Source organism: Streptomyces venezuelae ATCC 10712, assembly GCF_008639165.1.
In the GTDB taxonomy this organism is placed as follows: Bacteria; Actinomycetota; Actinomycetes; order Streptomycetales; family Streptomycetaceae; genus Streptomyces; species Streptomyces venezuelae.
This window is the reverse complement of the sequence record NZ_CP029197.1, coordinates 1-115,343: the sequence shown is the minus strand read 5'-3', so window position 1 is coordinate 115,343 and position 115,343 is coordinate 1. Positions and strand designations below refer to the sequence as shown.

Annotated in this window: 99 protein-coding genes and 4 pseudogenes (1 of these 103 running past the window's edge); 60 read left to right on the top strand and 43 right to left on the bottom strand. The window is 72.0% G+C overall.

Translation table 11 applies throughout. From position 1 onward, the window contains the following. From DEJ43_RS00520 to DEJ43_RS00505, 4 genes are all read left to right on the top strand, one after another. A protein-coding gene (locus DEJ43_RS00520; RefSeq protein ID WP_015031321.1) for a PDR/VanB family oxidoreductase crosses the window boundary here: on the top strand, positions 1–444 show its final stretch. The gene continues 492 nt to the left of window position 1, outside the view; the window shows 444 of its 936 coding nt (coding positions 493–936); the start codon falls outside the window, past its left edge; the stop codon is at positions 442–444. 31 nt (positions 445–475) lie between these two features. After that, positions 476–712 (top strand): recombinase-like helix-turn-helix domain-containing protein, encoded by a 237-nt coding sequence (locus DEJ43_RS00515; RefSeq protein WP_015031320.1) that lies wholly within the window; start codon positions 476–478, stop codon positions 710–712. Position 713: 1 nt separating this feature from the next. Beyond that, complete coding sequence (locus DEJ43_RS00510) at positions 714–1,724, top strand: aromatic ring-hydroxylating oxygenase subunit alpha (protein ID WP_015031319.1); 1,011 nt, start codon at positions 714–716, stop codon at positions 1,722–1,724. A 176-nt stretch (positions 1,725–1,900) separates the two neighbouring features. Continuing rightward, on the top strand, positions 1,901–3,499 hold the full coding sequence (locus tag DEJ43_RS00505; protein WP_015031318.1) for an alpha/beta hydrolase: 1,599 nt from the start codon (positions 1,901–1,903) through the stop codon (positions 3,497–3,499). A gap of 83 nt (positions 3,500–3,582) precedes the next feature. Here the strand turns inward: DEJ43_RS00505 and DEJ43_RS00500 are convergent, their stop codons facing one another. After that, a complete protein-coding gene (locus tag DEJ43_RS00500) occupies positions 3,583–4,965 on the bottom strand; it encodes a glycoside hydrolase family 26 protein (RefSeq protein WP_015031317.1) in 1,383 nt (460 codons plus the stop codon). Between the two features lie 114 nt (positions 4,966–5,079). Further along, entirely contained in the window at positions 5,080–5,418 is a 339-nt protein-coding gene (locus DEJ43_RS00495; protein ID WP_015031316.1) for a thioredoxin family protein, read from the bottom strand. A 141-nt stretch (positions 5,419–5,559) separates the two neighbouring features. Between DEJ43_RS00495 and DEJ43_RS00490 the strand changes: the two genes are divergently transcribed. From DEJ43_RS00490 to DEJ43_RS00465, 6 genes are all read left to right on the top strand, one after another. Beyond that, the gene (locus DEJ43_RS00490; protein ID WP_015031315.1) at positions 5,560–7,335 is read left to right on the top strand and encodes a serine/threonine-protein kinase; all 1,776 of its coding nucleotides are present in this window, start codon (positions 5,560–5,562) and stop codon (positions 7,333–7,335) included. 247 nt (positions 7,336–7,582) lie between these two features. Further along, on the top strand, positions 7,583–10,201 hold the full coding sequence (locus DEJ43_RS00485) for a nitrate- and nitrite sensing domain-containing protein (protein ID WP_078508568.1): 2,619 nt from the start codon (positions 7,583–7,585) through the stop codon (positions 10,199–10,201). Continuing rightward, on the top strand, positions 10,198–10,635 hold the full coding sequence (locus DEJ43_RS00480) for a roadblock/LC7 domain-containing protein (protein ID WP_015031313.1): 438 nt from the start codon (positions 10,198–10,200) through the stop codon (positions 10,633–10,635). The genes DEJ43_RS00485 and DEJ43_RS00480 overlap by 4 nt, the downstream gene beginning before the upstream one ends. 59 nt (positions 10,636–10,694) lie before the next feature. Then, complete coding sequence (locus tag DEJ43_RS00475) at positions 10,695–11,051, top strand: DUF742 domain-containing protein (protein WP_041663381.1); 357 nt, start codon at positions 10,695–10,697, stop codon at positions 11,049–11,051. 5 nt (positions 11,052–11,056) lie between these two features. Further along, positions 11,057–11,623, top strand: a complete 567-nt coding sequence (locus tag DEJ43_RS00470; protein WP_015031311.1) for a GTP-binding protein — start codon at positions 11,057–11,059, stop codon at positions 11,621–11,623. A gap of 66 nt (positions 11,624–11,689) precedes the next feature. Then, positions 11,690–12,823 (top strand): FAD-dependent monooxygenase, encoded by a 1,134-nt coding sequence (locus DEJ43_RS00465; protein ID WP_015031310.1) that lies wholly within the window; start codon positions 11,690–11,692, stop codon positions 12,821–12,823. A gap of 91 nt (positions 12,824–12,914) precedes the next feature. Here DEJ43_RS00465 and DEJ43_RS00460 read toward each other — a convergent pair whose 3' ends face one another. The 3 genes from DEJ43_RS00460 to DEJ43_RS00450 form a co-directional block, all read right to left on the bottom strand. Then, complete coding sequence (locus DEJ43_RS00460) at positions 12,915–14,225, bottom strand: phytase (protein WP_015031309.1); 1,311 nt, start codon at positions 14,223–14,225, stop codon at positions 12,915–12,917. A 187-nt stretch (positions 14,226–14,412) separates the two neighbouring features. After that, positions 14,413–15,723: a hypothetical protein gene (locus DEJ43_RS00455; protein WP_199868633.1), complete on the bottom strand. Its 1,311-nt coding sequence runs from the start codon at positions 15,721–15,723 to the stop codon at positions 14,413–14,415. Positions 15,724–16,082: 359 nt separating this feature from the next. Then, positions 16,083–16,964 (bottom strand): winged helix-turn-helix transcriptional regulator, encoded by an 882-nt coding sequence (locus tag DEJ43_RS00450; RefSeq protein ID WP_015031307.1) that lies wholly within the window; start codon positions 16,962–16,964, stop codon positions 16,083–16,085. A gap of 135 nt (positions 16,965–17,099) precedes the next feature. Between DEJ43_RS00450 and DEJ43_RS00445 the strand changes: the two genes are divergently transcribed. The 3 genes from DEJ43_RS00445 to DEJ43_RS00435 are packed head-to-tail and all read left to right on the top strand — an operon-like array spanning position 17,100 to position 19,890. Further along, positions 17,100–17,903, top strand: coding sequence for an ABC transporter permease (locus DEJ43_RS00445; protein WP_015031306.1), 804 nt, complete (start codon positions 17,100–17,102; stop codon positions 17,901–17,903). Beyond that, on the top strand, positions 17,903–19,063 hold the full coding sequence (locus tag DEJ43_RS00440; protein WP_015031305.1) for an ABC transporter ATP-binding protein: 1,161 nt from the start codon (positions 17,903–17,905) through the stop codon (positions 19,061–19,063). The genes DEJ43_RS00445 and DEJ43_RS00440 overlap by 1 nt, the downstream gene beginning before the upstream one ends. Further along, positions 19,060–19,890 carry an ABC transporter permease gene (locus DEJ43_RS00435; protein ID WP_015031304.1) on the top strand — a complete coding sequence of 277 codons (831 nt, stop codon included), beginning with the start codon at positions 19,060–19,062 and terminating at the stop codon, positions 19,888–19,890. Before DEJ43_RS00440 ends, DEJ43_RS00435 begins: the two co-directional genes overlap by 4 nt. Before the next feature lie 120 nt (positions 19,891–20,010). Here the strand turns inward: DEJ43_RS00435 and DEJ43_RS00430 are convergent, their stop codons facing one another. Beyond that, on the bottom strand, positions 20,011–20,934 hold the full coding sequence (locus tag DEJ43_RS00430; protein ID WP_015031303.1) for a potassium channel family protein: 924 nt from the start codon (positions 20,932–20,934) through the stop codon (positions 20,011–20,013). Beyond that, positions 20,931–22,289: a nicotinate phosphoribosyltransferase gene (locus DEJ43_RS00425; protein WP_015031302.1), complete on the bottom strand. Its 1,359-nt coding sequence runs from the start codon at positions 22,287–22,289 to the stop codon at positions 20,931–20,933. The genes DEJ43_RS00430 and DEJ43_RS00425 overlap by 4 nt, the downstream gene beginning before the upstream one ends. A gap of 115 nt (positions 22,290–22,404) precedes the next feature. Between DEJ43_RS00425 and DEJ43_RS00420 the strand changes: the two genes are divergently transcribed. The 3 genes from DEJ43_RS00420 to DEJ43_RS00410 all read left to right on the top strand — a co-directional run bounded on the left by DEJ43_RS00420 (position 22,405) and on the right by DEJ43_RS00410 (position 26,159). Next, positions 22,405–23,142, top strand: coding sequence for a hypothetical protein (locus DEJ43_RS00420; protein WP_015031301.1), 738 nt, complete (start codon positions 22,405–22,407; stop codon positions 23,140–23,142). A gap of 184 nt (positions 23,143–23,326) precedes the next feature. Further along, positions 23,327–25,591, top strand: coding sequence for an FG-GAP repeat domain-containing protein (locus DEJ43_RS00415; protein WP_015031300.1), 2,265 nt, complete (start codon positions 23,327–23,329; stop codon positions 25,589–25,591). A 52-nt stretch (positions 25,592–25,643) separates the two neighbouring features. Beyond that, on the top strand, positions 25,644–26,159 hold the full coding sequence (locus DEJ43_RS00410; RefSeq protein WP_015031299.1) for a DinB family protein: 516 nt from the start codon (positions 25,644–25,646) through the stop codon (positions 26,157–26,159). A 40-nt stretch (positions 26,160–26,199) separates the two neighbouring features. On the opposite strand, the gene DEJ43_RS00405 is transcribed toward DEJ43_RS00410, so the two are convergent. Continuing rightward, positions 26,200–27,609, bottom strand: coding sequence for a UDP-N-acetylmuramoyl-tripeptide--D-alanyl-D-alanine ligase (locus DEJ43_RS00405; protein ID WP_015031298.1), 1,410 nt, complete (start codon positions 27,607–27,609; stop codon positions 26,200–26,202). Here DEJ43_RS00405 and DEJ43_RS00400 point away from each other — a divergent pair. Continuing rightward, a complete protein-coding gene (locus DEJ43_RS00400; protein WP_145953681.1) occupies positions 27,608–27,844 on the top strand; it encodes a hypothetical protein in 237 nt (78 codons plus the stop codon). The two genes, DEJ43_RS00405 and DEJ43_RS00400, sit on opposite strands and share 2 nt — an antisense overlap. 413 nt (positions 27,845–28,257) lie before the next feature. Here DEJ43_RS00400 and bla read toward each other — a convergent pair whose 3' ends face one another. The 4 genes from bla to DEJ43_RS00380 all read right to left on the bottom strand — a co-directional run bounded on the left by bla (position 28,258) and on the right by DEJ43_RS00380 (position 32,227). Then, positions 28,258–29,184 carry a class A beta-lactamase gene (gene bla / locus DEJ43_RS00395; RefSeq protein ID WP_041661903.1) on the bottom strand — a complete coding sequence of 309 codons (927 nt, stop codon included), beginning with the start codon at positions 29,182–29,184 and terminating at the stop codon, positions 28,258–28,260. A 130-nt stretch (positions 29,185–29,314) separates the two neighbouring features. Further along, complete coding sequence (locus DEJ43_RS00390) at positions 29,315–30,007, bottom strand: VOC family protein (protein WP_015031296.1); 693 nt, start codon at positions 30,005–30,007, stop codon at positions 29,315–29,317. Positions 30,008–30,104: 97 nt separating this feature from the next. Then, entirely contained in the window at positions 30,105–30,722 is a 618-nt protein-coding gene (gene thpR / locus DEJ43_RS00385) for an RNA 2',3'-cyclic phosphodiesterase (RefSeq protein WP_015031295.1), read from the bottom strand. 191 nt (positions 30,723–30,913) lie between these two features. Beyond that, positions 30,914–32,227 carry a serine hydrolase domain-containing protein gene (locus DEJ43_RS00380; RefSeq protein ID WP_106433796.1) on the bottom strand — a complete coding sequence of 438 codons (1,314 nt, stop codon included), beginning with the start codon at positions 32,225–32,227 and terminating at the stop codon, positions 30,914–30,916. 435 nt (positions 32,228–32,662) lie between these two features. On the opposite strand from DEJ43_RS00380, the gene DEJ43_RS00375 reads away from it, so the two are divergent. Next, positions 32,663–34,642, top strand: coding sequence for a calcium-binding protein (locus DEJ43_RS00375; protein WP_233447901.1), 1,980 nt, complete (start codon positions 32,663–32,665; stop codon positions 34,640–34,642). 105 nt (positions 34,643–34,747) lie between these two features. Here DEJ43_RS00375 and DEJ43_RS00370 read toward each other — a convergent pair whose 3' ends face one another. Continuing rightward, the gene (locus DEJ43_RS00370; RefSeq protein WP_015031291.1) at positions 34,748–35,365 is read right to left on the bottom strand and encodes an SGNH/GDSL hydrolase family protein; all 618 of its coding nucleotides are present in this window, start codon (positions 35,363–35,365) and stop codon (positions 34,748–34,750) included. Positions 35,366–35,378: 13 nt separating this feature from the next. Then, entirely contained in the window at positions 35,379–36,239 is an 861-nt protein-coding gene (locus DEJ43_RS00365) for a fumarylacetoacetate hydrolase family protein (protein ID WP_041661901.1), read from the bottom strand. 200 nt (positions 36,240–36,439) lie between these two features. On the opposite strand from DEJ43_RS00365, the gene DEJ43_RS00360 reads away from it, so the two are divergent. The 15 genes from DEJ43_RS00360 (at position 36,440) to DEJ43_RS00290 (ending at position 52,358) form a co-directional block, all read left to right on the top strand. After that, positions 36,440–37,462 carry a hydroxyacid dehydrogenase gene (locus DEJ43_RS00360; protein ID WP_015031289.1) on the top strand — a complete coding sequence of 341 codons (1,023 nt, stop codon included), beginning with the start codon at positions 36,440–36,442 and terminating at the stop codon, positions 37,460–37,462. Between the two features lie 364 nt (positions 37,463–37,826). After that, positions 37,827–39,152, top strand: coding sequence for a sugar ABC transporter substrate-binding protein (locus DEJ43_RS00355; RefSeq protein WP_015031288.1), 1,326 nt, complete (start codon positions 37,827–37,829; stop codon positions 39,150–39,152). Further along, positions 39,149–40,156 (top strand): carbohydrate ABC transporter permease, encoded by a 1,008-nt coding sequence (locus tag DEJ43_RS00350; RefSeq protein ID WP_015031287.1) that lies wholly within the window; start codon positions 39,149–39,151, stop codon positions 40,154–40,156. Before DEJ43_RS00355 ends, DEJ43_RS00350 begins: the two co-directional genes overlap by 4 nt. Further along, positions 40,153–41,019 carry a carbohydrate ABC transporter permease gene (locus DEJ43_RS00345; protein WP_015031286.1) on the top strand — a complete coding sequence of 289 codons (867 nt, stop codon included), beginning with the start codon at positions 40,153–40,155 and terminating at the stop codon, positions 41,017–41,019. Before DEJ43_RS00350 ends, DEJ43_RS00345 begins: the two co-directional genes overlap by 4 nt. Positions 41,020–41,045: 26 nt before the next feature. Further along, on the top strand, positions 41,046–42,110 hold the full coding sequence (locus DEJ43_RS00340) for a 5-dehydro-4-deoxyglucarate dehydratase (protein ID WP_041661900.1): 1,065 nt from the start codon (positions 41,046–41,048) through the stop codon (positions 42,108–42,110). After that, entirely contained in the window at positions 42,107–43,375 is a 1,269-nt protein-coding gene (locus DEJ43_RS00335; RefSeq protein WP_015031284.1) for an enolase C-terminal domain-like protein, read from the top strand. Before DEJ43_RS00340 ends, DEJ43_RS00335 begins: the two co-directional genes overlap by 4 nt. A 44-nt stretch (positions 43,376–43,419) precedes the next feature. Then, positions 43,420–44,730 carry an alpha-L-fucosidase gene (locus DEJ43_RS00330; protein WP_015031283.1) on the top strand — a complete coding sequence of 437 codons (1,311 nt, stop codon included), beginning with the start codon at positions 43,420–43,422 and terminating at the stop codon, positions 44,728–44,730. Positions 44,731–44,846: 116 nt separating this feature from the next. After that, positions 44,847–46,307 carry a polysaccharide lyase 6 family protein gene (locus DEJ43_RS00325; protein ID WP_015031282.1) on the top strand — a complete coding sequence of 487 codons (1,461 nt, stop codon included), beginning with the start codon at positions 44,847–44,849 and terminating at the stop codon, positions 46,305–46,307. A gap of 103 nt (positions 46,308–46,410) precedes the next feature. Further along, on the top strand, positions 46,411–47,082 hold the full coding sequence (locus tag DEJ43_RS00320) for a FadR/GntR family transcriptional regulator (protein WP_041661898.1): 672 nt from the start codon (positions 46,411–46,413) through the stop codon (positions 47,080–47,082). A 312-nt stretch (positions 47,083–47,394) separates the two neighbouring features. Next, positions 47,395–48,726, top strand: coding sequence for an enolase C-terminal domain-like protein (locus DEJ43_RS00315; RefSeq protein ID WP_051025995.1), 1,332 nt, complete (start codon positions 47,395–47,397; stop codon positions 48,724–48,726). After that, the gene (locus DEJ43_RS00310; RefSeq protein WP_015031279.1) at positions 48,723–49,484 is read left to right on the top strand and encodes an SDR family NAD(P)-dependent oxidoreductase; all 762 of its coding nucleotides are present in this window, start codon (positions 48,723–48,725) and stop codon (positions 49,482–49,484) included. The genes DEJ43_RS00315 and DEJ43_RS00310 overlap by 4 nt, the downstream gene beginning before the upstream one ends. Continuing rightward, positions 49,481–50,533, top strand: coding sequence for an aldo/keto reductase (locus DEJ43_RS00305; RefSeq protein ID WP_015031278.1), 1,053 nt, complete (start codon positions 49,481–49,483; stop codon positions 50,531–50,533). Before DEJ43_RS00310 ends, DEJ43_RS00305 begins: the two co-directional genes overlap by 4 nt. Positions 50,534–50,593: 60 nt before the next feature. Continuing rightward, positions 50,594–50,905, top strand: a complete 312-nt coding sequence (locus DEJ43_RS00300; RefSeq protein WP_015031277.1) for an L-rhamnose mutarotase — start codon at positions 50,594–50,596, stop codon at positions 50,903–50,905. Beyond that, complete coding sequence (locus tag DEJ43_RS00295) at positions 50,902–51,798, top strand: amidohydrolase family protein (protein ID WP_015031276.1); 897 nt, start codon at positions 50,902–50,904, stop codon at positions 51,796–51,798. The genes DEJ43_RS00300 and DEJ43_RS00295 overlap by 4 nt, the downstream gene beginning before the upstream one ends. A 101-nt stretch (positions 51,799–51,899) precedes the next feature. Continuing rightward, positions 51,900–52,358, top strand: a complete 459-nt coding sequence (locus tag DEJ43_RS00290; RefSeq protein ID WP_015031275.1) for an SRPBCC family protein — start codon at positions 51,900–51,902, stop codon at positions 52,356–52,358. Here DEJ43_RS00290 and DEJ43_RS00285 read toward each other — a convergent pair. Beyond that, positions 52,321–53,148 (bottom strand): YqjF family protein, encoded by an 828-nt coding sequence (locus tag DEJ43_RS00285; protein WP_015031274.1) that lies wholly within the window; start codon positions 53,146–53,148, stop codon positions 52,321–52,323. The genes DEJ43_RS00290 and DEJ43_RS00285 overlap by 38 nt on opposite strands. Before the next feature lie 86 nt (positions 53,149–53,234). Next, entirely contained in the window at positions 53,235–54,434 is a 1,200-nt protein-coding gene (locus DEJ43_RS00280) for a S8 family peptidase (protein ID WP_015031273.1), read from the bottom strand. Between the two features lie 284 nt (positions 54,435–54,718). Between DEJ43_RS00280 and DEJ43_RS00275 the strand changes: the two genes are divergently transcribed. The 7 genes from DEJ43_RS00275 to DEJ43_RS00245 all read left to right on the top strand — a co-directional run bounded on the left by DEJ43_RS00275 (position 54,719) and on the right by DEJ43_RS00245 (position 60,666). Next, a complete protein-coding gene (locus tag DEJ43_RS00275; RefSeq protein ID WP_015031272.1) occupies positions 54,719–55,729 on the top strand; it encodes a DUF1996 domain-containing protein in 1,011 nt (336 codons plus the stop codon). Between the two features lie 108 nt (positions 55,730–55,837). Then, positions 55,838–56,416: a sigma-70 family RNA polymerase sigma factor gene (locus tag DEJ43_RS00270; RefSeq protein ID WP_015031271.1), complete on the top strand. Its 579-nt coding sequence runs from the start codon at positions 55,838–55,840 to the stop codon at positions 56,414–56,416. Next, positions 56,413–57,156, top strand: a complete 744-nt coding sequence (locus DEJ43_RS00265) for a zf-HC2 domain-containing protein (RefSeq protein ID WP_015031270.1) — start codon at positions 56,413–56,415, stop codon at positions 57,154–57,156. The genes DEJ43_RS00270 and DEJ43_RS00265 overlap by 4 nt, the downstream gene beginning before the upstream one ends. 205 nt (positions 57,157–57,361) lie before the next feature. After that, positions 57,362–58,294, top strand: a complete 933-nt coding sequence (locus DEJ43_RS00260) for an SCO0930 family lipoprotein (RefSeq protein WP_015031269.1) — start codon at positions 57,362–57,364, stop codon at positions 58,292–58,294. Between the two features lie 132 nt (positions 58,295–58,426). Continuing rightward, complete coding sequence (locus DEJ43_RS00255) at positions 58,427–58,630, top strand: cold-shock protein (protein WP_015031268.1); 204 nt, start codon at positions 58,427–58,429, stop codon at positions 58,628–58,630. A 201-nt stretch (positions 58,631–58,831) separates the two neighbouring features. Continuing rightward, positions 58,832–59,740: an ABC transporter ATP-binding protein gene (locus DEJ43_RS00250; RefSeq protein ID WP_015031267.1), complete on the top strand. Its 909-nt coding sequence runs from the start codon at positions 58,832–58,834 to the stop codon at positions 59,738–59,740. Further along, the gene (locus tag DEJ43_RS00245; protein WP_015031265.1) at positions 59,737–60,666 is read left to right on the top strand and encodes an ABC transporter permease; all 930 of its coding nucleotides are present in this window, start codon (positions 59,737–59,739) and stop codon (positions 60,664–60,666) included. Before DEJ43_RS00250 ends, DEJ43_RS00245 begins: the two co-directional genes overlap by 4 nt. Before the next feature lie 44 nt (positions 60,667–60,710). Here the strand turns inward: DEJ43_RS00245 and DEJ43_RS00240 are convergent, their stop codons facing one another. The 6 genes from DEJ43_RS00240 to DEJ43_RS00215 form a co-directional block, all read right to left on the bottom strand. Next, positions 60,711–61,877, bottom strand: a complete 1,167-nt coding sequence (locus tag DEJ43_RS00240) for an oxygenase MpaB family protein (protein WP_015031264.1) — start codon at positions 61,875–61,877, stop codon at positions 60,711–60,713. A 101-nt stretch (positions 61,878–61,978) separates the two neighbouring features. Further along, positions 61,979–63,031: a polyprenyl synthetase family protein gene (locus DEJ43_RS00235; protein WP_015031263.1), complete on the bottom strand. Its 1,053-nt coding sequence runs from the start codon at positions 63,029–63,031 to the stop codon at positions 61,979–61,981. After that, on the bottom strand, positions 63,024–63,302 hold the full coding sequence (locus DEJ43_RS00230; RefSeq protein ID WP_015031262.1) for a hypothetical protein: 279 nt from the start codon (positions 63,300–63,302) through the stop codon (positions 63,024–63,026). The genes DEJ43_RS00235 and DEJ43_RS00230 overlap by 8 nt, the downstream gene beginning before the upstream one ends. Positions 63,303–63,611: 309 nt before the next feature. Beyond that, a complete protein-coding gene (locus DEJ43_RS00225; RefSeq protein ID WP_015031260.1) occupies positions 63,612–66,422 on the bottom strand; it encodes a hypothetical protein in 2,811 nt (936 codons plus the stop codon). A gap of 209 nt (positions 66,423–66,631) precedes the next feature. After that, positions 66,632–67,645, bottom strand: coding sequence for a zinc-binding dehydrogenase (locus DEJ43_RS00220; RefSeq protein WP_015031259.1), 1,014 nt, complete (start codon positions 67,643–67,645; stop codon positions 66,632–66,634). Positions 67,646–67,694: 49 nt separating this feature from the next. Continuing rightward, the gene (locus tag DEJ43_RS00215; protein ID WP_015031258.1) at positions 67,695–68,066 is read right to left on the bottom strand and encodes a MerR family transcriptional regulator; all 372 of its coding nucleotides are present in this window, start codon (positions 68,064–68,066) and stop codon (positions 67,695–67,697) included. Positions 68,067–68,226: 160 nt separating this feature from the next. Here DEJ43_RS00215 and DEJ43_RS00210 point away from each other — a divergent pair, with 160 nt between their 5' ends. Together DEJ43_RS00210 and DEJ43_RS00205 are read left to right on the top strand one after the other, a co-directional pair. Continuing rightward, a complete protein-coding gene (locus tag DEJ43_RS00210; RefSeq protein ID WP_041663363.1) occupies positions 68,227–69,285 on the top strand; it encodes a phosphotransferase in 1,059 nt (352 codons plus the stop codon). A gap of 13 nt (positions 69,286–69,298) precedes the next feature. Beyond that, positions 69,299–69,826 (top strand): ferredoxin family protein, encoded by a 528-nt coding sequence (locus DEJ43_RS00205; RefSeq protein WP_015031256.1) that lies wholly within the window; start codon positions 69,299–69,301, stop codon positions 69,824–69,826. A gap of 35 nt (positions 69,827–69,861) precedes the next feature. On the opposite strand, the gene DEJ43_RS00200 is transcribed toward DEJ43_RS00205, so the two are convergent. After that, positions 69,862–70,875: a LacI family DNA-binding transcriptional regulator gene (locus DEJ43_RS00200; RefSeq protein WP_041661895.1), complete on the bottom strand. Its 1,014-nt coding sequence runs from the start codon at positions 70,873–70,875 to the stop codon at positions 69,862–69,864. A 130-nt stretch (positions 70,876–71,005) separates the two neighbouring features. Between DEJ43_RS00200 and DEJ43_RS00195 the strand changes: the two genes are divergently transcribed. From DEJ43_RS00195 to DEJ43_RS00180, 4 genes and pseudogenes are all read left to right on the top strand, one after another. Next, the gene (locus tag DEJ43_RS00195; protein ID WP_015031254.1) at positions 71,006–72,187 is read left to right on the top strand and encodes a C45 family autoproteolytic acyltransferase/hydrolase; all 1,182 of its coding nucleotides are present in this window, start codon (positions 71,006–71,008) and stop codon (positions 72,185–72,187) included. Positions 72,188–72,268: 81 nt separating this feature from the next. Continuing rightward, positions 72,269–73,612, top strand: a complete 1,344-nt coding sequence (locus DEJ43_RS37915; RefSeq protein ID WP_015031253.1) for an MFS transporter — start codon at positions 72,269–72,271, stop codon at positions 73,610–73,612. After that, positions 73,582–74,103, top strand: a pseudogene (locus DEJ43_RS00185) (carotenoid oxygenase family protein); the annotation flags it as partial. The gene DEJ43_RS37915 and the pseudogene DEJ43_RS00185, both read left to right, overlap by 31 nt. A gap of 116 nt (positions 74,104–74,219) precedes the next feature. Beyond that, entirely contained in the window at positions 74,220–74,822 is a 603-nt protein-coding gene (locus tag DEJ43_RS00180; protein ID WP_015031251.1) for a TIGR03086 family metal-binding protein, read from the top strand. Positions 74,823–74,922: 100 nt separating this feature from the next. Here DEJ43_RS00180 and DEJ43_RS00175 read toward each other — a convergent pair whose 3' ends face one another. The 3 genes from DEJ43_RS00175 to DEJ43_RS00165 all read right to left on the bottom strand — a co-directional run bounded on the left by DEJ43_RS00175 (position 74,923) and on the right by DEJ43_RS00165 (position 78,474). Beyond that, positions 74,923–76,680, bottom strand: a complete 1,758-nt coding sequence (locus tag DEJ43_RS00175; protein WP_041663357.1) for an NlpC/P60 family protein — start codon at positions 76,678–76,680, stop codon at positions 74,923–74,925. Positions 76,681–76,844: 164 nt separating this feature from the next. After that, on the bottom strand, positions 76,845–77,585 hold the full coding sequence (locus DEJ43_RS00170; protein ID WP_041661893.1) for a VOC family protein: 741 nt from the start codon (positions 77,583–77,585) through the stop codon (positions 76,845–76,847). A gap of 157 nt (positions 77,586–77,742) precedes the next feature. Next, entirely contained in the window at positions 77,743–78,474 is a 732-nt protein-coding gene (locus tag DEJ43_RS00165) for a class I SAM-dependent methyltransferase (RefSeq protein WP_015031247.1), read from the bottom strand. A 334-nt stretch (positions 78,475–78,808) separates the two neighbouring features. On the opposite strand from DEJ43_RS00165, the gene DEJ43_RS00160 reads away from it, so the two are divergent. The 5 genes from DEJ43_RS00160 (at position 78,809) to DEJ43_RS00140 (ending at position 88,385) form a co-directional block, all read left to right on the top strand. Then, entirely contained in the window at positions 78,809–82,162 is a 3,354-nt protein-coding gene (locus DEJ43_RS00160; protein WP_015031246.1) for a CHAT domain-containing protein, read from the top strand. Next, on the top strand, positions 82,159–82,665 hold the full coding sequence (locus DEJ43_RS00155; RefSeq protein ID WP_015031245.1) for a hypothetical protein: 507 nt from the start codon (positions 82,159–82,161) through the stop codon (positions 82,663–82,665). Before DEJ43_RS00160 ends, DEJ43_RS00155 begins: the two co-directional genes overlap by 4 nt. Positions 82,666–82,668: 3 nt before the next feature. Continuing rightward, a complete protein-coding gene (locus DEJ43_RS00150) occupies positions 82,669–83,673 on the top strand; it encodes a hypothetical protein (RefSeq protein ID WP_015031244.1) in 1,005 nt (334 codons plus the stop codon). Between the two features lie 127 nt (positions 83,674–83,800). After that, positions 83,801–84,376, top strand: a complete 576-nt coding sequence (locus DEJ43_RS00145) for an RICIN domain-containing protein (RefSeq protein ID WP_233447899.1) — start codon at positions 83,801–83,803, stop codon at positions 84,374–84,376. A gap of 112 nt (positions 84,377–84,488) precedes the next feature. Beyond that, complete coding sequence (locus DEJ43_RS00140; RefSeq protein ID WP_015031242.1) at positions 84,489–88,385, top strand: SGNH/GDSL hydrolase family protein; 3,897 nt, start codon at positions 84,489–84,491, stop codon at positions 88,383–88,385. Between the two features lie 164 nt (positions 88,386–88,549). Here the strand turns inward: DEJ43_RS00140 and DEJ43_RS00135 are convergent, their stop codons facing one another. Further along, a complete protein-coding gene (locus DEJ43_RS00135; protein ID WP_041661892.1) occupies positions 88,550–89,359 on the bottom strand; it encodes a hypothetical protein in 810 nt (269 codons plus the stop codon). Between the two features lie 459 nt (positions 89,360–89,818). Beyond that, entirely contained in the window at positions 89,819–91,255 is a 1,437-nt protein-coding gene (locus DEJ43_RS00130) for an MFS transporter (RefSeq protein ID WP_015031240.1), read from the bottom strand. Positions 91,256–91,347: 92 nt separating this feature from the next. On the opposite strand from DEJ43_RS00130, the gene DEJ43_RS00125 reads away from it, so the two are divergent. Then, positions 91,348–92,277: a LysR family transcriptional regulator gene (locus DEJ43_RS00125; RefSeq protein ID WP_015031239.1), complete on the top strand. Its 930-nt coding sequence runs from the start codon at positions 91,348–91,350 to the stop codon at positions 92,275–92,277. Between the two features lie 88 nt (positions 92,278–92,365). After that, a complete protein-coding gene (locus tag DEJ43_RS00120) occupies positions 92,366–93,172 on the top strand; it encodes a crotonase/enoyl-CoA hydratase family protein (protein WP_015031238.1) in 807 nt (268 codons plus the stop codon). Positions 93,173–93,244: 72 nt separating this feature from the next. Here the strand turns inward: DEJ43_RS00120 and DEJ43_RS00115 are convergent, their stop codons facing one another. Continuing rightward, a complete protein-coding gene (locus DEJ43_RS00115) occupies positions 93,245–93,811 on the bottom strand; it encodes a TetR/AcrR family transcriptional regulator (RefSeq protein ID WP_015031237.1) in 567 nt (188 codons plus the stop codon). A gap of 251 nt (positions 93,812–94,062) precedes the next feature. Here DEJ43_RS00115 and DEJ43_RS00110 point away from each other — a divergent pair, with 251 nt between their 5' ends. After that, positions 94,063–95,505: an MFS transporter gene (locus DEJ43_RS00110; RefSeq protein WP_106433793.1), complete on the top strand. Its 1,443-nt coding sequence runs from the start codon at positions 94,063–94,065 to the stop codon at positions 95,503–95,505. Between the two features lie 66 nt (positions 95,506–95,571). On the opposite strand, the gene DEJ43_RS00105 is transcribed toward DEJ43_RS00110, so the two are convergent. Continuing rightward, entirely contained in the window at positions 95,572–96,141 is a 570-nt protein-coding gene (locus tag DEJ43_RS00105) for a hypothetical protein (protein WP_015031235.1), read from the bottom strand. A gap of 176 nt (positions 96,142–96,317) precedes the next feature. On the opposite strand from DEJ43_RS00105, the gene DEJ43_RS00100 reads away from it, so the two are divergent. From DEJ43_RS00100 to DEJ43_RS00090, 3 genes are all read left to right on the top strand, one after another. Then, on the top strand, positions 96,318–96,761 hold the full coding sequence (locus DEJ43_RS00100; protein WP_015031233.1) for a nuclear transport factor 2 family protein: 444 nt from the start codon (positions 96,318–96,320) through the stop codon (positions 96,759–96,761). 148 nt (positions 96,762–96,909) lie between these two features. Beyond that, positions 96,910–97,626, top strand: a complete 717-nt coding sequence (locus DEJ43_RS00095) for a hypothetical protein (protein ID WP_233447898.1) — start codon at positions 96,910–96,912, stop codon at positions 97,624–97,626. A 115-nt stretch (positions 97,627–97,741) separates the two neighbouring features. Continuing rightward, on the top strand, positions 97,742–98,683 hold the full coding sequence (locus DEJ43_RS00090; RefSeq protein WP_015031231.1) for a hypothetical protein: 942 nt from the start codon (positions 97,742–97,744) through the stop codon (positions 98,681–98,683). Positions 98,684–99,770: 1,087 nt separating this feature from the next. Here the strand turns inward: DEJ43_RS00090 and DEJ43_RS00085 are convergent. Then, the gene (locus tag DEJ43_RS00085) at positions 99,771–100,292 is read right to left on the bottom strand and encodes an EF-hand domain-containing protein (RefSeq protein WP_233447897.1); all 522 of its coding nucleotides are present in this window, start codon (positions 100,290–100,292) and stop codon (positions 99,771–99,773) included. 439 nt (positions 100,293–100,731) lie between these two features. Here DEJ43_RS00085 and DEJ43_RS00080 point away from each other — a divergent pair, with 439 nt between their 5' ends. Further along, positions 100,732–102,102, top strand: a complete 1,371-nt coding sequence (locus DEJ43_RS00080) for a serine/threonine-protein kinase (RefSeq protein WP_199868632.1) — start codon at positions 100,732–100,734, stop codon at positions 102,100–102,102. Between the two features lie 182 nt (positions 102,103–102,284). Here the strand turns inward: DEJ43_RS00080 and DEJ43_RS00075 are convergent, their stop codons facing one another. The 8 genes and pseudogenes from DEJ43_RS00075 to DEJ43_RS00035 form a co-directional block, all read right to left on the bottom strand. Continuing rightward, positions 102,285–102,854 carry a GNAT family N-acetyltransferase gene (locus DEJ43_RS00075; RefSeq protein WP_041661890.1) on the bottom strand — a complete coding sequence of 190 codons (570 nt, stop codon included), beginning with the start codon at positions 102,852–102,854 and terminating at the stop codon, positions 102,285–102,287. 216 nt (positions 102,855–103,070) lie between these two features. Next, positions 103,071–104,278, bottom strand: a pseudogene (locus tag DEJ43_RS00070) (mannosyltransferase family protein). Between the two features lie 260 nt (positions 104,279–104,538). After that, positions 104,539–104,982 (bottom strand): hypothetical protein, encoded by a 444-nt coding sequence (locus DEJ43_RS00065; RefSeq protein WP_186102817.1) that lies wholly within the window; start codon positions 104,980–104,982, stop codon positions 104,539–104,541. Next, positions 104,975–105,472 carry a SigE family RNA polymerase sigma factor gene (locus DEJ43_RS00060; protein ID WP_015031223.1) on the bottom strand — a complete coding sequence of 166 codons (498 nt, stop codon included), beginning with the start codon at positions 105,470–105,472 and terminating at the stop codon, positions 104,975–104,977. The genes DEJ43_RS00065 and DEJ43_RS00060 overlap by 8 nt, the downstream gene beginning before the upstream one ends. 588 nt (positions 105,473–106,060) lie before the next feature. Continuing rightward, positions 106,061–106,363 (bottom strand): annotated as a pseudogene (locus DEJ43_RS37900) (metallophosphoesterase family protein); the annotation flags it as partial. A 71-nt stretch (positions 106,364–106,434) separates the two neighbouring features. Next, a complete protein-coding gene (locus DEJ43_RS00045; protein WP_015031221.1) occupies positions 106,435–108,036 on the bottom strand; it encodes a phytoene desaturase family protein in 1,602 nt (533 codons plus the stop codon). A 16-nt stretch (positions 108,037–108,052) separates the two neighbouring features. After that, positions 108,053–108,511 (bottom strand): SRPBCC family protein, encoded by a 459-nt coding sequence (locus DEJ43_RS00040; protein ID WP_015031220.1) that lies wholly within the window; start codon positions 108,509–108,511, stop codon positions 108,053–108,055. 2 nt (positions 108,512–108,513) lie between these two features. Then, positions 108,514–109,452, bottom strand: coding sequence for an SDR family oxidoreductase (locus tag DEJ43_RS00035; protein WP_106433662.1), 939 nt, complete (start codon positions 109,450–109,452; stop codon positions 108,514–108,516). A gap of 1,245 nt (positions 109,453–110,697) precedes the next feature. Between DEJ43_RS00035 and DEJ43_RS00030 the strand changes: the two genes are divergently transcribed. After that, positions 110,698–111,186 carry an Imm1 family immunity protein gene (locus DEJ43_RS00030; RefSeq protein WP_015031217.1) on the top strand — a complete coding sequence of 163 codons (489 nt, stop codon included), beginning with the start codon at positions 110,698–110,700 and terminating at the stop codon, positions 111,184–111,186. Positions 111,187–111,251: 65 nt separating this feature from the next. Here the strand turns inward: DEJ43_RS00030 and istB are convergent. The 4 genes and pseudogenes from istB to DEJ43_RS00010 form a co-directional block, all read right to left on the bottom strand. Further along, a pseudogene (gene istB / locus DEJ43_RS00025) lies at positions 111,252–112,011 on the bottom strand (IS21-like element helper ATPase IstB). A 69-nt stretch (positions 112,012–112,080) separates the two neighbouring features. Then, positions 112,081–112,368 (bottom strand): hypothetical protein, encoded by a 288-nt coding sequence (locus DEJ43_RS00020; RefSeq protein WP_041661885.1) that lies wholly within the window; start codon positions 112,366–112,368, stop codon positions 112,081–112,083. 261 nt (positions 112,369–112,629) lie between these two features. Beyond that, positions 112,630–112,878: an ISL3 family transposase gene (locus tag DEJ43_RS00015; RefSeq protein WP_015031213.1), complete on the bottom strand. Its 249-nt coding sequence runs from the start codon at positions 112,876–112,878 to the stop codon at positions 112,630–112,632. A gap of 308 nt (positions 112,879–113,186) precedes the next feature. After that, complete coding sequence (locus tag DEJ43_RS00010) at positions 113,187–113,699, bottom strand: hypothetical protein (protein ID WP_145953680.1); 513 nt, start codon at positions 113,697–113,699, stop codon at positions 113,187–113,189. Between the two features lie 523 nt (positions 113,700–114,222). Between DEJ43_RS00010 and DEJ43_RS00005 the strand changes: the two genes are divergently transcribed. After that, a complete protein-coding gene (locus DEJ43_RS00005) occupies positions 114,223–114,798 on the top strand; it encodes a hypothetical protein (RefSeq protein WP_041661883.1) in 576 nt (191 codons plus the stop codon). Positions 114,799–115,343: the final 545 nt, after the last annotated feature.

The following is a 115,343-nucleotide window of genomic DNA, read 5'->3' as shown; positions in this document are numbered from 1 at the left end:
CAGGACGAACGCGGCCACATCGACCTGGACGCCGAGCTGTCCCGGCTGCCCGACGGCGCCCTCGTCTACGCCTGCGGCCCGGAACCCCTCCTCGCGGCCGTCGAGGAACGCTGTCCGCAAGGACAGCTGCGCACCGAACGGTTCACCGCCCCCACCGTCGAACGCGCAGAAGACGACGGAGAGTTCGAGGTCGAGTGCCGCACCTCGGGCCTGACGCTCCGGGTCGACGCACACTCCTCGATCCTCGACGCCGCCGAGAACGCCGGGATCGCCGTCGACAGCTCCTGCCGCGACGGCATCTGCGGCTCCTGCGAGACCCGCGTCCTCGAAGGCACCCCGGACCACCGCGACTTCCTCCTCAGCGAGGCGGAACAGGCCGCCGGCGCCACCATGATGATCTGCGTCTCGCGGTGCGCCTCCGGCCGGCTCGTCCTCGACCTGTGACCCTTCCCCCTCCGCCCTCTCAGGAGACACCGTGACCCACCCCCCGACCCACGGCTGGCCGTACCTGGACGTCCACCAGTCCCGTTCCCACGAGCCCACGCCGTACGAGTACAAGCTCGCCGCCACCCTCGAAGAGGTCTTCACCCACGAGGGCCACGAACTCACCGACGTGGTCCGCGGACTCAACGCCCGCAAGGTGCACACCCCCGACGGCGCGCCCTGGACCGAGGAGTCCTTCCGCGCCGAGATGAACCGCCTGGGAGCCTGACATGACGCTGTCGTCCACCGCCACCGCGGACCGCATCTACGCCACCGGGCTGCGCAACCAGTGGCACCCCGTCGTCCCCTCGCGCTTCGTCGCCCCCGGCGCCCTGCGCAAGGTGACCGCCCTCGGCGAGCAGTGGCTGCTCTTCCGCCGCGCCGACGGAGCCCTCGCCATGCTCGCCGACCGCTGCCCCCACCGCGGCGCGCCCCTGTCCCTGGGCAAGCACCTCGGCGACCGGGTGGCCTGCTGGTACCACGGCGTCGAGGTCGGCGCCGACGGCACCGTGACCTCGGTGCCCGGTCTGCCCGGCTGCAACCTGGAGGGAAAGAAGCTGGTCACCTCGCTGCCCGTACGCGAGGTCGGCGGCGCGATCCTCGCCTGGTTCGGCGACGAGGAACATCCCGAACCCGCCGAACTGACCCTCCCCGAGCCGCTGACGGACCCCGCGGTCGACGCGTTCCTCTGCTACGCCGAGTGGGACGTCCCCTGGCGGTACGCCGTCGAGAACCTGCTCGACCCCATGCACGGAGCCTTCCTCCACCACGAGTCCCACACCATGTTCGCCGGCGACACGACCGCCAAGTTCCGCATCCGGGAGACCGACCGCGGCTACTTCTTCGAGAAGACCGACCAGCGCGGCGTCAACTTCGACTGGGTCGAGCTGTGCCGCACCGGCGTCGACTGGGTCGACCTGTCCATCCCGTACCCGCCGTCCGCCGGCCCCGGCGGGCCGTTCGGGATCGTGGGCATGGTCCGTCCCGTCGACGAGCAGCGCTCCGGCGTCTTCTTCTGGCGCTACCGCCGGGTCGAGGACTGGCAGCGGGCCTCCTGGCGCTTCCTGTACAAGACGCTGATCGAGAAGCGCCACTGGGAGGTCCTGGAGCAGGACCGGGTGATGCTGGAGGCCATGCCCGCCGACGCCGACCAGCGGGAGAACCTCTACCAGCACGACCTGGGAGTGGTACGGCTCCGCCGGCTGTACCGCGCGGAGGCCGAGGCGCAGTCCACGGCCTGACGGTACGGCGGCCGGACGTGAAAACGGCGCACCGCGTTCTCCGCCTCGGGAACCATTCCCCGGGGCGCGGTCCTCCTGTGGTCGTACGCGGCCGTGACCTGCGGATGGATTCGCACAACTGACCGTTGCGCAAGGGTGCATGAGACAGCATCCACCTCCCGCAAGGATCTGACCCTGTGCGAAGCACACGCATAGCGCCCCTCGTGGCCTTCAGCGCGGTCGCGGCCCTCGTGCCCGCCCTCACGCCCGCCGTAGCGTCCGCCGCCGCCCCGACCCCCTTACGGACGGTCGCCGCCGACCCCCTGAAGCGGTACACCCAGCAGACACCCCGGTGGCAGCGCTGCGACGCCGAGGCACCGGCCGACTTCCAGTGCGCGACCCTCAAGGTGCCGCTCGACTACAGCAAGCCGGGCGGCAGGACCCTCGACGTCGCCGTCTCCCGGATCAAGGCGACCGACCCCGAGAAGCGGCGCGGAGTCCTGCTGCTCAACCCCGGCGGACCCGGCGGCCCGGGCCTCGACATGCCCCTCTACATGACCTCCGAACTGCCGGCCGAGGTGAAGGAGCGGTACGACCTCATCGGCTTCGACCCCCGGGGCATCGGCCAGAGCTCGCCCGTGAGCTGCGGCCTCAACGACGACGAGCGGAACTGGCAGCGCCCGTACAAGGCCGCGACGTTCGAGAAGGACGTCCGCTGGGCCCGGACCGTGGCCGACAAGTGCCGGACGAGGAACGGCGACGTGCTGCGCCACCTCACCACCCGCAACACCGCCCGCGACATGGACGTCGTCCGTGCCGCGCTCGGCGAGAAGAAGATCTCCTACCTGGGGTACTCCTACGGCACGTATCTGGGCGCCGTCTACACGCAGATGTTCCCGAAGCGGGCCGACCGCTTCGTGCTGGACAGCGCGGTCGACCCGCAGCGGATCTGGCGCGGCATGATCCAGATGTGGGCGGAGGGCGCGGAGCCCGCGTTCAAGCGCTGGACCGAGTGGACCGCCGAGCGGCACACCACGTACGGACTCGGCGACACCCCCGCGAAGGTCGGCAAGACCTACTGGGACCTGGTCGCCCGGGCGGACCGCGACCCGATCGACTTCCAGGGCACGCCCCTCACCGGCGACGACATCCGAGCCGGCCGGGCCATGTTCTTCGACGTGAAGGGCGCCGCCGAGGCGATCGCCGAGCTCAAGAAGGCCGCCGAGGGGACCACGGTCCCGGCGCCGTCCAGGCAGAGCACGCAGACCCGCCCCGTCCCTACGTCGTTCGCCCGCGCCGTCCCCTCGGACAACTCCGACGCGGCCTTCTGGTCCGTGGTGTGCGCGGACACCCGCGCATGGCCGCGCGACCCGGAGCAGTACCGCCGCGACGCGATCCGCGACAAGGCGAGGTACCCGCTGTACGGCGACTTCGCGTCGAACATCATGCCGTGCGCGTTCTGGAAGAACGGTGCCGAGCCGGCCACCAAGGTGAACAACTCCGTCGGAGCGCTCATCCTCCAGAACGAGTGGGACTCCCAGACGCCGCTGCCCAGCGGGCAGGGGCTGCGCCGGGCGATGAAGGGGGCCAGGATGGTCACCGTCCTCGGCGGCCAGGGCCACGGCATCTACGGTTCCAAGTCCTGCGCCGACAAGACGGCCACCGCCTATCTGACGACGGGCAGGCTGCCGGCCTCGGACGTGACCTGCACGGCCACCCCGGCCCAGGCGCAGAACCGGCTCGACCTGCCGGTGCCGGCGCCCCGGGGCCTGCCGGTGCCGCAGGACCGGTTCTGACGGGACCGCTTCCGATCGACCCGGCGCGCCGCCGGTGACGTGGGGCCCTCGCGGACGCGAGGGCCCCACCGCCGTGACGTCGCTCAATGGGCGTGGACGGAGCCCCAGTCGAAGTTCTGGCCGAGGCCCGTCCCCGAACCGCCCGTGTACACCTGGCCGGAGGCGTAGTACGTCGCCTTGACGTCGGCGTTGCTGTTGATGTCCGTCCTGGTCATGCCGGAGCCCCAGATGTTCCAGATCACCCACGGGCTGCGGGTCAGCGCGTTGCTGCCCGAGGCCGTGATCGGCATGTTCCAGGTCTCCGCGAGTATCCGGGGCTTCGCGTAGTCGACGAGCCCGGTGTAGTAGGTGTGCGTGAGGTCCGAGGCGGTGGAGTGGGGGTCGTAGTCGTCGACGCCGACGACGTCGACCACGTCCGCCCCCGGGTAGTAGTTCCACGGCACGTCGTCGCCGAGCGGGTGCCAGGCGTTGGGCGACCAGACGAAGATCAGGTTGTGCAGGCCCTTCGTCTTCACGAGGTAGTCGTACGTGATCCGCCACAGCTTCTTGTAGCTGGCCGGGGTCCGGCCTCCCCACCAGAACCAGCCGCCGTTCATCTCGTGGTACGGCCGGAGCAGGACGGGGACGTCGTACGCGGCGAAGTACGACAGCGAGGTGGCGAGGAAGCCGAGGTCGGCGAGGAGGGCCCGGTACTCGGGCGTGTTCGACTCCCAGTCGACCACCCGGTCGAACCAGGCCTGGTCGGTCGTGAGGGTCGCGACCGGATTGCCCGCGCTGCCGCCCGGGTGCTGTCCCTCGACCTGGGTCAGCACCCGGCTCCAGTCCTTCAACGGCGAGCCGGGGTACGGCTGGTGGAAGCTCATCCCGACGATGCCGGCCGCCGCCCCGCCGTTCGCGAGGGCCGCGCTGCCGCCGTCCGCGCGGACCATGACCCCCGACGGGTTGTACGTGCCGTCCGCCGCGCGCGGCAGCCCCTTCCACACGCCCGTCGCGACGTCGACGACGTCGTCCACGTACTGCCACTGGCGCCGGCCCGTCGGCAGCCCGAGCGGCCGGTTGTACGAGCGGTCCCCGTACGCGCCCCAGCCGTCGGCCGCCCCGTACCCCGGCCCGAGATCGATCTCCAGGAAGCCGGGGAGCTTGCCGGTGATGTCCCGGGCCTTCTTGTAGTAGTAGCCGACGTGCGTGGTGCCGCCCGCGTCGCCGTACGAGGCGTTGTACAGCTCCTGCTGGCCCTCGATGTGCTGACCGATCACCGTCATCGGCCGGTTCCCGGAGCGCGCGTTGTTCTCCAGCTTCACCAACTGGGCGTACACGGCGCGGGCGTTGAGCGAGGCGGCCGGGTCCCGGCCGGTCAGGGTGGGCGCGATGAGGGGCGCGGCGACCGCGCTCCCCGCGACGAGCCCCGGCAGCCCCGCGCCCGCGACGGCGGCACCGAGGCCGGTGATGAACGTACGCCTGCGCATGACCAGGCCCTCCAGGGCTGAGGAGACGATGATCCACGGATGCTATCCGCGAGATCGGCCCGAGGGCCTCCGTTCTGGATCAGCCCCGGCGGCTCGGCCGAAGGGGAGCAGGTCCTAGAGGCGGCCGTCCAGGAGCTCGTGGATCTCGGCCGTGGTCAGGGGGCCCGCGCCGTGGGCCACCGCCTCACCGTGCTCCAGCAGGACGCAGGAGGGGGCTCCGGTGATCCCGTACCGCTGGGTGGCGGCCGGACAGCGCGTGATGTCGGTCCTGACCACGGTCAGACGCCCCGCGTACTCGTCGGCGATGCCGCCCACGACGAGGTCCATCGCCCGGCACGGCTCGACGGCCTTGGGCCAGGTCCCGATGAAGTACGCGAGCACCGGTACCCCGCTCATCCGCAGGATGAAGTCGAACTCCGCGTCTTCCCGCGGCTGGTGAACCCGCTTCGCCATCGAAGCTCCTGACCTCGTGTTCCGTCGTTCCACCCCCATCATCCCCGGCGAGCGGGCCTGTTCGCCCCAAGGCGCCGGGTGTCGCCGCCCTATACTCCCTGTGCCCGGCCGGGAGACCGGGCGGGGAGAGACGGGGGAAGCATGGCGGAGGTTGCCGACACGGGACTGGCGCTGGACGTGGTGACGGTGGTCGCACCGGCACTGCTGCTGAGGGCGGCGACGTCGCCCCTGCTGGTCAGGGCCCAGCAGGCCGTACGACGGCAGGCGCTCGCGGAACCGGGCACGCCGCCGCGGAGGCTTCCCGGCGCGGTGGTCGGGGAGCTGGTCCTGGCCGTGGCCGGCGGGGTCGTCCTGTGGCTCCTGCCCCGGTACGGGGTACTCGGGGCACTTGCCGACTACAACGTGCTGGGGCGTCCCGTCCTCCTGCACAACGGGGTTCTGCTGTCGGGCCAGTACGGGTACTCCCTCGCGGTCTCGTGGATCCTCTACGTCCTCATGGTCGTCCTGGCGGCGGTGATGTGGCCGGTGCTGTGGTTCCGGACGCACCGCACCCTGGTGGCCACCGGAGTGCCGGGGGAGTCGTGGACGGCGACCCCCGCGGGACGCCGCAGGGTGGGCGGCCTCGTGGCCGTGCGCGTCGTGCTGGGACTCCTCCTCCCGACGGGTCTCGCCCTGGCGGCCTTGGCGTGCCAGGCCGTGGCGTACGGGGTGAGCCGCCGGTACCGGCACGGGGCCGAGGTCCCGGGCGCCGGTGCTCGGGTCCCGGTCGGCCGGACACCGGCGGGCGGGCGATCCGGCGGCCAGTCCCCGGCGGACCGGCGATCGGGCGGCCAGGCACCCGCGGACCGGCGCTCCGGTGGCGAGAGCCCCGCCGTCCAGGCCCCCGGTGCGCGCAATCCCCTCGGTGCCGTCCCGCCGGACGCGCCGACCGTGGGCCCTGCGCCCGCCCACCCCGCCACCTACGTGCCCACGCAGGCCACCCCCGCCGCCGGCGCCCTGGCGAGCGTCCCGCACCGGCCCCTGCTCCCCGGCGAGCCGCCCCGGATCGGCGAGTACCAGCTGCTCGGCCGGATCGGCGCCGGCGGGATGGGCACGGTCTACCTCGCCCGGCGAGAAGGCGCCGCGACCCAGGTCGCGCTCAAGACCATCAACCCCGAACTCATGGACAACGTAGATCTGTTGCGCCGCTTCCAGCGGGAGTCCGAGGTGCTGTCCCTGGTCTCCGGGGCGTACACCGCCCGCGTCCTCGACTCGGGTGTCGCCGCCGGACGGCCGTACCTCGCGATGGAGCTGCTGGACGGCCGCCCCCTCGACGTCCACCTGGGGGAGCAGGGGCCGATCCGCACCCCCGAGGCGCTGCGGGCCCTGGCGCTCGCCCTCGCCGTGGCGCTGTCCGGGGTCCACCGTCTCGGTCTGGTCCACCGTGACCTCAAGCCCGCCAACATCATGCTGACCACGGCCGGCCCGCGGCTGCTCGACTTCGGCATCGCCGACCTGGTCGACGGCACGAGGCTGACCCGTACCGGCGCCGGACCGGGAACCCTGACGTACATGGCTCCGGAGCAGTTCGGCGAGGAGCGCGTCGGTCCCGCCGCCGACGTGTGGGCGTGGGCCTGCTGCGTGGTCTGCGCGGCGCACGGCACCAGCCCGTTCGCGGCGACCAGCACGGGCGCGGTGATCCGCCGCATCGTGGACACGGGCCCCGAGCCGACCGCCCTGGCCGCGGTGCGGGCCCTCGATCCGGAGCTGGCGGCCGCCGTCGATCGGGCGCTGACGGTCGACCCGGCGGGCCGGCCGGCGGACGGCGCGGGGCTGGTGGAGCTGCTCACCACGCGGGGGACCGGGCACCACGAGCCGACCCTGGTGGACGACGTCCGCGAGGAGATCACCCGGGGCTGGCGCACTCTCGCCCTCTGACGACCGCCGGCGCCGGACCGCGCTCAGTTGTGATCGCTTGTGTGGACCCCGCGAACACATGTGATCACGACGTGATTAATATGCACGCGTTGGCGTGCACGCAGCGTCCGAGCACCAGGCACCAGACACCCCGTACCACCACCCGAGCACCAAGCGTCCGAGCATCCGAGTAGTCGTCAGACTGCTTCTCCCCAAGGAGCATGCCCTGCGCACGCGCGCGTCACGGCGGACCCGTACGACATCGTCGATGTCGCTGGGGACAGCCCTGCTCATCCTCGCCTTCGTCCCCGGCGTCGCCCTCGTCGCCCTCTGGGGCGTCACCAGCGGCCAGACCTTCCTCGACTTCCAACGGCAGGCCGGCCAAGGACTGTTGGCCGAGAAGGCCGGACAGCCGTCGAACCTCGTGTACTTCAGCCTCCAGGAGGAACGGCGGCTCAGCGCGGAGGTCCTCGCCCGGCGCCCCGGCGCCGCCGACGCGCTCGCCCGGCAGCGGGTCAGGACCGACGAGGCGGTCGAGCGGTTCAGGGAGCTCTCCGACGTCGGCGAGGACGACGCCCCGGCCGAGGTCCTCGACGCCGTCTCCACGGCCCGCGACGCGATCGGCCGGCTCCCGGCGCAGCGCTCCCTCGTGGACGGCGGCGACGACGACCAGCAGCAGGCCGTGTACGACTACTACACCGACCTGATCTCCGTCGACCTCGAACTCTTCGCAGCCCTCAGCCGCGTCGACAACGGCCGCATCACCACGCTCTCCCAGCCGCTCGTCGACCTCTTCTGGGTCAAGGAGATGGTCTCCCGCTCCGACGCCCTCCTCGCCCGCGCCTGGCACGACCGCGAACTCGGCCCCGAGGAGCTCAAGGCGTTCCGGCAGGCCGTGTCCAGCCAGTCCTTCCTGGCCTCCTCCCACATCGTCCCGCTCCTCCCGGCGGAGGAGAAGGCCATGTGGGGCGCCATCGTCGCGAGCCCGGCGTGGAAGACGAAGACGGACGTCGAGAACGCGGCCCTGCGACCCGCCGCCCCGGTCGCGGGCGGCTCGGTGTCCCTGCCGGCGGGGGAGGCCAAGTGGCGCCACGCCATGGACACCCTCACCCCCGAGCTCGAGAACCTGCTCCAGCACCGCACCGCCCTCGTCGTCGAGGAGGGCAAGGGCAGCGTCCTCTCCCTCCTCACCCGGATGGCGATCACCACCGTCGTCGGCCTCCTCGCCGTCCTCGCCGTCATCTGGACCACCTGGCGCCTCACCCGCACCCTCCGCCTGCGCATCGGACGGCTCCAGGAGCAGGCCGAAGCCCTGGAGAAGGCCCTGCCCGACGTCGTCGAACGCCTCGGCCAGGGCGAACGCATCGACGTCGAGACCGAGGCCCGGGCGATCCGGCAGGACGAGAACGACCGCGCCTCCGACGAACTCACCCGCCTCGGCGAGGCGTTCAACCTGGCCCGCACCAGCGCACTGGAAGCCGCCGTCCGCCAGGCCGACCAGCACCGCGGCTTCGAACGGCTGCTCCAGCGCATCGCCCGCCGCACCCAGCAGCTCATCGGCCAGCAGCTCAAGAAGCTGGACGAGCTGGAGCGCCGCCACGAGGACCCCGAGATCCTCGACGGCCTCTTCGACCTCGACCACCTGACCGCGCGACTGCGCCGGTACGAGGAGAACCTCGTCATCCTCGCGGGCGGCGCCCCGCACCGGCGCTGGCGCAAGCCCGTCCCGCTGCTCGACGTCATGCGCTCCGCACAGGGCGAGGTGCAGGACTACCGGCGCGTCCTGCTCGACCTCGACGGCGCGCCCTGGATCGCGGCCCGCGCCGTCGGCCCGGTCGCGCACGTCCTCGCCGAACTGATGGAGAACGCGCTGGTCTTCTCCCGTCCGCCCAGCCCGGTGGAGATCCGGGCGGCACGGGTGAGCCACGGCCTCGCCGTCGAGATCGAGGACCGCGGCCTCGGCATGGAGCCGGAACAGCTCGCCGAGGTCAACGACCTGATGGCCCGTCCGCCCCGGATGGACCTCCTCGCCCACAGCGAGGACATCCGGCTCGGCCTCCAGGTCGTCGCCCGCCTCGCCAACCAGTACGGGCTCCGCGTCGAGTTCCGGACCTCGGCGTACGGGGGAACCCGCGTCGTCGTCCTCGTACCCCAGGAGTTCGTCGTCGAGGGCCCCGAGCCGGGCCCCGGGCCGCAGGCGGTGACAGGACACGAACCCGGACACGGGACGGGCCACGGCTCCGCGCACGCGCCGGGCACCCCGCCGTACGCGCACGCCCAGCCGCACCCGCACCCGCACCCGGATCTCGACCCGCGGCAGGACCCGGCCCGGGCAACGGCACCGGCCTCGGGCGCGGCCTCTGCTCCGACCTCGGCCCCGCCCTCGGCCCCGACGCCCGTCATCCGGCCGCTCCTGCCCCCGCCCCCGGCCGGAGCCGAGTCAGACGCCCTGCCCACCCGCGTACAGGGCCGCGCACTGGCCGACGTGACGGCCCTGAACACCCCGTACGCCCCGCCGGTCCCGTACACGCCCTCCACACCCCCCGGCCAAGCCGGGAACCACCCCGGCCGGCACCCGGACCCTCGCCCCCACCCCTACGGGCGGCCCGAGCAGGCACCGCCGCACGAGGTCGACCCCCCGCTGCCGCGCCGTGTGCGGCAGGCCAGCCTGGTGGACGAGCTCAAGGTCACCCCCGGCCCCGCCGCCACCCCCACCGCGCCGCCGAACTGGCAGGACGCCCCCCTGCTCCGGCCCGTCCCGCGCCGGGCCGGCGCGACGATCGGCGCCTTCCAGCGCCGCTCCCGCGCCGCCCGCACCTCCGCGGAACAGCCCGCGCCATCCGAGCCCACCGCACCCGCCCACCCCACGGAAGAAGACCGGTCATGACCCGCACAACCGCCACCCACCAGGATCTGGACTGGCTGCTCGACGGCCTGGTGGACTCCGTGGCCGAGACCCGCAACGCCCTGCTGCTCTCCGACGACGGCCTCGTCGTCAGCCACTCGCGGACCATCGAGCGCGCCGACGCCGAGCGGCTCGCCGCGATCTGCACGGGCCAGCAGAGCCTGGCCCGCGGAGTGGGACAGCTCTTCGACGGCGGCGTGGTCCACCAGGTGATCGTGGAGTTGGCCGACCTCTGGCTCTTCATCATCTCGGCCGGCCAGGGCACCCACCTGGCCGTCGTCGCCTCGCAGGAGGTGGACGCCGAGGTCATGTCGCTCGCGATGCACAACCTCGTCCAGCAGGTCGGCCAGAAGCTCGGCACCCCCGCGCGCGCCGAGTTCGACGCCTTCGGCACCGGGGCCGGGCAGGGCGCGTGAGCACCGGCTGGGACCACGCGGACGGCGACGACGAGGCCGGCGAGGACGGCTCGGGCACCATGGTCCGCCCGTACACGATCACCCGTGGCCGCACCGCCCCCGACCGGGACGACTTCACCCTCATCACGGTGCTCACGACGGTGGAGGAGCCGCTGGACGAGCGGGGGCGGCCGCTGCGCGCCGGCCGCCTCCAGCCCGAGCACCGGCTGATCCTCGAACTCTGCCGCCGGCCCGCCGCCGTCGCCGAGGTCGCGGCCGGTCTCGACCTCCCCGTGTCGGTGACCAAGATCCTGCTGGCCGACCTCGTCGGCCAGGGCCTCCTCACCGCCCGGGCGCCACTCCTCGTGGCGCGGGCGTCGGGAGGCGCCGACGGCAGCCTGCTGGCCGCCGTCCGTGACGGACTCCGGAGACTCTGAACCCCATGACCAGCACTCAGGCGGCCCCTGCCGCCGTCAAGATCCTCATCGCCGGCGGCTTCGGCGTCGGCAAGACGACCATGGTGGGCGCGGTCAGCGAGGTCACGCCGCTGCGCACCGAGGAGTACCTCACCAAGGCCAGCGTCGGCGTCGACGACCTGGCCGGCGTCGGGGCGAAGGAGACGACGACCGTCGCCCTGGACTTCGGGCGCATCACGGTCAGCGACGAGCTCGTCGTGTACCTCTTCGGCACGCCCGGCCAGGAACGTTTCTGGTTCATGTGGAACGACCTGGTCAACGGCGCGCTCGGCGGGGTCGTCATCGCCGACACGCGGCGGCTCGACACCAGCTTCGCCTCGATCGACTTCTTCGAGAGCCGCGGGATCCCGTTCGTGGTCGCCATCAACTGCTTCGACGGGCACAACACCCGTACGGCGGAGGAGATCCGCTCCGCGCTCGACCTCGACCCGCACGTCCCCCTCCTCATCGGAGACGTCCGGCAGCGCGGCTTCGACAAGGACGTCCTGCTGGCCCTCGTCGACCACCTGATGAGGCTCCCGGCCCCGGTCTGACGAACAAGGCCGCCCGCCCTGCCTCCACCTCCGCCCCCATCCCGTCACGTTCTGGAGACATCCGAAATGGCAGCATCCCTGCGCGTCCTCATCCACGGCGGAGGCATCGGCGGCCTCGCGCTCGCCACCGCCCTCGCCCGGCGCGGCCACACCGTGGAGATCGCGGAGATCCGCGACGAGCTCGACGCGCTCGGCGTCGGCATCATCCAGCCGACGAACGCCCTGCACGTCATGCGGGAGCTCGGCGTGCTCGACGCCTGCCTCGACGCCGGGTTCGAGTGGGAGATCCTGACGATCGCCGACCCCGCGGGGAACACGCTCGCCCGCATCCCGCAGCCGCGCATGGGCGACGTCCCGGCGGCAAACGGCATACCGCGGCCCGCGCTCGCCAAGGTGCTCGGCGACGCCGCCGTCGCCGCCGGCGCGAAGGTCCGCTTCGGCGTCACCGTGACCGAACTCGACGACGACGGTACGGGCGTCACCGTGACGCTCTCCGACGGCGCCACGGACCGCTGGGACCTGGTCGTCGGCTTCGACGGCATCGGTTCCCCGCTGCGCACCCGCCTCTACGGCGACCGGTACGTCCCCGAGTACACCGGCTTCGCGAACTGGCGGGTCACCCTGCCCCGGCACCCCTACGTGCAGGGCGTCGTCATGGCCACGGCGGGCAAGGAGGCGAAGGCCCTCCTCACCCCGATCACGGACGAACTCATGTACCTGGGCTCCGTGTTCGCCGAGGCCGAGGACTTCCGCCCCGACCCGGAGCAGGCGCACGAGCAGCTCGCGCAGCGCCTCGCGGCGTTCTCCGGCCCGGTCGCCGAAGCGCTCTCCGCCGTCACCGACCCCACCGCCGTGGTCTACTCCCGCATCTCGCAGGTGACCGTCGAAGAGCCCTGGCACGTCGGCCGGGTGGCCCTGGCCGGCGACGCGGCCCACGCCTCCACCCCGCACCTCGCCCAGGGCGCGGCGATGGCCGTCGAGGACGCCCTGGTCCTCGCCGAGTCCCTGGACTCCGCCCCGACGGTGCCCGCGGCCCTCGAAGCCTGGGAACTCCGCCGCAGGCCCCGCGCGATGTGGGTCCAGGCCCTGTCGCGAGCCGTCCTGAAGCAGGAGATGGGCGCGCCGACGACCCCCGACGAGGACGCCCTCCTGAAGGTCGGCATCCCCGGCGCCGCCCACGCCCTGGCCAAGCCGTACTAGCCCGGCGGCCCCGCTCCCGACCGTGTGACACGGCAGCGGCCGCCGGGGCGGTGAACCCGGCGGCCGGTGCGGCGAGTGAGGGGGGCGGGGGTCAGTCGTCGAGGGCGGTCAGGACGAGGCCCAGGTCGACGAACTTGAAGTTCGTCGCCGGCCGGTCGCCGTCGCCGGGGGCGTCGTGACCGTCCTGCACGACGAGCAGTCCGTGAGGGTACTTCGCGCCGAGGGGAGCGTTCAGGGCGGCGGCGCCGTCGCACTCCTCGGAGCCGTCCAGCGCGGCGCTCGCGGGAGCGACCCGGAAGCCGCCCTCGTACTCGTTGTGGTCGGCGAGCTCGCGGTCGTAGGCGGCGAAGGTGTTGTCGCCCTGGCTGGAGGCGAGGAGGTAGCCGTCACCGTCGGACTCGGTGAGCAGCGTCAGGCCTTCGACGTCCGAGGAGATCCGCGTCCCGCCGAAGCCGGGGTCGGCGCCCGGCGTGCACTCCTCCGTCTCCTCGTCGTAGACGCCGGGGACGCCGTACTCGCGGACCTTGTCGACCAGCCGCGGCGTGCCGGTGAGGTCGGCGCGCAGCCGCCAGATGCCGATGTCCTCCTGCCCGGCGTACAGCGTGCCGTTGGCCGGGTCGACGACCATGCCCTCGACCTGCGGCAGTTCGCCGGGCTCGCCGCACGGGGCCCACGAGGTGCCGTCGGGGAGCCGGAAGGTGGCGGGCAGGTCCAGGGTGCGGACCGTGCGGTACGTGACCTTGCCGCCCGCCGCCGGAAGCAGTTCGAGCAGGGTGATGCTGGTCCGCTCGCGCCGGCTGACCAGGGCGAAGGATGTGCCGGACGCAGGGTCGGTCCAGGTGGCCAGGCCGTACGCGGTCCGCTGGTCGTTGACCTCGGCCTGGTCCCGCGAGAAGACGGCCGGTGCGGCGGGGTCGGTGACGTCGGTGAGCGGGCCGCCCGGACGGTCGCGGTCGATGCGGTAGAACCGCAGCCGGTCGTGGCCGCGGTCGCTGGTCACGGCCAGGTCGGCGCGCCCGGTGGAGAGGCGCAGGCCCTGCACGAGGTCGACGTTGTTGAACCGGCCGGGGGCGTCGTCCGGCCCGGCGGCCGGCGGCGCGGCTATCGACTGCACCGGTCGCGCGTCCAGGTCGTAGACGCGCAGGCCGCCCTCCTTGGCGGTCGCGATGACGAGGCTGCGGCCGGGGGCCGCGGCGTTGCGCCAGATCGCGGGGTCGTCCGCGTCGGCGTTGCCGCCCGCGTCGTCGTCGTGCAGGACCGGCGTCTCCGCGCGGGGGGTGACGACCGGCGGCGAACCGGCGGAACCACGGTGGTGGGCCTGGGCCGGTACGGCCAGGGCCGCGGCCGCGAGCGCGGTGGTCACGACCAGCACGAGCGACCGGGCGGTGGTGGGGCGAGTCACGCAAGTCTCCTCGGGAGGGGGGCTTGTACGTCCTGCGTGAGCGTGCTGCCCCTCCGTGTCGGCCCGGCGGCCACCGTACGGCCGGAGATCCGAAGTCCAGGTGTACGCCTGGTGAACCAGGGGCCTGGACGACGGTGGGGGCCGCGACGACCGTCGCGGCCCCCACCGTCCGATCCGGTGCCGGCGATCAGGCGGGGTACTTCACGTCCGCCAGGTAGTTCGCGCCGATGAGGCAGTCACGCATCTCGTGGCGGGGCGCGGCGGATCCGGTCCAGCGGAGGAACCCGGTCGTCCCGGTCGCGGTCGACATGTCGATGAACCGGCAACCGTCGTACAGCACCTTGCCGTTGGTGGTCGGCGTCGCCCCGGTCGTCACCTGGTGCGAGCCCATGAGCCCGCAGTCCACGTACCGCACCATCGGGCCGCGGGAGCCGTTGGCGTTGAAGTCGTACACGTGCGTCACCGCGTCCGGAGCCCAGGACTTGAAGCTCAGCGCGGTGTCGTCGCACGACTCGAAGGTGATGTTGCCCTTGTACCACCGGGAGTCGATCACCTTGTGGCCGACACCGCGCAGCTCGAAGCGGATGCCCTGCGCGTACAGCCGGTTGACGGAGTCGGCCCGCGTGGTGGCGTCGGCCGTGAGCTGGAAGAACGTGCCGGTCGACGCCGCGTCCGTGAGGATGTAGGAGCCGCCGATGAAGTTCATCGAACCGCCCCGGTTGTTCTTCACGAACACCCCGGACTGGTACTCCACCTTGCAGTCGCGGAACCAGTAGTTGAGGAACTGGTCCTGCTGCGTCGCGGCCGGCGTCATCCCCATGACGAGGAACGCGTCGGAGTACGAGCCGCCGACCTGGCAGTGGTCCCAGCCCATCTCGCTGTTCAGGTTCGAGGTGGTGGCCGGGCCGTCCAGGCCGATGCCGCGCTTCCAGCTGCCGCGCCACTCGACGTCGGTGTACCAGGTGTCCTGGACGCCGTAGGTCGCCGACGAGTAGGCGTAGTTGAAGCTCGACGTGGCGTTGGTGCTGGTGAACGTGAGCCCGGAGATCCGGATGTTCTTGTAGCGCTGGTAGTTCGTCCACAGGGTGGTGTCGTTCGCCGCCGGCGAGTACACGATGCGGGAGAGCCGCTTGCCGTAACCCGTGATCGACAGGCCGTCGACGATGCCGCCGCCGCCCTCGCCGTTGACGTTCGGCAGCAGCGAGTCCGGCTGCGTCAGGAGGTACGTGCCCGGCGGGATCACCAGGACCTTCTTCGGGACGGCCCCCGAGATCGGGTCGGGCTGGAACGAGGCGAGTACCTCGGCGGCGGCGGCGCGGAAGGCGGCGTCGCTGGGGGTCGCACCGGTCGGGTCGGCCCCCTTGGCGATGACGTCCACGCTGTACGGGTCGTCCCCCGAACCCGCCGCGTAGGCCGGGCCGCTCCCCATCGCCAGCGCGCCGGCGGCGGCGCCGGCCCCGGCCGTCGCCATGCCGCGGATGACGGATCTGCGGTCCATGCCTCTGGTCATTTCTGCCCCCAAAGTAATGATCATGAGAAAGACATGACATACGAACACGACCGGGGCCGGAACGCAAGATCGATTCCCGTGGGGGAACCTCACATGCGTGGGGGGCATCTCAGACCCGCCGCTCCGTCCGCCGACTCGGCGCCGCCTCGCCGAGCAGCTCGGCGAGCCCCGCCCGGGTGGCGGCGACCACGACCCGGTCGCCGGGGTGGAGCACGTACCCGGATGGAGGTCCCAGAGCAGCCGGCCGGCTCCTCGGCGGCAAGGCCCTCGGGCTCGCCCGGCCGGCGGCGTCGAGGGCGAGGACGCGCCACGCGCCGGGGCGGTTTGCGTAGCCGGCCGGCCGTCCGTCACTCCGAGGCGACGGCCGATCCCTCCCGCCACGCCGTCTCCACGGCGGCCGGGATGTCCGTGACGGGGAACTGGACGTGCCGCACGGTCCGTTCGCGGTCGACCACGAGCACCGCCCGCTTCAGCCGGAGGGCCTGGCCCGCGCGGAAGGTGGGCAGCCGGAGGGCCGCCGAGAGCGCGTTGTCCATGTCGGAGAGCAGCGGGAAGGGGATCTCCTCCGCCGCCGCGAACGCCCGCTGCTCGTCCGGGCGTTGGGTGCTGACACCGCGCACCGCGACGCCCGCCGCCGTGAACCGCTCGTACGCCTCGCGGAACAGCCGGTTCTCCAGGGTGCAGCCCGCCGTGCCGGGGATGTCGAGCCAGTCGTCCGGCAGGGGGCCCGGGCGGCCGGTCGCCGGATAGCAGAACAGGACGGTGGCCCCGGCGTCGGCGTCGACCGGGTCGAGCCCGGTCCCCGTGTGCGCGGGGAGCGTGAGGCGGGGCAGGCGGGCGCCGGGCAGGTCGTGCACCCGGTGCGCCTCGGCGCTGCGCTCGTCGGCGGAGGCGGTGAGGGAGCCGTCGCCGAGCAGCCAGCGGTCGGCCCAGTCCTGCATCGACACCAGGACGGGGAGCAGCGCGCGGCCCGCGTCGCTGAGCCGGTACTCGAAGCGCACCGGGCCCTCCTGGTACGGGACCTTGTCGAGGACGCCGCTGTCGACGAGGTGGTTCAACCGCTCGGTGAGGACCTTGCGGGAGATCTCGAGCTCGCGCTGGAGCTCGTCGAAGCGGTGCTGCCCGCGCGCCGTCTCTCGGACGAGGAGCAGGCTCCACCAGTCGCCGACGACGGCTGCGGCCTGGGCGATGGCGCAGGCTGCGTCGCGGTCGGGCACGGCTCGTGCCATGACGTGTCCTCCTCCGGTCCTGTTCGGATCCATCTTGCGCCATCGAGTGAGTTCCCGATAGAAACTCATTGTAAGTTCCCAATCGGAACTCGCTCGTTTCCACGGTTCACACACCTCGGGGGAGGAACTCTTTCCATGCCCACAGCCCGGGCCACCGCCTGGCGCACCTGGCAGATGACCCGCCGCGCCTACCCATGGACGTACGCGGTCGGCACCGTCCTGCCCGCCGCCCTCACCATCGCGCTCGCCTACCTCGGCTTCCACGCCATCGGCGGCGGCGAAGTGGGCGACGACTTCGCCGCCGACAGCGGCACCACCGCCTACCTCGCCTACATCGTCGTCGGCGCGACCGCCTTCCAGTTCACCGTCCGGCTGATCCTCTGGTCCGCCAAGGCCCTCATCACCGAACAGCGCCAGGGCACGCTCGGCGCACTCCTCATCGCACCCGCCGCCCGGCTCCCGTACCTGCTCGGCTTCACTGGCTTCGCCGTGCTCAGCAGCATCGTCGAGTTCTTCACCCTCGGCCTGGTCGTCGCCGCGCTCGGCATCACCGTGCCCGTCTCCTCCGTTCCGGGCGCCCTGCTCGGCGCACTCGCGCTGATCGCGGCCGTCTTCGCCCTCTCGGTCGGCCTCGGCGGGCTCATGATCGCGGCGGGCGAGGCCCACATCTCGCAGAACACCGTCTTCATCGTGCTCGGCCTCGTCAGCGGCTTCACCTTCCCGCGCGACTACCTCCCGGAGCCGGCGCGGTGGTTCGCCGAACTGCTCCCCACCACCTCGGCGATGGACGTCCTGCACGGCAGCTTCACCGGCGGCCAGTCCCTCCCCGAACTCCTCCCGAGGCTGGCCGTCTGCGCCCTCCTCACCGGCGCCTACCTCTTCATAGGGCTGACCTGGCTCCCGCGGGCCGAGGCCCGCGCCGCCGAAAGGACGTACTGATGACCACGGCGATCGAAGTCCGCGGCCTGCGCAAGGACTTCCCCGTACGCGACAAGGGCCTCTTCGCGCCCCGCACCCTCAAGCGCGCCGTCGACGGCCTCGACCTCGACATCCCGCGCGGCCGCGTCACCGGCCTCCTCGGCCTCAACGGCGCCGGGAAGACCACCACCATCAAGATCCTCGCCACCCTCCTGCGTCCCAGCGCCGGGACCGTCCGCGTCGACGGCCTCGACGCCGTCGGCGACGCCCGCGCCGTACGCCGCCGCATCAACCTCATCGCGGGCGGCGAGCGCATGGTCTACACCCGTATGACCGGCCGCGAGAACCTCTGGTACTTCGGCCAGCTCTACGACGTCCCGAAGGCCGAACTGCGCCGCAGGACCGGCGAACTCCTCGACCTCGTCGGACTGTCCGACGCCGCCGACACCATGGTCGAGCGGTACTCGCGGGGCATGACCCAGCGGCTCGCCATCGCCCGCGGCCTCATCAACCGCCCCGACTACCTCCTGCTCGACGAACCGACCCTCGGCCTCGACGCGCCGATCGCCCGCGACCTGCGCCGCGTCGTCGCCGACCTCGCCGCCCACGACGGCACCGGCGTGCTGCTGACCTCCCACTACCTCGCCGAGGTCGAGGAACTCTGCGGACACGTGTACGTGATCTCCGCAGGCCGGCACCTCGCCCAGGGCAGCCCGGCCGCACTGAAGGCGGCCACCGGCAGCCACCGCACCGTCCGGCTGACCGTCACCGACCCGACCGAACGCACCCGGGCCGCCGCGGACGCCTTCGGAGCCACCCGCGAAAACCTCCCCGACGGCGGCGAACTCATCACACTGCGGCACCCCGACGACATGGCGGGCCCCCTGACGGCGGCCGTGGTCGAGGCGGGCGGCTCCATCGGCGGACTGGAGATCGCCGAGGCGAGCCTGGAGGACGCCATCCTGACCCTGGCCGAGCGCGGTGAGGCAGGCCTCACGACCCACGGACCAGCCCGCGGCGGCTCGGCCGACACGACCTCTGCCACGACCGGCTCCCGCACCGAGGCCCGCAGTCCCGACAGGACGACTGCCGGGACTGCGGGGACTGAGGGGACCGCCGGGACCGTACAGACCGTCGTCGACGCCGCCGACACCGCCGGAGCCCACGGCGGCGGCCGGTGAACCACCTCCGCCACGCCCTGCGCGTCTTCGCCGCGGAGACGCTCAAGCAGCACCGCCGGCTCTTCGGCCAGCCGCTCGTCGTCTTCTCGATGCTCGTCTGGCCGGTGCTCCAACTGGCCACCACCTACTACACCCTGCGCCCCGTCGCCACGGCCTCCCGGGCGGCCGAGAACTGGCCGCTCGCCGCCGACCCCGAACGCCTCCTCGCCTTCCTGGCCACCGGCACCCTCGCGTACGCCTTCTTCTTCTCCCTCGTCCAGAGCGCCTGGCACCTCTCCTTCGAGCGGGCCACGGGCACCCTGGAACTGCTCTTCCTCTCGCCGGCCGGCCGACTCACCCTGATGATCGCCAACGGCGCGGGCGCGCTCCTCCAGAACGCCTGGCTGCTCACCTGCTTCACCGTCGCCGCACTGACCGGCTTCGGCACGCTGTCGGTGGCCGCCTGGTGGATGTACGGCATCGTCCTCCTGGCGCTGCTGGTCCCGGCGGTGGCGTGGGGCGCGTTCCTCAACAGCCTGCTGGTGTTCTCCAGGGACTCGGCGTTCCTGTACACGATCCTCGACGAGCCGCTGTGGTTCGTCTCGGGCGTCCGGCTGCCGCACTTCGCGCTCCCCGCCGCCGTCCAGGTCGTCGGCGCGGTCTTCCCGCTGACCGGAAGCCTGCTCGCCGTCCGCGGGGCACTGCTCGAACACCGCACCGTGTCCGACCTGGCCCCCACCCTGCTCGGCCTCGGAGCCCTGAGCGCCCTCCTCCTCGCCGCCGCCTCACTGATCCTGCGGGTGGGGGAGGCCCGCGCCCGGCGGACGGGCGCGCTGAGCCTGGCATGACGGAAGCGGTGCCCGGGGCGCTGAGACGACGCGGACCGCGCGCGTCACCGGACCGGCCCCCGGGACACCGCGCCGTCCGGGTCCGGAGTGACCCCCACCGGCGGTGCCGTCATGGACGATTCAGGGTCGCCCAGATCCCGCTCCGCCCCCGTCGCCACGACCCGGGCCGGTCCCCGCCCCGGAGCGTCCGTGGTCGGCGGCGTACGCCGCGAAGACCCGCTCAGGGGGCCCGCCCGTGCGCAGGAAGCGCTCGTCGAGCACGGTGGCCAGATCGCGCAGCGCCGTGTGCAGCACCGAGGCGGAGAGCCTGACGTCGGGGTGTCGGGCCCGCGCCGCTTCGTCCGCCAGACCGGCCGCGTAACCGAGCTGGCCGGGCAGGGAGGTGTTCTCGTCGCCGTCGTAGAAGTAGTACGACTCGGCGTACTGCAGGAAGTCGACCGTGACGGTCGACAGCTCGGAGGAGAGCCCGTCGAGGAGGGCGGCTCCGCCGGCGGAGTCGAGCGCCTCGGCGGTGACGCGGCTGCGGCGCACGTGGGAGAGCCGCAGCGCGAGCGCCCTGCGGCGGGCGAGCGCCGGGTAGATGCCGAGGAGCCAGGCGACGGTCGCCGACAGCAGCACGAAGCCCACCAGGGCCTCGATCGGCGCGAGGACGCGCAGCCAGCCCGCGGTGGGAGCGATGTCTCCGAGCCCCAGAGTGGCCAGGGTGACCAGGGAGATGTACAGGGCGTCGATCGGGCCCGCGTGTTCGGCGGGGGTGAGACCGCTCGCGTACGAGAAGCCGTCCGGCATGTACGGCCAGTAGACCAGCGCCCAGCCGACGGCCACGGTGAGGGCCCAGACGGCGACGACCACGAGCATGCCCAGTGGTCCCGAGAGCCCGGCCGGCCGCCACCGGTCGCCGTGGTGGGTCGACAAGCGCCACACCTGGCGCATGACCAGCCTGCTCAGCCCGCCGTGGCGGGTCGGGTGCCAGAGCGTGTGGAAGATGTCCCGCAGGACGAACAGGATCAGGGCGGCACCCGCCAGGACGGGAAGCCACGTCATTCCGGCGCCTTCTCCCCGGGGCGTCGCCCGGCGCCGGTGCGCGCTTCGAGCCGGTGCCGTACGACGGTCGTCAGGACCGTGAGACGGGTGGACACGGTGGGCCGTGGTGCCACCGGGGCGTCGATGCGCCGGGCTTCCTCCGGCAGCGCGGCGAGATCGGTTTCGAAGCGGGCGCGGGCGGCGGCCGGGGGGTCGGGCGGTTCGGTGCGCAGTCCGCCGCGCATCACGGTCCGCAGCAGTGGTTCGGTGCCCTCGGGCGGCTCTTCGTTCGCCAGGCCGATGACGTCCCGCAGGCCGGGGCCGCGGAAGACCTGCTTGGGGCCCGGCGCCGTCGCCTTGGCCGAGGAGAGCTTCATGACGGGCCGGCCGTCGTACTCGACGAGCTTGTACACCGCGTCCAGATACGGGGCGTCGGCGGCCGTGCCGACCTTCGTCCCCACGGCGTACGCGTCGATCGGCGCGCCCTCCCGTACGAGAGCGGCGACGGCGTACTCGTCCAGACCTCCGCTCGCGATGATCCGCACGTCCCGCAGCCCCGCCTCGTCCAGCGCGGCACGGGCCCGGCGGGCCAGCGCGCCCAGGTCGCCGCTGTCCAGACGGATCGCACAGCCGGGACCCAGGCGGAGGTCCCTGAGGACCCGCGCGGCGGTCGCGACGCCCCGCTCCGTGTCGTAGGTGTCGACCAGGAAGGTCACCGGCCCCGGATGGGTCCGGGCGAACGCCCGGAACGCCCGCTCCTCCCAGTCGAAGGCCTCGACGTACGAGTGGGCCATCGTGCCCGCGGCGGGGATGCCGTACCGACGTGCGGCGGCCACGTTGCTGGTGCCGGCGAACCCGACCAGCGCGCAGAGCCGCGCCGCCTGCATCCCGGCCTCGGGCCCGTGCGCCCGGCGCAGCGAGAAGTCCACCAGCGGCCGGCCGGCGGCGGCGAGCACACACCGGGCCGCCTTGGAGGCGACCGCCGTCTGATGGCAGAGGAGGGACAGCAGATACGGCTCCACCAGCTGCGCCTGCGGCAGGGGAGCGGTGACCTCCAGGAGCGGCTCACCGGAGAGGACGAGCCGTCCCTCGGGCACCGCGCGGACCTCCCCGTCGAAGCTCAGACCGTGCAGCGGCGCGAAGTCCTCCACCGGCCGCTTCAGCACCTCGGCGAACTCCTGCACGTCGGAGCGGCCCACGCGGAAGCGGGACAGGTAGTCGAGGGCCGGTTCGAGACCGGCGGCGACGAGGAACCCACGCTCCGGCGGAAGATCACGCACGAACAGACTGAAGGTGGCCGGCGCCCGCATGTCCTCCCGCAGGTACGAGAGCGCCATCGTGACCTCGTACAGGTCGGTGGTGGTCACCAGGGACATGCTTCGAGCATGCGCGGCCCCGCGCCACCCCGCACGGGGACGACCACAAGAAAGGGAACGAACGTTCGACGAAACGGGCTGCTCTCCGCCTGGACACCGAGGCTACGCTGCCCCGATGCTGCTTCCCAGCCTCCCGCGTACCCCGCTGCGTTCCTCCGAACAGCCGACCATCCACACGCCCTTCGGCCCGCTGGCCTTCGTCACGACCATCGGGAACACCACCCTTCCGCTGCGGCCCGACGAGCAGTTCCAGCTGCCGGGTGACCGCACGGTCTCCCGTTGGGTGACACCCGGTGCCCGCGTCGAACTGCTGCTGACCCCGCACGATCCCGCACTCGACCCCGAGCACTGGGGGCCGCTGACCGGCTGCCGCGCGGTGGTCTGGCGGATCGACGCCCTCACCCCGCTGGAGCGGGTGCGGTTCTCGGCCGGACTGCCGGAGGGCACCGGCGGAGGGTACGACGGGGGGCAGGCGCTGGCTGCGATCACGGTGGAGGACGAGACGACCCGGCTCACCGTCGGAGGCAGCGACGAGGAGGCGATCTGCCAGGCCGCCGACGCGGGCGAGGTACCCCGGCGGTGGACAGCCCTGATCGACGAGGTACACGATCATTCGTTCAGCACGTGGGGCGTGGACTACGGCGACTACCACGGCATGTCCTGGACGCTGCCCCCACTGGAAGCCGGCGACCACTGTGAACTCCCCGTGGTGGCGGCCTGGGCCCCGGCCGCCGACGAGAGCGCGAACACCTGGTACGCCGTCATGCCCTCACCCACGGCGCTCCTGACTCAGGCCGCCGCCGCGGCGGACACGGCCCTTGGGAGGGAGAACGGTAGAGCTCGCCGGACCTGACGGATTACAGGGTTCTTCGGTCCGACGCACAACCCTCGGGGCGCCTCGTGGGTCATGCGGGCGTGGCGTGTCGTGCCGCCGCGCGCTCCTGGGGAGGAAGGGCTGCAACGCCTCGGGCGCGCCAGTACGAGCACGACCTCATGTCCTGACCGGACCCCTCCGCACTCCTGAGAGGCACCACTCCGTGAGCCGCCCCAGATCCACCGCCGTCCGCCGTCTCGGCGCGTTCGTCGCCGTCGTCCTGATGGCCACCGCCGGCCCCGCCGTCCTCCCCGCCGGCGCCGCCACCGGGACCGGCTCCCTGCCCGGCGCCGCGCCCGCGGCGACGGCGGACGCCACAGCGCCCGTCCTCAAGCCCGGCGACAAGGTCCTGGGCATGGGCCGGACCGGGTTCCTGAGCCAGGACGCGGACGACTACACCCTCGTCCGCTGGACCCGCCTGGCCGACGGGGCGGTGACCACCTTCCCGTACACGTCCCGTCTCCACCTCTCCCGCGACTCGGACATCGCGGTCCTCCACACCCGTGCCACCACCACCTTGCAGGACTTGGCCACGGGCACGGACCTCTTCTCGGTGCCGCTGAACTGGGACCGGTACGCGGGAGCCGTCGGCTCCCACCTCTTCTTCCGAGCCGATCTCTCCGGCCACGGCCCCCTGGACGTCTACTCTCCCGGCCCGGACGGACCGGTGCGTCGGACGGTGACCGGGCTGCCCGAGGGCGCGTTCGAGCTGCACGTGGTGGCGGGCGCCGACGGCGAGGCGCTGGTGAGGTACTTCACCGGTGAGGGGACGACAGCGGCCGCCGAGCACCTGGCGATCGTGGACCTCGACTCCGCCACCGTGACCTCCTCCCGCCCGATCCCGGCCGGAGGCCCGATGGAGTGGTCCGCCTACGCTTTCTCCTCCGGGTACGTCGCCTGGACCGAGTACGACTCGGGTGGGGGTACGAGCGTCGTCGTCCTCGACCGCTCCACCCAGAAGGTCCAGCGCTTCCCGATGCCCACACCGGGGAGACTGCTCCTCGGCCTTGCCGGGGACTGGGTCACCTACTCCCGGCCCGGAGGGCTGCTGGCGGAGGAAGCGAGCACGCTCATCCCGCTGACCGCCCGCAGCCTCACCGGCACCACCACACGCAAAGTCCTCGACCACACGGTGTCCGGTTTCGAGACCGCCGGGGACACCCTCGGCTTTCTCGGCGGCACCGTGGCCGGTGGCGAGGGCCTCTACCGGGTCGCGCCCGGCACGGACGGAGTCCCGGTCGCCACCCGGCTCGCCGCGACGGGCAAGCCGACGCAGGTCACGCTGCTCGGCCAGGCCGTCCCGACGACGGTGGACCTGGACCTCACCGGCGGCAAGCTCCCCATGTCCTGGGTGCTCAGCCGGACGAACGTCACCATGTGGGTCACTTTCCGCAACACCCGCACGGGCGAGTCGATCACGGAGTACGTCGCCCAGCCGGAGCGGGGCGCGGATCCGCAGCCGACCCGGTTCGACTGGAACGGCACGCTCAACTGGCAGGGAAACCCCAACTTCTGGACCTCCGCCTCGGCCGGCCCGTACACCTGGGAGATCAGCGCGAGCCCGCTCAACCGCGTCGGGCCCACACTGAAGGCGTCCGGCTCCTTCACGGTCACCCGCAAGACCGGCGCGCACGACTACGACAGCGACGGCTCCCCGGACATCCTGGCCCGCGACCAATCCGGCAACCTGTGGCTCCAGGACGTCCACTACAGGGAGGGGTGGCGCGAGGCCTACCAGAACCCGGACTCGCTCGTCGGCGGCGGCTGGCAGGCGTACGACCGGATCGAGGCCACCGGCAACATCGCCGGGGCCGCCGCCCCCGAGCTCGTCGCCCGCGACCGGAGTGGGGTGCTCTGGCTGTACCAGGGCACCGGCAACGGCAAGGCCCCGTTCACCACGCGCACCCGGATCGGCGGCGGCTGGCAGGCGTACACCCTCCTGACGGGCGGCAGCGACCTCACCGGCGATGGCCGCCCCGACCTCGTCGCCACCGACGGGTCCGGCCGCCTCTGGCTGTACCGGAGCACGGGCTCCGCGACCGCTCCCTTCGCCGCCCGCCGGCTGATCGGGAGCGGCGGCTGGCAGACGTACGACCGGATCGTCGCGACCGGCAACCTCGCCGGCGCCGCCGCCGGCGACCTGGTCGCCTGCGACCGCGCCGGCGTCCTCTGGCTGTACCTCGGCAAGGGCGACGGCACCTTCGCCGCCCGGACCCGCCTCGGCGGCGGCTGGCAGAACTACGACGACCTGATCGGCCCCGGCGACACCGACCGCGACGGCAAGCCCGACCTGTACGCGGCCGACATCAACGACGCCATCCCGGCACCGTTCCTCTACCGGGGCACAGGCGCGTGGCAGGGGCCGTTCGGCCCCGGAGAACGAGTGGAACTCGTCCAGGACAGCCGTGAGTTCAACCTCTCCGCCTGACCCCTGCCGAAAGCACAGAGACGATTTTCAGAACACGGCCTAAGGTGCAGGCATGGCACCCTCTCTTGAGCGTCCCCCCTTTCAGGCGGACGAACGCACCGCGCTCATAGGCTGGTTGGATCTGCAACGGCAGATCCTGCGGTGGAAGTGCGACGGCCTCAGCGAGGCCGACGCACACCGCTCCGTCCTCCCGACCTCGCCAGTGATGACGATGGCCGGACTCATCAGCCACATGCGCTGGGTCGAGCACACCTGGCTGGAGGTGCTGTTCCTGGGCGGCGACAAGACACAGAACCCGTCCTTCGACGAGACCGACGAGGACGCCACCTGGCGCACCGACGGCACCTCACTGAAGCAGCTGCTCACCGAGTACGAGGCCCAGTGCGCCCGAAGCAACGAGATCGTGGCCGCGGCCTCCCTGGACGACGTCGGCCGCCACCCCGACTTCCGCTCCGGCCAGGCCAATCTGCGCTGGATGCTCATCCACCTCGTCGAGGAAACCGGACGGCACGCCGGGCACGCGGACATCGTGAGAGAACTGCTCGACGGAGCGAAGGGCTACTACTAGCCCTCTAGGGCGGGGTGCCACCGAAGGGAGTGCCCCGGCTCTAGTCGGCGGTGGGCCCGGGGTCGGGCTGCAGCAGCCGCTCGGCGAGCCGTTGGAGCTGGATCCCTCGGGACGCCTTCACCAGGACGACGTCCCCGGCCCTCAGAGTGTCGCTCAGGTGCTGGAGGGCGGCGTCCTGGTCGGGCACGTGTACGGCGCGCCCGCCGGCCCCGGCCGCGGCCGCGGCCTGCCGCATCCACCCGGCCTCTTCCCCACCCACGAAGACGATCCGGTCCAGGTCGAGCGCGGCGGCGATCCGCCCGATCCCCTCGTGTGCGGCCCGGGACTCGGAGCCGAGCTCGTTCATCTTGCCGAGGACGGCGATGGCCCGCTGCTCAGGGCCGCGGGCCATCGTGGCCAGGGCCTCCAGGGAGGAGCGCATGGAGTCGGGATTCGCGTTGTAGGCGTCGTTGACGACGGTGACGCCGTCCGCCCGGGCGGAGACCTCCATACGCCAACGGGACCGCGCGGTCGCCGCGGACAGCAGGTCCGCGATGTCGGCGACGCTCAGGCCCGCCTCGCGGGCGACGGCCGCGGCGGCCAGGGAGTTGGAGACCTGCGGGGCGCCGACCAGCTGGAGGGAGACGGGGGCGCTGCCCTCCGGTGTGGTGAGGGTGTAGGTGGCGCGGCCGAAGGCGTCGACGGTGACGTCGGTGGCGCGGACGGTGGCCTCGTCGGAGAGGCCGAAGGAGGAGACGCGGGCGGTGGTGCGTGCGGCCATGGCCAGCACGAGCGGATCGTCGGCGTTGAGGACCGCAAGGCCGGAGGCCGGCAGGGCTTCGACGATCTCGCCCTTGGCCACGGCGATCTTGTCCCGGCCGCCGAACTCGCCGATGTGGGCTGTGCCGACGTTGGTGACGACGGAGATGTGCGGGGGAGCGATACGGGTGAGGTCGCGGATGTGGCCGATGCCGCGGGCGCCCATTTCCAGGACGAGGTAGTCCGTGGACGGGTCGGCCATGGAGATGGTGAGGGGCAGGCCGATCTCGTTGTTGAAGGACTCCGGCGTGGCCACCACTCGGCCGGCGGCCGGAAGCAGCTGGGCGATGAGGTCCTTGGTCGACGTCTTCCCGGCGGACCCGGTGATCGCGACGATCTTGGTGTCCACCAGGGTGTGCGCGACGAGGTGCCGGCCGAGGCGGCCGAAGGCGGCGAGGACGTCGTCGACGAGAATCGCGGGGACTCCGACCGGCCGCGTGGCGAGCACCGCGGCGGCGCCCGCCTTCACGGCGGAGAGGGCGTAGTCGTGGCCGTCGGCCTGCTCGCCGGGCAGGGCCACGAAGAGGGCGCCGGGCTCGGCCTTGCGGGAGTCGAACACGGCCGGCGCGGTCACGAGGGCTTCGGGGTCGGGGGCGTCGGCGAGGGTGCCGCCGACGACCTCGGCGATGGTCGACAGGAGCATGGGCTGCATGGAGGTGTCTTTCCGGTCGATGGTGTCGCTGGGCAGCACCGCGCCGACCGGGCCGGCCGGCAGCCGGTCCGGTCGCCTGGAGAAGCCCGGCGAACGCCACGGCGCTGGACGGCTCGGTGACAGCGCGGCCGTACTGCCAGAGATACGCCATCGCGTCGGCGATCCGGCGTTCCGGCACGGCTTCGGCACCGGCGAGAAAGTTCTCCGGTCGATCTTGAACGGGGCTCGATCTTGAACGGGGGTCGATCTTGAACGGGCGAGCCGCGGGCTCCGTGTGCGCCCTTGCCTCGACGATCGCGTCGGGACGGCGGGCCCTTGTTCGTCGGCCGGCGGCCGGACCACCAGGTCACGGTGGTCGCGACGCTCCGTAGCCGCCCTGCGCCCGGGCGCGGTGGGCCCGGAAACGCAGACGACCCGTGGGCCTGGTCCCGTCCGCTCGAGTTCGGACGGGAGCCGGCCGGATCTACCGGCGGCCCACGGGTCGGGTGACTGCGTGGTTTTCGGCAGACGAACTGCCGAGGTGCACAGAGTGCGACGGCAGGCCGTTAGCCCGCAGTCACCTCACGAATCCGAAAAGAAACCATGTTCTCGGATCACCTCCTTTCAGCGTGTGACCACAGCCTAGGAAACCCCGCGGCGACGCTCAAGCTATTTATTCGGGCCGAGTTCCGCGGCCACCAGAGCGGCCGCTTCGGCCACCAGCGGATCGACCACGGGGGCGTCCTCCAGGGACCGCGTGGTCATCACCGCGAGCACGATCGGGCCCCCGCCGGGCGGCCAGGTGACCCCCGCGTCGTTGTTGGTGCCGTACCGTCCGCCGCCGGTCTTGTCGGCGAGCAGCCAGTCGGCCGGCAGACCCTTGCGGAATCGCTCGCCGCTGGTCGTGTTGGCCAGCATCCAACGGGTGAGCCGCTCCCGGTCACGGTGCGGCAGGGCGTCGCCGAGGAGGAGGCGCCCGTACGTCCGGCCGATGGCGCGGGGCGTGGAGGTGTCGGACTCCCGCCAGGGCTCGGCCGAATTGAGTTCCGGCTCCCAGCGGTCGAGCCGGGTCGTGCGGTCACCGGTCGACCGGACGAACCGCGTGACCGCGGTTGGCCCGCCGAGCTCGCGGAGCAGCAGGTTCGCGGCCGTGTTGTCGCTGAAGCGGAGCGTCGCGTCGCACAGCTCCGCGACGGTCATTCCCCGCGCCAGGTTCTCCGGCAGCTCCGTCCTGGGGGACCAGCCCGATCGCTTGACGTCCGCCGCCGTGTACCGGATGCGCCGCGCCAGGAACGTGCCGTCGTGGTCGAGATCGCGCAGCACGGCCGCGACCGCGAGCGTCTTGAAGACCGAGCACATCGGGAAGCGCTCGTCGGCGCGGTACGCCACCGATCGCCCGGTCCGCACGTCGTGGGCGAACACGCCGAGCCGTGCGTCGTGGCGCGCCTCCAGCTCCCGGAGCCGTGCGACGAGCTCGTCCCCGCCGGGCGCGGAGGCGTACGCGGACCCGCCGAGAGGTAAGGCGACGGCGAGCGCGGCACCGGCGCCGAGCCCCAGAGCGGTGCGACGGGACGGGCTGACTGCTGAGATGGACAAGGCGGTTCCCTTTCCTGAAACGATCACTCCACGGGGAAACACGCGAACGAACCCCCGACCGGTTTCCACCAGCCCGCACCCGGCCCGGACGCCGGCGCCGGGCGAAAGCCGCCGGTCAGCCTCGCCGAGGTCAGGTGTCCCGCCCCTGCCACGTCGTGACACACACCTCGTTGCCCTCGCCGTCGGCGAGGACCCAGAAGGCCGGTGCCGCTGCCTCGGACAGGAGCCGCCCGCCCGCCGCCAGAGCCGCGTCCATCCTCCGCAGCGCCTCGTCGTGCGGCACACAGAGATCCAGGTGGATCCGATTGCGCTGCGGGCGCGCCACGTCCATCTGCTGGAACCAGACAGCCGGCCCCTGCCTGAGGGGGTCGACGAGCGGGTCACCGGGGCCGTCGGCTCCCGGCTCGTCGGCGTACCCGAGCACCGCCTTCCAGAACGGCCGGATCGAGGGGATGTCGAGCGCGTCGATCGCGATCTCCAGAAGCTGGAGCGAGCGCGGCGCTCCCGTCGCGATCTCGGGCTCGGTGCGCAGCCCGACCTCCTCGACCGCGGTGGTGATCCGGCGCGCGAGCTCCACGTCCCGGTCCGTGACGGCGGCGTGCTCGGAGGACTGCAGGGTGAGCAGCACCCGCCCTGGCCTGATGTCGAGGGCCAGATGCCCGTCGGCGTCGGCATCGCACGCCGCCACGGCGAGCGCCGCGACCTCGGCGGCCCGCGCCAGCGGCCCCACCGGGACCGTCGTCCGGATCCCGCCCAGCAGATAACGCCAACCCAGATCAGCGATCGCGGCAGAGGCACGCGAGCCGGTCAATGTCGTCTCCATGCCGATCATCCTCGCAGCCGAAAAACCCCGGGTGAGGCTCCATCAGGTGAATGCCAGAGCTGTCAGGGCTGTCAGGGCTGCAGGACTTCAGGGGCTTTCAGGGCCCGACGAACTCCCATGACTCGATGTCGCGGTAGCGGATCGGTCCCGGCCCGCGGCCGAAATCGCTGCCGACCAGGTGCAGCCGAGCGGCCCGCCACGCGCGGCCGGTGAAGCCGGCCAGGGAGGCGGCGACGTCCGTCACGCTCGACCGGTCGTCACGGCGGGCGCGGGCCAGCGTCAGATGGGGACGCAGCGGCCGGTCCTCGAAGGGGATGCCGTACTCCTTGACCACGGCACGGACGTCGGTGGCGAGCCGGTGCAGCCCGTCGAGGTCCCCGTCGATGCCGCTCCAGAGCACCCGCTCGTCGAAGTGCCCGCCGCCCCGCAGCGCCAGCTCCACCGGCCCGCGCGACGCCGCCAGCTCGGCGAGTGGCCGGCGCAGCGGCGGGACCGTCGCGACCGGCAGCTCTCCGAGGAACGCGAGGGTGATGTGCCAGTCCTCGATGCGGTTCCACCGCATATGCGGGTACGTCTCGTACGCGGGGCGCAGCACCGCCGCCAGCTCGTCCTTCGCCTCGTCGGGCGGGGCGAGGGCGATGAAGACGCGAACCGTCGCCGCCCGGTCCCGCTCGCCCCCGTCGGGCCCCGTCCCCTGCCCGTCCACCTGCGTCATGATCCGTTCCCTGCTCGCCGTACACCCGACCCACCGGCTCCCCGCGGCCGTGTCCGATGTGAGGGTACGCGCTGATGAGCAGCCCCTTCATGGGCAGCCCTCCACCGGACGGCTTCGCAGGACGGCTTCAGAGGACGGGTTCACAGGACAGCTCCAGGACAGCTTCAGAGGACGGCTCACAGGACGGCCCCTCAGCGGGCGAACACGGCGAGGGCTAGCCGCTGGGCCACCGGCGGAGGTCCGCTCGCGGGCGGGGCCGTGGTCCCCACCGCGTAGACCGCCCGCACGCCGAGGTCACGGGAGGCGAAGACACCGCTCCGGTACCCGGGGTCGGACCCGGTCTTCCCCCACACGACCGTGCCGTCGGGCATCGGTGAGGACATCAGGCCCACGCTGAAACAGGCCGTCCCCTTGGCGGGACCCGTTGTGCACTGCGAGGCGTCGGCGTACGGCAGCGGCTTCCCGTCGACGCCCTTCGGTATCGCGAACAGCTCCGCGGTCTCGGCCGGACCCAGCAGGCTGCCGTCGAACAGACCTCTGACGAAGCGGTCCAGGTCCGCCGTCGTGGAGGTCATGCTCGTGGGCATCCCGCCCTGCACGTTCACGTCGACCAGTTCGCCGTCCGCCCTCGGGAGGTAGCCCGGCAGGTAGGGCCGGGGCACGGGAGTGCTCCGGTCCGGCACGGCGGCCCTCGTGTCCCGCATCTTCAGCGGTTTCAGGATGCGGGCCGTCACCTCTGCACGGAACGGGTGCCCGGTGATCTCCTCGATGAGCTTGCCCGCGACGCGGTACCCGAAGGAGTTGTACTCCTGGCGGGTGCCGGGGCTGAAGCGGGGGCCGGGCGCGGGCCTTCCCTCGGGACGGAGCGTCCCCTGGATCACCTCGTCGAAGGTGAGGTGGTCGAAGCGCCGATCGACCTCCTCGTCGGGGGAGGGGACGGCCGGGTCGCCCTCGAAGTCCTGGGGCAGCCCGCTGGTGTGGTCCAGCAGCTGCCGTACGCTGACCGGCTCCTGGAACCGGTCCTCGGGAAGCAGCCCGGGCAGATAGTCCTGCACGCTCCGGTCGAGGTCGACGCGGCCCTCGGCGGCCAGCTGCAGCAGGATCACGGCCTCCATGGGCTTGCTGATGCTGCCGATCCGGAAGTGGGCACGAGGACTGACGGCCCGTCCGGTGACGGCGTCCCCCGACGCGCCCCGCCAGCTCTCCCCGCCCTTGTGCACCTCGGCCACCACACCCGCTGCCCCGTCCCCGGGACGCACGGCGACCGCCGCGCGCAGCGCGTCACGGTCGAGACCACCGACGTCCGTAGCGGGAGCCGGAGCCGGAGCGGGAGCAGGGGCGCCCCTGCCCACCCCCGGCGCGGGTCCTCCGCCCCCTGCCCCGGCGGCGGCGAACGCGGGGGCCGCGGCGGCCGGCGTCACGAGAGAGGCGAGGGCCACGGCCACGGCCAGACAGGACGCCGTAGCCAGCGGCAGGTACTTGGGCGGAGTCGAGGAACGCTTCATGAGGAACTCCATTCGCAGGTCGGTCGGCGATCCGGTGATCAAGTCCCTTCGAGTCTGTCCGCCCGCCCCGCCCGGCACGACGGGGATCACCCCAGCCCAACCCTGAATCGCCCCTGACACCGCATCAGGGGATCACTTCACGCCACCGCACCCCCTGTTCCGCGAGCCGACATCGCATGCGGATCGCGCCCCTCGCGCTCCCTCGCGGGGGTGGTTCCCGTGGGTCCGGTGAGCGTAGTTCGGCACGGCCCGCCGGAGCGGCGCCCGCTCCGGCACGAAGCTGTGCGCTGCTCCCCGTACACCACGAAGACGGAGGTTCGTACGCTCATGACCCACGCACAGCCGAGACCCGCGAGCCACGCCCAACCGAGAGCAGAGGAGCGGCGTCGCAGGCCTGGCGGACGGCCCGGCGGACGGCCCGGCGGATGGGCCGGAGTGCCGGTCGCGCTCGGTATGGCCCTCGTGCTCGCGGTCCCCGGCACCGCTCTCGCCGCCCCGGGTGACCTCGACCCGACGTTCGGTCCCGATGGCCGGGTGACGACGCCGATCACCGGCTACGCGGAAGGCCACGACATCGCCCGGCAGACCGACGGCAAGCTGGTCGTGGTCGGGGTGAGCGAGGCCGGCTTCGCGCTCGCCCGGTACGACGCCAACGGCAGCCTCGACCCCGGCTTCGGCGGCGACGGCATCGTGACCAGCGACTTCGGCGGCGGCAGCCACTCGGCCAACGCCGTCGCGATCCAGCCGTCGGACGGCAAGATCGTCGTGGCCGGCACCACCGAGGTGATCGCGGAGGAGGGCGGGGGCTGCTGCTTCTTCTCCGTGGCCCGCTACAACACCGACGGGAGCCTGGACACGGGCTTCGGCGACGGCGGACTCGTACGCGTCGACGAGTTCGGCGGATCGGCCGACGGCGCGGACGTGGCCGTCCAGCCCGACGGCCGGATCGTCGCCGCGGGCAAGGGCGGTGGCGGTGGCTTCGCGCTCGTCCGCCTCGGCACCGACGGCGGCCTCGACCCCACCCTCGGCGGCGACGGGGCGGTCGTCGCGGGCTTCACCCCCACCTCACCCCAGGACGCCGGCGGCACCGCCCGCGGCATGGCGCTCCAGCCGGACGGCAAGATCGTGTCGGTCGGCTACGTGGGCAACACCGCCTTCGACATCGGCGTGGCCCGCTACAACTCCAACGGCACCCTGGACACCACCTTCAGCGGGGACGGCATGGTGACCGCCGACTTCGGCGGCACCGAGTTCGGCAACGCCGTGGCCGTCCAGCCGGACGGCAAGATCGTCGCCGCGGGCTCCGGCGGAGCCGGCTTCGCCGTCCTGCGCTACAACGCCGACGGCAGCCCCGACGCGGGCTTCGGCACGGGCGGCCGCACCTCGGTCAACGCTCCGGGCGACGGCGGCATCGCGTACGGCCTGGCGCTCCAGCAGAACGGCAAGATCGTCCTCGCCGGACGCGCCGACGACCCGAACAGCTCCGAGGCCAACGACTTCGGCCTCGCCCGCCTCAACGTCAACGGCACGGTGGACACCGGCTTCGGCGGCGACGGCTTCGTCGTGACCGGCTTCAACGACTTCGACGAGGCCCGCGGAGTACTCGTCCAGCCCGACGGCAAGATCGTCGCGGCCGGATACGGTGCGGGCTTCGCCTTCGCGCTCGCCCGCTACCAGGGCGGCGACGGTACCCCGCCGCCCCAGCCGAGGGCGGACCTGTCGGTGACGAAGACGGGGACGACCACGGTGAGCATCGGCGACCGCGCCACGTACACCGTGGTGGTCGCCAACTCCGTCGCGTCCACGGCGACCGCGACCGGCGTCACCCTCACGGACACCCTCTCCGGAGCCGGCGGGACGATCGTCTCGGCCGTTCCCTTGCAGGGCACCTGTACGACCACGGCGACCGGCGCCACCTGCGCCCTCGGCTCCCTGGCCCCGGGCGCGAGCACGACCGTCACGGTGACGGCCGAGCCCCGGGCGGTCGGCACGCTGACCGACACGGTCGGCGTCAGCGGTACGCCCCAGGACCCGATGACCTCCAACAACACGGCCGTCGCGACCACTTCGGTGAACAACGCGCGCGCGTGCACGATCATCGGCACCAGCGGTCCGGACACCCTCAACGGCGGCTTCGGCAACGACGTGATCTGCGGCCTCGGCGGCAACGACACCATCCGCGCCAGCTACGGGAACGACACCGTCCACGGCGGCTTCGGGAACGACAACATCGACGGCGGGTTCGGCGACGACACCCTGAACGGCGGCCCGGGCAACGACACCCTGACCGGCTACTACGGCAACGACAGGCTCACCACCACCGACGGTGTCAACGGCAACGACACCGCCAACGGCGGCCTGGGCACGGACACCTGCACCACCGACCCGGGCGACATCCGCATCAGCTGCCCCTGACCAGCCCTCCAGGATCGGACCAGGACCACATCCGATCCTGATCCGGACCTGATCAGGCCCCCCGATCCGATCCGTACCAAACCCGTCCGAGTGCCGTCGCCGTCCTCACGGCGACGGCACCCGCACCCCCGCCGCCGTCAGCCAGGCATCCGCGAGGACGCGGTGGCCCAGGGCGCTCGGGTGGACGCCGTCGGGTGCGAGGGCGGCCGCGCCGTGCGCCTCGGCGGCACGGAGCATCGCCAGGTCGGTGCGGACGATGGTCGCGCCGTGGGCGGTCGCGGCGCGCAGGACCGCTTCGATCCGCGGCCCGAGGTCCTCCAGCCAGGCCTCCTGTTCAGGTCCGGTCGGCAGCAGGAACGGCGTCATGACGAACAGCGCGCACCGCTTCTCCGTCACGGCGAGCACGCGGTCGAGGGACGCCTCGAACTCCGGTACCGGGCTGTGCAGACCCTGGTCGTAGCGGCGCCACGTGTCGTTGATCCCGATCAGCACCGTCACGACCGTCGGGGCGAGGCCGAGCACATCACGTGCCCAGCGCGCCTCCAGGTCCTGGACCCGATGGCCGTTGACGCCCTTGTTGACGACGGTCGCGGAGGCCGGCAGCGCCTCGGCGATCAGCCGGACGTAGCCGGCGCCGAGCGAGGCCGGGTCCTCGCGGTCGCGGCCGGTGTCGGTGACGGAATCGCCGATGAAGACGAGGCGGTCGTCCTGGGTGAACTGCACGGGGGATGTCCTCTCAGGCCTGGCGGAAGGTCTGGCGCATGGTGCCGAGACCGTCGATCCCGCATTCGACCACGTCTCCGTCCCTCAGGTACGGCTTGGGATCGGGTCGCCCGAGCGCGACGCCGGCCGGCGTACCGGTGTTGATGACGTCGCCGGGGTGCAGCACCATGAACTGGCTCAGGTAGCGGATGATCCCGGCCACCGGGAACACCATGTCCGCGGTCGAGCCGTGCTGGCGCTCGACCCCGTTCACGGAGAGGCGCAGCGTGAGCTTCTGCGGATCGGGGACCTCGTCCGCGGTGACGAGCCACGGGCCCAGCGGGTTGAAGGTCTCGCAGCTCTTCCCCTTGTCCCACTGACCGCCGCGCTCCAGCTGGAACTCCCGTTCGGAGACGTCGTGCGAGACGGCGTACCCGGCGACGCACGCCAGCGCGTCCTCGTCGCTGTCCAGGTACCGGGCGGTCCTGCCGATCACCACGGCCAGCTCGACCTCGTAGTCGGTCTTCACGCTGCCCCGGGGGATCAGCACGTCCTCGTACGGCCCCGAGACCGTCCACGGGTCCTTCATGAACACGACCGGCTCGGCGGGGAGTTCCGCTCCGGTCTCCTCCGCGTGGTCACGGTAGTTGAGGCCGATGCAGACGACCTTTCCGGGTCGGGCCACCGGCGCTCCGACCCGCACGCGGTCGGCCCGGACGTCCAGGGCGGGCAGTGCCCCTTCGGCCTTCGCGGTGGCCAGCCGGTCGAGGACGCCCCCGGAGAGGGAGTGGTGGTCGATGGCTTCGGCGACCCCGGACGCGTCGAGGAGGCGACCTCCTTCGTCCAGGACCGCGAGGCGCTCCGCCCCGGCTTCACCGACCCTCAGCACGCGCATGCCCGCCATCCCTCACGATAGACATCGGATGTATCGACGCGGGAATGCAATCAATCAGGCGAAGTTTTGTCCAGACGTTCCACGCGCCCTGATGGGTCATCCGATGTATCGTGTGGGCCCGCCGACCGAGCTCACGCTCCTTCGCGGCATCCGCGGCCGGCCGGCACCGACACCGCCACGCCCCCAGGAGGCCGAAGCCGATGGCAGCTGCGACGAGAACGCCCACCGTCCTACTGGTCATGGAAGAAGAGCGACGCGCCGATGTCTACCCGGCGCACGTCCTGGACGACATCGGGCGGCTCGTCCACTGGCACGGCCCGGCCCTCACCCGTGACGCCCTCCGGGACGCGCTCCGTGCCGACCGCGGCGTACTGGACGGGGTCGACGTGCTGCTCACCGGCTGGGGAGCCCCGGTGCTCGACGCGGCCCTGCTCGCCCACGCGCCACGGCTGCGCGCGGTGATGGTGGCGGCCGGGTCGGTACGGCACCTGACGACGCCCGAGTTCTGGGCTCGTGACATCCCCATCGTGTCCGCCGCGCGAGCCAACGCCGTCCCCGTCGCCGAGTTCAGCCTGGCGCAGATCCTCCTCGGTCTGAAGCAGGTCCACCGTCTCGGCCGCGAGGTGACGGCCGGCCGTCGATTCCCGCACGACCCCCGGGTGCCCGGCGGCTACGGCTCGCGGGTGGGGCTGTTCGGACTCGGTGAGATCGGCCGGCTCGTCGCGGAGCACCTGCGGCACTTCGACGTCGAGGTGCTGGCCTGCGATCCCGTCGTGGACCCGGTCACCGCCGCCGGTCTCGGCGTGCGACTGACCGGCATCGAGGAGCTGTTCGAGGCCTGTCACGTCGTGAGCGTCCACGCCCCCTTGCTCCCCGAGACCGAACGCCTCGTGGGGCGGCGGCTGATGGCGCTGCTTCCCGAGGGCGCGACCCTGATCAACACGGCCAGGGGAGCCGTGCTGGATGAGCCGGAGGTCATCGCGGTGCTCCGCGACCGGCCCGATCTCACTGCCGTGCTCGATGTGACCTGGCCCGAGCCCCCCGACCCCGGATCCCCGCTCTTCACCCTGCCGAACGTCCTGCTCACCCCGCACCTCGCCGGCGCGCTGGGCGGCGAGCGTGCCCGGCTGGGCGAACTCGTCCGTGACGAACTGCGCCGGTTCGTACGGGGCGAGCCCCTGCTGCACGCCATCGAGCCGTCCAGGGCCGCGACCCGGGCGTAGGGCCTGCCTTTCCGATCGGATCTGATCCGAGAAGAACAGGCCCAGGCAGACCGAGTGGGCGGGGTGTGGCTTGTTTTCCATGCTTCGCCCACTCGCCTTCCCTGAGACATCGGATCTTTGAACTCCCGTCGAGCCGCCTGTCTGCGGGAGCGCTCCCGCCGTCGAGGCGAAGCGCTTCACCTGGAACCCGGCTTCCTGGCTGCTCAGGCAGGTGATGAGCGGACTGCGGAGAGCCCGCCGCCGTCGCCGTCTCCGAACCCCAACTTCTTTAAGTCATCGGACTATTGACCCCCGTTCGGCCGCGCGTTAGCGTCCCGGCAAGCGCTTACAGGCCAGCTGCCGAGGGCGGCGAACAGGAGTTGTCATGCAGAGAACGCGGTGGATCGGCGCGGGTCTTCTCGCCTCGGCGTTGGCCCTGACCAGCTGTACGTCCAGCCCCGCGGGGGTGGACGCCAAGCAGGACGCCAAGGCGGAGCTGGAACTCTGGACCAGGACCACACCCGGTGGCCCCGGCGAGAAGGCGACCCTGCGGCTCGTCGCCGGATTCGAGAAGGCCACCGGCCACAAGGTGAAGGTCACGGCGATCTTCGACGACTTCGAGACGAAGCTCCAGCAGCGCGCCGCCCAGCGGAACCTGCCCGACATCGTCATGAACGACGTCACCCAGCTCGGCGCGATGCACAGCCAGGGCCTGCTCAGGGAGATCGACCTCAGCAAGATCAAGAGCAGCCAGGACCTCGTCGAGCAGGGCCGGAACTCCGGCCGGGGCGTCGACGGCAAGCAGTACGGCATCCCGTACTCCGCTCAGGCCGGCGCCCTGCTCATCCGCAAGGACTGGCGCGAGAAGCTCAAGCTGACGGCCCCGCAGAGCTGGGACGACCTCGCCGCGATGGCTGAGGCCTTCACCACCAGGGACCCCGACGGCAACGGCAAGCAGGACACGTACGGCCTCGCCGCCCCGCTGTCGACCAAGCGCGGCTACGCCTCCTGGTACTTCTCCAACCTCCTCTGGGCCGCCGGGGGAGACTTCATCACCGAGGCGGGCCAGGGGAAGTACAAGCCGTCGATGACGAGCAAGGAGTCGACGGAGGCCGTGCGGTGGTTCCGCGCCCTCGGCTGCGAGAAGAAGGTGATCCAGCCCGGCGCCGTCACCATGGACACCCCGCCCACGAACGAGACCTTCGAGGCGGGCAGGACCGGCATGTACATCGTCGGCCCCTACCTGATGTCCCGCTTCGACAAGTCCCTGGGCAAGGACAAGTACGAGGTCGTCCCGATGCCCAAGGGACCCAAGGACGCCACCGTGCTCGCCGAGGGCGGCTCCCTCTACCTGATGGCCGGCTCGGAGAACCGCGCCGGACAGGACGCCTTCGCCGGGTACGCCATCTCCCCCGCGGGCCAGAAGCTCGGCATGGAGGGCGTGGACGGCTCCACCGTCCAGCTCCCCGTCAACAAGAACGTCGACGTCACCGAGGTACGCCCCGACCCGCGCTGGAAGACGTACGCCGAGGTCTACCGCACCTCCGGGCGCTACGCCCCGTCGGTCCCCAACTGGACGCCGGTCCGCCAGACCACCGCCGAGACCGTGAACGCCCTGATGGCCGACTGCTCCCTCGACGCGGACGAGAAGCTTCGTGAGCTCGACAAGAAGCTCGCGGGCATCCTCCAGGAACAGGGAATCGCCGGATGACGAGCGTCGACCAGGTGAAGACGGCCGCCGCGGCGGCCGGCTCCACCTCCCGGAAGGAGGCCCGGCCGGAGGCCGCGTCCCCCGTCGAGCCCGCGACGACAGGAAGCGGCCGGCCCGTCTCCCGACGCGTACGGAACCGCCGCGGCGGCCGCTGGTGGACCCCGTGGCTGTTCCTCGCCCCGGCCCTGATCCTCTTCCTCTACTTCAAGTTCATCCCCATGGCCAGCGCGCTGACCATGTCCTTCCAGGACGTCCAGCCCTACCTCGGCAACCGGTGGGTCGGCGGCGAGAACTACGCCACCGTGCTCTCCTCCGACGGCTTCCGCGAGGCCGCCTGGCACACCGTCGTCCTCGCCGTCGGCCAGACCCTCGGGTCGATGCTGCTCGGCCTCGCGCTCGCCCTGCTCATGGAGGGGCAGGGCCGCAAGCTCGGCTTCGTCCGCTCGGCGGCCTTCCTCCCGGTCGTCGTGCCGATCGCGGTCGTGGCCGAACTCTGGCGGATCATGTACCACCCCACCGAGGACGGCATGCTCAACTCCCTCCTCGGCCTGGTCGGGTTCGGCCCCTCGGGGTTCATCAACGACCCCGACACCTCGATGGTCTCCATCATGCTCACCGGCATCTGGCGGGGCGCGCCCTACGACATGATGATCTTCCTCGCCGGTCTCGCCGGGGTCGACCGAGGCCTGTACGAAGCCGCCAAGGTCGACGGCGCGTCGAGGCTCCAGCGCATCCGCCACGTGACGGTCCCCGGACTCCGGGCCGTCCTCACCATCCTGTTCATCCTCGCGGCCATCCGCGGCCTCCGCGTCTTCACCGAGGTCTTCCTCCTCACCAACGGCGGACCCGACGGCTCGACCGAGGTCGTCATGACCGTCATCTACAAGCTGGGCCTCGAACAGAACAGGCTCGGCGTCGGCGCCGCCGGCGCGGTCCTGCTGTTCCTCGCGACGCTCCTCCTCACGGTCGGCGTCCACCTGTTCCGACGGAGGGGTAACGAATGAGCGCGCCGACCGAGACCGCCCTCGGACTCACCGAGAGCCGCAGCGCCACCGGCCGCGCCCTGAAGGTCCTCACCTACCTCCTGGTCCTCGTGGTCTTCGCGGGCCCCCTCCTCGCCCTGCTCGTCAGCGCGTTCAACCACGTCAAGGACCCCACCCAGCTCAGCGTCATCCCCTCCGACCCCACCGTGGACAACTTCACGGTCGCCTTCGACCAGGGCGTCCTGACGTACCTCCTCAACTCCTTCTTCGTCGTCGGCTTCGGCCTGCTGCTCCAGGTGGCCGTCTCCGTCCTCGCCGGCTACGCCCTGGCCAGGAAGCGGTTCCGGGGGATGACCCTGGCCTTCGTCGCGATCCTGGCCACGCTGATGCTGCCCGAGGAGATCCTGGCGATCCCGCTGTCCGTGGTCCTCGCCGACCTGCCCGTCGTCCACGTCAACCTGATCGGCTCCCTCGCCGGCATGATCGTCCCCGTCGGCGCCTGGGCGTTCTCCATCCTCGTCATGACCGAGTTCATGAAGGAGGTGCCCAGGGAACTGGAAGAGGCCGCGCGCATCGACGGCGCCGGAGACCTGCGGATCTTCGCCCAGATCATCCTGCCCATGTGCAAGCCCGCCCTCGGCGTCATCGGCGTCTTCGGCTTCACGATGATCTGGGACCAGTACCTGCTGCCCCTCCTCGTCGCCACCGACTCCTCCTCGTACACCCTGCCGCTGGCCCTGCGCACCCTGCGGATCGACCCGCTCGTCACCCCCGGCGTGGTGATGGCCGCCTCGCTGCTCGCCCTGCTGCCGTCCGTCATCGTCTTCCTCTTCTTCCAGCGCTCCTTCGTCCACGGCCTGTCCAGCGGTGCCCTCAAGGGGTGAACCGCCCTTCGAAAGGACCACCTCCCGTGATCCCGTCCGGCCTGATGTCCTTCCCGCTCACGCCGTTCACCCCCGACGACGCCGTCGCCCCCGGCGTGTTCGCCGACCACGTCGAGGACCAGCTCGCCCACGGCCCGGCCGCCCTCTTCGTCGCCTGCGGCACGGGGGAGTACTCCTCGCTCAGCGCCACCGAGTACGCCGAGGTGGTCCGGCACGCCGTACGCGTCGTCGCCGGCCGGGTCCCCGTCTTCGCCGGCGCCGGGGGCGGTCTCGGCAACGCCCGGGCGGCCGTCGCCGCCGCATCGGACGCCGGGGCCGACGGGATTCTGCTGCTGCCCCCGTACCTCGTCGGCGGAACCGAGGACGGCTACCTCGCCTACGTGGAGTCCGTCGCCGGCGCCGGCCGCCTCCCCGTCCTCGTGTACCGCCGCGGCCTCGCCCGGCTCGGCGTGTCCACCGCGCTGCGGCTGCTCTCGGTCCCGCAGGTCGCCGGGATCAAGGAGGGCAACGGCGACCTGGACACGATGGCCCGCATGGTCACCGCCGTACGCACCAGCGGCCACCCGCGTGCCGAAAGCTTCGCCTTCCTCAACGGGCTGCCCACCGCGGAGGTGAGCGCGGGCGCCTGCCGGGCCATCGGCATCCGCGACTACTCCTCCGCCGTCCTCTGCTTCGCCCCCGACATCGCCCGGGCCTTCCACACGGCCCTGACGACCGGCGACACCGCCACCACCGGCCGGCTCCTCGCCGACTTCTACCTCCCGCTGACCGCGCTGCGCGACCGGGTCCCCGGCTACGCGGTCTCCCTCGTCAAGGCCGGAGCGCGGCTGCGCGGACTCGACGTCGGCCGGGTCAGAGCACCCCTGGTGGAGGCGGCCCCGGACCACGTCGACCAGCTGAAGGACCTGCTCGATCGGGGCCGGCGGGCACTGGCGGAGATTGCGGCGACGGCAGCGGAGGCGTCCCCGGGCGCGTCCCCGGGTGCCGGCGCCAGGGCCAGTGCCGGTGCCGGGGCGGGCGCGGGTGCGCCGGCCGGTGTGGACGCCGGTGTCGACACTGGTGCCGAAGCCTCCGTGGCGGTGGCCTCGTGAAGATCACCTCCGTCGTCGTCACCCCCGTCGCCTTCGCGGACCCGCCGCTGCTCAACGCCGTCGGCGTCCACGAGCCGTACGCCCTGCGCTCCGTGGTGGAGGTGAGGACCGACACGGGCGCGTACGGGCTGGGCGAGAGCTACGGCGACGCGCCCCACCTCGAACTGCTCCGCCTCGTCGCCGACGAACTGCCCGGCCTCGACCCCTTCGACCTCAACGAACTGTCCCGGCGCGTCGGCGCGACCGTCGGCGGCCGGGTCGCCCGCGACGCGCACGGCCTCATCGGCGACGGCGGCGCCGCGAAGACCGTCGCGAGCGTCACCTCGCCGTTCGAGGTCGCCTGCCACGACCTCCAGGGCAAACACCTCGGCAGGCCCGTGTCCGACCTCCTCGGCGGCGCCACCCGGGACCGGATCGACTTCTGCGGCTACCTCTTCGCCAAATGGGCCGCCCACCCCGGCCACCGGCCCGACGCATGGGGCCCCGCGCTCGACGCCGCCGGACTCGTCGCACAGGCCCGGCTCCTGGCCGACCGCTTCGGCTTCCGGTCGTTCAAACTCAAGGGCGGCGTCCTCCCGCCCGACGAGGAGATCGCCGCGATCCGGGCACTGCGCGAGGCCTTCCCCGGCCACCCGCTGCGCCTCGACCCCAACGCGAGCTGGGACCCGGCGACCGCGGCGCGCGTCGCCGACGAACTGACCGGGGTACTCGAATACCTGGAGGACCCGGTCGCGGGCATCCCCGCCATGGCGGACCTCGCCCGGCTCGCCCCCATGCCCCTGGCCACGAACATGTGCGTGGTGACCTGGGAGCACCTGCCCCGCGCCGTCCCGTCCCGGGCCGTCGGCGTCCTGCTCGGTGACCACCACTTCTGGGGCGGTCTGAAGGCCTCGCAGCACCTGGCCACCTGCTGCCACCAGTTCGGCATCGGCATGTCCATGCACTCCAACTCCCATCTGGGCATCAGCCTCGCCGCCATGGTCCACCTCGCCGCCGCCACCCCCGCCATCGGCCACGACCTCGACACCCACTGGCCGTGGAAGCGCCCCGAGGACGACGTCGTGAAGCAGCCCTGGACCTTCACCGACGGCGCGATCACCGTCCCGCGCACCCCCGGCCTCGGCGTGGAACTCGACCGCGACGCGCTCGCCCGGCTGCACGAGCAGTACCTCGGCTGCGGCCTCACCCGCCGCGATGACAGCGGCTACCTCGCGCGCGTCGCCCCCGGCGTACGCCTCCGCGAAGACGTCCACGAACCCGCCTGACGGCCCCGGCCAGCCCTCCTCCGACCGCACAGGAACGATGCCGCATGACCACCACCAGCGCGGACGCCGCTGACGCGTCCGCCCCCGCGCCCGCGCCCGACACGACGTGGTTCACCCACGACCGCTTCGGGATGTTCGTCCACTGGGGCCTGTACTCGCTCGCCGCCCGCCACGAGTGGGTCAAGAACCGGGAGAGGATGACCGACGAGCAGTACCAGGTCTACTTCGACCACTTCGACCCCGACCGCTACGACCCGGTCAGCTGGGTGCGGACGGCGAAGGCCGCCGGCATGCGGTACGTCGTCCTCACCACCAAGCACCACGACGGCTTCTGCCTCTGGGACAGCCGCCTCACCGACTACAAGGTCACCAGGACGCCCCACGGCCGCGACCTGGTCAGGCCGTTCGTCGAGGCCTGCCGCGCCGAAGGCCTCAAGGTCGGCTTCTACCACTCGCTGATCGACTGGCACCACCCGTCGTTCCCCGTCGACGGCACCCACCCGCAGCGCGACGACGAGGAGTTCAAGGCCGCCGCGGCCGACCGTGACATCCGCGCGTACCAGCGCTACCTGCACGGGCAGGTCCGCGAGCTGCTCACCGACTACGGACGCGTCGACTACCTCTTCTTCGACTTCTCCTACGCCGGCCGCGAATGGTGGGGCGGCAAGGGCCCCGACGACTGGGACGCCCCCCGCCTCCTGGAGACGGTCCGCGAACTCCAGCCGCACATCCTGGTCAACGACCGGGCCGGCCTCCCCGGGGACTTCGTCACCCCCGAGCAGTACCAGCCCTCCGCCCCGATGACCGTCGACGGCCGGCCGGTGCTGTGGGAGGCCTGCCAGACGCTCAACGGCAGCTGGGGGTACGACCGGGACAACCTCGACCACAAGAGCCCCGACCTCCTCATCAGGATGCTCGTCGACGGCGTGTCCAAGGGCGGCAACCTGCTCCTGAACGTCGGACCCGACGGCCGGGGCGGGCTCGATCCGCGCGACACCGCCACCCTGGCGGAAATCGGCCGCTGGACCGATCTGCACGAGCGGTCGGTACGGGGCTGCGGACCGTCCCCGTACACGCCGCCCGCCGACTGCCGGTACACCCAGCGCGGCGACCGGCTGTACGTCCACCTCTTCGCGTGGCCCCTGCGCCACCTCCACCTGCCGGGACTCGAAGGCCGGGTGGCGTACGCCCAGCTCCTCAACGACGGCTCGGAGATCGCCCGGGTGCCGCTCGACCCCGACCGCCCCGCGATGAACACCCAGATGGGCGGCCAGCCGCCCGGCACCCTCACGCTGCGACTGCCGGTACGGTGCCCCGACACCCCGGTACCCGTCATCGAGCTCTTCCTGCGCTGACCCGCGCACACCATCCGCTCGGCGTCGCCGTCGCTCCGGCCCTGCCCGCCTACCAGCTCCGCTCCGTACCCGCTCCGTACCCGATCCGATCTCGTCCGACCGATCTTGGAGGCACCATGCAACGACGCACGTTCCTCACCGGCACCGCGCTGGCCGCGGCCGCGGCCGCCCTTCCGCTCTCCGTCCCGGCGTTCGCGGACACCGCCCGGCGCAAGCCCCGGCGTGCCCTCGGCCCCACCGTCGACGTCAGTTCCCTCGACGACCTCCAGGACGCGATCGACGCGGCGGGCCCCGGCACCCGCATCGTCCTCGCGAACGGCACCTACACCGTCCCGTCCGCCAAGCCCCTCACCATCACCGGCAAGAACGGCACCCGGAGCGCGCCGATCACCATCGTCGCCGCGTCCCGGGGCGGCGCCGTGCTGCGCGGCGAGCGCAGCTTCGTCTTCGACGCGTCCAGCAACGTGACCGTGAGCGGCTTCTCGTTCCGGCAGAGCACCACCCTGGAGATCCCCCCGACCTGCACGTACATCCGGCTCACCCGCAACGACTTTCAGCTCGCCGACATCGAGGGCCTGCACTGGGTCATGGTGCGCGGCGACGAGGCCGTCATCGACCGCAACCACTTCCACGGCAAGACCACGCTCGGCATCTTCCTCGGCATCGAGGGCGACGGCACCGAGGCCATGGCCCAGGGCGTGCACATCCACCGCAACCACTTCTCCGACCACACCTTCGCCGGCTCCAACGGCGGCGAGCCGATCCGCCTCGGCGTCAGTCCCCGCGCCCTCTCCAGCGCGCACGCGCTCGTCGAGTACAACCTGTTCGAGCGGGCCAACGGAGACCCCGAGGCGATCTCGGTGAAGAGCTCCGACAACACCATCCGCTACAACACCATCCGCGACAGCCTCGGCGGCATCGTGCTCCGCCACGGCAACCGCACCCGCGTCGACAGCAACTACCTGATCGGCGGCGAGGAGGGCATACGGATCTACGGCAACGACCACGTCATCGTCAACAACTACCTGGCTGGCCTCTCCGGGCGGGCGATGGTGATCGGCAGCGGCACCGAACGCGACCACCTCCCGGGCGAATCGGCCGAGGCCCGCCGCGGCAACGACGCCCCCGACCGCGTCCTCATCGCCCACAACACCCTGCTCGACAACACGGGCGGCACCCTCTCCGGGGAGAGCCAGCGCCCGCACGAACCCCGGGACGTGACCGTCGCCGACAACCTGCTGGTCGGCCAGACCGGCAGCCTGGTCGAGATGGCCACGACCGTCCGCTTCACCTGGCAGGGCAACATCCTCTTCGGTGCCGCGGCCGACGGGAACATCCCGGCCGGCGGGTTCGTCCGCGCCGACCCGCGGCTGGTACGGGGATCGGACGGCGTGTACCGGCTGTCGAGCACGAGCCGGGCGATCGACGCGGCGACGCTCAGCCCCGCGCCGGTCACCACCGACCTCGACGGCGACCCGCGCGGCAGCCGCCGGGACGTCGGCGCCGACGAGTACGCGACGGCCACGCCGCTCCGCCGGCCCCTGACCCCGGCGGACGTGGGCCCCAACGCCCGCTGACGGCCCGAGCGGCCGCCACCGGCAGCCGGCCGGCACCCCTGCAGTAGGCTGACGCCCAGCAGACACACATCCGATGTATGTGGCCCGTGGACAGGAGGACGCCTTGGCAGTGACCGACGAGGCGATCGGGAAGATCAAGGAGATGATCGTCTCCGGTGCACTGCGTCCGGGGGACCGGTTGCCCAAGGAGGCCGACCTGGCCGCCGAGCTCGGCCTCTCGCGCAACTCGCTGCGCGAGGCGGTGAAGGCGCTGTCCCTGCTGAACATCCTCGACGTACGGCAGGGCGACGGTACGTACGTCTCCAGCCTCGAACCGCCGCTGCTCCTCGAAGCGGTCTCCTTCGTCCTGGACTTCCACCAGGACGACCAGGCCCTGCAGGCGCTGAAGGTGCGCGGCATCCTGGAGCCGGCGGCGACCGGCCTGGCGGCGGAACGGATCGCCGAGGACGAGGTACGGGAGCTCCGCGAGCTCCTCGACCGGCTGGGAGAGGCGCCGAGCCTGGACGAACTCGTGGCCAGCGACCTGGAGTTCCACCGGCGTATCGCGGCGGCGTCCGGCATCCCGCTGCTGTGCTCCCTGCTCGACAGCATCTCGGGGGCGACCGTGCGGGCCCGGCTGTGGCGCGGCATCACCGAGGAGACGGCCGTGGCGCGGACGCTCTCGGAGCACCGGGCGATCCTGGACGCCCTGGCCGCGCGCGACGCGCGCACCGCCGAGGCCTGGGCGACGATCCACATCTCCAACGTGATCCGCTGGCTCGACAGCGTGCTGTGAGCTTGCGCCCCCACTGAGGTACGGCGCCTGTCACGCGCCACGGGCGCGCGTTCCCCCGGGGAGCGCGCGCCCGTCGGCATGCCCTGCTGAGGGCGTTCCGAGCTCCTTCTCACGGCCCGAGAAACATCCGATGTCTACTTGCCTCACCTCTCGCGAGCGCCGTATCGTTCACGCTCAACAGGCCAATCACCCGATCTGTGCTGATGGTTGGGGCTGCTCCGGAGGAATCGGGCAGACGACGCCGAACACCGAGCAAGCAGCCCAGGTGTGAAAGGAACCCCGTTGTCCACTGACATCACGCGGGTCATCGCGATGGACACCTACGACATCCGCTTCCCCACCTCCCGCCAACTCGACGGGTCCGACGCGATGAACCCGGACCCCGACTACTCCGCCGCCTACCTCGTCCTGCGCACCGACGAGCCCGACGGCCCCACGGGACACGGCTTCACCTTCACCATCGGGCGTGGCAACGACGTCCAGGTCGCGGCGATCGAAGCGCTGCGCCCGCACGTCCTGGGCCGGTCCGTCGAGGACCTCTGCGCCGACCCCGGCCTCATCAGCCGCGCGCTCATCGGCGACAGCCAACTCCGCTGGCTCGGACCCGAGAAGGGCGTCATGCACATGGCCGTCGGGGCCGTCGTGAACGCCGTCTGGGACCTCGCCGCCAAGCGCGCCGGCAAGCCCCTGTGGAAACTGCTCGCCGACGCCGAACCCGAATGGCTCGTCTCCCAGGTCGACTTCCGCTACATCACCGACGCGATCACCCCCGACGAGGCCCTGGACCTCCTCCACCGCGGCAAGAAGGACCGGGCCGCGCGCGAGCGCGTCCTGCGCGACCGGGGCTACCCCGCCTACACGACCTCGCCCGGCTGGCTCGGCTACTCCGACGAGAAGCTCACCCGGCTCGCCAAGGAAGCCGTCGCCGCCGGCTTCACCCAGATCAAACTGAAGGTGGGCGCCGACCTCGCCGACGACATACGCCGCTGCCGCGCCGCGCGCGCCGCCGTCGGCGCCGACGTCCGCCTCGCCGTCGACGCCAACCAGCGGTGGAACGTCGCCGAGGCGATCGAATGGACCCGCGCCCTCGCCGAGTTCGACCCCTACTGGATCGAGGAACCCACCAGCCCGGACGACATCCTGGGGCACGCGCGCGTACGCGCCGCCGTCGCACCGGTCAAGGTGGCCACGGGGGAGCACGCGCAGAACCGCATCGTGTTCAAGCAGCTCCTCCAGGCCGGCGCCGTCGACATCGTCCAGCTCGACGCCGCCCGCGTCGGCGGGGTCAACGAGAACCTCGCCATCCTCCTGCTCGCCGCCAAATTCGGCGTCCCCGTCTGCCCCCACGCCGGCGGCGTCGGCCTGTGCGAACTCGTCCAGCACCTCGCCATGTTCGACTACGTGGCGCTCAGCGGGACGACCGAGGACCGGGTCATCGAGTTCGTCGACCACCTCCACGAGCACTTCGCCCACCCCGCCGTCGTCCGCGAGGGCGCCTACACCGCCCCCCTGGCCCCCGGCTTCTCGGCGGACATGCACCCGAACTCACTGACCACGTACGCGTATCCCGACGGCACCTTCTGGGCCGCCGACCTCGCGCGCCCCGCCGCCACGGCCGAGGCCACCCTGGAGGTGACCGCATGACCACACCCCCGCTCACCGGACTGCGGGCCGTCGTCACCGGCGGCGCGTCCGGCATCGGCCTCGCCGTCGCCCGGACGCTGTACGAGCACGGCGTCACCGTCGCCGTCCTGGACCTGTATCCCGACGCGGTGCCCGACACGCTCACCGCCTACCGCGCCGACGTCGCGGACGACACCTCGGTACGCGGAGCCGTCGAGGCGGCCGCCGCCGCACTCGGCGGAATCGACATCCTGGTCAACAACGCCGGCATCGGCGCGGCCGGAACGGTCGAGGACAACCCCGACGACCAGTGGCACGGCGTCCTCGACGTCAACGTCCTCGGCGTCGTCCGTACGACCAGGGCCGCCCTGCCCCATCTGCGCCGCTCGCAGCACGCCGCCGTCGTCAACATCTGCTCCATCGCCGCCACCGCGGGGCTGCCCCAGCGGGCCCTGTACGCGGCGAGCAAGGGCGCCGTCCTCTCCCTGACACTCGCCATGGCCGCCGACCACGTCCGGGAGGGCATCCGCGTCAACTGCGTCAACCCCGGCACCGTGGACACCCCGTGGGTCGGCCGGCTGCTCGACGCGGCCGACGACCCGGTCGCCGAACGCGCGGCGCTCAGCGCCCGCCAGCCCACCGGGCGGCTCGTCAGCGCCGACGAGGTCGCCGCGGCCGTCGCCTACCTCGCCTCCCCGGCCGCCGCGTCGGTGACCGGCACGGCCCTCGCCGTCGACGGCGGCATGGCCGGACTCCGACTCCGCCCGGCGGGCACATGAGCACGGGCGGCGGACGCACCACGGACAGCGGCACGGCCGACGGCACGGACACCACCGGCCCCACCCGCGCCCCCATCGGCGGCACCACCGCCTGGACGACCCGCATCGCCTTCGGCGCCGCCGGGATCGGCAACCTCTACCGCGAGGTCACCGACGCCGAAGCCGAGCGCGCCCTCACGACCGCCTGGGACCGGGGCATCCGCTCCTTCGACACCGCACCCCACTACGGCCTCGGCCTCTCCGAACGGCGGCTCGGCGCCTTCCTCCGCGACCGGCCCCGGGACGCGTACACCGTCTCGACGAAGGTCGGCCGCCTCCTCGTGCCCGCCCCCGGGGCGACCGGCGACGACCTCGCCGACGGATTCGCGGTCCCCGCCACGTACCGCAGGGCGTGGGACTTCAGCGCCGACGGCGTCCGACGCTCGCTCGAAGCGAGCCTCGAACGCCTCGGCCTCGACCGCGTCGACATCGTGTACCTGCACGACCCCGACGACCACGCCGAGCAGGCCCTTAACGAGGCCTACCCCGCCCTGGAACGGCTGCGCGCCGAAGGCGTGGTCCGGGCCGTCGGCGTGGGCATGAACCAGACCGCCGTCCCCACCCGCTTCGTCACCGACACGGACATCGACGCCGTCCTCCTCGCGGGCCGCTACACCCTGCTCGACCAGAGCGGCCTGGCCGAACTGCTGCCGGCCGCGCGGCGCCGGGGCGTGTCGATCGTCGCCGGAGGGGTGTTCAACTCGGGCCTCCTCGCGGACCCGCGTCCCGGCGCCACGTACGACTACGCGGCGGCGCCGCCCGAGACCCTCGCCAGGGCCGTCCGGCTGCGGGAGATCTGTGAGCGCCACGGAGTCCCGCTGCGCGCGGCGGCGGCGCGCTTCCCGCTCGGTCATCCCGCGGTGGCCGGTGTCCTCATCGGCCTGCGCAGCGCCGCGGAGGCCACGGACGCCGCCGACCTGCTGGCCCACGAGATCCCGCCGGCCCTCTGGGAAGAACTCCGGCGCGAGGGCCACCTCCCCGCGGCGGCCCCCGACCCGGGCCACGGGTGAGGCGCCGATGAGGATCGGACTGTCCGTCACCTGCCCGGGCGACACCCCTGGAGCCGACTCATGAGAATCGCCCTGCACACCCGCGTGCGTGCCGACCGCGTCGACGCCTACGAACAGGCCCACCGCGAAGTCCCCGCCGAGCTCACCCGGGCCATCCGCGCCGCCGGCTGCACCTCCTGGACGATCTGGCGCAGCGGCACCGAACTCTTCCACCTCCTGGAGTGCGAGGACTACGCGTCCCTCCTGGCCGCACTGGAGAAGCTGCCGGTCAACATGGCATGGCAGGCCCGCATGGCCGAACTCCTCGACGTCGTCCACGACTACTCCGACGAGGGCGCGGACGCCGGCCTCCCCGTGGTGTGGCAGCTGTGACGGGGCGGCCCGTGCTCGTCGACGCGCACCACCACCTCTGGGACCTCTCCGTCCGCGACCAGGACTGGATCACCGGTGCCGCGCTCGCCCCGTTGCGCCGCACCTTCACCGAGCGCGACCTCAAGGCGGAGACCGAAGCCTCGGGCGTGACGGCCACCGTGCTCGTCCAGACCGTGACCGTGCCCGACGAGACGCCCGAGATGCTCGCCGTGGCCCGCGACAGCGACCTCGTCGCCGGGGTCGTCGGCTGGACCGACCTCACGGCCCCCGACGTCGCCGACGCCCTCGCCGCGCTGCGCGCCCGGCCCGGCGGCGAGCACCTCGTCGGCATCCGCCACCAGGTCCAGTCGGAACCGGACCCCGACTGGCTGCTCCGCCCCGACGTCCGCCGGGGCCTCAGGGCGGTGGCGGACGTCGGCATCGTCTACGACCTGGTGATCCTCCCGCACCAGCTGCCCGCCGCGACCACCGCCGCCCGGGAGCTCCCGGAGCTGGCCTTCGTCCTCGACCACGGGGCGAAACCGCCGGTCGCGAGCGGCGCGCTCGAACCCTGGGCCACCCGGCTGCGCGCCTTCGCCGCCCTGCCGAACACCACGGGCAAGCTCTCGGGGCTGCACACCGAGGCCGACTGGCGGAGCTGGACCGTCCGCGACCTGCGGCCGTACGCCGACACGCTGCTCGACGCGTTCGGCCCGCGGCGCCTGATGTACGGCTCCGACTGGCCCGTCTGCACCCTGGCGGCCTCGTACGGACGCACCCTGGCGACCGCCCGGAAGCTCCTCGCGGCACTGAGCGACACCGAGCGGACAGCGGTCCTCGGGGGCACGGCGGCGGAGACGTACCGGCTGGGGGAGGTCATCGCTCGCCGGGCGGACCGACCCACTGTCACGTAGGGTCGTGATGCCGCTCCGCAGGTGGCGGCGGTGCCGCGCGGGCGAACGCCGCGCCGGCCACGACGCGGGCGGGGCGCAGCACGACCGATCAGAGGTGCCCGATGACAGGACAGTTCGAAGCGACGTTCGAGGTCGACCGGCCGGTCGAGGACGTCTTCGCCTACCTGGCCGACGGACGCAACGATCCGCAGTTCAGCCCGCGGGTCCTCAGGATCGAACGGGTCCCCGACGGCCCGACCGCCGTGGGCACCGTTTTCCGCAGCACCGTCAAGGACGCCGGCATGACCACCGGCCGGGCGATCCGCGTCACCGCCCTCGAACCGCCCCTGAAGCTGCGCTGGGCCGAGGACTCCAAGAACCTCGTCACCGCCCGCGAAGGCGGCTACGACCTGGAACCGCTCCCCGGCGGCCGCACCCGGGTCCGGATCTTCAACGTGCTCGAAGGCCACGGCCTGGGCAAGCTCCTCGCCGGCCTCGCGGTCTCCGCCGCCCGCAAGGACGCCGACGCCTTCGGCGCCCGGATCAAGGCAGCGGCCGAAACCTCGATCCCACCGCGCTGACCCCTGCCCCGCGCGGGCGCGGCACTCCTACGACGGACGGCTGCCGGGGCGGCCCGCTGAAGCGGACCGGGACGCCCGGCGAGTACAGGACGCTTACGGGCGCCCCGAGCGGCCGCTCCAGACCGGCCGCGGCGAGCAGCGTCTCGTCGAGGTCGAGGAGCGTCGCGCGGTGCAGCGGCCAGCGCGGATGGGTGTTCGGGAGGTACAGCGGCCGCCCGAGGAACGCGCTGTGCATGCCCCAGCGCGCGGTCAGGAAGTGTTCGAGCGCGGTGGGCTCCGCCACCCGCTCGCCGACCTCCACGCTGATCGCGCTGCGCGCCCCGCGTGGGCCGGGCCACCGCCGGCTGCTGGTGTACGTCACGGTGGAGCCCTCGCTGCGGACGCTCATCCTCGACCAGACGTACGGGATGCGGAACGCCCACCGGCCGACGGCCACGGGGATGAGCCGGGAGGCGTCCAGGGAGCGGAAGACGACGCCGCGGCGCCCGTGCCCGTCGACCGAGTAGAGCCGGACGTTCGTCTCGGGAAAGCTGCCGAGATAGGGGATGCCGGGGAGCCGGAACCAGCCGACCCGATGCATCCGGAAGGCCACGAGCCCGACGTAGGTGACCCCGTCGAGCGTGTCGGGCACGGTCCCGGCGGGCAGCAGCGGGGCCACCTCGGCGGGGTCCATGGCCCAGTGCAGGAAGGCGAGGTCGAGCCACGACTGGGTGAGCAGGGTGCGCTCGGCGCGGTGCGGCGGGTCGGCCGATATCGGTTCGGGCTGCACGGCGGGCTGCGGCTGCGGCATCGCAGCAGTATCCAGCAATCCGTACGGACACGAGGAGGTGGCCCCCCACGGTGTGTGGGGGGCCACATCTCGCACTGCGCCTGCGGTTACGGAGTGACCTTGAGGAGCTTGTTCGCGGTGCCGGAGGACGCGTTCTTGATGGCGTCCGGCGTGGCCGCGCCGGTCAGCGCGGCGGCCGTGTCGGCAGGGGTCGCCGACGGGTTCGCCGCCAGGTAGAGCGCCGCGGCACCGGCCACGTGCGGGCTGGCCATGGACGTTCCGGAGATCGTCTTGGTGCCCGTGTCACTGTCGTTCCAGGCCGAGGTGATCTCGGAGCCCGGAGCGTACAGGTCGACCACGGAGCCGAAGTTCGAGAAGTCCGACTGCTGGTCGTCCTTGGTGCTGGACGCCACCGTCAGCGCCTCGGGCACCCGGGACGGCGAGCCCTGGCCGGCGTCGGAGGACTCGTTCCCGGCCGCGACCGCGAACGTCACGCCGGAGGCGATGGCCCGCTGGACCGCGGCGTCGAGGGCCTCGTCGACGCCGCCGCCGAGGCTCATGTTCGCGACCGAGGGCCCGGAGTGGTTCTTGGTCACCCAGTCGATGCCGGCCACGACCTGCTCGGTGGTGCCGGAGCCGTTGTCGTCGAGGACGCGCACCGCCACGACCTTCGCCTTCTTGGCGACCCCGTGCGAGGTGCCGGCGATGGTGCCGGCCACGTGGGTGCCGTGGCCGTTGCCGTCGTCGGCGGTGTTGTCGTTGTCCACGGCGTCGAAGCCGTGGCTCGCCCGGCCACCGAAGTCCTTGTGCGAGATGCGGACGCCGGTGTCGATGACGTACGCGGTCACGCCCTCCCCGCCCTTGTCGGGGTACGTGTACTTCTGGTCGCCTGCCGTGTCGGCCTGGTCGATCCGGTCCAGGCCCCAGGACGGGGGCTGCTCCTGCGTCTCCTTGATGCTGAAGCGCTTGTTCTGCACGACGGTTTCGACCGCCGGGTCGGCGGCGAGGCGCTTTGCCTCGTCGACGGAGAGGCCGGAGGCCGAGAAGCCGTTGACCTCGGAACCGTAGGAGCGGACGAGGGTGCCGCCGTACTTCTTCGCGAGGTCGGCCTTGTTCGCGGATGCGTCGAGGATGACGACGAAGCTGCCGGAGACGGCGCCCGGGGCGCCGAGCCCGTGGACGGTGCCCTCCGCCGGGGCGGCCGCCCCGGCGAGATTGCCCGCGAACAGCGCGGCGGCGACAGCGGCAGCCGTACCTGTGGCTATGGCCGCGTTGCGAAGTCCGTGGGATCGCTTGTGAGTTGCCATGAAGGTGGATCTCTCCTCGTGTTGACGTGTGGGGCGTCAAACGTTCGAGAGAACCCTGTGCGAGTTGGCAGGAGCAAATCAAGTGGGAACCCGGAGTAAGGCTTATTCAACAAGGTTTCTCAAAGCCATCTCCGCATCGCCTCCATCTCGCACACGCGATCCCGCCAACTCCTCCGGGAAACGGTCACGTTTCCGACCGCATGCCGAACAGCAGTGCCCGACTGCCGGGCACCCGGCTGATCCCCGGTTGACTCCGGCGCCACGAACCGGCGACGGTGACCGCCATGGGGAGAGAACACCGACCGCTCGTTCCGCTGCTCTGCCTGGTCCTGGGGGGCGCCCTGACCGCCGCGGTCCTCGGCGTGACCGGCGGAGGGAGCGCGCGCGAGCCCGGGTCCGGCGCACCCGCCCCCGCCGCGGCGCCCGCTCCCGGCGACTTCGTCGACATCCACGACGTACCACCGCCCGCCCCGCAGACGTCCGTCCGCCCGGGACCCGACGCCTCCACCGGCTCCTTCACCGTCGACTGCGGGCGCAACGAGGAAGCCCACTACAACCAGGACAACCTCGTCGTCTCACCCGGACTCCGCAACGGCGCCCACCACACCCACGCCTACGTCGGCAACCGCTCCACCGACGCCTTCTCGACCGACGCGAGCCTCGCCGCCGCCCCCACCACCTGCCGCGGCGGCGACCGCTCCACCTACTACTGGCCGGTCCTCCGCCGCCCCGACCTGCCCGCGACACGGCCGTACGAGAAGGCCGCCGCCCACGGCAACACCGGACGCATCCTTACCCCGGCCGACGTCCGCATCGGCTTCCACGGAAACCCGGCCGGCAAGGTCGTTCCCATGCCCCGCTTCCTGCGCGCCCTCACCGGCGACGCCGTCGCGTACACCGCCCGCACCGACGAAGGCGTCAAGGCCCGCTGGAGCTGTACGAGCCTCCCCGACCGCGCCACCACCCGCTACCCACGCTGCCCGGCGGGCGACCGACTCACCCGTACGCTCGTCTTCCCCAGCTGCTGGAACGGCCTGGACACGGCCACCCCCGGCCGCACCCACCTGCTCTTCCCCGCCCCCAACGGCGTCTGCCCCCAGAACACCTTCGCCGTCCCCGAACTCCGCATCACCCTCTCCTACGACGCACCCCCCGCCGACGCGCCGATCGCCCTCGACTCCTTCCCCGAACAGCGCCACAGCCCCAAGACCGACCACGCCATGTTCGTCAACGTGATGACGGACGAGCGGATGGCGCGACTCGTCACCTGCGTCAACGAGGGCCGCCACTGCTGACCCGGCTCCATGTGACCCGGCTCACATGAACCGACGGTGCAGGCGGCGCGTGTGGGGCACGGCGCAACCGGCGCCGACGACGCTGGCACCGCAGACGGAGTGGATGGGATGGCCGGACCACGATGGCCCCGCAGCAGGCGGGGATCAACCGACGAAGCGCTCATCAGGGCGGTGTACGAGGAACACGGCCACGCCGTCCTCGCGTACGCCACCCGCCTCACCGGCGACCGCGCCACCGCGGAGGACGTCGTGCAGGAGACCCTCATCAGGGCCTGGCGCCACGCCGACGCCCTCGTCAACGGAAAGGGCTCGGTCCGCGGCTGGCTCCTCACCGTCGCCCGGAACATCATCACCGACCGCTACCGCGCCAAGGCCGCCCGGCCCGCCGAGGTCGCGGAATCGCCCGCGACACCCCCCGTCGAGAACGACCACGCCGACTCGGTCGTCGACACCATGACCGTCCTCGGCGCGCTCGACCGGCTGTCCCCCGAGCACCGGGACGTGCTGACCGAGCTGTACTACCGCGAGCGGAGCGTCGCGGAGGCCGCCGACAGCCTCGGCATCCCGGCCGGCACCGTCAAGTCCCGCTCGCACTACGCCCTGAAGGCGCTCCGCGAGACGTTCAGAGAAGGAAACCGGCCGAGCGCGCCCCAGCAGCCCGCCGGACTCAGGGAGGTGGTCGCATGAACCGGCAGCAGCACGAGGAGGAGGAACTCCTCGGCCCGTACGTCCTCGGCGTCCTCGACGACGCCGACACCCGGCGCGTGGCAGCGCACATGAACGACTGCGCGGCCTGCCGGCAGGAGGCGGACGCCCTGCGCGACATGGAAACGGCACTCGGAGAAGTGCCCCGGGAGGCCTTCCTCGACGGCCCGCCGCCTGGCGGAGACCTGCTCCTCCAGCGCACCTTGCGCCAGATGCGCGGCGAGCGCACCGCCGCCCGGAACCGGAACCGGAACCGGAGCCGCGGCCTGATCGGCCTCGCGGCGGCCGCGGCGCTCGCCGGAGTGTTCTGGGCGGGCACTGCCGTCTCGGGCCCGGACCCGACGGTCGCCCTGCCCCCGCAGCCGACCACCACGACGGCTCCCGCCACCCCGCCCCCCGGCACCCGGGTGGCCTCCGCCACCGACACCACCAGCGGCGCCCGCATGACCGTACGGGTCACCCCGGCCGCCGGCTGGGTCCGCGTCCACGCGGCTGTGACGGGGCTGCCCCCCGGCGAGCGCTGCACGCTCGTCGTCGTCGGCCGCGACGGCACCCGGACCACCGCGGGAAGCTGGGTCGTGGGAGCGGCGCCGGGCGGTGGCGAGGGCAAGGGCGCCTCGCTCGACGGCTCGGCGGCGGTCGACCCGGGGAACGTCCGGGCGGTCGTCGTCGAGAACGAGGCGGGAAGGACCTTCGTCACCGTGCCGGTGCGGCCGGTGTAGCAGGCGCGTCCGGCTCGATCGGCGCCGGCCGGGGATGCCCCGGCCGGCGCCGATCGGGCGTCCGGCCGCACGGCGGCAGGGCAGACGGACGGGCGGACCGGAGAAACGCGAAAGAAAACTCCGAACCCGTTGAACCGGCCCCGAACGGCCCTCGTGTTTCCGGTGCCGACAGAGACCGATGAAGTACCGGATAAGAGGAGTTCTCATGATGAACCTGCGCAAGCTCACCGTCACCGCGGCCGGGACCGCCCTCCTGCTGGGAGCGACGGCCTGCGGAACGCAGGGCACCACGACCGGCTCCCCGCAGCAGGCCCCGGCACGGTCGGCGGCCCCCGCCGACGGCACGAGCGGCACCGGCGCCTACGGGAACGACACGGCCCCCGCCGGAGGGACCGCCGCCACCGCGTCAGGACCGCTGGCGGTGCGGAACGACCCCAAGCTCGGCCCGCTCGTCGCCGACGCGGCCGGCTTCACCCTCTACCGCTTCGACAAGGACACCGCCAACCCCTCCATGACCACCTGCGAGGGCGATTGCGCGAAGGCCTGGCCCCCGGTCCCCGCCTCCGGCACCAAGCCCGGCGGCGTCGACGCCGCCAAGCTCGGCACGGTCAAGCGCGCCGACGGCACCGAGCAGCTGACCATCGCCGGCTGGCCCGTGTACCGCTTCGCCAAGGACACGGCGCCCGGCCAGACGAACGGCCAGGGCGTGGGCGGCACCTGGTTCGCGGTCACCCCCGACGGCAAGAAGGCCGGCACCAAGGCCCCCCGGCCCGCCGGCGAAGCCCTCCCCGCCCTCTCGGTGGTCGACGACGCGAAGCTCGGCGACATCATCCGCGACGGCAAGGGCCGCACCCTGTACCGCTTCACCAAGGACACCGCCTGGCCGATGAAGTCCCACTGCGAGGGCGCCTGCCTGGAGAAGTGGCGCCCCGCGCAGCTCGTCGACCTCAGGAACGTCAAGGGCATCGACCCCAAGAAGCTGATCAGCTACACCCGCCCCGACGGCACGAAGCAGCTCACCCTCGACTGCTGGCCCCTGTACTGGTTCACGGGCGACAAGACCCCCGGCGAAACCCGTGGCCAGGGCGTGGGCGGCACGTGGTTCGCCGTGACCCCGGGCGGCAAGCTCGCGAAGTGACCCCGGGCCGATGTCACAAGATCCGATCGGCGGGTGTAGGGACGGTCGTGGCGGGGGAGGACCGATGTGGCACCTGCGGAAGGGTGCCTCGGCGGTCCCCCGGACCGCCGTCGGACTGACAGAAGGACGAGCATGGCCAGCGGCACCGTGAAGTGGTTCAACTCGGAGAAGGGCTTCGGCTTCATCGCCCAGGACGGCGGTGGCCCGGACGTCTTCGCCCACTACTCCAACATCCAGGGCAACGGGTACCGCGAGCTGACCGAGGGCGAAGCCGTGACCTTCGACATCACGCAGGGCCAGAAGGGCCCCCAGGCGGAGAACATCGTCCGCGGCTGAGCCGCAGGCCGGTTCGCCGACCTCGACCGTCACGCGGGCCGCCGGCTGCCATGCCGGCGGCCCGCGGGCGTTTCCGGTTCATGACCCCGGGTCGCGGAGGCGAGTCACCCGAGGCTGTACGACCACGGTCGACCCCCGGACCGGAGGATTGTCCGCGCTGGTCGGACGACGCGAACGGGGCCCGAACGGCACCTTGTTCATGTGATCGAAGTCAGCGAGCTCACCAAGCGATACGGTGGCACGACCGCCGTCAAGGACCTGTCCTTCACCGTCCGACCGGGCCGGGTGACCGGCTTCCTCGGACCGAACGGCGCGGGCAAGAGCACGACCCTGCGGATGATCCTCGGCCTCCACGAGCCCACCGGCGGGCGGGTCACCGTGGACGGCCGCCCCTTCCGCGAGCGGCCCCGCGGCCTGCGCCACGTCGGCGCCCTGCTCGACGCGCACGACGTGCACGGCGGCCGCAGCGCGACGGCCCAGCTCACCGCGCTCGCCGTCGCCAACCGCATCCCGCGTCGGCGGGTCGCGGAGGTGCTGCGGGAGGTCGGCCTCGCCGAGGCCGCCGGTCGCCGCATCGCCGGGTTCTCGCTCGGCATGAAGCAGCGGCTCGGCATCGCGGCCGCCCTGCTCGGAGACCCGCCGGTGCTGCTGTTCGACGAGCCGCTCAACGGCCTTGACCCCGAGGGCGTGAAGTGGGTGCGCGAGCTGTTCCGCCGGCTCGCCGCCGAGGGCCGCACGGTGTTCGTCTCCAGCCACCTGATGTCCGAGATGGAGCACACCGCCGACGAGCTGATCGTCATCGGCCGCGGCGAACTGATCGCGGCGGAGAGCCTCACCGACTTCTCCGCCCGAGGCACCCGCCCGAGCGTCGAGGTGGCCGCCAGGGAAGCGTCGGCCCTGCGCACCTTCCTGACGGCGGAGGGCGCGGCGGTGGCCGGCGAAGGCGAGCACCTCAGCGTCACCGGCCTGACGCCGGACCGGATCGGCGAGATCGCCCTGGCCCACGGCATCCCGCTCCGCGGACTCACCGGCCGGACGGCGTCCCTGGAGGACGTCTTCATGCAGCTCACCGCCGACAGCGTCCAGTACGCCGCAGGAGAATCCCGATGAACCGCACGCCCAGCGCGACCGGCACGCCCGGCACCCTCAGCTCGCCCGGCACCCGCAGTACGACCGGCTCGACCAACTCGCCCAGCGCGACCGGCACGCTGCCGTCGCCCCTCCCTGCCGCAGACCCCCGCCCCCGCTTCCTCGACCTCGTCCTCTCCGAGTGGGTCAAGCTCCGTTCGCTGCGGTCGACCTGGATCGCGTACGGCGCGGCCGCGCTGGCCGTGCTCGCCTTCAACGTGGGCACCGCCTACGACACGGCCAAGTACTGGACGGAGGAGGACGCGGCGGACCGGGCCGACTTCATCCGCGACGGCATTCCCCTCCAGCTGGCCTTCAACGGAAACGCGGCCACGGTCATGATGCTCGCCCTGGGAGCCCTCGGGGCGCTCGCGATCGTGGGGGAGTTCAGCACGGGGACCATCCGCACGACGTTCGCGGCCGTACCCGCCCGAGGTGCGGTCATGGGGGCCAAGACAGTCGTCGTGGCGGCGTTCGCGACCCTCTTCGGGGCGCTCGTCGCGGGAGGTTCGTTCTTCCTCACCCAGGCGATCCTCGCCGGCAAGGACCTCGGGGTCCCGCTCGGCCATCCGGGCGCCGGGCGCGTGGTCCTCGCCTCCGCGCTGCTCGCCCCGGTGTGCGCGCTCGCCGGGATGGCCCTCGGCGCCGTCGTCCGCCACACCGCGGCCACGATGATCACGACGGTCGGTGTCCTCCTCGTTCTTCCCGTCGTCCTGACGGACGGCCGCCACTGGTCGGCGACGGTCGGCCACGCCCTGCCGTACCGGGCCTGGCTCAAGCTGGTCGACTTCCGCTCCCTCCCGACCGACTTCCCCTGGACCACCGGCGGGGCGTGGACGGTGTACGTGGTCTGGATGCTGGCCGCGGCGGCGGTGGCGATCGTCGGAGTGCGGCGCCGCGACGTGTGACCCGGGACCGGGGGCCCGACCTGCCCGGTCGGGCCGGCAAGGGCTCAGGTCACGCGCGTCGCGGGAGGCGGCGGGGTCCAGCGGCGCGTGCGGGACGGTGCGTCGGGGACCCCGTACTCCTTCCTGAGGTCCTCGGGCACGGCGTAGTGCATCACACGTCCACGGGTCAGCGAGGACAGTTCGAAGACCGTCGTCAGGTGCCCGATCCGGTCCAGTGCCCAGGCACCCAGGGGCGACCGGTCCTCGATCGTCTCCAGGACCCCCAGCACGTGGGGCACGGCCTTCACGACGGTGTCCCAGGGGGTGCTGGTGACCTCCAGCCAGTCGGCGCAGGTGTCCCCGATCAGGTAGCGGACGAGGGCGGGGACGAGCGGGTCGAGGAGCGTGCCCGGCACGATGTCCTCGTACAGCCGGATGAGCTGCCCGGTCAGATGGACGCCCTCCGGCGAGGGTCCCATGAACCGGACCATGTAGTCGTCGAGGAACAGCCGTGCCTCGTCGAGCGTCTTGGGCACGGTCTCCTGGTCGACGCCGAGCATGGCGCCGACGACGCGCCAGGCGTAGTAGTACGCCTCCGCCCCCTCCTGCGACATGTGGATGCCGAGGCGGTGCAGGCTGTCGAGGACGAGCAGCGAGAAGAACATCTGGCCGCCGATCATGTCCTCCTGACAGATCGGAACCCCGGAGGCCGCCACGTCCCAGCGGTTCTCCCGGGTGAGGTGGTGACGGATGGACGCGTGGAGCAGACGGACCTTCTGCGCGGCGGGAAGGAACCGGCTGCCGGCCTCGAATGCGTCGGGCCGCATCAGATAGACGGTGAACTGGCCCGTGGCCGCCATCCGCGTCGAGGGGTAGTTCAGACCGTGGGTCGCCGAGAGCAGCTTCGCCACGTGCGGGACGAGGTAGCAGGCGGGCATGGACGCGAAGGACAGCGCCGTCGCGATGTGCACGTTGTTGTCGATGAAGAACAGCCGGGCCCGCTCCATCTCCTCCCAGTCCACCCAGGCCGGGGGCGCGCTCGTGGCCTCCAGGTACTCCCTGGCGACGTCGGGCAGCCCGTCCGGCACAGGGGCTCCGGCGGTGGAGAAGAACCGCATGAGGGTGTTGAAGCTGCCCATCTCACCGCGCTCGAAGAGGGCGGCGACGGTGGCGTCGGCGAGCTCGTCGCCGGTCTGCCGGAGGGCGTTGGTCGAGGCGTCGGCGTGGGGCACGGCAGGACTCCTTGCGGATGAGGTTGACGGGTCGGGGACGATGCGAGCCGGGGCGGCGCGAACGGCCATCGGCGCGGCGCGAGCCGGGGCGGCGCGTCGGCTCAGGACAACCGGACGGCGGCCGAGTGCGCCAGCGCGGTCAGCGCACCGGCGGCGGGCACGGGAACGTCCAGCTCGTGCAGCGCGCCCAGCGCCTCCTGGACCCGCGCGGCGATCATGCTCTCGACCCGATCGGGCGCCTTGAGCCGGCGCATCACCTCGCGTACGTCCTCCAGACCGTCCTCGCCCAGATCGTCCCGGCCCAGCAGCGCCCGGAGCCGCTCCCGCTCGTCGGGCCCCGCGATGCGCCAGGTCTCGGCGAGGAGGGCGGTGGGTCGATGGCCGCGTACGTCGTCGGCGTTGGCCTTGCCGGTCCGGTGCGGGTCGCCGAACAGCCCGAGCAGGTCGTCCCGCAGCTGGAACGCCTCGCCGAGCGGCAGCCCGTAGGCGCTGAACCCCTCACGCAGGCGCTCGCCGGCGCCGGCCAGTGCGCCGCCGATGAGCAGCGGCTGCTCGACGGTGTACTTGGCCGTCTTGTAGCGGATCACCTTCAGTGACGCCGCCGTGTCCGGGGCGCCCCCGGTGTGGAGGATCTCCAGGCACTCACCGGCGATCAGATCGCGGGCCAGCGCCGCCCACAGCGGGCGGGCCCGGCCGAGATAGGCGGCGGGCAGGCCGCTCGTCGCGAACAACTGCCCGGCCAGCGACATGAGAAGGTCCCCGACGAGCATCGCCAGCGAGCGGGCGGCGTCCGCGGCCCGCGGATGGTGGCGTACGGCCGCGCCGAGCGCGACGTGAGCGGTGGGGCGGCCGTGCCGCAGCGGACTGTCGTCGATGAGGTCGTCGTGCACGACCGCCGCCGCGTGCACCAGTTCCATGGACGCGGCGGCCCGCAGCAGCGCGTCGCTGTCGGGCTGCCGGGTCGCGCGCCAGCCCCAGTAACAGAACGCCGCCCGCAGCCGTTTGCCGACCGCGACCGCCTCCTCCAGCCGCTCGGCCACCGGCGCGAGCGCCGGATCGACCGCCGCCAGCAGATCGGCCTCGTCGGCGACGAACCGGTGCAGCACCTCGTCGACGCGGGCCTTGAAGGCGGCCGCCTCCCACCGCTCAGCCACCCTCGTTCCCCCGCTCGGCCAGGGCGCGCCGGGCGAGCAACTCCAGATGCGCCGGGGGAGCGGAGGCGTAACGGTCCAGGACGAGGCGCCCACGCGCCGTCAGGTCCCGCTCGGCCTCCGCCACCAGCTCCACGGTGTCCGAGCGCCGCGCCAGCCCCCGTACGACCCCGAGCGCGGACCCCAAGGTCCCCACTGCCACGTCGGCGAGCCCGGCCACGAGCAGTACCGCCTGCTCACCCGGACCCCTGCGACGCTCAGCGTCCCCTGTCATGTCCTCACCCCTTCGCTCCGCACCGGCCGGACGCCGGTCACGCGCCACCACCGTCAGCTTGGCGGCGGACGGCGCGGCGGAGCGGAGGAACTCACGAACGAGTGATCATGCCGATGACGTGTACGGACCAGGAGACGCGTACGGATCAGGAGACGCGTACGGATCAGGAGACGCGTACGGACCAGGGGCTGAGCAGCGAGGGACGGTGCGCACGAGAAGGGCGGGCACCGGCCCCGCGAAGGAATCGACGCCCGCCCTCACCTCACCTCACATCACGGCACGTCAGCCGCGACGCGGGAGACCCCGAGACTACGAGGCGTCCCGCACCGTCCCGGTGAACTCCGGCCCCGGGATCGGCTCCCAGGCGCCGTCATACGTGGTCAGCCGGGCCCGCAGCGACTCCGTCGGCTCGCTGATGCCGTCCTTGACCGTGGGCACGGTCACCTCCGTACTCGTCGACCCGGCAGGCACGGTGGCACCGAGGTTCAGGCCGCCGAACGCGATCCCGGAGAGCGGCGTGGGCTCGGCAGGCACCTCGCCGAGGTGCTCCTGGAGCCATGCCCGGTCCACGTCAGCCGTGGACAGCTCCGTGCCAGCGGCCGGCGGCACGAAGGACACCCAGCCCATGACGTCGGCGTCGGCGACCTCGGACAGCGTCACCCGCCAGGTCAGCGTCCCGCCCTCGGTCACGTCGTCCGCGACGGGCGTCACGCTGATCTTGGGCATCGGATCGTCGTTGAGCACCGTCACGCCACCCCGGTGCGCGCCGACCGCGGTGCCGCGCACCGCCTTGACGAACACGTCGTGTCGCACGTCGTCACCGAAGCGGGTGTTGCCCCGCACCTCGACCGGCAGGTCGATGTCATGGCGCCCGGGCCGCACGGTCACCGTGCGGGACGTGACCTCGTCCGAGCCCGGCCGGGGCACGAACAGGCGGATCTGACCGCTGCCCTGACCCGTCACCCGGACCGGCACGCGGTACGTCCGGACACCGGAGTCGCCCTCCGAGACCTGCAGACGGCCGACGTCGACCCGCGCCAGCGGCTCCTGGCGTACCACCGGCATGCCGGGGCGCCAGCCCCACGCGTCCATCAGCCACGCGCGGCCGGCCCCGGCGCGCGGGATCAGTTCGAGTCCCACGATCCGCTTCAGGTCCAGCCCGGCCGCCCGGGCGGCGGCGGTCAGCGGCACTCGGACCTCACGGGCCCAGTAGGAGGCGGTCCGCTCCGTGCCGGGAAGTCCGTCGACCCGTACCCGTCCGAGCGGTGCGCGGCGGCCCGAGGCGTCGGTCACCGCCACGTCGAACTCGGTGCCCGTGGTGTTGGGCGGGACGATCAGCCGCAGCGCCAGCGCGTCGGAGCCCGCCAGCGGGACCGGGCGCGGGGAGCGCACCGTGACGGGCGTTCCCGGGCTCGACCACTCCAGCGCCACGGCGTCGCGGCCCGGCTCGGCAGCGGTCTCCCACGCCGCGAAGTGCGGCGAGGCGCCGCCCGCCTCGGGAGACAGGCAGGAACGGGCCGCGTCCGGGTCGACCTGAGCGCACAGCCGGCCGCCACCGGACACGGTGACCGACGGGCCCGGCAGGAACGCCGGGGCCCGGTGCGCGCCGACGGCGTGGGTGAGCACCCGCGCCGGGTCGGCGGACGGCGCACGGCGGCCGGTGCCGTCCAGGAGCGGACGCACCCGGTCGTCACCGTCGACGAACAGCCGGGCCGCCGCCGCGATGTACGTGGCTCCCGCGGCCTGCTGCTGATCGGCGGTGAGGCGGGTCGCCGTACCGGGGGAGCAGACCGGGTCGGGCGTCTCGTCGGTCCAGAAGTCGTCGAAGGCGGGCGCCTTGGCCTGGCCCGGGGTCCACTCGCTGTTGAAGAAGTTGTGGTTGGCGCCGATCACGTAGACCGCGCTGTGCAGCGCGGCACCGCGGCTGACGCCCCGTGTGCCGTCGACGAAGTTCTGGCCCTGGAGGTCGGACACGTCGCCGTCGCAGCCGGGCAGGATCGTCATGGACGGAACGTCCGGAGCGGGGTTGTTGCCGAAGATCGTGGGGCCGATGGGCACGGTGCCGCGGATCTTCCACCGTACGGGGCCCCGGTAGCCGTCCTGGTCGGCGGGCGGCGGAGTGACGCTGTCGAGCGCGGCCCGGTTGACGCCCTCGCCGCCCCGGGAGTGGCCGACAAGGAGCACGCGCGAGAGGTCCGCGGCCGAGGCCTGGCGCACGGCGGCGGGGGCGGAGGCGCGGTGGGCGGACCAGTCGGCCCAGCGGGCCAGGTGCTGGCGTATGAGTGACGAGCGGGCCTGGGCGCCGCCGTCCTCGGCGAAGTGGTCCTGTCCGTTGATGCCGTTGGCGGATATGGACAGGGTCACGTAGCCCTGGGAGGCGAGCAGCCGCTGCGCCCGCAGGTACCCCTGGTGGCTCGGTATCGGCAGGGAGCCCGCGGCGCAGGGCCAGTCACCGGTCTCCTGCTCGCTGCCCGGGGTGTAGCAGGTCCCGTGGCGGCCGTGCAGGAAGAGAGCCACGGGCCGCTTCCCCGGAGCGTCGGCCGGTCCCACCACGGTGGCGCGCATCTCGACCGGCTCCGGGAACCCGGGCAGCCGCACCGACGTGAGGTCGTACTCGCCGCTCACGGTCCGGTAGCGACCCAGCTTTCCGGGATCCACCGGGTTCGCGGGGAGCGGGGCCTCGGGCACGGCGACCGGGGCGAGCGGCCGGACACGCGCGGAACGCGCGGGCCCGCCCTCGTCCAGCCGACGCCCACCGGCCGTCACGCGCAGCTGCACGCCCTCGACGAGCGCGGACCCGACCCGCGCGTCCCCGAGCGGCAACCGGAAGGAACGACCGTCCCGTTGGGCCACCGGCCGCCCGAGCAGCCGGTCGCCCGCATGGAACTCGACTCGGGCGTCACCCATGCGGACGGGTTCGGACGCCGTCCAGACCAGCTGCCTGCCCGTCCCGGTTCCGATGATCTGCCAGCCCTCGGGGAGCTCCAGGTTCCCGAACCGGGCGGGGGCGGTGGTCGACGGAGCACCGGGCGAAGGCTGCGCGTACGCGGCCCCCGGTGACACCGCCGCCAGGGCGAGTAACGCCGCGGCGATGGCCACGCCGCGTGTGACACGTATCAAAGCGTTCTTCCTCACGATCGGTCTCGCAGGGGCACCGAGGAGCGCGCGAGGAAGCGCTCTCAGGAACGTCGACCTCCCGGCCTGTTCCCTGATTCCTCCGCCGTTCCTTGGACCCCTCTCGCCCCGGGAGATGCCAACGAAGGGGCGGGGGTTGCCTGATGGCACGGGAACAGGAGGAGAAACGAGAGAAGCCCCCTTCCCTCACGCCCCTATCGCCATGGATCGAGCGCGTGCTTGCCGCTCGTGAGACCGGCTTCGAGCCGCCGCAGCACTGCCGGACCCTCGGCCAGGGGGTGCACCTCAGGCGTGCCAGGCTGATACACGCCTGCGGCGATGAGGGCTTCGAGCTCGACGAGCACCCACCGGTAGAGGTCCGGGGCCGCGACCGCCAGCGCGCCGATGTGCAGGCCCTTCACCTGGACCTGGTGGGTGAAGACGAGGTCGTGGGTCGTCAGGGTCGCGTCGCCAGACGCGGCGCCGAAGACGACGACGCGCCCGGTGAACGGCTTGGTCACCACCCGGCTCACGTCGAACGTGGCCCGGCCCACCGATTCCAGGACCAGATCGACGCCGCCCGTCAGGCGGGTGATCTCCGCGGCCAGATCGGGACGCCGGCCGTCCAGGACCTCGTCGGCGCCGAGCGCCTTGACGATCGCGTGCTTGGACGGTGACGCCGTGGCGATCACCCGCGCACCGTAGTGCCGGGCGAGGCGGACCGCGGCCTGCCCCACGCCTCCGGCGGCGGCATGGACGAGCACCACGTCACCCGGCCGGATCTCGCCCAGCGGCTTCAGCGCCGCCAAGGCGGTCGCCCAGTTCAGCACCATGCCGAGGGCCCCGGCATCGCTCCACCCGGCGGGAACGGGCAGCACACCGGCCGCCGGCATCGTCATGTACTGCGCGAAGGCGCCGGGGCCGACACCGATGACACGCGTGCCCAGGGGAAGCGGGTCCTCGACGTCCGGGTGGACCCCCACGATCTCGCCCGCGGCCTCGAAGCCCGCCACGTAGGGGGCCTGCGGTCCGCCGCCGTACGTTCCGTGCGTCTGCATCACGTCCGCGAAGTTGACCCCGGCGGCGCCCACCCGGACCAGGTACTCGCCGGACCTCGGGCCGGGCCGGAGGCGGTCGGTCGTGAGGGTCAGGTCCCCGGGTCCGCGGTGGGACCGCTGGACCAGGGCTCGTACGGTCTGTCCGGCGCTGTTCTGCTCGTTGACGTCCATGCGCCGAACGTAGAACTCTCACACTTGCGTCAAGGTCAAGCGACGGCCGTCAACGATCGCCGCGAGCGTCCCGCAAGTACGCGTCGAGTGCCGCCTGCTGAGCGCTGAGGACGGCGATGCGCGCGGCGAGACGATCGCGATGGCTCCGCACCTCGTCCAGGAACTCCGCGCACACCGACTCCGTACCGGCAGCCGACGCGGAGGCAGAATCGGTGAGCTGGGGCAGGACGTCCCTGATCAGCCGTACCGGCAGCCCGGACTCCAGCAGCGAGCGAATGACAAGCACCCGGTCGACGGTGGACTGACAGTAGTCACGGAAGCCGTTGCCGCACCGGCCGGGAACGATCAAACCCTCGTCCTCGTAATGCCGTAACGACCGCGCACTCACACCGCTGATCCGGGACGCCTCGCCGATCTTCATACCGAAGGGCAACGCACGGGCGCACGACGATCTTCCCGGACGGGGCTGCGTCCTCCCGCAGAGGCGCCGGCCGCCGCCACGCCGTAGCCGCTGACCAGGAAACGACCGAATGTACGGGGCGTTCGCTCTCACGTGCGAAACGACGGATACGCTCATCGGCATGCCGAACCGTGTTCCGTTCAATGAAGCGCTGCGCTCCCGCGTGGGCACCCCCAAGCAGGCCGAACTACTGGACAGCAGTCCCCGGTCGCGGGTGTGGCGGGTACGGCTCGCCGACGGGCACCTGGTGATCGTCAAGCAGATCACCGACGGCGGGGACGTGGCCGCCGACGCGGACACCCGGTTCGCCCGGGAGGTCGCCGGTCTGCGCCTGGCGGGGCGGGCCTCCCGGCCCGCCGTGGCCCCCGCGGTCCTCGCCACGGACCCGTCCTCGCGGGTCATGGTCCTGGAGCACCTGAACGACCTCGGCAGGACGGACGACTGGATGCCGGGGTACGCCGAATCGCTCGCCCGGCTGCACGCGCTGACCGGCCCCGCCGACGCGGGCGCACTGCCGGGCAGTTCGGGCCCCACGGCCAGCGACGCGGAGTCCTTCCTCGCCCTGGCCGGAGCGCTCGACGTCCCCGTGCCGCCCGCGGTCCCCGATGAACTCGCCGGTCTCCTCGACCGGCTGGACCCCACCCCGCACCACGCACTCCTCCACGGCGACCCCTGCCCCGGCAACGACCTGCGGAGCGCCGACGGCGTCCGCTTCGTCGACTTCGAACGGGCCTCGCTCGGCAACGGCCTGATCGAACTCGCCTACTTCCGCATCGGCTTCCCCACCTGCTGGTGCGCCATGTCGGTCACCGCGGCCCCGCTCGCGGAGGTCGAGGACGTCTACCGCGCCACCTGGCGCGGCCTCACCGGGAAGGACGTGCCGGGCGACCTCGCCGACGCGTGCGCGGGCTGGCTCATCCAGGGCGACGCACTCGTCGAGCGTGCCCACCGCGGGACGGCCGACCAACTCGCCCGGGTCCCCGCGGAGGACTTCACGTGGGGCAACGCCTCCGCCCGTGAGCGACTCGTCCACCGCCTGAGTGTGGTAGCCGACATGACCCGCGACCACGACCACTTGCACGCCGTCGGCCACCTCAGCTCCACAATGGCCAACCGCCTACTCGAAAACTGGCCCAAACTACGCCCCCTCCCCACACCCGATACCCGCCCTTGGTACTAGGCGGATTGCCCCCGTGGATCTCTACTTCGACCCCGTGCCGCTGCTCGACGATGCCCGTGCGGCGTTTCTGGGGCGGTGGTCGGAGCGGAAGTGGCTCAACGTGCCCGGCCCGTTCTACGGAGCCGACACCGACAACTGCGGCACGGGCCGCATCCACGCCCCGGGGCTCGTGCTCTACGAGGCCGACCACCTCACCGAATACGTCTACCGGCAGCCCCGGACACCGCAGGAGCTGCAGCAGATGGTCGACGCGGCAGAGGCCGAGGTCTTCTCCGGCTACGGCTGCGACGGTGACGCGCACTGGACGCCGGACGCGGTACGGGAATGGTGGCGCGACCGAGGGCGAATCGCGGAGTACCTGGCGAAGCGGCGGCCCGATTGGGCGGCCGACGACGCGAAGGCGGGGCAGGGTGTGGCTGAAGCCGCCCTGAACTACGCCCGTTACCTCGACGGCGACCTGGCCGCCCACCTCCGCGTCTATCTCTTCTGGCTTGAGGAGCGGCGCTCTCCCACCCTCGCCGACCGACTGCCGCAGCTCTGACGGCTGTTGCTCCACCACTCCGCGACCACCGTCGCCTACCGCCGTGTCGACGCCCTCGCCCGGAAGCGGGCCTTCGTGAGACGGGGTGACGTCGGAGTCCGGCCCGCGATCAGGTCCTGGAGTACGTCCAGCAGGGCCGCCGAGCTCTCGACCGGGTTCAGCTCCAGGGCCGAGATGGCCGGCCGGCTGTTGCGGGCGTGCTCGGAGTCGGAACCGGCGACCACCATCGTGTCCTCGGGCACCCGAACACCCCGCGCCATGAGGCCCCGCTGCACGCCCGCCGCGTGCCGGCCCGTGAGGCAGAAGACCGCGTCCGGGACACCGTCGTCGGCGATCCGTCCGGCGAGGTCCACGCCGCCGTCGACGCCCGCGCCCTCGGCCAGTTCGTACAGCCGTGGTGTGACGCCCCGCTCGGAGCACCAGCTCACATAGACCTCCTGGTGCTCCAGGTTCCAGGCGTTCGGGTCGGTGCCCCGCACCAGGACGGTGTCGCGGGCCCCACCGGCCCACAGGTGGCCCAGGATCTGGCGCGCGGAGGCGGTGTCGTCCTCCGAGACCCAGTGCGTGAACTCGGGACGGCCCGGCGGCCGGCCGTACGCCACGTAGGGGATGCTCCGGTCCTCAAGGAGGGCGATGACGGGGTCGTCGACGTGGGGGTTGGTGACGATGTAGCCGTCGAGCGAGAACGCGAGCGGCGGTACGGGCTTCCGCGTCAGATCCGGCACCAGCATCAGGCTCAGGTTGCGGGCGAGCGCCTGCGAGGCCGCGGCGCCCACGAACCGCTCGAACACGTCCACGCCGGCCGGCGCGTAGTCGCCGAGCGCGTCGAGCGAGCGGAGCACGAGCCCGACCGCCCCCATCGTGGAGCGCCGCAGCCCCCGGGCCAGGGCATCGGCCTCGTACCCCATCTGGTCCGCGACGGTCCGGATGTGCTCGCGGGTGGCCTCGCTGAGCGTGCCCTTGCCGTTGAGGGCGTGCGAGACGGCGGTGATGGAGACCCCCGCCTTCCGGGCCACGTCCCTGATCGTGATGCCCCGCGTCCGTGCCACGACGCCGCCTTCCTTCCACTTTTGTGCGCCAAGCATTGCATAAAACGTTTTACGTTCCTAGCTTGATCCGCGCCGCACCCCCACACCACCCCACCCCGCTCTGCCCTGCCCCACCCCCGAAGGAACACGCGTGAATCTGCACAGCCTCAGGACCCAGACGACCGACCCCCGCGAACGAGGCACGGCCCTCGGCACCCGGTTCGGCGACCAGGTCAGCCGTATCGCCGAGCTCTACCTGGAGCACTTCGCCACCCTCGCCATCCCCGAGGCCCAGGTGCGCGCGATCGCGACACGGAGCCATGAGGCGCTCCGGGCGTGGGCGCCCGCCCTCGCCGAGGAGTCGGACGCCTGCGCCGACGCGTCAGGCGTCGCACGCTGGCAGGTCGCCGCCGTCGGCGCCCGTACGGAGATCCTCGCGGCCTGCCCGGCGCCCGGGAAGGGCGAGTGCTCGACCGCGGTGTTCGCGCCGCCGGGCATGCCGCCGCAGACCATGCAGACCTGGGACTGGCACGATTCCCTGGTCCCGGACGCGCTCCTGCACGAGCTGACGCCGCGCGCCGGCCGCACGGTGAAGCTCTTCACCGAATTCGGCGTGCCGGGCAAGATCGGCGTGAACAGCGCCGGCCTGGGCGTGCACTTCAACATCCTCTTCCACGCGACGGACGCGACGGACGCGACGTACGCCACGGGCACCACGAACACCACGGACGCGACGGACACCAGGCACGCCGCGGACGCCACGGCCAGGACGACCGGCAGAGACGCCGTGCCCCACCACCCCCTCCCCGCCGCCGGCGTCCCCGTGCACGCGATCGCCCGCCGCATCCTCGACGAGGCGGACACCCTCGACCAGGCCGTCGAGATCGCCTCGACGGCCCGCGTCAGCGCGTCGACCTCGCTGACCGTCGTCACGGCGGACTCCCGGGCCGCGAGCCTTGAGCTTTCCCCCGCCGGCCTGGCGGTGGTCCCGGCGGGGGAGGACGGCTGGCTCCTGCACACCAACCACTTCCTCGACGCCGGACTCGCCGCCGCGGAAGCGGGCCCCTCCGACTCGCTGACGGCGGAGCGCCTCGCGCACCTGAAGGCGGTACGCGCCACGATGCCGGGGCTCGACCCCGGCGAGCGGGCGAAGGCCCTGTGCGGTGCGGCGGGCGCCGACGCCGTCGTGTGCATGCGCCCCGACGAGGCCCAGCCGGCACATCAGCAGTGGGGAACCCTGCTCACGATCGGCCTCGACGTCAACGGCTGTGCGCTCGACTACCTCGCCGGCGCGCCGTACGAGGCGACGACGCGCGCCTTCGCCCGCTTCTGACGCACGGCGAACCCCGCTCACCACTCCCACCCGCCCCACACCCCACCGCCCCCACACCCTCCCCACCAAGAAGGATCGGCCATGACGGAAACCGACCACCGCCCCAGCCCAAAGGCCCCGCCGGCGACCACCGCACGCACGTTCTTCATCTCCGGCTTCGGCACGGCGCTGGAGTTCTACGACTTCATCATTTACGGCCTCGCCGCCGCGATCGTCTTCCCCGCCGTCTTCTTCCCGAGCTTCGACCGCACGGTGGGCACCCTGGTGGCCTTCGCGGCGTTCGGCAGCGGGTTCGTCGCCCGCCCGCTCGGCGGCATCGTGATCGGCCACTTCGGCGACCGGATCGGCCGTAAGGCCATGCTGGTGCTCACGCTGCTGATCATGGGCGGGAGCACGTTCCTGATCGGCTGCCTGCCCGCGTACGACACGGTGGGCGTCGCCGCGCCGGTGATGCTGGTCGCGCTCCGTCTCGTCCAGGGTTTCGCGGCCGGCGGGGAGTGGGGCGGCGCCTCCCTCTTCGGCATCGAGAACGCACCCGAGGACCGCCGTGGCCTCTGGGGCAGTTTCACCAGCGCCGGGATCGGCATCGGCAGCCTCTTCGGGACGGGAGCGTTCACCCTGGTCACGCTGCTGCCGGAGGAGGCGCTCCAGGCCTGGGCGTGGCGCGTGCCGTTCTGGCTGGGCGGACTGCTCGTCCTGGTCGGCGTCGTGGCCCGCAGCCGGATGCCGCACGAGGAGCGCCGTACCGACCGGGCACCCCGCGTGCCGATCCTGGCGGCCGTCAAGCGGCACCCGCGTCAGATGCTCCTGGCCATCGGCGTGGCCTTCGGCTACAACACGCTGGCCTACATCGGCACGATCTTCACCGTGACGTACGCCGAGGAGCGCGGCTACACCTCCACCGAGTCGCTGCTCCTGCAGGTCGCGGGCTCCGTCGCTTTCACGATCGCCGTGCCGGCCATGGCGGTGCTCTCGGACAGGAGGGGGCGAAAGCCGGTGGTGATCATCGGCACGCTCGCCTACGCGGCGTTCTTCTTCGTCTACTTCCCTCTGGTGGACGGGCACGTACTCGTCCTGGCGACGCTCGCCTACGTGCTGGTGAACGTGCTGATGGCGGCTCCCCAGGCCTGCATACCTGCCTTCCTCGGTGAGCAGTTCTCGGCCGCCACCCGCTACTCGTCGATATCGGCGACGTACCAGACGGGCGCGGCCCTGGGCGGCGGCACGGCCGCGACCGCCGCGACGGCGCTGTTCATCGCGTACGACAACGACCCCGTCGGCGTCGGCCTCTACTCGGGCGCGGCGGCGCTGGTCCTTGTGCTCTGCGCGTGGGGTCTGCGGGAGACGTTCCGCGTGCCGACGGCGCACCTCGGGACGGACACAGTCGCGGGCACATACTCGACTACGTGCAGTGGAGCCGCCTGACCGTGGGCGCGGCCGAGGACGGGGCGGACCCGGCGCGCGGCGGTCTGGTACGGGCACGGATCGACCCGGTGGCGGGCAGCATGACCCGCACCGTGCTCGACGACGCGCGGGTGGAGTTCCCCCGCGTCGACGACCGCCGCATCGGCCGGCGCCACCGCCATACGGCGCTGGCCACCGGGACCGGACGGTCCGACCTGCTGCCCGGCGAGTACGACGCGGTGCGCTGGTACGACACGGAGACCGGAGCGACGACCGTCTGGCAGGCCGGGAACCTGTCCGTGGGCGAGCCGGTCTTCGCACCGGAGCCGGGCAGCGACGCCGAGGAGCGCGGCTACTGGCTGACGTTCGCCACGGACCGCACCGACGGCACGAGCTGGTTCCTGGTGATCCCGGCCGAGGACCCCGGGGCGGGCCCGGTGGCCCGCGCCCGGATCCCCGTCCGCGTCCCGCTCGGCCTTCACGGCTGCTGGCTTCCGACGGGGGAGGGGTGAGGGACACCGGCAGGTGCCGTCTCCGAGGCGCTGACCGATGAGTTCCGGCCCTGCCGCCGGTCTCCCCTTCGTCGGTTCACCCCGTCGTCCCTTCCCCGACCGCCAAGGAGTGGCACATGACTGACGAGCAGACTCTCGACCTCGGCCCGCAGGCCCGGATCGTGGCCCGGCTGGTGGCGGGCGTCCCAGAGGCACGGCTCGACGACCGCACGCCCTGCCCCGACTACACGGTCGGTGGCCTGCTCGCCCATCTCGCCCATCTGACCGTGGCCTTCCGTGACGCGGCCCGCAAGGACTTGGGCCCGACGACGGACACGGCACCCGACGCCGTCGTGCCGCCCCTCCCGTCCGCCTGGCGGACGACGATGCCCGTACACCTCGACGAGCTGGCGGACGCCTGGCGGGAGCCGGCGGCCTGGACGGGAATGACCCGGGCGGGCGGCGTGGACCTGCCCGGCGGGGTCGCGGCGGTGGTCGCCGTCGACGAACTGGTGGTCCACGGCTGGGACCTGGCCCGGGCCACCGGCCAGGAGTACGTCCCCGATCGGACCGCGCTGGACGCGGCCCACGCCTTCCTCCTGGAGGCCGCCGCCGAGGACGACCGCGGCGGGGGCATCTTCGGACCGGTCGTACCGATCCCGTCCGACGCCCCGCTGCTGGACCGCGCGGTGGGCCTGAGCGGCCGCGACCCGAACTGGACGCCGCCGAAGGGCGGGTGAGCGGACTCGCCCCCGCCGTCCCCGCCCCTGCCGCCCCGACCGACGTGGGTGCGGCACGGGCGGGGCCCGGGGACGACCCCTCAGATCCGGCGGACGAGGATCAGATCCGGTGCACGGTGTGCAGCTTCTTCGCGTACGTGCCGGCGCCGTCGAGCAGCGAGGCGCCGCCCAGGTCGGACATCGTGGGACCGTTGACGGTCTTGCGGCTGGAGAGGAAGCGACGCTGGCCGCCCGCGTCCCGGCCCAGGTAGATGCCGACGTGGTCGATCGTGGCGGTCGGCTTGTCGTCGCCGGAGTCCGCGTTGAAGAGCACCAGGTCGCCGGGCTGCAGCAGCGCCGCGGTGGGCGGGGTCGTCCCGTCGGCGGTCCGGTCGACGCGCACGCCGGGCGCGTAGTCGACCATGTGCCGCGAGGCGCGCGGGATGCGGGTCTTCGACGTGTCGGCGCCCGCGGCCATCGGAACGCCCATGTGGTAGCCGTACACCATCCGCGTGTACCCGGAGCAGTCGAGGTTGCCGACCTGCTTGCTGGACGGCCCGGTGTAGGCGCCGTCGGGGAAGGTCCAGCCGACGTTCATGTACTCGTGGAAGTCGGCGCCCTCGTAGCGGTAGCCCTGCGGGTCCAGGTAGCCGTACCCGGACTCGCCCAGGACCTGCTTGTCCTTGGCCGGTCCCGAGCCGCTGGTGACGGTCGGCGCGCCGGCGAGGAACATCGCCGCGTACGCGAGGACGTCCGGCGCGGTGGAACCGGCCCAGCCCCGGATGATCTGCTCCAGCGCGGGGGTCCAGGTGCCGTCGAAGGGCTCGGGGAGCACCCGCACCCAGTCGCCGTGCGTGACGCTCGGCGGCTTGGCCCAGTTGGCGGCGTCCACCTCGAAACGGCTGACGAGCAGCTTGACGGGGAGGTTGGTGCAGCCATCGTTGGCGAGCGCGCGCAGGCCGACCCGGCCCGGGCCGAACGTGGGGTCGGCGACGTCCACGGCCCAGGCGGAGGGTTCGGCGGTGGCCGAGCGCCACGCCTTGACCTGGATCCGGGTGCCCTCACGGCGCACGCGGATGGTCCAGTCGGTGCCGGCGGGCACGCCCGTGGCGAGGGTGAGGGCCGTGGTCAGCTGGCTGACCGCGTCGTTGACCTCCTTCTCGACGCGCAGCTCGACCGCGCCGGAGGTGAGGAAGGACAGCCGGGCACGGTAGTTGTTGTGCGGGTCCTGGTAGCCGAAGGACAGCGCGTACGAGCAGGCCTGCCCGGTGGGCACCTTGTCGAACCGGGCCACGGAGCGCACGTCGACGTCGGTGATCTCGTCGTCGCGCAAGGTCGCGTGGCGGCTGGCGAAGTCGGTGGTGAGGGTGATGGCACCGGCACCGGGCACGACGGAGTAGTCGGTGTCCACGGGCCCGACGGTGGACCAGCTGCCGCCACCGGGGGAGGTGCCCCAGTACGCCCGGTCGGCGACCGGCAGCGTCATGTCGGGCAGTGTGCGCTGGAAGTCGTCGACGAACGGCTTCTTGTTCTCGGTGAACGTCCGCGTCGGACCGGGGAGGACGACGGTCCGCGCACCATGGGTCAGCAGGGCGACGCGTGCGCCGCCGGAGGTGACCTCGGTACGCGCGGGTGTCCCGGGAAGCACGGTGGCGGTGAGCGGGCTGGCGAGGGCCACGGGGGCGAAGTAGGCCGCGTTGAGCGGCGGCAGCGTCACCGCGGAACGAGCCGATCCCAGGCCCGCGGGCCCGGCGAAGGGCTCGACGGGAGCGGGAACGGCGACGGCCTGGGCGGAACCGGCGGCGAGACCGCTCAGCGGAACGGTGGCGGCGGAAGCAGCGAAAACGGCGAGCAGACTGCGCCGAGAGGTGCGATACATGAGCACATGATCCGAAGCGCCTTACAGCACGGACACATCACCCCTGGTCAACGCACCTTCTCGCCCCACCTGCGAAAGAGATCCCGATACGGGGACCTTGCGTGGTTGATGGACCATCGAGCCCTTGGGGCATGTGGACGGTGCCCCCAGGCCCCGGCCCCGAGTCAGTCCAGGGAGAGGACGCAGAACTCGTGACCTTCCGGATCGGTCAGACACGTCCACGGGACATCGCCCTGTCCGAGGTCGAGGGAGGCGGCGCCGAGGCCCCTCACGCGTCGAACCTCCGCTTCCTTGTCGTCACCGGGGTACGGCAGCAGGTCGAGGTGGACGCGGTCCGGCACGGTCTTCACGTCAGGCGTCCGCAGGAACTCGATGTAGGGGCCGACCCCCTTGGCGTCGCGCAGCACCGCCTGATCGTCGGTCACGGTGTGCACGGCCCAGTCCACCGCCTCACCCCAGAACCGTGCCATGGCCCGCGGGTCCGCGCAGTCGACGACCACGGCGGCGATCGGGCCGGTGTCCCGGTACACCTCCCGGGGCTCCAGCACACAGAACTCGTTGCCCTCCGGGTCGGCGAGCACCGTCCACGGCACCTCACCCTGCCCCACGTGAGCGTGCGTGGCGCCGAGTGCGAGGAGGCGCGCGACCACCTGCTCCTGATGGTCGGCGGAGGTGGTGGCCAGGTCGATGTGCACCCGGTTCTTCACCGCCGTCTTGGGTTCCGGGACGGGAACGACGTCGATCCCGAGCCCGACGGGATCCGGCCACACGAGTCCGCCACGGGGCCCGACATACGTGGTCACCCCGGGGCTGTACGCACTCCACCCGAGCGCCTCGGCCCAGAACCGCCCGACCGCCGCAGGGTCAAGAGCCTTGATGTTCACCTGAACAGGTCGCAGTGCCATGCCGACGATCCTATGCACCCGCGCGGGACCGACACCGGCACCGGCACCGGGACCGACACCGGCACCGGCACCGGCATCGGGACCGGCACCGAGGTGCCGTCCTCCAGCCGGTCCGACCGCGGCCCGCACGGGCGTCGCGCCGGCCCCGTACGGCAGGTCAGCGGGAGTGGATCCGCAGCAGGGTGTGGCCGGCCACGTCCTCGGTCACGCCCCAGAGGGTGGGGTGGGTGGACAGGCGGCCGGCGAGGGCGTCGCGCAGGAGATCCGCGGGGCCCCAGGTCCCGTACAGCTTGCTCTCGGTGAGCACCACCGGCTTGAGTCCCGCGGTGAGGACCGCTTCCCACGTGGCCGCCGCGACCCCGGGGGTGTGGGGGCTGCGGAAGTCGTCGAGGGCGACCACGCCGTCCTCGGTCAGCAGCTCGCGCGCGGCGGCGATGTCGGCACGGACGTGGTGGTACAGGTGCGAGGCGTCGATGTGCACGAAGCGGCAGCTGCCGGCGGGCACGTGCCGGGTGACCTCGGCGGAGGACCCCTGGATGACGGTGGGCAGCCGGCGGTGGAAGCGCAGGTAGTTGGCCTCGAACACCTGGCGGGTCAGGGTCGGGTAGTACACCCGCATCTCGGTGGCCGTGGAGGCGTCGGGCGCCTCGCCCACGTCGAACAGGTCGCACACGGTGAACCGCTCGGCGTCGGACGCGTGGTAGCCGATGGCGATGGCGCTCTTGCCCTTGTACACGCCGAGTTCCAGCAGGTCACCGCGGACGCCGTAGTCGCGCTGGTGGGTCAGGAGCCAGTCGAAGACGAACCGGTCGGCGGCGAAGAACCATCCCTCGACCTCGTCGAGCCGGTCGGGCGTGAGCAGGGGCGTGGAGGTGTCCTGTGCGGTCATGACGGGTCCTCGTGTGGTGGGGGAGGGGGCGGGGTGCCCGCCCGCGCCCGGACGGCCGCGGCCGTGGCGGGCGGGGCCCCGGGGCGGTCGTACGGCGTGAGGGCGGCCCGACCCTACGGTCCCCACCACCGCCCCCCTCGCACCCCGGCCCCCACCACGCGGGACGTCCACACGACGGGCGTAACCCGCTGCCGGCCACCGAGGCGTCCCCGCTACGGGCACGGCGGCGGGCCCCGGTTGCCACGATCGGGTGACAGCGTCCGAGCGCCCCGTTCCCGCGGCGGCGGGCCCCTAGCCTGGTCGTCGATCTACTGGCACACGGGGGACATGGGTGATGCGCTTGCCCGGTGGGGAGCGACTCCGGCGCTACGAGGACATCCAGGCCGGGCCCACCGGCCTGCACGATCGCCGGTGGCGCGTGGTCCGCCTCGCCGCGGCCACCGCCCCCCTGGCGATCGTGGCCGGGTCGGGGCGGCTCGACCTCGGGTCGGCCTCCGACCGGCTGAGGTTGCTCCTCGCCGTGCTCCTCCTGGTGCGCGCGGGCATCGGTGAACGGCGCATGCGTGCGATCAGCCGGGCGGCCAGGCGCGTGCGGTGCCGCGGGGAGGCCGCGTTCCTGGCGGCGGGGACGGGCCTCGCCGCGCTGCTGCCGACGGGCGGAGCGGCTCCACATCTGGGGGAAGTGGTGCTGTGCGCGGTGGTGGCCTCCGTGGTCACGGTCCTCGGCTGCCTGGCCGAGTTCCGCGCATGGCCGCAGGTGAGGGGAGTGTCGTCACTCCTGGTGCGCTTCTTCGGCCGCCTCCGGACCTGGTTCTGCTACGGCTGGATTCCGTCGCTGGTCGCGGTCGTCCAGCCGGACGCGGTCCTGCTGCTGCCCGCCGCGACGGCCATGACCGTCCTGGAGATCTGCTTCGCCCTCCTCGCGATGCGGACCGGCGACTGGGCCCTGCGCGCGGACGGCGCGATCGAGGTCCTGACGACGCGGATCGCCCGCGACCGTTTCCCCCTGGGCCTGTACGCGATCGCCCGTGCGCGCTGGTGGGAGACGGCGGCACGTCCACCGCACCGTCCCGACACGGCGTTGTGGGAACTGTGGCTGCGGCACGGCGAACTGCTGTCCTCCCGCAAGGGGTACGGGCTGGTGCCGGTGCTCTGGCGGCCCGTGACCGCCGTCCCCGCCTCGCAGGCGGAGCCGTGGATCAGCGCCGCCGAGGCCTCCGCGGAGTCGCTGCGGTGGCTGTGCCACCAGCGCATCGGACTGGACCGCGCCCGGCACCGGGAACTGTCGAACACGTCGCGGATCGTCACGGCGATGACCGCGATGGCCCGGGCCGAAGCGAGCTGCTCCTCCGGGGAGTTCGACTACGCGCTCCGCAACCGCCGTCACGCCGCCGAGCTGTACGCCTCCGCCGGACTCGCCGGCAACGCGGCGGCCGCTCGTTGCCTCGCGGCGGACGTCCTGGTCTTCGACCTGCGACGGCCGGAGGAAGCCGTACGGGAACTGGATGCGATCGCCGCCCGGCCGGCGCCGCCCAGGGCGGTGGCCTGCCTGGCCCTCGTACTGAAGGCGGTCGCGGGCGACAGTGCGGCGGGCCAGGAGGCCGCCCGCATGATGCCGCTCGACCTGCGGTCCGCCGCTGGGCTCTTCGACGAGCTGCCGACCTGGCTGCCGTTCGGCAGCCACCACCATCAGGAGATCGCGTTCGTGCGGTGGGTCGAGCAGCGCTTCGCCGCCATGGCCAGGACGCTCGGACCCGGGCTGCCCGCCCAGGCCCGGGCACGCAGCATGTACACCACGTTCCTCGACCGCTACGAGATGCCGGCCGCCCATGACCTGCGTCAGGCGCTGCAGCGGGCGGGGGAGTACGAGGAGGGCGGATCCCCGGTGGCGCGGGAGATCGCCGAGGAGGTGGCCGCTGCCGCCCGCTCCGTCGGCGATCTGCCGAACGAGGCGGAGGCCCGTCGGCTGCTGGCCCGGCTCGCCGAGGCGGAGCACCGCTGGGCCGACCTCACCGCCGAGCTCCTGGCCGTCGTGGATCTCGTCGAGCGGATGCGGGAACGCGTCAGTGACGGCGACACACGGATCGACGTGGATCTCACGCCGGCCTGCGCGCGGCTGATCGAGCTCGTCGTCGACGGCCGTCCCTCCTGCCCCACCCCCGCCCAGGCCGTCGAGCTGGCCGAACGCAGCAGGTCCCGCCTGCTCCTCGAAGTGTTCGGCGCGACCGTCTCCCCCGAACTGCCACAGCACCTGGAGGAGTTGCGGGAACGGGAAGCGAGAATGGAGCAAGGGCGGGTACGCGAGGGGGTCCTCCCGCGCCCGGGAGGCACCGACTTCGCGCACCGGGACATCCACCCCGCCCATCAGCGACGGTACCGCGCGGCCCGCGAAGCGGCCTGGGCGGAGCTGGAGGCGTCAGGACCGCTCGGTGCGGCCTACGTCAGACACCGGCGTGGCGCACCGGCCGGCTTCGAGGAACTGCGCGCGGTCCTCCCGCCGGGCGTGGTCCTCTTCGAGCTGGTCCGCCGCGGCCCGCGGATGCTGGTCCTCGTGGTACGCGCGGACCGGCCGGAGCCCGCCGTCTTCGCGGTCCCGCTGGTCGAGGACCCCGACCTGCCGCGGCTGCCCGCACCGGGAGGTCCGACCCGCTGGGGGCAGTCCCTGTGGCCCCTCGCCCGGGCGGTGGCGCAGCACTCCGCACCCGGAGAGACCGTGTGGCTGGTGCCCGACGGCCCCTTGCACGACCTTCCGCTGCACGCGGTGGAAGTGGACGGGGCACCGCTCGGCGAGCGCAATCCGCTCTGCGTCACCCCCAGCGCCTCGCTGCTACGGCACCGGCTCGGCCTGCCTGCGGAAGCGGGCGTCCGACGGGCGCTGATCATGGCCGATCCGGACGGCGACCTGCCACACGCCCGGGCCGAAGCCCACCTCATCGGCGGCCTCCTGCCGCACGCCGAGGTGCACACCGGCGGTGCCGCGACCCGCCGCCGACTGCTCGACGAGCTGGGCTCGGAGACGTACGACGTGCTCCACCTCGCCTGCCACTACATTGTCGACCGGGCCCGGCCCGCCGGGTCGGCGGTCCGCCTGGCCGACGGCCGGCTGACCGTCGAGGACTTCCTCTCCGTACGGCTCGACGCCTCCCTTGTCGTCGTGAGCGGCTGCGAGACCGGAGCCCAGCAGAACCGGCGGGGCAACGAACTGATCGGACTCACCAGGGCGCTGCTGCACGCCGGGGCCAGAGCCGTGATCGTGAGCCAATGGGCGGTCAACGACGTGTCCACGGCGCTGCTGATGGCCGGCCTCTACCAGAGGCTCGGACGCGGAACCCCCGTCGCGGCCGCCCTGTCCGCCGCACGGCGCGACCTCCGCACCATGAGCTTCCGCGACGCGGTGGCCCGGTGCGAGCGGCTGCGGAACCTGCCGGCGAACCGGTCGATCGCCGCCCGACTGGGGCACGACCTGGCCCAACTGCGCCTGCGGGCCGGTGACTCGGCCGGGGCCCTGGCGGAGATCGAGAGACTGCTGCCCGGCGCCGGTCACGGCACCGCGGAACACCAGGCCCTGGCCGCCCTGAGGAGACAGGCCCGGTTCCAGCACGGCCGGCTGCGCGCCGACTACGCGCGACCCGCCTTCGACGCCCCTTTCTTCTGGGCCCCGTTCACCCTCGTAGGAGACTGGCGATGACCCTCGGCGAACTGCCCCTGGCCCCCGTCACCCCGCTGTCCGAAGCCGTGGGAGACAGCGGCTACGTCATGACACTGGACGCGGACGGCTGGCCCACCGCACTCGGCCGGCCGGGCAGCGCGGACGCCGGACTGTCCCCGGCCGTGCTGCTGCCCGCGTCGATGACGATGGCCGCGCTGTGCACCGGCGGAGCGCTCGACCTGCTGGCCCTCAACCCGTATGGCGCACTCGTCCACGACGGCGGTCGCACCCTGGGCGTGCTCGAACAGGACACCGTCTCCGCGTACCTCGTCACCCTCTCGGCCCGCGGCACCCTGCGTGGCGACACCCCGGCGCCCCTGGACGCCGTCCTCGCCGGCGCCTACGCCACACCGGCCGCCCGGGTCGTCTGCCGCTGCGGCCTGCTCACCACCCTCACCGCGTACGACGCCGACTTCCCGCCCTCCTGCCCCGGGCCGGGACCGGACGCCACGCCCCACCCGCTGGCCATCCGGGCGGAGTGACCGGTGTTCACCACGACGCTGGGCGAGGCGGCCCAGCTCGCGGGCCGCCGGTTCGTCCGCGTCGCGCTGCTGCCCAGCCTGGTCTTCTGCTCCCTGCTGGTCCTCGTCGCGGCGCTCGCCGGCGAGCCGACCCTCAACTCCCTGCTGCGTGCGTGGAAGTCCCAGCCCGTCGAGATGAAAGCACTGCTGGTGGGAGCCTTCCTGTCCGCCGTGCTGCTCGTCGCCGCGTTCCTGGACTCCACCCAGTTCGCCCTGCTGAGGTGGGCGGAAGGCTACTGGGGCCGGATCGCGGACCGGTCGCTCGGCCGGCTCGGGCGCCGCTGCCACCGGCTGCGCCTGCTGCGGTCCGCCGACGGAGCGGTGCACCACCTCTATCCACCGAGGTCACGACTGCACGAGGTGCGGCCGACCCGGCTGGGGAACATCCTCAAGGCCGCGGAGCTGTACCCGGGGCTGCGCTACGGGATCGATGCCGTACTCGTGTGGCCCCGCCTGTTCCAGGTGCTCCCGGAAGGGCTGGCCGGAGCGCTGTCGACGGCACGGGCGGAGCTGTCCGCGCTCCTGGCACGCGCCGTTCTCTCCTGTGCCTTCGCCGTACTGGGCGCCGGCTGCGTGGCACTGCGGCACGGCTCGACCGTGCTGCTGCTGACCTGCCTCTGGGGTGGCGTCCTGTCGGCCTGGGCGTCCTACCGGGGCGCGCTGAACGCCGCGGCGGTGTACGGGCAGCACGTCCGGGTCGCCTTCGACCTGCACCGTATGGATCTCCTGGAGGCGCTCGGAGAGGAACGCCCCCGCGACCCGGACGCGGAGCGCGACCGATGGAAGAGGATCTGCCTGTTCTGGCACCGAGGCATCCCCCTGCGCCACGAGGCCCCGCCGCCGGAGAACCCCCGGACGGCCCCCGACCTTCCCGTCGCCCCGACGGGCCGCGGCATCTCTCTCACGCAGGTGAGCCTGGCGGCCGCCCTCACCGCCGGACTCCTCGGAGTCCTGACACCGTACGTGTGACGCCGAGGTTACGGGCCGGGCGCACGGCTCACACGGATGGCCGATGACCCGCGCGGCCGTCCACCAGTACGTTCACCCTGCCGATCTTGTGCAACCACCCCACCCCCACCTCCACCGAGGAGCCTCCGTGTCGCACCGTCTCAGGCTGCCCCACTTCCTGCGCGCGCTCACCGGCGCCGCCCTGCTCGCCGTCGTCACCGTCGCTCCCGCATCGGCGGGCGGCGCCGAGCAACGGCCGTCGATTTTCCCGCCGAATGGACACGTGGGGCGGCTGGTGAACGTGGGCACGGGCAAGTGCCTGGAGATCGCGGACGGTTCGCACGCGGACGGCGCCCGAGCCCAGCAGTGGGACTGCGTGGGAGTGCGGCACCAGTCCTGGCGATGGGAACTCACGGGCATCTGGTACGACGAGTGGGAGCAGGAGCGCCACAACTACCGGCTGGTCAACGTCGAGAGCGGCAAGTGCCTGGAGATCGCCGACTTCTCGCGAGCCGACGGTGCCCGTGCCCAGCAGTGGACGTGCGCCAACGCCGGCTCCCAGATCTGGGACTTCCCGTACGCCAGTCACCGGCGGACGATCTTCTACAACTTCCACAGCGGCAAGGCCCTGGAGATCGCGGACGGTTCGCGGGCCAACGGGGCCCGTGCGCAGCAGTGGGCGGTGCCCTACGTCGTACCGAACCACATGGTCTGGGACTTCTGAGCGAGGGGTGCGGCGAGAACTCGCCAGGTGACCACCCATGTGGGGGATGGCCAGCAATGATTACGCTCCGTAACGTTCGCGGTGTTCCCGTTGCTCCTTCCAGGAGGTCCCCATGCGCCTGCTCGCCGTCGCCCTGGCATGCGCGGCCGCTGTCGGACTCGTCGCCGCCACGCTCCCCGAGCCCGCGCCCCAGGAGAGCCCACGGCCGGTCTCCGCGGAGCCGGCGAAGGCCGGCGGCGACCTCGCATGGACCACCGTCGGGGACGCGGACGGCTTCCACGTCTTCCGCGCCCGGGAGTCGGAAGGACACGTCTGGCGCACCGTCACCTCGCTGTCCGAGCCGGGCATCGAGACCGACCGGTGGATCGGCAACGCCTGTCTGACGGCCTCCGGGCGCAGGCTCGTGGTCGTCTACGCCCCGCGGGCCTTCACGAACCGGCCGGAGCTCTTCCTGCGCGGCGGGTTCTCGGCGGTCGTGGACCTGGACACCGGGGCCGTGCGCAAACTGCCGGTGCGGTCGACCCTCGCGTACTACAACCCGGGATGCGGCGCGGGTGAGGACGCCGTCCTCACCCAGGCGGGCGACAGCGACCTCGGGCAGACCCGGCTGACGACCCTGCACGCGGCGTCGGGCACCCTGGAGGCCCCGGTCACGGCGGCCGGCCAGATCACCTCCGCCGTGCCGACCCCCCAGGGACTCGTCGCCGCCGGTGGCCCCCGGGTGGTGCGCGTGGACCCGGACGGCTCCCTGCACACCCTGGCCCGCTCGACGGGCACACCCTTCGAGCTCCACCCCGACCACGACGGCGGGGTGTGGTTCATGGACCGGGCGCGTGACCAGGTGCGTGTCCGACGCCACCACGACGGCGGCACCCGCTCCTACGCCCTCGGCGCGACCGGCCGCCTGGGCCTCAGCCCGGGGGCCGGCGGCCGGGTCTTCGTGACGGGCCTTCCGAACGAGAGGCGTTTCCCGGAGAGCCCCGCCCGCCCGGGGGAGAGGGCGGGCGCGCTGCCGCCCACCGCGTCCTGGCTCGCCGTGCCGGCCACGGCGGCCGCGTCGTCGACCGGCGTGCTCGCGGTCGCCGGCATCGAGAACGGCGAGGGACGCCCGGCGGCCGACGGGCCGCGCATTACGACCGTGGCCGCCCGCACCGGGCGACAGCACGTGGAAAGCGTCCCCGACGAACGCCGCGTGCCGGCCCTCCCGGACCAAGGGCACGCCCCGTCGCCCCGCCTCGGGGAGCGCACACAACCCGGACCGCGCGCCGCCGAGGACCCCCACGACCCCGTCGACGCCGACCGCACCTGCTCCGTCCCCCGGGGCGACGTCCGGACGCAGGTCTACCAGCCGACCCCGCACCAGGTGGAGTGGGCCGCGGACATGCTCGCCCAGGGCCCGCTCGACCTGGAACGCCCGGCCGACTGGAAGGGCTCCGGCCTGCCCGCGTACGCGCCGAGCCGCATGTTCCCTCCCGTTCCCCTCGCGGGCGGAGGACGGATCCCGGCACAGATCCTGCTGGGCATCACGGCCCAGGAATCCAACATGTGGCAGGCGTCCCGCCACACGGCGGAGGGACTGGCGGGCAACCCGCTCATCGGCAACTACTACGGCATCCCGTTCAAGGTCGCCGCCGACGAGAACCAGTGGGACGTGGACTGGACACATGCCGACTGCGGCTACGGCATCACCCAGGTCACCGACGGCATGCGGATGGCCGGCCGGACCAAGCCCGGAGAAGTCGCCCTGCCGCCCGACCAGCAGCGGGCCATCACCGTGGACTACGCCGCGAACCTCGCGGCGGCCGCCCGCATCCTGGCCGAGAAATGGAACGAGCAGGCCGCGGCGGGCATGAGGGTCCACGACGGGGACCCCGCCCGCCTGGAGAACTGGTTCATGGCCGTCTGGGCGTACAACAGCGGCTTCTACCCCAAGAAGGGAGCGGGCGAGCCCTGGGGCCTCGGCTGGCTCAACAACCCGGCCAACGCCCACTACCGTGAGAACCGGCTGTCGTTCCTCGACGGGCGCCCCGGCGACGCCTCGCGCCCCCAGGAATGGCCCTACCCGGAGAAGGTCATGGGCTGGGCCGCACACTCCATCGGCAAGACCACCGGAAACAACGGCGTCGGGTTCCAGCCCGCCTGGTGGAACACCAACGACCAGCGCGCCCAGGTCAAGCCGCCGCGGCTGCTGTTCTGCCAGGTGAAGGCCAACGACTGCAACTCGCACCTCATGTTCGTCCCCGACGACCCGTCCGTCATGCCCACCAAGGCCGGGGAGAAGCCCGAACCGCCCAGCCACTGCGGGCACATCAACCCGGCCACCGGAAAGTACGACCTGAAGTGCTGGTGGCACGAGCCGGTGGAGTGGAAGAAGGACTGCGCCACGCAGTGCGGGCACGAGAAGATCCGGTTCGACGCGGGCACGCACCCCAATCCGCCCGACACGTCGGTCCATCGGCCGAACTGCCAGGCCGAGGACCTCCCCCAGGGGGTCCTGGTCGTGGACGACGTCCCCGCGGACGTGCCCGCCGTCACCCCCGTCCCCTGTCCGCGCCGTAGCGACGGCACGTTCACGTTCGACTTCGCCAAGGACGCGAAGACCGGGGACTTCCTCTCCAAGATCGACCTCCACCAGATCGGCGGAGGGTTCGGCGGCCACTTCTGGTTCACCCACAGCCGTGCAGGAGCCCTCGGCGACCGTCTGAAGGTCACCGGACGGTGGGAGCTCGGACGGGAACTGGACGGCTGGGCACGCGTCATGGTCCACATGCCGAATCACGGCGCCCACACCCAACAGGCCGCGTACACCGTCCACACCGCCGACGGACCGAAGCGCCGGACCCTGCTCCAGCGCACGGAGGAGAACCGCTGGGTGCCCCTGGGCGCCTTCCGGTTCACCGGCCGACCGCGCGTCGAACTGACCTCGGTCACCGGCGGCGCGCCCGACGGAAAGGAGGACATCGCCTTCGACGCGATCGCCTTCCAGCCCCTGCCGGGCAAGCCCCGGCACCAGGTCGTCACCCTCGGCGACTCCTTCGCGGCCGGCGAGGGCGCCTCGCCCGTCGAAGGATCGAAGTACTACCCCGAGTCCGATCGCATGGGCCTGACCGCCTACGCCAACGCCTGCCACCGCTCGTACGCGGCGTGGTCCCGCAAAGCGCGCCTGCCGGGCAGCCGGCACACCCTCGGCTACCGGACGGACGTCTGGGACCCGGACGTCGACGCCCACCTCCTCGCGTGCAGCGGCGCCCGTACGCAGATGCTCCTGCCCACGGCCGCCCCTGGCCAGGAACCCGTACGCAATGCCTTCGGACTGTCCGCCGAGGGTCAGCACCGCGAACCCCCGCAGCTCGACAAGGGCTTCCTCGACGCCGACACCACACTGGTGCTCCTGTCCATCGGCGGCAACGACGCCGGGTTCGCGGACATCTTCACGACCTGCTTCGTCACCGTGGCATGCCACGAGAACCTCGTCCTGGACCTGGACGGCACGACCAGGAAGCGGATCACACAGAAGGTCGCGCCCTCGGTGAAGACGGCCCTTCAGGAGATCGCCAAGGCCGCGCCCAACGCCAAGATCGTCGTCATGGGCTACGTGAAGCTGTTCACCGCCTCCTGCGACACGACGTCCCAGCCCGGCCAGACCGCCGCCCTCAACCCGGAGGCGGGCGAGGTCGAGTGGATGGGCGAGATCACGCTCCACCTGCGCGACCAGCTCGCCGCCGTGGTCAAGGACCTCCGCGAAGGTCCCGCCCGGCTGGACGTCCACTTCACCGATCCGATCGACCGGTTCGGGGCGCGAGGGGTGTGCGGGAACCCGGAGGCGGTCAACGCCGGCATCCCCAAGCCCACGCGCGGCGAGGGCGAACAGGGCGGGTTCCCCGGCCTCAACCCCCCGATGAGCCAGCAGTCCTTCCACCCCAACGAACTCGGCACGACCATCCTCGCCGACGCCCTGACCACCGACCTCCCCCTCTTCGGCTACCCGCGCACCACCCGGCTCCGCTGAGACCGACGCGGCCGCCGGTGACCACGTCCGCCAGGCCGTCCTCGCCGCGCCCTCCCGGCACTCCCCGCTGGAAGCGCTCCTCGACGCCCTCACGGCGGAGCTGGAGGAGGTCCAACAGCAGCAGGAACGGTGGGGCCTGGGAGGCCGCGCTCGCGACCACCCGGTCAGCGCGTGGCGCGGTAGACGTCGACCTGGCGCCCGCCTCCGTACGTCAGCCCCACGTAGGTGTTGGCCAGCAAGGGCGCGTACCCGGGATCGGTGGCCTTGTCGGCCCCGGTCGCCCCGTCCAGAACGATCGCCGCGCCCGTCCCCTCGTTGAAGGTCGCGTAGACCGCTCCATGGAACGCGGACCGCAGGATCATCTGCTTCCGCCCCGAGTCGTCCGACGGCCCACCCACGCGCCACAGGCGCTTGCCGCTCCGGTCGTATGCGGAGATCTCCGCTCCCTTCACCGTGCGGGCGGCGCAGAAGGTGGTCTTGAGCTGATCGTCGACGCACTTCTCGATCTCGTGCAGCCGCTCGCCGAAGCCCTCGTAGTTCACGTCCTTGCCGGTCGCACTGTCGATCACCGCCCGGCCGAAGGGAGCAGCCACCCAGGCCCGGTTCGGCGCGAAGGCCTTGACCGTCCACCCCTGGCCGGCCCCCGACTCGTCGGGGACCTCCATCCCCGTCCAGAGCCCCCGCCCGCTCGCGCCGTCGACGGCCGCGAGGGTGAGGACGTCCTCGTCACCGCGCCTCTGACCGAGCACCCGCGTGCCCTGGACCAGCTGCGCCTTGAAGGACGTGTCGCTCCAGGTCTCCTTGTGGGTGACGAGGTCGATCCCGTACGTCACGGGGTACCGGTACTCGCCGTGTGACACGACGATCGCGGTGCGGCCGACGACCCCGGCGACGTACGTGACCAGGTACCCGTCCTCGGACCTGGGCAGGTCCCACTTCGTCCGCCACGCCTCCCGACCGCTGTCGGCGTCCATCGCGACCACCTCGACGCCGACGCCGTCGGCGGCGCTGCCCGAGCCCTTCGTGCTGGTGGGGAAGGCGGTGACCGCGTACCGCTTGCCGTCGACCGTACCGAGGCCTGGAGGGTACGGGACCGTCTTGTAGGTACCGTCGTGTTCGGGCAGATGGCGCCAGGAGGACGTCTCCGCCGTGAGCGTTCCGATCTCCTCGTCGCCGGCGAGGTCCCAGGCGACGAGTTCACCGGGGGAGACGTAGTACGCCTTCGTGCCGTCGAGGGCGACGGTCCCCAGTCCGGGTGCGTCGAAGCCGCCGTGGCTCTCGAACCGGGTGGGCGGGTCGTACGCGGTGAGCGACGCCGTGGTCTCGGACTCTTCGGGCGTGGGGACGGGGGAGGCGTCGGCGGACGCCGACGAGGCGCCTGTGGACGGCTTGCCACCGCCGAGCCGACCGTCCGCGAGGTCACCCTCCCGGCGTCAACCGGCCGGCGGCGTCCCGGCGCCGGGGCGCCGCCCGGTCCCGGTCCGGTACCCGAAGGTGACCACGGCCGTGGCGACGAGGACGACCGTGCCCACCGTCCGCAGCGCCGGGCTCATCGCGTCGGCGAAGGACGCGGTGCGGGCGTCGGCGTCATGCAGGGCGAGCACCGTGCCCGTGACGGCCACCCCGAGGGCGGCACCCATCTCCCGGGCCGAGGTGCCAAGCCCGGAACCGAGCCCGGCCTGGTGCTCGGGCAGGGAGGAGACGACGCCGACGGTCAGGGCCGGCATGCACAGGCCGGTCCCCGCCGAGATGACGAGCAGCCAGCAGGCGTACAGCGCGTAGGGCGTGGCCGCGTCGGCGGTCGAGGCTCCGAGGAGCCCGGCACCGATCAGGAACAGCCCGGTGGAGACCGCGGGCCGCGGGCCGGAGGCGGTCTGCCAGCGGGTGGCGACCTTGGGGAAGACGGCCATGCCGATCGTGAGCGGGACGATGGCGAGTCCGGTGACGGCGGGCCCGTACCCCTTGACGTACTGCAGGTACTGCGAGTTGGCGTAGAAGAGCGAGAAGAGGCCGAAGAACCCGGTGGCCGTGCCCAGCACGGCGGCGCGCAGCCGCCGGGAGCGGAAGACCCGCGGGTCGAACAGCGCGGCCCGGGAGCGGAACGCGTACCAGGTGAACAGACCGGACAGCGCCGCACCGACCGCGAAGAGGACGAGGATGCGCGGTGAGGTCCAGCCGTACACCGGGCCTTCGATGATGCCCGCGAGCACGGCGACCAGCGCCGCGACGAGCAGCAGGGTGCCGCGCGGGTCCGGGTGTCCCTGCGGGGAGCGCCCGGTGCGCGGGACGGTGACCGTGACGGTCCAGGTCAGGACCGCGGCCAGCGGCACCATCAGCCAGAACAGGGCGCGCCAGGACAGGAACTGGCCCGCCGCTCCACCGACGACGTTGCCGGCGAGACCGCCCAGACCGGCGGAGAGGGTCCAGGAGGCCAGGGCCCGGGCCCGGTGTGCCGGACCGGCGAGGTGGACCAGGATCGACATGGTCGCGGGCATGATGCAGGCGGCCCCGGCGCCGGACACCCCGCGGCCGGCGATCAGCAGCGCGGGGGAGGCGGCGAGGGCGCTGAGCCCGGCCCCGGCGGCGAACAGCGCGAGCCCGGCGAGCAGGACGCCCTTGCGGCCCCGGCGGTCCCCGAGCGCTCCGGCGGGGATGAGCAGTCCGGCGAAGACGATGACGTACGCGTCCACCGTCCACAACAGCTCGGTCGACGAGAGGTGCAATGAGGAGCCGGCCAGCTGGGGGATGAGGAGGTTGATGGCGGCGACCATGCTCTGCGCGACGAGGACACAGGCGCACAGGGCGAGCAGGGTCGACCGCCGCAGGACGCTCGGCGCGGAGGGGATCGGTGTGAGGGCAGGCGAAGTCATGGCTCCTCCAGGGAGCTTCGTGGTCAGGGGATGTGCGACCACCGTAGGCTCGGCCCATGGATTACTTCCAGTGCATCTTTCGCAAGGGGTGAGTGCGTGTGACGCAATCCGCGGAGCCCACCGGTCTCGACCTCAATCTCCTCCTCGCCCTCGACGTCCTCCTCGAGGAACAGAGCGTGCGCGGAGCCGCCCGGCGGCTGCACCTGTCGGAGCCGGCCACCAGCCGCACCCTGGGCCGGATCCGCAAGGCGCTCGGTGATCCGATCCTGGTGCGCGCCGGGCGGGCGATGGTGCCGACGCCGTACGCACTGTCCGTACGGGCCGAGGTCGCCGCGGTCGTGGAGCGGGCCAGAGCGCTCTTCGCGGCCTCGGGACCGGTCGATCCGCGCACTGTGGCGCGCACCTTCACGGTGCTCGGCCAGGATTCCCACCCCGCCCTGCTCGGCCCCGCCCTGCTCGCCCGGGCGGCCCGCGAGGCCCCGCTGGTGCGGCTGCGATTCCTGAACGAGAGTCATGTCGACGCGCCGACCCTGCGGGAGGGGGTCGCCGACCTGGAGATCGGGGTGATCGACACCGTCCATCCCGAGGTGCGCACCGAGGTCGTCCTGGACGACCGCATGCTCGGGGTCGTCCGGGCCGGACACCCGCTCCTCCGGGGACGCCTGACGCGGCGGAGGTTCGCGACGGACGCCGACCACCTCGTCGTGTCGCGCCGTGGGCGGCTGTCCGGCCCCGTGGACACGGCACTGTCCGAGCACGGCCTGCGGCGCCGGGTCGTGGCGAGCGTCGGCACGTACCCGGCGTCGCTGTTCGTCCTCCGGGACACCGACCTCGTCGGCCTGATCAGCGCGCGGAGCCGGGCGCTGGCCGAGTCCCTCGGCCTGGTCACCTTCGACGTCCCTCTCGACCTGCCGCCCCTGCCGGTCGGCCTCGCCTGGCATCCCCGCCACGACGCCGACCCGGCGCACGCGTGGCTGCGCGGCTGCGTGCGGGACCTGCTGCTCGACGACGAGGCCGGCTGATCGAGGGCGCCAGGCGGGGAGGGCAGACGCCCCGAACGAAACAGTCCGGGTCTGGAATCCCGGCCCCCCGTCCCATGAGAATGCCCCCATGACCGATACGGCAGCGGCAGCGACAGCGGCGGAGCAGGACGCGGTGCGCGTCGAGCGTGACGGGCCGGTGACCACGGTGGTTCTGTCGCGGCCCGCCGCCCGCAACGCCGTGGACGGGCCGACAGCAGGGCAACTGGCCGACGCGTTCCGGGCGTTCGAGGCGGACGAGGAGGCCGCCGTCGCGGTGCTGTGGGGCGAGGGCGGCACGTTCTGCGCGGGCGCGGACCTCAAGGCCGTCGGCACCGAGCGCGGCAACCGGGTGGAGCCCGACGGCGACGGTCCGATGGGCCCGACGCGGCTGAAACTGACCAAGCCGGTGATCGCGGCCGTCAGCGGTCACGCCGTCGCAGGCGGACTCGAACTGGCCCTCTGGTGCGACCTGCGCGTCGTCGAGGAGGACGCGGTCCTCGGAGTGTTCTGCCGCCGGTGGGGAGTGCCCCTGATCGACGGCGGCACGGTCCGGCTCCCCCGGCTCATCGGCGAGAGCCGCGCCATGGACCTGATCCTGACCGGCCGCCCGGTCCAGGCCTCCGAGGCGTACGAGATCGGGCTGGCGAACCGTCTCGTACCGCCGGGCCGGGCCCGCGCCGCGGCGGAGGAACTCGCCCGGGAGATCGCCGGGTTCCCGCAGCTGTGCCTGCGCCACGACCGGCTGTCCGTCCGCGAGCAGCACGGCCTGCCCGAGCCCGAGGCCCTGGCCGCCGAACTGCGGCACGGCATGGTGCCCCTGTCGGCGGGCGAGACCCTCTCGGGCGCCGCGCGCTTCGCGGCCGGTGCGGGCCGGCACGGTTCCTTCACCACCTGAGCCGCGTCCCGCCGAGCACCTCACGCGGCCCTGTCGCCGCGTCCGAGGGCTGATCGCGGAACAGGGCTGCGGTCACACCAGTCGGTCGACCAGCCCGTCGATGTAGTCCGGGCTGAGGGGGACCATGCCGAAGAGGACGCGGATGTACATCGGGGCCAGGATGTGGTCCAGCACGTCGAGCGCGTCGGGTGCGTGCTCGCCGCGGTCGCGGGCGCGGTCGAGCATGGACTGCAGTTGCCGCATGCGTTCGGCGCGGAGCTCGTCACCGGCCCGCAGGCCCGCCTGACCGTTGCTCGACAGGGCGACGGCCAGGCGTACGACCGCCAGCCCGTCGGGCCCGGTGATCTCGCGGGCCACGTTGGCCGCGTACGTACGCAGGTCGCCGACCAGACTCCCGGTGTCGGGCATCGGTGACTGGGCGTTGAGACGGGTGAGGGCCACGTCGGTGAGCAGGGTCTCCAGATTGCCCCACCGGCGGTAGATGCTGCTGTCGGCCACGCCCGCGCGGGCTGCGACCTCGCCGACGGTGAAGTTGCCGTAACCCCGCTCGCTGATCAGGTCGGTGACGGCCTGATGCACCTCCGCGCCGACGCGGGCGCTCCGTCCGCCGGGCCGCCGGGCCGGCTGTCGCTCGTTCATGCACCCACCTTAACGCAGTAAGTACTTGCGTTTACGAGGCGACGCTCCCTACAGTCTCCTAACGCAGTCACCGACTGCTTTAACGGTGTCCAGGTGCCGCGCCGACCGCGTCGGCCTCGCAGACCGCATCCGGGCGCGCATCCGGGCGCGACCAACGTCGGAGAGGAACCCCCATCCACGCATCGCACGAGGCTGAAGCCGGCCGATCCAACCGGGCCACGCTGCTCACGGTGACCTGCCTCGGCCAGTTCATGGTCCTGCTCGACAACACGATCGTCGGAGCGGCACTGCCCGACATGCAGCACCGGCTGCACACTCAACTGACCGGCCTGCAGTGGATCGTCGACGCGTACGTACTGCTGGTCGCCATGCTGCTGCTGACCGGCGGCATCTTCGCCGACCGCTTCGGCCGCAAGCGGGTGTACCTGACCGGCGTGGCGGTGTTCACCGCCGCCTCGGCGCTGTGCGGCCTCGCACCCTCGCTCGACTGGCTGCTCGCCGGCCGGGTGCTGCAAGGCATCGGGGCCGCGGCGCTGAGCCCCGCCTCGCTGGCTCTGCTGGCCGCCGCACATCCCGTCCCGGAGGAAAAGACCAAGGCGATCGGGCTGTGGGCCGGACTCAGTGGAATCGGCCTCGCCGCAGGCCCCGTGGCCGGCGGCGTGCTGACGGAAGCCTTCGGCTGGCCCGCCATCTTCCTGGTCAACCTGCCCATCGGCGCGGTCCTTCTCCTGGTCGGTCTGCGCACCCTCGACGAGACCCGCAACCCGAACGCCCCCAGGATCGATGTCCCAGGGACGGTGCTGTCCGTTCTGGCCGTGGGCGCACTGACCTTCGGGCTGATCGAGGGTGGCGCCCGCGGCTGGACGTCGCCGCCGATCCTGAGCTGCTTCACCGCCGCAGCGATCCTCCTCGCCGCGTTCGTCGCCGTCGAAGCACGCCGCTGCGCGCCGATGCTGCCGCTGCGACTGTTCCGGCAGCGGCTGTTCACCGTGTCCAACACCGCCATGGTCGTGGTCGGGTTCGCGCTCATGGGCTCGTCGTTCTTCTTCTCCCAGTTCTTCGTGTACGTCCAGGGCAGCTCGATCCTGAGCGCCGGCCTGCGGACCCTCCCGCTGACCCTCGCCATGGTGCTCGTCAGTCCGTACGCGGGCCGGCTCGCCGCCCGGCACGGCTTCCGCATCGTGGTCACGGCGGGCCTGGCCCTGGCGGGCCTGGGACTGCTGGCGCTCGGCACGGTGCACGCCGACACCGGCTACGGAAACGTGTGGTGGCGCCTGGCCGTGGCCGGCACCGGCTTCGCCCTGACCCTGTCGCCGCTGACGGGCGCGGCCATCCACGCCGTAAGCCCCCAGGAAGGCGGCCTCGCGTCAGGCATCAGCAGCACCACCCGGCAGATCGGCGCGGTGCTCGGAGTGGCGGTCCTCGGAGCCATCGTCCGCACCCGGCAATCCGACGGCGCCTCCTTCGAGACCGGCCTCGAGAACGCCTTCGCCGCGGCCGGCACCATCACCTTGGCCACGGCCGTGTTCACGGGCCTGTGGCTGACAAGGCCGAAGCCCACGAAGGACTCCGCGTCCCCAAGCCCGCTCACCGCCCCGGATACGGTCGCCCCATCGAACGAGGCAGACGAGCCATCGTCCTCGAACGGCAGCGGGGGCAAGGGCCCGGTAGACGCGGACCGACCTCGGGGTTGAAGCTGCCGCTACGGCAGCTCCTCCCCGGACCCGCGAGGGCGGTTGCGCCGTGCCCAGATGAACACGTCAGGCTCGGTCGCGGGCGGCGCCGAACAGCGGGTCGAGCGGATCGCCCTCGTATCCGACTACGAGACAGGCCGCAGCGACCGGTCCCCGGGAGAGGTCCACGAGCCGGGCCAGGGCCGCCGCCTCGGACGGCAGTCCAGCCGGATCGAGGCCGAGCGCCCGAGCCGCAAGGTCGCGCCGCCGGTCGAGGTCGGGCACGTCTTCCCGGTAGCCGTCGGCGACCGCCTGGAGCTCTTCGACCGTGCGTCCGGGAGCATCCCGCCACCACGGTGCCACCAGACACAGCCGCACCAACTCCGGCAGTCCGAGAGCGAGCGGTCCGGCCTCACCGTCGAGACTCACGTACACCACTGGGCGTTCCTCACCGCCCTCACCGACGAAGCAGAACGCGTCCCCGGAGCCGGCCCGCGCGAACTGCTCCAGCCGGGCCCCGGAGGCGAGCCTGACCCCGTCCTCCAGCTCGTGGCCGGTCGGGTTCGTCGCATCGAGGTCCGCGACCCCGGCGAAAAAGGCGACCACGCTCTCATCGGTGGCCAGGAGAGGCAGCAGTGCGCCATTCGATCCGTTCATCCGGCAACCGTAGCCGGGGTGTCCGACACCGGACGTTGCGGACCTTCAAGGGCTAGGGCAGCGCGCAGCGGCCCTCATTACCCCCGGCGTAATCGACCACCACGCCGCGAACCCGCAGGATCAAGCACACAGACGGAGACCCGTCGGGGGATCCCACCGCACCCAGGAGGAACGCCATGCCCGCCAAGCCCACCACCGCCACCACACCCAGCTCGTCGGACGAGGCAACGCGCGCCGTCGTGCAGGACTTCCTCGCCGCCAGGCTGGCCGGGGACACGGGACGACTCGTCGCGCTCTTCGCCGACGAAGTGGACTGGCTGCTCGCCGAGAACCCCGCCGTCCCCTGGATCCGCCCGCGGTCCACCGCCGCCGAGTGCGCCGCCCAGTTCACGGAGCTGACGGCGCACACCGTGCCCGAGGACGCGCGTGCCAGCGTCGACGCCTTCCTCGTCGACGGCGCGGACGCCGTCCTGATGGGACACCTGTCGGGGACCGTACGGGCGACGGGCAAGACCTTCGAGGGCCCGTTCGCCCTGCGCCTCACGGTCGAGAACGGCCGGATCACCCGGCACCACCTGTACGAGAACAGCCTGTCGATCGCCGAGGCCTGCGCGCCGTGAAGGCAGGGAAGACGGCGGTACGTCTCCGACGGCGGGGACACCGAACGACGCCCGCGCGACCCCTGTCCGACGCGTCCTCTACCCTGACGCAGTGATGTACGAGGGGGACTTCCGGGGCGATTTCCGGGGCGATTTCAGGGTCGGAGACGTGCTGTCGATCGCCTGCCCGTTCACACCGACCACGGTCGAACGGGGTGTGATGTGGAACCACGTGTCGCTGCGATGGCCGTGGTGGCGCGTCGACACGGGCAGCGACTTCATCAGGTGGAACGGTGTGGTCGCCCTGGGTGTGGACGCTGACGGGCAGACCCGGCCGGAACCCGAGGTGGAACTCTTCAGAACCGACCCGAGGCCCGAGCACCTGCAGGCGGGAGACGCCTGCCGGGTCGGAGTCCCGCCGACCGTGGTCCACGTGACCGCCGTCGACCACCACGCACCGCCCCTTGAGACGGGCTGGCTCCCGCGTCCCGAACTGAGCGTGGCCGTGCTGCCCCGTGGCCGGTCGTACCGGGCGTTCCCGGACGACAGCCACCTCAACGGCGAGGGCTACACCCTTCACCCCGGCGACGGGATCCCGTTCACCTTCGAACTCCTGCTGCGACCGTACGGGTTCCTGCAGCCGGGCGACGAAGTGGCCGACACCGCCGGCCGGGCGTGGCTGTTCGAGGGCCCCTGGAACTGGACGGCCTTCGACGCGATGAGTCCCGGCGCGGGCCCGGAGTGGCCACTCGCCCTGCTGACCCGATCGGGAACGCCCTGCTCCGTCACGGACGCGGAGGCAGTCGCCGAGGCCACGACGACCGGTTCCCACCAGGAGACCGTCCAGCGGTGGATGTCCCTCACCGAGGCATCGCCCACGCCTTGACCGACGCTGCTCAGCCGCAGGAACAAACCCTGGCTGGAACACACCCGCTCAGCCCGAGCCCCGAGCGAGCGCCACGCGAAGACCCGGTGTCCGAGCCGGACGTTAGCCTCGACGCATGATGCCCGAGCAGCCCCCGAAGATCACCACCCGCCACCACGGCGGGCAGATCACTGCGTACGTCATCCCCTCCGACACGCTCGGGGCGCTTGAGCCCGCGGCCGTGTTCCAGCCGCGCTCCGGCGACGAGGTCGTGGCCTCGGCGGTACGGCCCGACCTGGAGCGAGCCGTCTACGCGACGTTGGACGCGGTCGTCTGCGTGACGAGAGCCGGAGACGTGGTGTGGGAGTCGACCTTCGAGCCGCACTCCGACACGCGCTATGGCCACCGGCCCAGCTGTGCGTGGTCCCTGGACGGCCGGACCGTGTGGGTCTACCGGCCGGACGCGATGGCGGGACGCGGGAGCGAGGACCAGTGGGTCGTGTACGACGCCGACAGCGGCGCCGTCCTCTTCCGCCGCGAGCTGGAGACGGTCGGGCACGGCGCCGAACACCACGTGCATCCCCTGGACGACAGCGTCTACCTGGTCATCGGGGAGGGCCAGGACGGCGCCGCCCTGATCCGGGGCGCGGCGGGGGCCGAAGGCGAGCCGGAGTTCGTGACGTACCCGTGGCCGGACCGCTGCCTGATCGACCTCGCGCCCGACGGGAAGCAGTTCATGACCGTCGACCACGGCCAGGGGGACGTCGCCTTCCACCACCACCCGAGCGGGGACGTGCTCTTCACCCTGCCCGTCGACGCCTTCGGGTACGACCCCGAGGACGCCTTCGTCGAATGGAGCGGCGGCTACCTGACCCCGGAGACCGCCGTCGTCACCCTGGGCGGTGAGAGCGACGACGAGGAGGAGTGGTACCGGTACCACCTGGTCGACGTGGGCACGGGAGCCGTCAGCGGTGAGATCACCGTGACGACGGCGAACCCATACGAACTCAAGCCACTCGGCGACGGCACCTGGCTCACGGGAGGCGCCGCCGAAAGCCCTGTCCGCTGGTCCCGGTAGAACTCACCCTGCCCATGGCGACGCGCGCCGGACCGCCTACCCAGGAAGCGAGAACCGCAGCCGCATCCTCGTGCTGAGGAGCTCCGCTCGCGGGACAGCACGCCGGAAACGTAGACGATGGCGTACGTCTCCTCAGGGCTCAGGCGGGAGGTCCGCTCCACCTCCGAGTCGCCGAGGATGATCTCGCCGCTGCTGCCGACCGACGCCGTGACCTCGTAGAGGTACGTCCGCTCGCCGTGGTGGACGCGGAAGTCGCAGCCGAGCCGGTCGTCCCCCGGCCCGCCGGCGATCACATGGGAACGCAGGCGGGACTTCCAGGAGGTCTCCTCGGGAACTCCTAACTTCTCCCGCAGCCAGGCCCCCACCACGATCTCCCCGGCGAGGCCGACGGCGACGGTCTTGTCCTGGTTGGGGGAGAGGCACTGTAGCTACCGGTGCTGCTCGAAGACCGACGAGTCCTGGCCAGGACCGGGCAAGCAGGAGTGGTCAGTTGCTCGGCGGGCAGGTCAGCGGCGACCGCCCGGGCGAGCTCCCTCAGCTCATCAGGCCGCGTCGGCAGGGACGCACCGTCGAGCAGGACGGACGCACCAGGCCCAACCACCGCCGACCCGGCCAAGGCCCCGGACCCCGACCCGACCCCCAACCCCGACCCGGCACCGAGCCCCGACCCGGCACTCAGCCCGAGCCCAGCCCCGCTCCCCGCCCGCTGCCCCGGCAACTGCACCCCAGACGCGTCCAACCCGAGTTCGCCCCGCCGGGGTCATCCGTCGCGGGCATCCCCTCGGGCCAGTAGCCGTGCCCCGCGAGCCACCGCACCGTTGGCCACGCACGGGGTGCCGTCCTCACCCTCGTCCTCGTCGAGGAGGATCTTGACGCGCCCATCGCGAGCGCGCGCGAGATGCGAGTCGTGGGCGTTCTGCAGGACCGCTCGTGGTGGTCCCGTCGCCGGCGGCCGGCCTTTCCCGTACGTCACCACCACGGGCACCCCGGCCCCGGACACGATCACAGGCACTCACTTCCCCGCCCCTGCCCCGACGTCCCTGAACCGCACGCGGGCCGCCAGTAGAACGCGGGGAAATCGGCGGTGTCAGGAAGGGCTGCGCAGCAACGGTCCGGAGCCGTACGCCGCGGCCATGGGGGAGCTGCCCGTGGTGACGAAGTCCCGGATGCCCGTGAGGTAGTCGTCGCGGTGAATCAGCCCGTCGCCGTCGATGTCGAGCGCGTCGAACGCCGCGGTGACGTCCGTGTCGGCGTTCCCCGCAGCCGTACGCAGACAGATGAACTCGGCACGGTCCAGGCACCCGTCGGCATCGGTGTCGGCGATGTCGAACAGAGAGCCCAGAGCAGTCCGACAGAAACGCTCGAACGCCTCGTGCCCCACCCAGGAGCGGTACTCCTCGAACGTGACGCGCCCGTCGTGGTCGGCGTCCATGTCCTGGAAGACCACGTCATGGGCGGCCCGGGACGCGGCCACGACCGGATGGCTGGCGTCGCGCCCCACGGCGGACGCCACACGCTCAACCCGAGAGAGGTACTCCTCGCGCGTGATCACGCCGTCGCCGTCGACGTCCAGCATGGCGAAGATCCGATGCTGCGGTGAATCGGACACTGTGCTTCCTTCCAGCGGCGGCACGCCGAGGCACCGCCACGTACGTAGAGAACGGAAAAACGTCAAAGCGAAAAACAATGAGGCTCCAAGCGCCGCTGCGCCCCACTGATGTGTCCCGGTGCGCAGGCCACGCAAGGAGTTACGACAGATCGTGTCGAGCCGACCTGCGACGATTCCATCGATCAACAGGGATCTCACCCGGATGGACGAAGCGACGCCCACCCACGTGGGCATGGCGGGCATCCCCCGCCCTACGGGCGCGTCGGCAAGGAAGCGGGTCGTGGTTCGCCAGCTCTGGGACACACCCGGCCCCGGCGCGCAGCGCACCGACGCCACATTCGCGCGCCCCGGCACCCGGGCACGGCCAAGAGACAGGCGTGAGCCCCAGCAGACGCACAGCCACGGGGCCCACGATCAAGCGCGCGGCTATATTCCATGCGTGGACGACGATCACAGCCAACTCATCGCAGGCCGCTACCGGTTGAGCCGACTACTCGGCCAAGGCGGCATGGGTGCGGTCTGGCGGGCCCACGATGAGCAGTTGGGGAGGGACGTTGCTGTCAAGGAGTTGCGGCTGCCCGAGCATCTGGGCGAGGCCGAACGGCAGAACTGGATCGCTCGACTCGACCGCGAGGCCCGTGCCGCCGCACGCCTGAAGCATCCGGGGATCATCACCGTGCATGACCGGATATCCGGCCCGGATGGACGTCCCTGGATCGTCATGGAGTTGGTGGATGGCGGGTCGCTGGCGGACCTCATCGAGGCACATGGCGCGCTCACGCCCCAGCGGGCGGCAGTCATCGGGCGGCAAGTGGCGGCCGCGCTCGGTGCCGCGCACCGGATGGGAATCACCCATCGGGACATCAAACCCGCCAACATCCTCCTGGAAGAGGACCGGGTGGTGCTGACGGACTTCGGGATCGCCGCCGTGGAGGGAGACGCCACCCTCACGGCCACCGGGATGATCATGGGTACGCCCGCGTTCATGGCGCCGGAGCAGGTCCGGGGCTTGCCCGCGACGGCCGAGTCCGACCTCTGGTCGCTGGGTGCGACGCTGTACGCCGCCGTGGAGGGTCACGCTCCGTTCGCCGGCACGGCTCCGAGTGCCGTCTTGGTCGCGGTCGTGACAGAGCCACCCATTCCGGCCGTGCGTGCGGGGGCGCTGGGCTCCGTACTCGACGGTCTGCTGCAGAAGGATCCAGCAGCGCGCCTGACCACGGATCAGCTGCAGGCCAGGCTGGACGGGATCGCCTCGAATGCACCAACTTACGTCGAAACGCAACCTGTTGCGTTCGGACCACCCCCCACTCTGCCGGCGCGGAATCCCGCCGCCGTATCGGCGCCCGCACCTCGCCGACGCGTCGCGGGGAGTGTCAAGTTGGGCGCGACGCTACTGGTGATCGCGCTGATGCTGGGGATCGGATACTTCCTTGACCAGCAGGGTGAGGAGAACAACACGTTCGAGACCAACCGCGGTGTGGCAGAAGGCATGTCGCCCCCCACGGGCTTCTCCCGGCCGACCACGACCCGCACTGTCGAAGACCGGGCACAACTGACGTACACGTGGCCTGACCCGTGCGTCGATCATTGCGCCCAGCAGGTCCCGCTGGTCACAGCGTGGCTGGAACAACGGGCGGGCGTAGCCGGAGTTAAGACCCTCGGGGCTGAACTAGGAGACTGCCTCGACGACGAGCACGGGTGCCCCATCCTGATCGAGCAGGTGCCATCGTACAAAGCCCCGACCATCCAAGGCGCCGCACTCCAGACGGTCGACAACCGCCTCACCTTCCGAGTCGACGTAGGCCGCTAACCCCACCCGCCACCGTCGCCCTCGAAGCGATCCAAGTGACTGCCCCCGGCAGGAAGCCGCCACTGCTCCCCGCTCGCGCGGGGCTGGCCCCACCCAGGGGTTCGCCATCGACGACCCCGCGGCCTGCTCCCCGCCTGCGCGGACTGATGACCTCACACCCACGACCGCCGGCCTCGCGCCGCCTACGCCTGCCGCAACTGCCACTGCTCCTGCGTGATTTCGTACCGCACACCCCCATGCTCGGAACCCTCGATCGCCATCATGTCGTCCGGCGTGGGGATGCTCTCCACGAGCGTCATCCCGAGCTTCTCCATGACATTGCGCGAAGGGCGGTTCACGGTCATCGTCTCGGCCCAGACCATGCGGATGCCGAGCTCGGTGAACCCCTTCGCCAGCAGCGCCTGCGAGACCTCGGTGGCGTAGCCCCGGCCCCAGGCCGCGCGGCGCAGGCGGTAGCCGAGTTCGGCCTCTTCCCGGGGGCCGCTGCGCAGCGGACGCAGGCAGAACCAGCCGACGAACGCGCCGCCGTCCTTCTCGTACGCGGCGAACAGGCCGAGGTCGTGATCCCAGCGCTCGTATCCGGCGAGGATGCTGGGGATGGCGAGGTCGCGGACCTCCTCCGGTGGGGTCGGAGCACCGCCGGTCAGGTAGCGCATCACCGCCGGGTCGCTGTCCAGCTCGATCAGCAGGTCCGCGTCGTCAGCGGCGAAGGGGCGGAGGGCGAGGCGCTCGGACTCGAGGTAGGTGATCACGCAACGATCATGGCCGAGACGGGCAGGCCGGGCCAGGGAGTTTTTCTGGGGTCTCCGCGGCCACCGGGTGAGGTGCTGAAGGAGCAGCATGACACGGCCGCCTGTGGATGGCCCCGGCGCGTCGTCGCCGAACCTCCCGGACCGAATGTCTCGTCCACGACGTGGAACTGTCGGGCCACCCCAAGCCCAAAAACCATCGCGGACGTGGTCGGTGGCTCAACCGGCCCAGCGCCCGGTCAGGAACGTCAGGGCGAACAGGGTCGACAGGGGCGTCGCGAGGCAGTAGTACGCGGTGCGGAAACGCGGCGAGCGGAGGGTCCAGGCGGCCAGGATGATCCACAGGGGCCACCACAGCAGGGTCGCGCGGGGAATGGACTGGTACCAGTACGACGTGCCCAGGGCCCACAGACTGAGGCCGACGTAGAGGGCCTCGGGCCAGCGCCGGCGGCGCATGAGCAGCACCGCCAGCGCCAGTCCGACGGCCATGGCTAGGAGTTCGGCCTGGAGCATGTACGCGTAGCCGGTCGCGAGGACCTGGTCGAAGGCGGAGTCCCAGGTAGTGTTCCAGGTCTCCCAGGGTGCGTGGAAGTGGCGGTACCAGCCCCGTTCCGGGCGTGTTTCCAGGCCATCCAGTCGCCGGTGTACGCGTGCAGGTACCAGGCATAGAGGGTGGCGGGCAGCGCCGGCAGGAGCAGCCAGGGCAGCGGGCGCCAGTGGGCGCGGGTGCGGGCCGTCAGGACGAAGTGCAGGGTCAGGGCGGCCGCGAGGAACAGGCCGCTGATGCGGACGGTCGTCGCCAGGGCGGTGAGGGTGGCCGCCAGGGGCCAGTTGCGGCGGTGTGCGGCGAGCCAGGCGGGCAGAGCGAGGGCGAGGAAGAGCGACTCGCTGTACCCGGCGGCGAGGAAGACCGCGCACGGCGATATCAGCAGGAGTTGCACCGTGCGCTGCCCGGCGCCCTCGTCGGGCAGGTACAGGCGCGCGATCCGTGCCAGGGCCAGGACCGCGATTCCGCCCGCGACGAACGAGATCAGCAGCCCCGCCGCGGTCCAGTGCGGCACGACGGTGTGGACGGCCCGCAGGACGAGGGGGAAGCCAGGGAAGAAGGCCTCCCGGTTGTCCCACTCGGCGTCCCACGGCCCCCTGCCCTCGGGGAAGTAGCCGTCGCGCGCCACGTTCAGGAAGTGCCCCCAGTCCCAGCGTTCGAACGGGGCGAGGACCGGGCCCGGGTCATGGGTGCCGGCGTCGGCGGGGAAGAGCCAGCGCGCGCCGTGGGCGATGCTCCACAGGGCCGCCCGGGTGAGCAGGTACAGCCACAGCACGTCCCGGTCCTCGACGCCGAGCCACAGTCGTCGGCGGCCGACGCGGGGGAGGGCGGGAAGGAGCGGAGGAGCCGGCGGCGCCTTCTCGAAAGACCTGGTAGGCATCACAGACATAGCGGACTCTCGTCAGGGTGTGAGGGCATGGCGGACCGCGCGACGGCGAGGCGCCACGGGGCGATACTGCGGAAGAAAGACGGGCGTGCCCGATGGGCGGCCGGGCGCGGTCAGACGGGGACCCGGCAGGCGGCCGAGGCCCGACGGTGCAGGAGCCTCGACGGGCGGCCTAGGCCCGGCGGACCACGGGAGCCTCGGCCGGGGTGGCCGGAGCCCGGGGGACCGGGCGGGGGAGCCTCGGCAGGCGGTGCTCAGGGCGGCGTAGTCGTCCCCCGTCCCGCAGGCGGCGTCGTTGTCCCCTCTCCCGCAGGCTGCGTAGTCGTCCCCTGCCCTGCCGGCTGCGTCGTCGCCGACGCGCCGCCAGTGGTGCTCCCGGGCGTGGGCGGGCCCGGCTCCGTCGTGGTGCTCGACGGCGCCCTGGTGGTCTCCCCGGGGGACGGCAGGTCGACCGAGGGGCTCACGGCGGGTACGACAGGGGTCGGCGCGTCCGACAGGAGCGCCGCCGCGGTCACCCCGCCGCCCGCGAGGACCAGGCACGCGGCCGCCGCGACCAGGGCGACACGGCGCCGGTGAGCCCGCCGGGCGCGTTCGGCGATCCGCGCGACCGGCACGGCACGGGCGCGCGCCTGACCGGAGGCCGCGGCCTGCCGGAACATCTCGCGCAACGGGTCCTGGGGCTCCTGGGGGTCAAGCACCGGGGTCCTCCTCAACGTTCCGGGGCCGTAGACGATCGGCGAGGGCGACCCGGCCACGGACCAGGTGCGTCTTGACGGTGCTGGCGGACTGCCCTGTCTCGCCGGCGATCTGTTCGACACTCAGGTCGCACAGGTAGTGCAGCGTCACCGAACGACGCTGCTGGGCCGGCAGGTCACGCAACGCGTCGATGAGGACCACGTACTCGGGGCCGGGCCCCTCGACGGGCGGTGGCGCGCCCGCCCGGTCCCAGGCGTCCGACGTGCGCCTGCGAAAGCGCCAGCGACTCACCGCCAGGCGCCAGGCGACCGTACGGATCCACGCCTCGGGCTGCCCGTCGCGATCGAGCTGCCGCCGCCGGCTCCACCCCTTGACGAAGGCCTCCTGCACGACGTCCTGAGCCTCGTGCAGATCGCCCAGCATCACGTACAGCTGCCCTGTGAGTCGCGCGACCGCCTGCTCGTAGAACGCCTCGAATTCCTCAACGGTCACCACTCACTCCCGGATCTTTCGCTTCACCACGCATACGCCCGGCACCGACCGCCCGGTCGACACGATCCGCGTATCCATGGAGTGATGGTGATCACAGAACCCTCCCGGCCGCGCGAGGCACAGCCAAGGCACACCGAGATACCTGGCATCCCGACCGGTGCGCCGGGGATTCCTCTGGGACGGCTTCGACGCCGGCAGCGCGGCCGCCCCGGCCGGTGCCCGTACATGGCCCGCGATCACTTCGAACGAGTCCTTGGGGAGGACCCGCTGGCCCCGTGGATGGTCACGCCCAGGAGAAGACACGTGAGCTGCACGCGCTCGCGGCAGATCGCGAAAGCCGTAGCTGCCTGGGTCGCCCGGGCCGTCCCTTCACGCCGGAGCAAGCTGGGCCTGGATCCCGTGCGGCTCGCGATGAGCTGAACCGCCCCGTTCGTCGAGCGACAGCTCTGCGGTCAGGCCAGCCGGACACGCCGCCGCAGCAGGGCGAAGCCGGCTCGGCCATACATCCGGCGCTTGATCATTTTGATCCGGTTGACGTGGCCTTCGACGACGCGGGAGCTCCACGGCAGCGTCGGGCCGGCGGTGACTGCGGCGGTCCGTGGGCGAGCCCGAGTTCAGCAGACGCAGACTCCCAGCGCTGTTGTCCCATGGAATGTGGCTGTGGCCGAACACCAAGACATCGTCGTCGGGGAAGCGCGCAACGCAGCGCCACTCCCGTCCTGCGGCCGCTCCCAGGTCTCGTGCACGACCGCGAACCGCACTTCTCCCCAGCTCGGCGTGGGCGACCTCCGGGGGGCCGCGGCGCAGCCGTCGACGGCTGCCAAGAGGATAATCCGGGAGGGACGCGGCGCGGGCGGGCAGACGGGTGTCCGAGGTCAGCAGGAGCCGCATGCGTGCCACGGTGGGTCGCAGTCGCAGTCGCAGCCGCAGCCGCAGCCGCGGCCCGACCGGGACCAGCGGCGCTAAGTGGGCCGCTGGAGTCGCCGACGGCGCACGGTCAGCACCGTCGGCAGGTGGCGACGCAGAGCGGCCCGTGCCGCATTGGCGCCCGGCGCGCCGTGCACACCGCCGCCCGGGTGCGCGGACGCCGACGCGAGGAAGAGGCCCTTGACGGGTGTTTCGGGACGCCCGTTGCTGGGGACGGGCCGGAAGACGAGCTGCTGGTGGAGGGCGGCCGTGCCGCCATTGAGGGCGCCGCCGCGGAGGTTGGCGTCCATCGCCTCCATGGTGGGAGGAGTCAAGATCCTTCGTCCCAGGACGCGCGCTCGGAAGCCGGGGGCGTACCGTTCGACGACCTCCTCCATGCGGTCGGCCATCGCTTCGCTCTCACTGCCTTCCCAGCGACCCGTCAGGCCCTGCTCGCCCGCGTCGCCTTTGATCTTCTGCGGTAGGTGCGTGTACGCCCAGGCGGACTCGGTCCCCGCGGGAGAGCGGGTCGCGTCGGCCGCGGTCATCTGGCCGAAGATGAGGAAGGGGTTCTCGGGTACGAGTCCCGTGGCGATCCGGGCGGCGTAGGCGGTGAGGCCGTCCATTCCGTCGGCGAGGTGCACGGTGCCCGCGGTCGCCGCCTGCGGGGCCGTCCAGGGCACCCGGGAGTCCAGCGCCCAGTCCACCTTGAAGGTGGCGAAGTCCCACTGGAAGCGCCGCAGGTCCCGCAGAGCGCTGCCCGGCAGGTGCTCCTCGCCGACCAGGGAGCCGTACAGAGCGGGGGCCGACACGTCGGCAAGGACGGCACGCCGGGCCGGCACCCCTTCGCCGGCGGCGGTGCGTACGCCCACGGCGCGGCCGGCCCGTACGACGACTTCGGTGATCGGCGCGTCGCAGTGGACCGCACCGCCCCTCCGCTCCAACCGCCGTACCAGCGCGGCCGTCAGCTCGCCGGCGCCGCCGGCGGGGACGGGGAAGCCGTGGTGCTGGCCGAGCATCGACATGAGCCATCCGTAGCCTCCGCTGCCGGCTGCTTCGGGAGGCAGGTCGGCGTGCAGGGCGTTGCCCGCGAGGAGGAGCCCTCCCGCCTCGGCGCGGAACTCCTCTTCCGCCAGTCGGCGTACGGGCAGCAGCAGCCGCCGCACGGTCGCCAGCCCACCGGTGCGGCGGACCCCGTCCAGGAGCCGGGCAGCGGGGACCAGCGGCGGGAAGGGGGTGAACAGACCGCGGACGATGTCGGGGCCGAGCCGGTCCCAGATCTTGCACAGGCCCGTCCACGCGTCCCCGTCGCCGGGCCCGAACTCGTCCAGCCCCGCTGCGGTGTCGTGCGGCACCCGGTCCAGCACCGCGCACCGGCCATCGGCCAGGGGGTGCGCGAGCACCCGCGGAGCGTGGCTCCAGACGAGACCTTCGCGGTCCAGGCACAGGGAGGCGATGACGGGCGAGGCGGCGGCGAGGGGGTAGAAGGCGCTGAACACATCGCTGACGTAATCGGGGTGCACCCCGCGGTCGCTGCGCACCGCGCCTCCTGGTTCGGGCTGTGCCTCGAACACCTCCACGCTCCAGCCGGCGTCGGCGAGCAGGTTGGCGGCGACCAGGCCGTTCGGGCCGGCTCCGATCACGACCGCGTCGGGCATCGCGTCTCCTCCGTCCTCACGCGCGTGCGTGTGTGCCGGCTTCCGCGTGTTCCTCGACGACGCCCGCGAGCCGTTTGAGCATGCCGCGGTGGCGCAGCTGGATCAGCGCGTCGACAGCCGCGTTGTGGAGGGCGCCGGCGATTCCCCGCAGCGGGTGCTCGTCCACGGTGACCAGGGACTCCTCGCCCCATGGGCGGACGTCGATCGCCACCCGGGCGGTGCCGACGGGGCCGCTGTCGACTTCCAGTTCGAGTTCACGACGGACTTCCACCCGCCGGACGACCGTCGTGCTCGACACCGTCCACGGGCCGAGCTTGACGGTGTACTCGAGGGCTGAACCGAGGTCGGGCCACCGCCCGTGGGCAACGCGCGAGTCGCTCGTGCCGACCACCCAGTCGGAGTAGCGCGAGGCGTCGGCGAGCACGTCCCAGACCTGATGCGGGGCGGCGTGGATGAGTCGGTGTCGTACGGCCATGGTCACTCCCTGGGACGTTGGTGAGGGTGAGGGTCGGCGCTCCGTGCCGGGGCGGGGCCCGCAGCGGCTCCGCCGGGCCCGAGGAGGCCGGTGGGGGGTAGGGGGGCCTCCCCGCGGGCCTCGAGGACCTGCCGGGAACGGCGGGTGACGACGGCTGGCAGAAGGACCCGGGCCGCTTGCGCGCCACGCATCCACGGCGGGGCGTAGATGTGCGCGGACCGGTGCTCGATGCCCCGGACCATGGCCCGGACGTAGCGCGCGGGGTCGTGTACGACGGAGGCCGGCCAGGGCAGGTTCGTCCGCAGTTCCCGGAAGACGGCCGTCTCGTCGGCAGCACGGATCATGGCGGTGTCGGCCCAGTTCAGATAGGCGACCCCTACATCGACGCCCCGGTGCGACACCTCGGCTCGCAGCGCGTGCGCGAACGCCTCCACGCCGCCTTTCGATGCGCAGTACGCCGTGAGCAGGGGCGCCGGCGCAAGGGCCGCCAGGGAGGCGACCTGTAGGTAGTAGCCGCGGGTCCGCATCAGGTCCGGCAGGAAGCAGTGGGCCGTAAGGGCGCTCCCGACGAGGTTGACGTCGATCACCCGGCGCCATGCGTCGGTCTCGCAGTCCTGCAGGGGCCCGCCGAGGGCCACGCCCGCGTTGGCGACGACCACGGAGGGGCTGCCGAGCGTGCGGCGGACGGCATCGGCGGCGATGGCAAGCTCCTCGGCGTCGGTCACATCGACCTCCCATGCTCCGGCCTCGCCGGGCAGGCTCGCCGCACAGCGGACGAGACGCTCGCCTTCCAGACCCACCAGCGCCACCCGGGCGCCGCGACGGGACAACGCGTAAGCCAGACCGCGGCCCAGTCCGCGGGCCGCACCGGTGACGACGGCGACGCGCCCCGCCAAGGAGCCCGGGTCGTCCGCCCGGTCATGCCCCGCGTGTCTCGTCATGCCGGGCGTCTGCCCGACGGGTCGGCTTCTACACAGGGCAGCGAGCGGCACTGCCCGGAGGCCTACCGAGCGACCGCCCATTACGTTCGCTTCCCCGGGAAGCCGCAGGTCATGAACCGACTTCCCGATGCCGGACAGTCCCATTGGACGCGGACGGGCAGCGGCATCGCGGACCTGAGCGCGGCCTGGGAACGCGCACGGACAGGCCTGAGCGTCATCGCGCTGGAGGCGAACCGACTCGCGGGTGGCGTCCGTTTACGAAACGCTCTGAAACGGTCACGGAGAGCACGCGGCCCGCGACGACGCAGATTCCCAGAGCGCCCCCACACGACATGTGTCCCAGTCAGCTGCGGAGCTGATTCTCGACCGCGAGCTCGAGTCCCACCCGGCCCACCGGACGCTACGCAAGTCGCAGATCGCTTCCAACTGTGGAGAACTTGCGTGAGGCGGCGCAGAAGACACCACGGCTGTCTGCGTCAGGCAGCTCGCGACGAGGACGAAGTCCGGCCCGAGGCCGAACCCGACGAGCACGCGGCGCCCCCGCTGGAGATCCCCGGCCCGCCGAGCCGGGGACTCGACAACGCCACGCGGACGTGCAGGAATGCCTGGCCCGCGGCTTGTCCAGGGCGGTGGTCGGCCGCGAGTTGAACCTCGTCATCCAGACCGTGCGCTGCTTCGCCGACGCCGTCAGCGTCGAGGAACTGTTGGCCAGGGCCGAGCACCGGGCCACTCGACTGCACCCGTGGCGCGACGTGGTCAACCAGCGCCGGAACGCGGGAGTAACGAATGCCCAGGACATCACCGCCGAACTGCGCGTCCTGGGCTTCACCCCGAGTCCAGATCGTCCGCCGCTACCTGCGGCCACTGCGTACACACGGCGCCGGCCGCAAGCACGGCCCCGCAAAATCCGCGCCGACCACCCCGGCGATTCCCAAACCACGCCAGGTCAGCCGCTAGATGCTCACCCACCCCCGACGACCTCAACAAGGACGATGCACTCGGTGGCTGCGGAGGTGAGTTGTGAGATCGCTTGTCGCTATGTTTCGAGGGCACCGGCTGGCTGTAACAGCAGCGGCGAGTGCCATCGACAAGCGAGAGCACCCAGGGCTGCTCGGCGGTCGCGGGAAGGTCCTACCGGCGGCGCGAGGCAGCAACTGTCTGTGGTTTGCTCATGAAGCTGCACGGACTGACTAGCGGCGTCCCGCCCCCGGACTGGGCCGAAGTTCCTCAGAGGAGGTGTCGTAGGTGGCTGACAGCCGACTGGAAGCGCGCTATCGCCGCGCAGACATGCACGAGCCCGTTCTCGTCGCCATTGAGGATGACGTGGACAGTCTCATCGACGCTCTCCTGGCAGGACCGCCTTTCCATGACGCGGCGCATCTCGTCTCAAGGGCCCGGCCTATGACCGGGCTCGGTTTTCCGGATCATGAACTCTATGTCGGCGTCAACAGAGACGCCCAGGTCGGGGCTCTGGTGCTCTTGGCCCCTGAGACTGGCTTTGTCGCCTCTGTAGGGGTTTTGGGCTCACAAATTGAAGTCGTGTACCACGTCGCCGGCCACGGGACGGAGTTCCCCGCCGATTCGGAGATCCCGTTGGGTCTCGTCCGAAGTGCCGTCAAAGAGTTTTTGCACTCAGGTGGCGGTGTCCCCACTTGTGTCGTCTGGAAGCCGATCGAAGTGGCTGCTGAGGATTCGGACGACGACCAGGACCCGTGGGGTTCGTCCGACGGCTGAGCAACACTTGGACAAGGCCGCGCCGGGTGAACACGCGGCAACCTGTGAGCGCGCGCAGGTGCAGGTCAGCTGGCCCCTTGCTGTTCGGCGCGGGCGCGGGTGGTGGCGAGGCGGTAGGAGTCGGTGCCGGATTCGATGATGGTGCCGCCGAAGGTGAGGCGGTCGACGATGGCCGCGCCGAGCCTGGGGTCGGTGCAGGTCTTGGTCCAGCAGGAGAAGGACTCGTTGGAGGCGATGGCGACGCTGTTCTTCTCCTCGCGTTCGGTCAGGATCTGGAAGAGGAGTTCGGCGCCGCGGCGGTCGAGTTCCATGTAGCCGAGTTCGTCGATGCAGAGGAGATCGACGCGGCCGTAGCGGGCGATGGGTTTGTTCAGCTGCTTCTCGTCGGCGGCCTCGACCAGCTCGTTGACCAGCTTCGTCGCGAGCGTGTAGCGGACGCGGGAGCCCTTCATGGCGGCCTCGGTGCCAAGGGCGATGAGCATGTGGGACTTGCCGGTGCCGGAGTCGCCCATCAGGCAGAGCGGCTGGCTCTTCTTGATCCACTCGCAGCTGGCGAGCGTGTGAATGGTAGCTGGGTCGATGTTGGGGTTGGCATCGAAGTCGAAGCTCCGCAGGGACTTCTCCCGGGGGAAAATCAGCCGCCTTGATCCGCCTCTCCGACTGGCGAGGGGCCCGGTCGTCGCACTCGGCCATCAGCAGTTCGGCGAGGAAGCCGCGGTAGGTCATCTGGTCCTTGATCGCCCGGTCGGCGATGTCGGAGAACTCGTTGCGGATCGACGGCAGCCGCAGCAAGTGGCTTTGTTGGTGAGTTACGGGTTCTGGCACCGATCTTGAGGGACCGTTGCAGAGAGCGACGAATTCCGGTTGCAGGGGAAGTCACGAGCCCGGGGGCCGTCAGCGTTCACGCATTCTGGTCCACCACCAGCCGAACACCGCCAACTCGATGTAGTTGGGTTCCGGCAAGGTACGGCGCTCGAATTCCGCGTCGATGCGTGTGATCAGCCGTCCCAAGTCCCTTTGGGCTCCGGGAGGAAGGCGCAGCATCGCCCGCTCCAGATCGTCACGAGCGTCTTCCACCTCCATCCCGGGCGAATAGGCCTCGGAGGCGTTCAGGTAGCGACCAGGCTGCTTGAAGACCCACTGGAAGCGAGAGAGCGCAATCGCGACCGCGTTGGGCCGCATCTCCTGGTCTTCGACCCGGCGGATCGCTGCACGAGTCCGCGCGGAGACGCCAGGGACCCTCAGGACCGGATACTGCCATCGGGGCCGCCACTGCTCTGCTCGGACGGCCTTTGGACGCCTACGCGGCATCGCCCTTTCGGATCAACATAGGGTCATCCTGCCACGGCCTGGCCCCCTGCACGGCCCTCGTCCCCATGCCCGCCCGCGATAAATCTCCTGCTCCCCGGTTCTCGCGCAGATCTGGAGGGGCGTCTTGGGGCGCTACTGGAGCATGATCAGTATGCGGAGGAGTTCGAATCCGGCCCGGCCGTATAGCTGCCGTTTGATCTTCTTGATGCGGTTGACGGCGCCCACGATGCTGCCGGAACTCCAGTCGAGGGTGAGGCCGGCGGTCACGGCGTCGAGGTCTCGGTGTAGGTGGAGTGCGAAGCCGGTGAGCTTGCGTAGCTGGCTGGCCTCGACTGCGTCGATCCAGGCAGGGAGCGTGGAGCCGAGGCGGTCGGTGAGCATCTCGCCGAAGTCATGGACATGCCCGGCAGCGGGTTTCCAGTTCGGGGCAGAACTTTCTTGGCTTCGCGGGTATTTCCGCGGCCGCTATCTGCCTCTGCCACCTCGTCCATGCGGACGCGTAGACCCGGTCAGCGCGTGACAGTGGGCTCGTCCGGCCGATCGGGGAGGGCCGCCCCCCAGCTGACAGTCAGCCGCCGTGGATCGGGCATTCGTGTTCCCACGGCCAGCGGATGACGTTGCTGGGGCTCATCGGGAGGGATCATGCCTTGCGGATGGCCTCGATCAGCGGGCGGCTGCTGTAGGGGGAGTTAGACCTTTCCTCGCACGAATCGGGTCCGGTGCCCGAGTGCCTGGCCCAGCTCCGTAACGAACTCCGGCAGCAACGCGGGCCCGTTCCAGAACTCGAACCCCAGGTACGCGAAGGCAAGCCCGTCTCCAGCCCACTCCCACGCAGCCAGCGGCACCACCCGTCCGCACGCCGGACACGGCACTTCGCCCCTGCCGGCGTTCCACCATGCGTCCATGACCGGCGAGAACACCTCACGGTGTCCATCTCCGAACGCCACCGCGCAGTACGGACATACAGGCGGTCCGCTCTGCTGCGGAGAGAAGAACACAGTCCTCCCGGTGACAACGGTCAGCCCATCGCTCCCGCTCGCTTCCCGGAACCCCGTCGCCCGCTCCCACCGCGGCCCGGGGCCGTGATCCGGCAGCCGCACGATTCCCTCGCCGACCAGCCACGCTGCCACCCGCTCCCCGTGCGCGACTGCGTCCTCGGCGGTCGCCTCCAGGTCAACGATCGTCTGAAAAGAGCTGCTCACAGCCGAACGGTAGGCGGCCCAGCCGATTCTGCACAGCCCGCCCCTCCGGCACTGCTGCCGCCTGCGACAGATTAGAGAGCCCGACTCCCCCGTGCACAACACGTCCCATACGTGCGCGGCAAGACCTCCTGAGCCGTGGAGATCATTTACGGGACAGCCCTTGGGCCGCGTCTCCGGCGTCGGAACGCTCCCGAGGTGCAGGCTTGCATCCCGGCTGCACCCCCGGGTGGCCTGTGTTCCTTTCGGCGCTTCGAGGTCTGGTTTGGCTGTCGGGTGCGTTGTTGGCGGGTGGGTTGGCGGGTCCGTTCTGGTTGTTTCGGCGTGGCTGGTTTCTGTCTCCGGGATTGTGTCCGTTCTCTCGGTGTCAGGATTTTTGGACGGGGGGAGTGAATTCTCTTTCTGTTCGGGTGATTTGACGGGTTGTCTTTGATTCGCGTTGGGGGAGCTGGTATTTTGGGGGTGTAGGTATTTACGGCATGCTCTCGCTGTGGGGGCGGTTTAGTGGTGGATGGGGGGTGGGGTTGTGCCGGAGCGGGTGATTGATTTCGGGAAGTTCGGGGCTCGTGGTGTGAAGGGTCATGAGTTGGTGGCGCGTCAGCTGGATGAGCTTGCGGGCTTTGTGGTGACGCCGGTTGAGCAGCGGCGTGGTCTGATGGCGAGGCTGAACTATCTCACCCGGAGTGAGCACGCTCGTCAGGCCGCGCGTGCGGCTGGCCTGACCGTCACGGACCGGACCATCAGAGCTTGGCGGGAGGGCAAGCGCGCTCCTTCACATCGGAACTTGGAACGTATCGAGTCTGCGTATCGTGCCGTACGGCGTCAGAACGTCGCCCGGTACCTTCTGAACCGTCTCAACCGGCAGGGACGCGGCACACGCGTGGAGTTCCACCCCCTCAATCAGTCCCAGGTCGCACGTCCTCTCCAACGGGTTGTGGAGTACCGGCACCTGAACGTTCGTCGGTGGGACCGGATCATCGGCGCGTGGGCTGCTGATGACCATGCCGGCATGGACGACATCTGGGTTGGTGAGGTCGTCCAGGACCTCGGCTCCCAGTGGGGTCAGTACGAGTACGTGTCCAGCATCGGCTTCTCAGCCTGACCACCCGGCCGGGCCCGACCACCAGAAGCACCAGCCCGGCAGGGGACAAGCCCGCTCGTCGACCGGGCCCCAGGGACCACGAACGCCCCGCCACTATCCCGTTCCTGACGGCGTGAAGGCTCTGGGGGCAATCCGCTCAAGGTGAGCAGAGACGACAGCCCATGCTCCGGGTGGAGGCGATGCTCAAGGTCGGCCCCACGCCGCGCTCGGAGGCCATCGTGCCGTGAGGGGGAGGCGCCGGCCTCAGCGATCTCGGGCACACAGAGACAGCCACGGAACCCCTGATACAAACTCACCTTTTGCACCGGCACGGGCTGTTGAAAGTTCCACGAGAACATGGAAATAGATATTTCGCATTCTTTGGTAATTCGCAACCAATGAGAATTAATTGCGAATTCCACAACCTAGGGAAAGACGAAAGCGAGGCCCACCCTCTAGCCAGCTGCTTTTCTGGAATTCGCGGAGCGAATTCCAGCGGTTGGATCGCGGAGCGATCCAACCGGGCGTCACGGAGTGACGCCCTATCAACTGCACTGCGGAGCAGG

Excerpts from the sequence above, each read along its gene's own strand:
- DEJ43_RS00360 (WP_015031289.1), top strand. The coding sequence starts at position 36,440 with ATGGCAGCTGCGACGAGAACGCCCACCGTCCTACTGGTCATGGAAGAA.
- DEJ43_RS00270 (WP_015031271.1), top strand. The coding sequence starts at position 55,838 with ATGGCCGGACCACGATGGCCCCGCAGCAGGCGGGGATCAACCGACGAA.
- DEJ43_RS00130 (WP_015031240.1), bottom strand. The coding sequence starts at position 91,255 with ATGACTTCGCCTGCCCTCACACCGATCCCCTCCGCGCCGAGCGTCCTG.
- DEJ43_RS00170 (WP_041661893.1), bottom strand. The coding sequence starts at position 77,585 with ATGGCACTGCGACCTGTTCAGGTGAACATCAAGGCTCTTGACCCTGCG.
- DEJ43_RS00480 (WP_015031313.1), top strand. The coding sequence starts at position 10,198 with ATGACCCGCACAACCGCCACCCACCAGGATCTGGACTGGCTGCTCGAC.
- DEJ43_RS00035 (WP_106433662.1), bottom strand. The coding sequence starts at position 109,452 with ATGACGAGACACGCGGGGCATGACCGGGCGGACGACCCGGGCTCCTTG.
- DEJ43_RS00450 (WP_015031307.1), bottom strand. The coding sequence starts at position 16,964 with ATGGCACGAGCCGTGCCCGACCGCGACGCAGCCTGCGCCATCGCCCAG.
- DEJ43_RS00160 (WP_015031246.1), top strand. The coding sequence starts at position 78,809 with ATGCGCTTGCCCGGTGGGGAGCGACTCCGGCGCTACGAGGACATCCAG.
- DEJ43_RS00210 (WP_041663363.1), top strand. The coding sequence starts at position 68,227 with ATGCCGAACCGTGTTCCGTTCAATGAAGCGCTGCGCTCCCGCGTGGGC.
- DEJ43_RS00355 (WP_015031288.1), top strand. The coding sequence starts at position 37,827 with ATGCAGAGAACGCGGTGGATCGGCGCGGGTCTTCTCGCCTCGGCGTTG.
- DEJ43_RS00115 (WP_015031237.1), bottom strand. The coding sequence starts at position 93,811 with ATGAACGAGCGACAGCCGGCCCGGCGGCCCGGCGGACGGAGCGCCCGC.
- DEJ43_RS00105 (WP_015031235.1), bottom strand. The coding sequence starts at position 96,141 with ATGAACGGATCGAATGGCGCACTGCTGCCTCTCCTGGCCACCGATGAG.
- DEJ43_RS37915 (WP_015031253.1), top strand. The coding sequence starts at position 72,269 with ATGACGGAAACCGACCACCGCCCCAGCCCAAAGGCCCCGCCGGCGACC.
- DEJ43_RS00380 (WP_106433796.1), bottom strand. The coding sequence starts at position 32,227 with ATGAAGCGTTCCTCGACTCCGCCCAAGTACCTGCCGCTGGCTACGGCG.
- DEJ43_RS00290 (WP_015031275.1), top strand. The coding sequence starts at position 51,900 with ATGACAGGACAGTTCGAAGCGACGTTCGAGGTCGACCGGCCGGTCGAG.
- DEJ43_RS00455 (WP_199868633.1), bottom strand. The coding sequence starts at position 15,723 with ATGGACCGCAGATCCGTCATCCGCGGCATGGCGACGGCCGGGGCCGGC.
- thpR (WP_015031295.1), bottom strand. The coding sequence starts at position 30,722 with ATGACGCAGGTGGACGGGCAGGGGACGGGGCCCGACGGGGGCGAGCGG.
- DEJ43_RS00440 (WP_015031305.1), top strand. The coding sequence starts at position 17,903 with ATGACCACGGCGATCGAAGTCCGCGGCCTGCGCAAGGACTTCCCCGTA.
- DEJ43_RS00390 (WP_015031296.1), bottom strand. The coding sequence starts at position 30,007 with ATGGAGACGACATTGACCGGCTCGCGTGCCTCTGCCGCGATCGCTGAT.
- DEJ43_RS00365 (WP_041661901.1), bottom strand. The coding sequence starts at position 36,239 with ATGCGCGTGCTGAGGGTCGGTGAAGCCGGGGCGGAGCGCCTCGCGGTC.
- DEJ43_RS00310 (WP_015031279.1), top strand. The coding sequence starts at position 48,723 with ATGACCACACCCCCGCTCACCGGACTGCGGGCCGTCGTCACCGGCGGC.
- DEJ43_RS00220 (WP_015031259.1), bottom strand. The coding sequence starts at position 67,645 with ATGGACGTCAACGAGCAGAACAGCGCCGGACAGACCGTACGAGCCCTG.
- DEJ43_RS00430 (WP_015031303.1), bottom strand. The coding sequence starts at position 20,934 with ATGACGTGGCTTCCCGTCCTGGCGGGTGCCGCCCTGATCCTGTTCGTC.
- DEJ43_RS00155 (WP_015031245.1), top strand. The coding sequence starts at position 82,159 with ATGACCCTCGGCGAACTGCCCCTGGCCCCCGTCACCCCGCTGTCCGAA.
- DEJ43_RS00300 (WP_015031277.1), top strand. The coding sequence starts at position 50,594 with ATGAGAATCGCCCTGCACACCCGCGTGCGTGCCGACCGCGTCGACGCC.
- DEJ43_RS00140 (WP_015031242.1), top strand. The coding sequence starts at position 84,489 with ATGCGCCTGCTCGCCGTCGCCCTGGCATGCGCGGCCGCTGTCGGACTC.
- DEJ43_RS00470 (WP_015031311.1), top strand. The coding sequence starts at position 11,057 with ATGACCAGCACTCAGGCGGCCCCTGCCGCCGTCAAGATCCTCATCGCC.
- DEJ43_RS00135 (WP_041661892.1), bottom strand. The coding sequence starts at position 89,359 with ATGGACGCCGACAGCGGTCGGGAGGCGTGGCGGACGAAGTGGGACCTG.
- DEJ43_RS00475 (WP_041663381.1), top strand. The coding sequence starts at position 10,695 with ATGGTCCGCCCGTACACGATCACCCGTGGCCGCACCGCCCCCGACCGG.
- DEJ43_RS00420 (WP_015031301.1), top strand. The coding sequence starts at position 22,405 with ATGCTGCTTCCCAGCCTCCCGCGTACCCCGCTGCGTTCCTCCGAACAG.
- DEJ43_RS00510 (WP_015031319.1), top strand. The coding sequence starts at position 714 with ATGACGCTGTCGTCCACCGCCACCGCGGACCGCATCTACGCCACCGGG.
- DEJ43_RS00215 (WP_015031258.1), bottom strand. The coding sequence starts at position 68,066 with ATGAAGATCGGCGAGGCGTCCCGGATCAGCGGTGTGAGTGCGCGGTCG.
- DEJ43_RS00495 (WP_015031316.1), bottom strand. The coding sequence starts at position 5,418 with ATGGCGAAGCGGGTTCACCAGCCGCGGGAAGACGCGGAGTTCGACTTC.
- DEJ43_RS00500 (WP_015031317.1), bottom strand. The coding sequence starts at position 4,965 with ATGCGCAGGCGTACGTTCATCACCGGCCTCGGTGCCGCCGTCGCGGGC.
- DEJ43_RS00040 (WP_015031220.1), bottom strand. The coding sequence starts at position 108,511 with ATGGCCGTACGACACCGACTCATCCACGCCGCCCCGCATCAGGTCTGG.
- DEJ43_RS00045 (WP_015031221.1), bottom strand. The coding sequence starts at position 108,036 with ATGCCCGACGCGGTCGTGATCGGAGCCGGCCCGAACGGCCTGGTCGCC.
- DEJ43_RS00090 (WP_015031231.1), top strand. The coding sequence starts at position 97,742 with ATGATGCCCGAGCAGCCCCCGAAGATCACCACCCGCCACCACGGCGGG.
- DEJ43_RS00260 (WP_015031269.1), top strand. The coding sequence starts at position 57,362 with ATGATGAACCTGCGCAAGCTCACCGTCACCGCGGCCGGGACCGCCCTC.
- DEJ43_RS00285 (WP_015031274.1), bottom strand. The coding sequence starts at position 53,148 with ATGCCGCAGCCGCAGCCCGCCGTGCAGCCCGAACCGATATCGGCCGAC.
- DEJ43_RS00165 (WP_015031247.1), bottom strand. The coding sequence starts at position 78,474 with ATGACCGCACAGGACACCTCCACGCCCCTGCTCACGCCCGACCGGCTC.
- DEJ43_RS00265 (WP_015031270.1), top strand. The coding sequence starts at position 56,413 with ATGAACCGGCAGCAGCACGAGGAGGAGGAACTCCTCGGCCCGTACGTC.
- DEJ43_RS00330 (WP_015031283.1), top strand. The coding sequence starts at position 43,420 with ATGACCACCACCAGCGCGGACGCCGCTGACGCGTCCGCCCCCGCGCCC.
- DEJ43_RS00230 (WP_015031262.1), bottom strand. The coding sequence starts at position 63,302 with ATGACAGGGGACGCTGAGCGTCGCAGGGGTCCGGGTGAGCAGGCGGTA.
- DEJ43_RS00305 (WP_015031278.1), top strand. The coding sequence starts at position 49,481 with ATGAGCACGGGCGGCGGACGCACCACGGACAGCGGCACGGCCGACGGC.
- DEJ43_RS00325 (WP_015031282.1), top strand. The coding sequence starts at position 44,847 with ATGCAACGACGCACGTTCCTCACCGGCACCGCGCTGGCCGCGGCCGCG.
- DEJ43_RS00405 (WP_015031298.1), bottom strand. The coding sequence starts at position 27,609 with ATGCAGCCCATGCTCCTGTCGACCATCGCCGAGGTCGTCGGCGGCACC.
- DEJ43_RS00100 (WP_015031233.1), top strand. The coding sequence starts at position 96,318 with ATGCCCGCCAAGCCCACCACCGCCACCACACCCAGCTCGTCGGACGAG.
- DEJ43_RS00410 (WP_015031299.1), top strand. The coding sequence starts at position 25,644 with ATGGCACCCTCTCTTGAGCGTCCCCCCTTTCAGGCGGACGAACGCACC.
- DEJ43_RS00275 (WP_015031272.1), top strand. The coding sequence starts at position 54,719 with ATGGGGAGAGAACACCGACCGCTCGTTCCGCTGCTCTGCCTGGTCCTG.
- DEJ43_RS00255 (WP_015031268.1), top strand. The coding sequence starts at position 58,427 with ATGGCCAGCGGCACCGTGAAGTGGTTCAACTCGGAGAAGGGCTTCGGC.
- DEJ43_RS00015 (WP_015031213.1), bottom strand. The coding sequence starts at position 112,878 with ATGCTCACCGACCGCCTCGGCTCCACGCTCCCTGCCTGGATCGACGCA.
- DEJ43_RS00180 (WP_015031251.1), top strand. The coding sequence starts at position 74,220 with ATGACTGACGAGCAGACTCTCGACCTCGGCCCGCAGGCCCGGATCGTG.
- DEJ43_RS00345 (WP_015031286.1), top strand. The coding sequence starts at position 40,153 with ATGAGCGCGCCGACCGAGACCGCCCTCGGACTCACCGAGAGCCGCAGC.
- DEJ43_RS00020 (WP_041661885.1), bottom strand. The coding sequence starts at position 112,368 with ATGCGGCCCAACGCGGTCGCGATTGCGCTCTCTCGCTTCCAGTGGGTC.
- DEJ43_RS00315 (WP_051025995.1), top strand. The coding sequence starts at position 47,395 with ATGGACACCTACGACATCCGCTTCCCCACCTCCCGCCAACTCGACGGG.
- DEJ43_RS00445 (WP_015031306.1), top strand. The coding sequence starts at position 17,100 with ATGCCCACAGCCCGGGCCACCGCCTGGCGCACCTGGCAGATGACCCGC.
- DEJ43_RS00465 (WP_015031310.1), top strand. The coding sequence starts at position 11,690 with ATGGCAGCATCCCTGCGCGTCCTCATCCACGGCGGAGGCATCGGCGGC.
- DEJ43_RS00400 (WP_145953681.1), top strand. The coding sequence starts at position 27,608 with ATGGAGGTGTCTTTCCGGTCGATGGTGTCGCTGGGCAGCACCGCGCCG.
- DEJ43_RS00425 (WP_015031302.1), bottom strand. The coding sequence starts at position 22,289 with ATGTCCCTGGTGACCACCACCGACCTGTACGAGGTCACGATGGCGCTC.
- DEJ43_RS00350 (WP_015031287.1), top strand. The coding sequence starts at position 39,149 with ATGACGAGCGTCGACCAGGTGAAGACGGCCGCCGCGGCGGCCGGCTCC.
- DEJ43_RS00490 (WP_015031315.1), top strand. The coding sequence starts at position 5,560 with ATGGCGGAGGTTGCCGACACGGGACTGGCGCTGGACGTGGTGACGGTG.
- DEJ43_RS00280 (WP_015031273.1), bottom strand. The coding sequence starts at position 54,434 with ATGGCAACTCACAAGCGATCCCACGGACTTCGCAACGCGGCCATAGCC.
- DEJ43_RS00485 (WP_078508568.1), top strand. The coding sequence starts at position 7,583 with ATGTCGCTGGGGACAGCCCTGCTCATCCTCGCCTTCGTCCCCGGCGTC.
- DEJ43_RS00110 (WP_106433793.1), top strand. The coding sequence starts at position 94,063 with ATGGTCCTGCTCGACAACACGATCGTCGGAGCGGCACTGCCCGACATG.
- DEJ43_RS00175 (WP_041663357.1), bottom strand. The coding sequence starts at position 76,680 with ATGTATCGCACCTCTCGGCGCAGTCTGCTCGCCGTTTTCGCTGCTTCC.
- DEJ43_RS00245 (WP_015031265.1), top strand. The coding sequence starts at position 59,737 with ATGAACCGCACGCCCAGCGCGACCGGCACGCCCGGCACCCTCAGCTCG.
- DEJ43_RS00120 (WP_015031238.1), top strand. The coding sequence starts at position 92,366 with ATGACCGATACGGCAGCGGCAGCGACAGCGGCGGAGCAGGACGCGGTG.